Source organism: Tessaracoccus yangjingae, assembly GCF_055326235.1.
Map to the genome: position 1 here is coordinate 239123 of NZ_JBUZNN010000004.1, position 114894 is coordinate 354016.

Below are 114894 nucleotides of genomic sequence, written 5' to 3' on the forward strand. Positions count from 1 at the left end.
CCGCCCCCCAATTTGCCTAATGTCGGGAAACCGGTTGTTCCTGCGCCTTCGCGCAGGTGGGTCAGCTGGTCAGAGCTGGTAGAAGCGCACGATCGCCGCGAACTCCTCCGGCTTCAGCGCGGCGCCGCCGACGAGCGCGCCGTCGACGTCCGGCTTGGCCATGATCTGCGCCACGTTGTCGGCCTTCACGGAGCCGCCGTACTGGATGCGCACGGCCTCCGCGGTGGGCTCGTCGTAGAGCGCCGCGACCTCCTTGCGGATGGCGCCACACACCTCCTGAGCGTCGTCCGGGGTGGCCACCTCGCCGGTGCCGATGGCCCACACGGGCTCGTAGGCGATGACGAGGCCGGCGACCTGCTCGGCCGTCAGGTTGGCCAGGGTGCCTCGGACCTGCTCGAGGGTGTACTCGACGTGCCGGCCCTCCTTGCGGATGTCCAGGCCCTCGCCGACGCAGATGATCGGCGTGATGCCGGCGGCCAGGGCCTTGGCGGCCTTGGCGTTGATGATCTCGTCGGTGTCGCCGAAGAACTGGCGGCGCTCCGAGTGCCCGACGACGACGTAGCTGACGCCGAGCTTGGTGAGCATCGAGGTGGAGATCTCGCCGGTGTAGGCGCCGTTGTCGAACTGCGACACGTTCTGCGCCCCCAGCTGGAACGGCAGCCGGTCCCCGTCGATGAGGGTGCGCACGGTGCGCAGGTCGGTGAACGGCGGGATCAGCACGGCCTCGGACTTCGACGGGTCGTAGTCCTTGTCGAGCAGCGCGTAGTGGATCTTCTCCACCAGCCCGGTGGCCTCGATGTGGTCGATGTTCATCTTCCAGTTACCGGCCATGATCGGCTTGCGGGTCATCAGTTGTCCTCCTCCAGAACGGAAATACCGGGCAGTTCCTTGCCCTCCAGGAACTCGAGGGAGGCGCCGCCGCCCGTCGAGATGTGGCCGAACTCGTCGTCGGCGTGGCCGAGGACGCGGACGGCGGCCGCCGAGTCCCCGCCGCCGACGACGGAGAGCCCGTCGACCGCGGTGAGGGCCTTGGCGACGGCTGCGGTGCCGTGGGACAGCGCCTCGATCTCGAACACGCCCATGGGGCCGTTCCAGAACACCGTCTTGGCGCCGGTGATGGCGTCGGCGAACAGCTTCTCGGTCTCGGGACCGATGTCCAGGCCCTGCTTGCCGGCGGGGATGGCGTGCGCCGAGACGACGTCCACGTCACCCTTGACCTGGCGCGCGTCGAAGTCCATGCCCTCGGCCACCCGCACGTCGACGGGGAGCAGGATGGTCTTGCCGCTGGCCTTGGCCTCCTCGAGGTACCCCTTGCAGGTCTCGAGGTTCGTCGCGTCGAGCAGCGAGTCGCCGATCTCGTAGCCCTGGGCCTTGAGGAAGGTGAACACCATGCCGCCGCCGATGATCAGCGTATCGGCCACCTTGAGCAGGTTGTCGATGACCGACAGCTTGTCCGCGACCTTCGCGCCGCCGAGCACCACCACGAAGGGGCGCTCGGGGGTCTCGGTGAGCCGGCGCAGCACGTCGACCTCCTTGGCCACCAGGAAGCCGGCCACGTTCGGGAGCAGCTTGGCCACGTCGTAGACCGACGCCTGCTTGCGGTGGACCACGCCGAAGCCGTCCGAGACGAACAGGTCGCCGAAGGCCGCGTAGCGGGCGGCGAGCTCCTGGCGGGCGGCCTCGTCCTTGGACTCCTCCGCCGGCTCGTAGCGCACGTTCTCCAGCAGCGCGACGTCGCCGTCGGCCAGCGCGGCGACGGTGGCCTGCGCGGACTCGCCGACGACGTCGTCGGCCAGCTTCACCTCAGCGCCCAGCAGCTCGCTGAGCCGCTTCGCGACGGGCGCGAGCGAGTACTTGGGGTTGGCCTCGCCCTTGGGCCGGCCGAGGTGGGCCATGATCACGACGCGGGCACCGGCGTCGCGCAGCGCGGTGAGCGTGGGCAGCGCGGCGCGGATGCGGCCGTCGTCGGTGATGTTCTTGTCGGCATCCAGCGGGACGTTGAAATCGCAGCGGATGAGGACCCGCTTTCCGTGGAGATCGCCCAGATCTGCAACAGACTTCACAGTGAGCCTTTCTTGTTGGGTGGCTTCGTCGGTAGAGGCGGACAACGGCCCTGCGACCCGCGCGCGGGTCACAGGGCCGTTGTTCAGACCACTTGAGGTGTGGGAATCAGAGCTTCGAGCCGACCAGGGCGGTCAGGTCGACGAGGCGGTTGGAGTAGCCCCACTCGTTGTCGTACCAGCCGAGCACCTTGACCTGGTTGCCGATCACCTTGGTGAGCTTGGCGTCGAAGATGCAGGACGCGGGGTCCGTCTCGATGTCCTTGCTGACGATCGGGTCCTCGGTGTAGACGAGCACCTTGCCGTCGGCCGCGGCCTTGATGATCGCGTTGATCTCCTCGACGGTGGTCTCGCGGGAGGCCTCGAAGGTGAGGTCCGTCGCGGAGCCGGTGGGGGTGGGCACGCGCATCGCGTAGCCGTCCAGCTTGCCCTTGAGCTCGGGGAGCACGAGGGAGACCGCCTTGGCCGCACCGGTGGTGGTGGGGACCATGTTGAGGGCGGCGGCGCGCGAGCGACGCAGGTCGCTGTGGGGGCCGTCCTGCAGGTTCTGGTCCTGCGTGTACGCGTGGATGGTGGTCATGAGGCCCTTGACGATGCCGATGCCGTCGTTGAGCGCCTTGGCCATCGGGGCGAGGCAGTTGGTGGTGCAGGAGGCGTTGGAGATGATCGTGTGCGCCGCGGAATCGTACTTGTCGTCGTTGACGCCCATGACGATGGTGATGTCCTCGTTCTTGGCCGGAGCCGAGATGATGACCTTCTTGGCGCCGGCGGCGATGTGCGCCTGAGCCTTGGTGGCGTCGGTGAAGAAGCCGGTGGACTCGATGACGATGTCCACGCCCAGGTCACCCCAGGGCAGCTGCGCGGGATCCTTCTCGGCGAAGGCCTTGATCTCCTTGCCGTCGACGGTCAGAGCGTCGTCGTCGTAGCTGATCTCGCCGGGGAAACGACCCAGGATCGAGTCGTACTTGAGCAGGTGGGCGAGCGTCTTGTTGTCGGTCAGGTCGTTGACGGCGACCACGTCGAGATCGGCGCCTGACGCGACGAGCGCGCGGAAGTAGTTACGGCCGATGCGGCCAAAGCCGTTGATTGCAACCTTAACGGTCATGAGGATATCGATCCCTTTCAGCTACCTTGCGCGGAAGCGCATGCGGACGGGTTCATCCTAACCAGTTGTGGCGCCGCGGCAAGACGCGGGGTCCGGTTTGGTGCCCGTCAGTCGTCGTCGCGCAGGTCGGCGGGCAGGCTGGCCTCTGTGGTGGGCAGCCCCGCGTCCTCCGCGGCCTTGTCGGCCGTGGCCAGGAGCCGCCTGATCCGGCCCGCCACGGCGTCCTTGGTCAGCGGCGGCTCGTGCAGGCGCCCGAGCTCCTCCAGGCTGGCCTGCCGGTGGGCGAGGCGCAGCTCCCCCGCGATCCGCAGGTGCTCAGGGGCGTCCTCGCCGAGGAGCTCCAGTGCCCGCTCCACCCGTGCGCTGGCCGCGACCGCCGCGCGCGCCGACCGGCGCAGGTTCGCGTCGTCGAAGTTGGCCAGCCGGTTGACGCTGGCGCGGACCTCGCGGCGCCTGCGGCGCTCGTCCCAGGCCAGGCGGGTCTCCCCCGCCCCCATGCGCGTCAGCAGCTCGGCGATGGCGTCCCCGTCGCGGATCACCACGCGGTCGACGCCGCGCACCTCGCGCGCCTTGGCCGACACCCCGATCCGACGGGCCCCGCCGACCAGCGCGAGCGCCGCCTCGGAGCCCGGACACGTGATCTCGAGCGACATCGACCGGCCGGGCTCCGTCAGCGACCCTCGGGCCAGGAACGCCCCGCGCCACATCGCCACCGCGTCCGCGACCGACCCGCCGACGACGGCCGGGGGGAGCCCGCGGACGGGACGCCGGTGCATGTCCACCAGGCCGCTCAGGCGGGCCAGCTGCTCGCCGTCGCGCACCACCCGCAGCGTGTAGCGGGGGCCGCGGCGGACGCCGGACCCGTTGATGACCAGCAGGTCGCTCTCGACGTTGTACAGGTCGGTGACGAAGGCGCGCAGCCTGCGCGCCGCGGCCCCGGTGTCCAGCTCGGCCTCGACGACGATACGTCCCCCCACCAGGTGCAGGCCGCCCGCGAACCGGAGCAGGGCGGCCACCTCTGCGCGGCGCACCGAGGGGTGCGGCGCGAGGACGGTCGCCAGCTCGGACTTCACCTTCTGCGTCAGGGCCATGCGGGCAGTCTGCCACACGCCCCGAAGCACCCGTCAGCCGCCGATGACCTCGCTGAAGACGGCGGCGAGCAGGTTGGGGTCGTGGGTCGGGGAGCCGTCCCGGGCCCTCACATCGGCTGTGACAAGGCGTCCGCCCAGGGATTCGACGTAGGACTGGAGGTGGTGGTCGGTGCCGGCGAAGCTGGCGTCGGCGATCACCACGTCCAGCGTCAGGCCGGGGGCGTGCTCGGCCAGCAACTCGATGTGGCGCGACGGCGTGAACCCGTCGGTCTCCTCCGCCGGCGCGATGTTGAGCACCAGCACCCGCTGGGCCTTGGTCTCCAGCAGCGCCCGCGCGAGGCCCGGCACCAGGAGGTGCGGGATCACGCTGGTGAACCACGATCCGGGCCCCAGGATCACGCTGTCGGCCTCGCGGACCGCAGTCAGGACCTCGGGCCTGGCGGGCGGACGGTCCGGGATCAGGCGCACCGCCTGCACGACGGCGCGGGTCTTGGCCACCGTCGCCTGCCCGGAGAGGGTGCAGACCTCGTCGGGCTCGAGCGGATCGAGGCCCACGACGTCGGCCTCGATGTCCAGCGGCACCGAGCTCATGGGCAGCACCCGGCCGCGGGTGCGCAGCAGGTCGCCCACCATGTCCAGCCCGGCCACCGGGTCGTCGAGCTGCTGCCACAGCCCGGCGATGAGGAGGTTGCCGATCGCGTGGCCGCCGAGCGGCCCGTCGCCGTGGAAGCGGGCCTGCAGCACGCTCGCCCAGGTGCGGCCCACGTGGTCGTCGGAGCAGAGGGCCGCCAGTGCCATGCGCAGGTCGCCTGGCGGGAGGCAGTCGAGCTCCTGGCGCAGCCGGCCGGAGGATCCGCCGTCGTCGGCCACCGTCACCACTGCGGTCAGCCGGTCGGTGACCCGCCTCAGCGCCTTGAGCGAGACCGCCAGCCCGTGCCCCCCGCCGAGCGCGACGACCCGGGGCAGCCGTGGGAGGCTCATTCCTTGCCCAGGTCCCGGTGCAGCACGGTGGTGGGGAAGCCTCGCTCCCTGAGCCTGACCGCGAGCTCCTCGCTCATCGAGGTGGAGCGGTGCTTGCCGCCGGTGCAGCCGATGGCGACGGTGACCTGGCGCTTGCCCTCGGCGAGGTAGCCGGGGGCCACCGTCTCAAGCAGGTTGACCATGGCCTCCTGGAACTGCTGCGCGGCCTCGTGCTTGAGCACGTACTGGGCCACGTCCTTGCTGAGGCCGGACTTGGGCCGCAGCTCGGGGATCCAGTGAGGGTTGGGCAGGAAGCGGACGTCGAAGACCATGTCGGCGTCGATCGGCACCCCGTTCTTGAACCCGAAGGAGATCAGCGCGATCTTCAGCCTGTCGGTCGCCTCGTCCCCGAAGTGGTTGGCCACCCGCTGCGTGAGCTGCCGCGCCGAGAGGTAGGTGGTGTTGACGACGATGTCCGCGTCCGCCCGCAGGTCCGCCAGGAGGCGGCGCTCACGGTCGATGCCCTCGCTCAGGCGGTCCCCGCCCTGCAGCGGCAGCGGCCTGCGGTTCGACTCCTGCCTGCGCACGATGACGTCGTCGGCGGCCTCGAGGAACACGCTCGTCACGGAGGCGCCGGCGGCCTTCAGGCTGGCGATGACCTCCGGAAGCTGCTCGAAGTGCTCCCTGGACCGCACGTCGGCCACCACCGCGATCCTGGAGATGCCGTAGCCGCGGAGCGTCTGGGCGAGCGCCGGCAGCATCACGGGGGGCAGGTTGTCCACGACGTACCAGCCGAGGTCCTCCATGGTGTGCGCCGCCGTCCGGCGACCAGCGCCGGACATTCCGGTGATGAGGGCGATCTCCTGCGGGGCATCGGTCATGCCGCCAGCCTAAGGGAGCGGCGGCGCCTCGTCGTGCCGGCACGTCCTCACCGGAGTCGGCATGAATGAGCAGCACCCACCTCCGGGCTCGCGCAGAGAGGTGCAGAGAGGTATGGGGCGCCTTGACCCTATGCTCTCTCGCATGTCGCTGACCTACGGCTTCCCGTCGACCGCGGATCCGATGTCCGTGTCGCTGGCCACCGCGCCGGGCATCGGCCCGGCAGGGAGGGTGGCCAGCCCCCACTTCTTCTCCGGCACCGTCGTCGAAGCGGAGCAGTGTGCGCGAGGGATACTCGCCGTGGCCGAGGTGGCCGCCACGAGCTACTACACGCGCATCGAGTGGAGTTCGTTGGACCCCGTGGTCACCAGCGACGGTGAACGCCTGCGGTTCGAGTCGTTCTCGGGATGCGGGGGCGTCTACGCGCGGTTCGACCTGCTTCCAGGTGCCCTCACCGGGGCACCCGGCGAGCTCGGCACCACCAACATCGACGTCAACCCGCCCCTCAGGCACGCCCTCACCACCATCCGCTCGGGCGAGCCGCTGCGGCTCGACGTGGGTGCGGATGCGGTCACCGCCTCGACGATGACCGGGTCCGTCGTCGAGCGGAAGGTCAAGCTGCCAGAGCGCTGGGTCCGCGGCTTCGGGGAGGCGTCGGTGGCGGCCGCGACCATGCAGTCCCTGGCCGAGGTGCCAGCGTTGGCCGCGCAGCGGTTCCTGCGGTCGCTGCCGCGCGGGGGCCGCAGGCTCTGGATCGTGCCGTCGGGCTCCTCACTGCGCGTCTCCGCGGTCCCGACCGACGGCGCCGCATATCTCGACGGCACCCACCGTCTGGGCGCGTTGCTGCCGATGCTCCGATGGGCTAAATCGCTGCGGCTCCACGGACCGCTGGCCACCGGTGGAGCGCCCCGCCCCAGCGCGTGGGAGCTGGTCCTCGACGATGCCCGCCTCACCTTGACACTCTCACCCGAAGTGCCTCGCGGCTTCAGCGGCGAGGGTGCGGTGCTGACCGACCTGGCGCTGGGCGACGCCGACGACGCCGGCGGCGTGCTCGACCAGCTGGCCTGGACTCCGGGCGCGGACGCCGCGACCATCGCGTACGCGCTCGGGTGGGAGGAGGGACGCGTGCTTCGGGTGCTCACCCGGCTCGGCACCTCGGGGCGGGTCGGTTTCGACTGCGCCGAGGGCGCCTTCTTCCATCGCGAGCTTCCCTACGACGCGGATGCCGCGGCCCGTCGTAACCCGAGGCTTGTGGGGGCGCGCCAGCTGCTCGCCGCTGGTGCGGTGCGGGTCGACGGTGAGACCGCCACCGTCGACTCAGGCGACTCCACGTACCGGCTGCGGCGCCTCACCTCCGGCTGGGCCTGCACCTGCACGTGGTGGACCAGGTACGAGGGCGGACGCGGACCGTGCAAGCACGCGCTGGCCGTGGAGCTCGCCCGGTGATCGACCAGTCGGCGCTCGAGCGGGCGATCCGGCGCAATGACTCCACCGCCGTCGCGCAGCTGTACCGCGGCGCGGGCGAGGCGGACCGGAAGGCGACCCGTCCCCTGCTCGCCGCGTTGCGGAAGGAACAGGCCGAGTACTGGCGCACCGGCCGGTGGCCGGGACGCCCCTTCGCGGACTTCGCCCTCGACACCGCGATGCTGGCCACTGCACCCTCCGCCGAGGGTGCCGCCCGGGTGCTCCGCTGGGGAGACCACCCAGGGCGGCTGGACGTGATCCTCGACCGCAGGGTGTCGTGGCTCCCTGCATTGGTCGCGCTCCTCACCAGGGTCACGATGAGCGCGGAATCGGGCCGCGACGAGGTGCCGTGGGAGGTGGTCGACGCTCTGCTCGCCCGCTGCGGACTCACCCACCTGGACACACCCGACTACGCCCTGAACCTGCTGCGCCGCCAGGACCCACGGCTGGACGCAGAGGCCCAGCTCGCCGTCGACCCGGCACTTCCCGGCATCCTGCTGCGGGCGCTGGAGTCGGACCGCCTGCACGACGCCGTGGTATCCGAGTGGCTGAACGCCGCCGCCAAGGGGCGGGAGCGCCGCTGGGCCGTCATCGCAGCCGAATGGGCTGCGGGTGGGGTGCTTGACCGGGACGAGTTGCACCGTCGGCTGGTGGCAGCGCTTGTCCGGGGCGGCATGCAACCGCACCTGCGGGCCGTCCTCTGGATCCTCGAGGAACTCGCGGCCACCCCGGCCGAAGTCCAGGGACTCATCCGCGAGTACCTGGCGCTTCTGGACAGCCGGCAGGCCTTCGTGGCCGTCCATGCGCTGAAGGCCGTCCGGCGACTCGACGCCGCCGCACCCCTCGAGGCCGCCACGGTGGTCGACGCCTGCGCCCGGCTCCTGGCCCGAGCCGACGCCTCCCTCCCCCAGTCCGCACTCACCTGGCTGGGGGCTCTGAGCAGGCGGGCGCCCTCGTCGCCCGATATCATCGCACGAGCGGCCGCCGTCGGCCTCGGCCACCCGAAGCGGGCCGTGCAGGAGAAGGCTCTGGCCCTCCTTACTGGGCTGGGGCCGCTCGGCGATGCAGCCGCGTCTGACGTGGCCTGGGCCCTGGATGGTGTGGATGCGACGGTTCGCGGCGCGGATCCGGCCACCGTTGTCGGACGCCTGCCGGAGCTGCCCATCGCGGCGCCGGTCCTGCCCCTCGAACCTGTCGGGTCATCCGACGAGCTTGTGGACCTGGTTCGCCGGGTCACCACGATCGGGTTCGAGTTCGGCGACGAGGAGCGCCTCGTCGCCGGCTTCGCCGCCTACGGAGGCCGGCTCCAAGGAGCATCGCGCGCCGAGGTGCTCACGGAACGAGACTGGATGCCGGACCTCCTCGAGGAGCTCCGCGGCGGCCTTGCGGAGACGTCCCGCGGCGCCGTGGCCACCCTGAAGCGGCTGACGCCCAGGCACCGCGCCGATGCACGCGCCACGGTAGTGCGCGCGCGCGAAGTGGCCAACGCGCTCAGGGCCGGTACCGCCACCGCGCTCGTCGCGTTCCCGCGCGACGCCTCGGGCATCCTCGACCCCGACCGTCTCCTCCAGGACCTCGCCAGAGCGGCCGCTGAGGACAGGAGCATCCCTCGCGTGGATCTCGAGGCCGCATGGCTGCGTCTGCCGCTCGGCCTCGGCGACGACTACCGGGAGCGGGTGGCAGCTCTGGACGGTCCCGATGCGCACTGGCTGGCCGGGGAGTTGGCTGCCGGCGCGCTCCCCGCTCCAGCCCTGAGGCACCTGTACCGGGACCACCACCGCCGCGGGTCCTACCACCGCTTCACCGGCGAGTGGCCTGGAGTCACCGGTCGCGGTGGGGCGCTGCTGCGACGCATCGGCCGGCTCGACGGGGTGACGCAGTACGTCGGCGGTGAGGAGTCCTCGGCAGTCACGTTGACGCCCACACAACGGGAACTGCTCTCGGCACACCACCTGCGCGAACTGTCGGGGTGGGATGGTCGCGGGGTCCTCGTCCAACCGCTGACTCTGCTCCCCCACCAGCAGGGCGCGGTGGGCCAGGTGACCCACGTCACGTTGGCGGCAGGCGCGGCCCAGGAGGACGCCGCCACCCGGGCGGCGACACTTGACGCGACACTCGGCCTGCTTGCGGCAGGTGACCTCGACGGCGAGGCCGCGGGTCCCCACTGGGCCGAGCTGTTGACCTCCGGTGAGTACCGGCTCACGCGATGGACCCGCCACCTCCGCGACGTGGCCGGCTCCAGCCTCGCCGGCGCCCGCTACACGTGGGGGGTGCAGCGCCACGTCCTGGCCACGCTGCTCCCGGCCGATCCGTCCGGCCGCGCCGGCATCGCCGATCTGGTGGGGCTGGCAGCAGAAGCGGCCCTGGTGACAGGCGCCACCGGATCCATCAGGGGCCTGGACGAGGTGGCCGAGAGAACGGGCAGATCGCGGCTCACGGTCGAGGCGCGCCGGTTGCGCTCGGTGCTCCGCGGGGGCCGCCCCGACGCCTGAGCTGACATCAGTCGTCGCTCGGAAGGCCGCGGGCGTGGAGGGCCTCACCGGTGCGCTCGGCGTAGGCCACAGCCCCCACCACCACGGGGGTCAGCAGCAGCGCTGGGTTGCGGTCGCGGCCCCGGGCGCGCGCGGAGTCGCGGGCGTCGTCGATGGAGCCGATGAGGTACGGCACCGACCGGATCATCAGGGCCACGGCCAGCGCCACCTGCTGAGGGTCGACCCGCACCCACCGCAGCGGCGCGAGGCCGCGGGCCAGCGCGTCCATGAGGACGGGCGTCGAGGTGGTGAGGGTGAGCATCCGCGCAGCCAGAACGGCGACCAGGATGTTGCCGGACTGCACCACGGCGGCGGCCGGGTTGAGCGAGATCAGGTGGTAGGCGGCCATCACGATGAGCAGGATCCAGAGCACCCAACCGATCCGCAGGGCACGCCAGGGGGTCACGCCCGAGGTCCACAGCAGCGCCAGCACGACCGCGAGGGCGACGGCGGTGACCCACCAGGAGCCGGCGGCGAGCGGGGGGATGGTCACGGCCAGGAACAGGAGGTACTTGGCGCCCGTGCCGAACCGGAACAGCCAGCCCTCCCCCGGCTCGTAGAGGCCCAGCAGGGATGCGTGGGCGTTCACACCAGCACCGCCTCGTACGCCGCGAGCGCCTCCTCCGGCGCGCCGTCGGCGGCGATGCGGCCCTCGTGGACCACGATCACCCGGTCGGCGTCGGCGGCGACGTCGAGGTCGTGGGTGGAGAAGATGATCTGCTGGCTGAGCTCCGCGAAGGTCCGGCGGAGCGCCCGCCTGTTGCGGAGGTCCAGCAGGGTGGTGGGTTCGTCCGCGACCAGGATGGTCGGCTCGACGGCCAGCACGCTGGTCAGCGCCACGAGTTGTCGTTCGCCGCCGCTGAGGTCGTAGATGCTCTGGTGCGCCAGGTGCCCGAGGCCGCGATCCTCGAGCAGGCCCTGGGCCATGCGCGTCCGCTCCGCCCGGCCCTTGACCCGGCCGCGGAGGCTGAGCTCCACGTCCTCGATGGGGGTCGACATCAGCAGCTGGGCCAGCGGATCGGTGAAGACGAAGCCCACCTTCGCCCGGACCGCCTTCGCGTCCTTGACGGTGTCCAGGCCGTCCACGGTGACGGAACCCTCCGTCGGGTGCCGGAGCCCGTTGAGCAGGCGCAGCAGCGTGGACTTGCCCGAACCGTTGGCCCCCACGAGCGCGATCCGCCGCTCGGCGAGGTCCAGTGTGAGGGGGTGCAGCAGCACGCGGTCGGCGTCACCCCGGCGGACTGCCGGGATGACGACGGTGACCGCGCGCAGGCTGATCATCGGCCGAGCAGCCTCGGGAAGGCCTTGTGGACGGCGAACGCGATCACGGCGGCGATGATCCCCTTGAGGATGTCGCCGGGCCAGAAGGCGAGGTCGCTCAGCCAGATCTCGCCGATCGGCTTCCCGACGGCGCGGGCGATGCCGGCCACGCCGAGCGGCCAGATGATGAGCACCCGGGCGGCGAACACACCGAGGAAGAACAGCACCGGGGTGAGCGGGCTCAGCCCGCGCCGCACGGCCCACTGGGCCACGAGGCCCACGACGAACGCCGAGAACAGGAAGCCGATCAGGTAGCCGCCCGTGGGGCCGACGAGGACCGCGAGGCCGGCCCTGCCGCCGGAGAACACCGGAAGCCCGGCGAGGCCGACCAGCAGGTAGAGGGCCACCGCGGCGGCACCCCGCCAGGCGCCGAGGCAGAGACCCGCCAGGGCCACGCCGAGGGTCTGGAGCGTGATCGGCACGCCGAGGGTGCCGATGGGGATGGCGGGGGTCAGTGCGAGGGCGGCGATGAGGGCCGCGAAGACCGCGACATAGGCCAGGTCCGCGGGGGCGAAGCTGCGCACGGAGGGGGCGGTGGTGGTGCTCATGGGGTGCTCCTGTGGTGAGGCGTCGTCCCATCCTGCATCAGAGTTTGAACGATGTTCAAATCGGGTCATGTGCCGGTCACCTCGCCCGTGGTGAGGTTGATCGCCTCGCCGCCGGTGTCGGCCACGGCGGCCTTGACGCTGAGCGCCAGGCGAGGCCCGAATCCCGGCACCGCCGCGATCTCCTCCACGCTGGCCAGCCGCAGCTTCCGCACGCTGCCGAAGTAGGTGAGCAGCGCCTTGCGCCGGAGCTCCCCGAGGCCGGGGACGTCGTCGAGCACCGATTCGACCACCTGCTTGGCCCGCCGGGAGCGGTGATGGGTGATCGCGAAGCGGTGGGCCTCGTCGCGGAGCCGTTGGAGCAGGTACAACCCCTCCGAGGCGCGCGGCAGGATGAGGGGGTAGTCCTCCCCCGGCACCCACACCTCCTCCAGGCGCTTGGCCAGTCCGCACAGGGCGATCTCGCCCTTGAGGCCCGCCTCGGCGAGCACCGCCGCCGCCGCGTTGACCTGCGGGAGCCCGCCGTCGACCACGATGAGCGCAGGTGGGTAGGCGAACCTGGCGGCCTCCCCGGTGGTGGCGTCCACCTTCACGTCGGAGGACCGGTCGTCGACAAGGCGGCGGAGCCTGCGCTGCAGCACCTCGCTGATGGCCGCGACGTCGTTGGAGCCCTCGAAGCTCTTGATGATGAAGCGCCGGTAGGCGCTCTTCCGGGGCAGGCCGTCCTCGAAGACCACCATCGAGCCCACCACCTCCGACCCCATGGTGTGGGAGATGTCGTAGCACTCGATCCGCAGGGGCGGCTCGGCGAGCCCGAGCGCCTCGGCGACCTCGTCCAGCGCGGTGTTGCGGGTGGTGAGGTCCGAGGCGCGGCGCAGCTTGGCCTGGCTGAGCGACATCTCGGCGTTCTTCACCGCCGTGTCGAGCAGGGTGCGCTTCTCGCCCCGGAGCGGCACCTTGATGCTGACCTTCGCGCCCCGCCGCCGGCTGAGGTGTTCGACGAGGGTGTCCTCGGCCTCCACCGAGGTGAGGACGTGCGGCGGGATCTCCAGGTCGTCGGTGTAGACCTGCTCGAGGAAGACCTCCAGCAGCTCGGTGAGCGGGCGGTCGTCGGCGCGGTCCGCGATCCACCCCCGCTCCCCCAGGATGCGCCCGTCGACGATGTGGAACACCTGCACTGCGACCTGCTGGCCGTCGTCGGCGAACCCGACGATGTCGGCGCGGGTGCCGTCGCTCAGCACCACCGAGTTCTTCTCCTGCACGCGTTTGAGGGCGCCCAGCGAGTCGCGCAGCACGGCGGCGCGCTCGAAGTTGAGCTCGGCCGAGGCGTCGTACATGTCGCGCTCGATCCGGCCGATGATCCCGCCGGTGTTGCCGCCCATGAAGGAGCAGAAGTCCTCGGCGATCAGCCGGTGCTCGTCCGCGGAGACGCGTCCCACGCAGGGCGCCGAGCACTTGCCGATGTCGCCCAGCAGGCAGGGCCGGCCCGAGGACCGGGCGCGGTTGAACACCCCCTGCGTGCAGGAGCGCATCGGGAACACGCGCAGCAGCAGATCCACCGTCTCCCGGATCGCCCACGCCTGCCCGAAGGGCCCGAAGTACCGCGTGCCGCGCTTCTTGGCGCCGCGGCCGACGAACACCCTCGGATACTCGTCGCTCATCGTCACGGCGAGCCACGGGTAGGACTTGTCGTCGCGGTACTTGACGTTGAACCGGGGATCGAACTGCTGGATCCAGGTGTACTCGAGTTGCAGCGCCTCCAGCTCGTTGGCCACCACGGTCCACTCCACCCTGGCCGCGGTGCGCACCATCGTCTGGGTCCGGAAGTGCAGGGCCGACGGATCGGCGAAGTAGGTGTTGAGGCGCTGGCGCAGGCTCTTGGCCTTGCCGACGTAGATGACGTTGCCGAAGGCGTCGAAGAACCGGTAGACGCCGGGATCCGTCGGGATGCTGCCCTGGGGTGGGCGGTAACTCGCGGGATCGGCCATGCGCGCAATTCTATGAGCCTAGGCTGGGGCCATGACCACGCGGAGAGAGCTCATCGCCGCGGGCGCGGCCATCGCGGCGGCGCTGCTGGCGGGCTGCGCCGACGACGCGGCGCCCCAGTCCTCGGGAGCGGCACCCGCCGACGAGGTGACCGTGCCGAAGGATTCGGTGCCGGTGGGCGGCGGGCTGGTGCTCGACGGCGGCTTCGTCGTCACCCAGCCGGAGGCGGGCGCCTTCTTCGCGTTCTCCTCGCGCTGCACCCACCAGGGCAACACGGTGTCCGAGGTCCGCGAGGACGGCATCTTCTGCCGGTTCCACGGCTCGCTGTTCGCCCTCCGCGACGGCACCCCCGTGCAGGGCCCGGCCACCGATCCCCTGGTCCGCGCCACCCTGACCGAGTCGGGTACGGACCTCATCGTGGCCGCCTGACCCACGGCCTCCACACTGACCCCGCCGACGCCAACCTGCCAGCGCCCAGACGCGGCCGCGGAGTAGGTAGTGGTCCATACCAAGTCCACACGCAGCCAACCGGGTTGGTTTCGGCGCGGGCTGGGCCGCTTCGCGGCTCGGCCCGGCTCAACCCAAGTCGACACGCGCTGAGCCGCAGGCGGCTCGGCGCGGCTCAACCCGCGGAAAGGGGCCAGTCTCGAGGCGAGCAGGTGCGTGAGGTGACCGCGAGGGCGGGGGACGGCAGGGCGGCTGGGCGCAGGGATGCCCAGCCCGAGGGGCACCCGGAACAACCCGCCTGAAGCAAGCTCGAGCCAGGGCCGCCCTGACGGCACCCGCCCGAACCCGGCAACGCCACAGGCGAACCAGTGACGGGAGACGTGGGACGAGGCCCGGGCGGCCTCAACTACCCGACCACAGCCGAGCACGCGGCCGACAAGCACACGGCGGTCAAGGGCCGCACGGGCCTCGTGTCAGGGCTCCCGGCACCACACAGCGAGAGCTCCAATCGCGAGGACCTCGGCCCTACTCCATGGACTGGCGTCAGTTGGTTTCGACACGCGCTGAGCCGCAGGCGGCTCGGCGCGGCTCAACCAGCGGGAAGGGGCCCGGCTCAACCTAAGTCGACACGCGCGCTGCGCTTCGCGGCTCGGCGCGCTCAACCAACTGTAAGGAAGGGGTGGCTCGGCGCGGCTCCACCAGCGTCGGCAGGGGTCAGCCCGGCCGCGATCTGCCAGCGAGGGCGGGGGACGGCAGGGCGGCTGGGCGCAGGGATGCCCAGCCCGAGGCGCACCCAGAAGAACCCGCCTGAAGCAGACCCTCGCCAGGGCCGCCCTGCCGGCACACGCCCGGAACCGACCACGCCACAGGTAGACCAGTGACGGGAGACGTGAGACGAGGCCCGGGCGGCCTCAACTACCCGGCCACAGCCAAGACCGCGGCCGACAAGCAGACGGCGGACAAGGGCCGCACGGGCCTCGTGTCAGGGCTCCCGGCACCCACAGCGCCCGAGCCGCACCCAGGCAGCGCGGCGCGTCAGGTCGGCGTGACGCGGCACTCCTGGACCGGGACGATCAGGCGCGGTCGAGGAGGGGCTTGAGGAAGGCGCCCGTCGCCGAGCCTTCCGCCTCCGCGACGTCCTCGGGGGTGCCGGTGGCGATCACCTGGCCTCCGCGGGTGCCGCCGTCGGGGCCCATGTCGATGACCCAGTCGGCGGACTTGATCACGTCCAGGTTGTGCTCGATGGTGACCACGGTGTTGCCCGCGTCGACGAGGCGCTGGAGCACGGCCAGCAGGCGGCGGATGTCCTCGAAGTGCAGGCCGGTGGTGGGCTCGTCGAGCACGTAGAGCGTGCGGCCGGTGGAGCGCTTCTGCAGCTCCGCCGCGAGCTTGACTCGCTGCGCCTCGCCTCCGGACAGCGTGGTGGCCGGCTGCCCGAGGCGCACGTAGCCCAGGCCCACCTCCGTGAGCGTCTGGAGGTAGCGGGCGATCGAGTTGATGGACTCGAAGAAGTCCACCGCCTCGCTGATCGGCATGTCGAGCACCTCGGCGATCGTCTTGCCCTTGTAGTGCACCTCGAGGGTCTCCCGGTTGTAGCGCGCGCCATGGCACACCTCGCAGGGCACGTAGACGTCCGGCAGGAAGTTCATCTCGATCTTGATGGTGCCGTCGCCCATGCAGTGCTCGCAGCGGCCGCCCTTGACGTTGAAGGAGAACCGCCCCGGCTGGTAGCCGCGCACCTTGGCCTCGGGGGTCTTGGCGAACAGGGTGCGGATCTTGTCGAACACGCCTGTGTAGGTGGCGGGGTTGGACCTCGGGGTCCGGCCGATGGGCGATTGGTCCACCTGGATCACCTTGTCGATGTGCTCCAGGCCGTCAAGTGACCTGTGCCTCCCGGGCACCGCCTTCGCGCCGTAGATGGCCTTGGCGGCGGCCGTGTAGAGGATCGAGTTGACCAGGGAGGACTTCCCCGAGCCCGACACGCCGGTGACCGCGATGAACTGGCCCAGGTTGAAGGACGCGTCGATGCCGCGCAGGTTGTGCTCCCGGGCGCCCCGCACGACGATCTTCTTCCCGTTGCCGGGGCGGCGGACCGCAGGCACCGGGATCGAGAGCCGCCCCGACAGGTACGCGCCGGTGCGCGACTCGGGGTGGTTGAGCAGGGCCTCGACGGGGCCGGAGACCACCACCTCGCCTCCACCCTCGCCTGCCCCGGGGCCGATGTCGACGGCCCAGTCCGCGGAGCGGATGGTGTCCTCGTCGTGCTCGACGACGATCAGGGTGTTGCCCAGGTCGCGCAGCCGGTGCAGGGTCTCGATGAGGCGCAGGTTGTCGCGCTGGTGCAGGCCGATGCTGGGCTCGTCGAGCACGTAGAGCACGCCCACCAGCCCGGAGCCGATCTGGGTGGCCAGCCGGATGCGCTGCGCCTCCCCGCCCGAGAGCGTGCCCGCGGCCCGCGACAGCGTGAGGTAGTCCAGGCCCACGTCGAGCAGGAAGCGCAGGCGGGTGTTGATCTCCTTGACCAGCCGCTCCGCGATGGCGGCCTCGCGCTCGGTCAGCTCGAGGCCGGTGAGGAAGGAGGCCGCCTCGCCGATCGACAGGGCGGAGAGGTCCGCGATGGTGCGGCCGGAGACGGTGACGGCGAGGCTGGACGGCTTGAGCCGTGCGCCGCCGCAGGCCGGGCAGGCGACCTCGCGCATGTAGCCGCCCCAACGGTCACGCGCAGCGTCGGTCTCGGCCTCGTCGTAGCGGCGGCGGATGAAGGGGATGACGCCCTCGTACTTCTGGGAGAAGGAGCGCACGCGGCCGAATCGGTTGCGGTAGCTGACCACTACGTTGCCCTTGACGCCGTGCAGCAGCACCTTCTTCGCCGCGGCGGTGAGGTCGCGCCAGGGCGCGTCGAACGAGAAGCCGTGCTCCTCCGCCAGCGACAGCAGCACGTGCTCGTAGTGGGCCTTGATGGTGGGCGCGGTCCAGGGCGCGATGGCGCCGTCGGCGAGGGAGAGGTCGTCGTTGGGGATGAGCAGCTCGGGGTCCGGGTCCAGCAGCGTGCCCAGCCCTGAGCACTCGGGGCAGGCGCCCCACGGGCCGTTGAAGGAGAACTGCCGGGGCTCGAGCTCGTCGATGTTGACGTCGTGCTCGTTCGGGCAGCCCATCTTCTCGGAGAAGCGGCGCTCCCGCTCCGGATCGTCGGCGGGGAGGTCGACGAAGTCGATCGTCACCACTCCGCCCGCCAGCCCGAGCGCGGTCTCGACGGACTCGGTGATCCTCTGCTTCGCGTTCGGCCGCACCACGGCCCGGTCCACCACCACCTCGACGTCGTGCTTGCGGTTCTTGTCGATCGTCGGGAGCTCGGTGAGCGGATGCGTGTCGCCGTCGATGCGGACGCGGCTGTAGCCGTCGCCGATCAGCTGCCGGAACAGCTCGGCGTGCTCGCCCTTCCGGCCGCGCACGAGCGGCGCGAGGATCTGGAAGCGGGTGCCCTCCTCCAGCGACATCAGCCTGTCCACGATCTGCTGCGGCGTCTGGCGGCCGATCACCGCGCCGCACACCTCGCAGTGCGGCACGCCGATGCGGGCGAACAGGAGGCGGAGGTAGTCGTAGACCTCGGTGATGGTGCCGACGGTGGAGCGGGGGTTCCGGCTGGTGGACTTCTGGTCGATCGACACCGCCGGCGAGAGGCCCTCGATGAAGTCGACGTCCGGCTTGTCCATCTGCCCGAGGAACATGCGGGCGTAGGCGGACAGCGACTCGACGTAGCGGCGCTGCCCCTCCGCGAAGATGGTGTCGAACGCCAGCGACGACTTGCCCGACCCGCTCAACCCGGTGAACACGATGAGCGAGTCCCGGGGCAGCTCCAGCGACACGTTCTTCAGGTTGTGGACGCGGGCACCCCGCACGACGAGCCGATCATTCACGCCCGCCATGGTACGGCTTTGCTAGGTTGGCCCCATGCCCACGAGCCGCGCACCCTTCGTCGACGTGGTCGCGGCCGTCCGCGAACACACGTCGCAGCTGCTGGGCAGGACCATCGGCTTCTCGGACGAGGACTGGGCCGCGCCCACCGCGCTGCCCGGCTGGACGCGCAGCCACGTGGCGGCGCACCTCGTCGACGGCGCCCGCCGGCTGGTGCGCGTCATCGACGGGCTGCACTCGGGTCAGCCGCGCACCATGTACGACTCGGACGCGGAGGAGCGGCGCACCATCGAGATGGGCGCGTTGGCCGGCGGGCTGGACCTGCAGATCCAGCTCGACACCACCGCCAGCGAGCTGCAGGAGCTGTTCGCGTCGCTGGAGGGCGACAAGTCCCCGGTGCTGCTCAGGCCGGGCTACGGCATCCAGGCGTGGCAGATCCCGCTGTCGCGGCTGGGCGAGGTGGTCCTGCACGAGATGGACCTCGACGGCCGCTCCGCGACCATGAACCTGGACCCCGAGACCGCCGTGTCGCTGTTGGCCTTCCAGGTGGAGCGGCTCGCGGGCCGCGACGAACGCCCGTCGGTCCGGTTGGTGGCGGACGAGGGCTACGACGCCACGCTCGACGGGCCCGGGGACCGCACCGAGGTCCGCGGCCCCGCCACGGACCTGATCGCCTGGCTCGCGCGCGGCGTCGACTCCCCCCGGCTGATCCGCTCCTTCTCCTGACCCGAGGGCGACGGCTCCGGCGCGCCCGGAACTGTCGGTGGGCGCTATTACCCTGGCCTGCATGCGTCCCATCGAAGAACTCCAGCGCCAGGTGGCACCCCTCCAGGTGATCTCCGAGTACCGGCCCTCCGGCGATCAGCCGCGCGCCATCGCTGAGCTCGAACGGCGCATCGGCGCCGGCGAGAAGGACGTGGTGCTGCTGGGCGCCACCGGTACGGGCAAGACGGCCACCGTCGCCTGGCTGGCGGAGCGCCTGCAGCGGCCCATGCTGGTGATGCAGCCCAACAAGACGCTGGCCGCGCAGTTCGCCAACGAGCTGCGGGAGCTGATGCCCAACAACGCCATCGAGTACTTCGTGTCCTACTACGACTACTACCAGCCGGAGGCGTACCTCCCCCAGACCGACACCTACATCGAGAAGGACTCCTCCCTGAACGAGGAGGTGGAGCGGATGCGGCACGCGGCCACCAGCTCGCTGCTGACCCGGCGCGACGTGATCGTGGTGGCCACGGTGTCGGCGATCTACGGCCTCGGCACGCCGCAGGAGTACCTGGAGCAGCGGGTCACGCTCCGGGTGGGCGACGAGATGGACCGCGACGAGCTGCTGCGCCACCTCGTCGACATCCAGTACGCCCGTAACGACATCGGGGCCGGCCGCGGCACCTTCCGGGTCAAGGGGGACACGCTGGAGGTGTTCCCGATGTACGAGGAGAACGCCGTGCGCGTGGAGTTCTTCGGAGACGAGATCGAGCGGATCGCCACGATGCATCCGCTCACGGGCAACCTGATCCGCGAGGAGCAGGAGACCTACATCTTCCCGGCCACGCACTACTCGGCGGGGGCGGACCGGATGGAGCGCGCCATCGTCGGCATCGAGGCGGAGCTGGCCGAGCGGCTGGCTGAGTTCGAGTCGCAGGGCAAGCTGCTGGAGGCGCAGCGGCTCCGCATGCGCACCGCCTACGACATCGAGATGATGCGCCAGATCGGCACGTGCTCGGGCATCGAGAACTACTCCCGCCACATCGACGGCCGCACCCCAGGCTCCGCGCCCAGCTGCCTCGTCGACTACTTCCCGGAGGACTTCGTGCTCGTCGTGGACGAGTCGCACGTCACCATCCCCCAGATCGGCGGCATGTACGAGGGGGACGCGTCCCGCAAGCGGACCCTCGTCGAGCACGGCTTCCGGCTGCCCAGCGCCATCGACAACCGGCCGCTGAAGTTCGACGAGTTCGTGGAGCGGATCGGGCAGACCGTGTACCTCTCGGCCACCCCCGGCCCCTACGAGATGGAGCGCTCGGACGGCTTCGTCGAGCAGATCATCCGCCCCACCGGCCTGGTGGATCCGGAGGTGATCCTCAAGCCCACCAAGGGGCAGATCGACGACCTCATGGCGGAGGTGCAGCTCCGGGTGGAGCGCAACGAGCGCGTGCTGGTCACCACGCTGACCAAGAAGATGGCCGAGGACCTCACGGACTACCTCATGGATCACGGGATCCGCACCCGTTACCTCCACTCGGACATCGACACTATCCGGCGCATCGAGCTCCTGCGCGAGCTGAGGCTGGGCGAGTACGACGTGCTGGTGGGCATCAACCTGCTGCGCGAGGGCCTCGATCTGCCGGAGGTGTCGCTGGTGGCCATCCTCGACGCGGACAAGGAGGGCTTCCTCCGTTCGGGGCGCTCGCTCATCCAGACCATCGGCCGCGCCGCGCGCAACGTGGCCGGCCAGGTCCACATGTACGCCGACAAGATCACGCCCTCGATGGAGGCGGCGATCGACGAGACCAACCGGCGCCGGACCATCCAGGTGGCCTACAACCAGGAGCGCGGCATCGATCCCCAGCCCCTGCGGAAGCGGATCGCGGACGTCTCCGAGATGCTGGCGCGGGAGGACGCGGACACCGACCAGCTGCTGGAGGCCGCGAAGCCGTCGGGTCGCAGGGGGCTCGACGCCTCCACGTTGGCGCGCGACGACCTGGCCAAGCTGATCGAGGAGCTCACCTCCGCGATGCACCAGGCGGCCTCCGAGCTGCAGTTCGAGGTGGCGGCGCGGCACCGCGACGAGATCGCCGACCTGAAGAAGGAGCTGCGCGGCATGATCGAGGCCACGAAGTAGTCCCGACCGGCGCCGCCGGCCGACGCGGTCGACGGCGGGAACGCGCCGGGCGGGGGCAGAGGACGGGCTTCTAGACTGAAGCCGCCACACCCGACAGAGAGGCCATCATGACAGTGCGTTTCGGCATCCTCGGCGCCGCGGGGATCACCCCCTCGGCCCTCATCGCCCCCGCCCACGCATCGGCGGACGTGCGGCTGACCGCCGTCGCCGCCCGGGACCGGGCGCGCGCCGAGGCCTTCGCCGCGGAACACGGCATCGAGCAGGTCCTGGGCTCCTACGACGAGCTCCTGGCCTCGCCTGACGTGGACGCCGTCTACATCCCGCTGCCCAACTCCGCGCACGCCGAGTGGACGGTCCGGGCGGCCCGCGCCGGCAAGCACGTGCTGGTGGAGAAGCCCTACGCCTCGAACGCCGACGAGGCCCGCCGGGTGGTCGACGCCGTCGCGGGCCTGCCCGTGGTTGTGATGGAGGCCTTCCACTACCGGCACCACCCGCTCGTGCGTCGCGCCGAGGAGCTGCTGGCCGCGGGCGTCATCGGAGACGTGACCTCGGCCAGCGCCGTGTTCGACGTCACGCTGCCGGACCGGAGCAACATCCGCTACAACTGGGCCCTGGCCGGCGGCTCCACCATGGATCTCGGGTGCTACTCCATCCACCTGCTGCGGACCCTCCTGAAGGCCGAGCCCACCGTCGTGTCGGCCGAGGCCCGACGGGTCGACGGGGGTCAGATCGACGAGGCGCTGACCGCCCGGCTCGAGTTCCCGGGAGGGATCACCGCGACGGCTTCCAGTTCGCTGCTGGAGGACACGGAGCGGCAGAGCGCCCTGGTCGAGGGCACCCGGGGCAGCCTGGCGATCGAGGGCTTCGTCAAGCCGCACGGCGGCAACTCGCTGACGCTCACCGTCGACGGTGTGACCACCACCGAGGAGGTCGCGGCCGACGTGACCAGCTACGGGGCGCAGCTCGCGGCGTTCGTCGCCGCGGTGGAGCAGGGCGGCCCGGTGCTGGTCGACGCCGCCGACTCGGTGGCCACCATGGACGTCATCGACGCCTGCTACCGGGCCGCCGGTCTCGAGCCACGGCGGGCGGTGCCCTGGTCCACGGACTGACACCGTGTTGCGGAGGTGCGCATCCGCCACTTAGGGTTACCTCAGAACACAATTTCGCAATGTTCTCAGGAGCTTATTCATATGTTGCGCACAACCCTCGCCGTCGCACTCGCCGGAGGCCTGTTGGCCCTCGGCGCGTGCGCCCCGCAGGACCCGGCGGCCGCGCCTGGCCCGGGCTCGGCCTCCGGCTCCGCCGAGCCGGCCAGCCTCACCCTCTACTCCGGCCGCAGCGAGGAGCTCGTCTCCCCGCTGCTCGAGCAGATCGAGTCCGCCACCGGCGTGCAGGTCGAGGTCCGCTACGCGGGCACCGCCGAGCTGGCCGGCCAGCTGCTGGAGGAGGGCGACCGCTCCCCCGCGTCGCTGTTCTTCTCCCAGGACGCGGGAGCGCTGGGCGAGCTGGGCAAGGCCGGACTGCTGGCGCCCATGCCCGAGGACATCCTCGAGACGGTTGAGCCCGCCTACCGCGACCCCAACGGACTGTGGGTCGCGACGTCGGGCCGCATCCGGGTGCTCGCCGTGAACCCCGAGGTGTCGCCGGCCGCGATCGACTACCGGAGCATCGACGAGATCCTCGACCCGGCCAACCGCGGACAGATCGGCATCGCCCCGACGAACGCCAGCTTCCAGACCTTCGTCACCGCGCTGCGCGTGGCCAAGGGCGAGCAGGAGGCGGAGGAGTGGCTCACGTCCCTGCAGGAACTGGAGCCCAAGACCTACGAGAAGAACACGGCCGTCCTCGAGGCGGTGGACTCGGGTGAGATCGGCATCGGGCTGATCAACCACTACTACTGGCATCAGCTCGCGGCCGAGAAGGGCGACGACGTCACCGCCGAACTGGTCTACCTCGACCCGGCAGACCCGGGCGCGCTGCTCAACGTCGCGGGCGTGGGGATCCTCGCCTCCGCCGAGGACCAGGAGGCCGCCGCCAAGGTCGCGGCGTTCCTGGTGAGCGAGGACGCCCAGCGCTACTTCGCCGAGGAGACCGCGGAGTACCCCGTCGTCGCCGGGATCACCAGCCCCTTCGACCTTGCGCCGATCGACTCGTCGAGCCAGGCAGGGGTGGACCTCAACGACCTGGACTCCCTCGCAGCCACGCAGGACCTCCTCAGGAAGGTCGGACTGATCTGAGTACCGTCGCCGCGGCCATCAAGCGTCCGCACCTGCCGCGCCTCGCGCTGTGGGTGTGGACGCTGCTGGTCGTCCTGGTGACCCTCATCCCCGGCTTCTACCTGGTGCTGCGCGCCGGCGACGCCGGCCGGGCGGAGCTGGTGCGGATCCTCGCCGAGAGCAGGGTCGGCGAGCTGCTCGCCAACTCGCTGGCGCTCGTCGCGGCCGTCACGGCCCTGGCCTGCGTCGTGGGGGTCGGCCTTGCGTTCCTGGTGGAGCGCACGGACCTCAGCGGCCGACGTTTCTGGCGGGCGGCCCTCGCCCTCCCGCTGGCGGTGCCGAGCTACGTGGCCGCCTACGCGTGGGTCTCCACCGTGCGCGCCGAGGGCTTCTGGTGGGCCGTGCTGATCCTCGGCCTCGGCACCTACCCCTACGTGTTCCTGTCCGTCTCAGCTGCGCTGCGGCGGGCCAACCAGAACGCCGAGGACGTCGGGCGGACCCTCGGCCTCACCGGCTGGCAGGTGTTCCGCCGGGTCACGTTCCCGCACCTGCGTCCGTCCATGGCGGCCGGCGCGCTCCTGGTGGCCACCTACGCGCTCTCCGACTTCGGCGCGGTCTCGCTGCTGCGCTACGACTCGTTCACGCGCGCGATCTTCATGAGCTACCGGGCCTCCTTCGACCGCACGACGGCGGCGGTGCTGGCCCTGGTGCTCATGGCCTGCACGCTGGCCATCACCTGGGCCGAGATCAGGATGCGCGGGCGCGCCGGAAGGTCCGACGCCACCGTTCACCGGCACCAGCAGCGGGTCCACCTGCGCGGGTGGTACGCCCCCGCCACCCTGACCGCGGGCCTCGTGCTGGTCCTGAGCCTCGGCTACCCCCTCGCAGTGGTCGCCGGCTGGTCGTTCGTCGGGCGCAGCGCCGGGATCGACTGGCCGGACCTCGCCTCCGCGGCCTGGTCCACCCTGTGGATCTGCACGGTCGCCGCCGCCGTCATCGTCCTCGTCTGCCTGCCGGTGGGGTGGCTGACGGGGCGCTCCCGCTCCCGCGCCGCCGCCTGGACCCAGCACAGCCTGTACGTCGCGCACGCGCTGCCGGGGCTGGTGGTGGCCCTGGCGCTGGTGTTCTTCTCCGTCCGGTTCCTCGAGCCCTGGTACCAGCGGGTGCCGGTCCTCGTGCTGGCCTACCTGGTGCTCTTCGCGCCGCTGGCGGTGGGCTCCATCCGCAGCGCCGTGATGCAGAGCTCCCCCGCCCTGGAGGACGTCTCCGGGACCCTCGGCCTCGCCCCCGTCGCGACGTTCGTCCGGGTGACGCTGCCGCTGGCCGCGCCCGGGGTGCTGTCCGGCTTCGTGCTGGTGCTCCTGACCGCCATGAAGGAGCTCCCCGCGACCTTGCTGCTCAAGCCGACGGGCGTGGATACCCTCGCCACCCGGCTGTGGATGCACACCGACAACCTTTCCTACGCCGCCGCCGCGCCCTACGGCGTGGCGCTGGTTCTCACGGCGGTCCTCGCCACCCTGGCCCTCACGCTCACCGAGCGCGGAAGGAGAACCACATGAGCCTCGTCGTGCACGGCGTCGGCCATTCGTTCGACAGCACCGAGGTGCTGCGCGACGTCCACCTCACGGTGGCCAGGGGCCACCTGGCCGCGATCCTCGGGCGGTCGGGCTGCGGGAAGACCACGCTGCTGCGGATCATCGCCGGCCTCACGCGGCCGGACTCCGGCACCGTGCGGCTGGGCGGGCGCGACCTGACGGGGGTCCCCGCCCAGCGCCGACGCATCGCGCTCGTCCCACAGGAGGGCGCCCTGTTCCCGCACCTCACCGTGGCGGAGAACATCGGCTTCGGCGTCCGCGGCCGCACCAAGCGCCGCCGCACCGCCGACATGCTCGACCTCGTCGGCCTGCAGCCGCTCGCCGACCGGATGCCCCACGAGATCTCCGGCGGGCAGGCGCAGCGCGTGGCCCTGGCCCGCGCGCTCGCCGTCGAGCCCGACCTGGTGCTGCTGGACGAGCCGTTCTCGGCGCTCGACGCCGCCACCCGCACCTCCATGCGCGCGGACGTGCGCCGCGTGCTCCACGAGGCCGGCACCTCGGCTGTGCTGGTCACGCACGACCGCGAGGAGGCGCTGTCGCTGGCCGACCACCTGATCCTCATGGCCGACGGCCGCGTCATCCAGGAGGGCACCCCGAGCGCCGTCTACGACCACCCGGTCAGCCCCGCCGCCGCCCTGCTGGCCGGCGACGCGTTCCTCCTGGACGCCGAGGCCGACGGCATGTCGGCGGTCACCCCGATCGGCCCGATCCCGCTGACCACCCCGGCGCACGGCCTCGGGCGCGTCGTGGTGCGCCCCGAGCAGATCACCCTCGACCCGCTCGGCCCGGTGTCTGCCCGCGTGGCGGACGTCACGTTCTACGGCCACGACGCCGACGTGGCGCTCTGCGACCTGCCGGGCGGCATCGAGATGGTCGCCCGGGTGCAGCGCGCGGCGTGCGTGCCTGGAGACCGAGTGAGGATCGCGGTGTCGCAGGCGGCGCTGTTCGCCGCCGCCTGAGCCAGTCCGCCCCACCCCGGCTGCTCGCCAGGAGTGCGCCAGATCGCCTAGGATGAGGCCAACCCACGGGAGAACCGGCCTCGGCCGGTGCCGAAGGAGCAACCGCCCCGGAATCTCTCAGGCCCCAGGACCGTGGGTATCGCAGGACACTCTGGAAAGAGGCCCACCAGGGCCCGCCGACGGATGGCAAGATCTCAGGCACACGGGACAGAGGGGGCGCCAGGGTGGGATCGGCCCACCCGAGAGCGCCGGGTTCCCGGCGGAAGGGGCGCCAGATGACCGCACCGAGGGCCACCGTCCTCCATGGCCTGCACACCGAGCTGGGTGGCCGCATGGTCGACTTCGCCGGCTGGGAGCTCCCGGTCCAGTTCGCGGGCGTGATGCCCGAGCACCTGCACACCAGGGCCCACGCCTCCCTCTTCGACGTGTCCCACATGGGCCAGGTCCTCGTCCGCCCCTCGTCCGGCGACATGGCCGACGCGGCCGCCTCGCTGGAGACCCTGCTGCCGGCCAGCATCGTGGGCCTTGCCCCGCACCGCCAGCGCTACGCGCTGTTCACCGACGACGACGGCGGGATCCTCGACGACCTGATGGTCTCCCACCACGGAGACCGGTTCCTGCTCGTGGTCAACGCCGCCCGCACCGCCCACGACCTGTCGTGGCTGGCGCGGCTCGACGGCGTGACGATCGAGCACGTGACTGACCGCGCGCTGTTGGCGCTGCAGGGGCCCGAGGCGGAGCGCGCGCTGGCCGGCCTCATCCCCGCCGTCGTCGACACCTCGTTCATGGACTCCCTTCCCATGGAGTGGGAGGGCCGCGAGGTGTGGGTGTCGCGGTCCGGCTACACCGGCGAGGACGGCTTCGAGATCTCCGTGCCCGCCGCCGACGCCGAGCGCTTCGCCAGGGCCCTGCTCGCCGTCGACGGGGTGCTTCCAGCCGGCCTGGGCGCCCGCGACTCCCTGCGTCTCGAGGCCGGGATGCCGCTCTACGGGCACGACCTCACCCCGGACATCACACCTGCGGAGGCCGGCCTCGGCTGGGCCGTGCCGAAGGTGCGCCGCGCGGGCGGTGCCCGCGAGGGCGGCTTCCCCGGCGCGGAGCGGGTGCTGGCCGAGCTGAGCGCGGGCCCTTCCCGGGTGCGCCGCGGCCTCCGCCCCGAGGGCCGCGCGCCCATCCGCGAGGGCGTCGCGCTCTACGCCGACGACACCTCCTCCGAGCAGATCGGCACTGTCACGTCCGGCGGCTTCGGCCCGAGCGTCGGGCACCCGATCGCGATGGGGATGCTGCCCGCCGGCGCCGGCCCCACCGTCCACGCCGAGCTGCGCGGAAAGCGCGTGCCCGTCACCCTCGTCGACCTCCCTTTCATCACCCCGTCCTACAAGCGCTGAGGAGCAGAGCCATGATCCACTACACCGAGACCCACGAGTGGCTGGACGCCGACGGCGCCGAGGTCGCCATCGGCATCACCGACTTCGCCGCCGAGGAACTGGGCGAGATCGTCTTCATCGAACTGCCAGAGGTGGGCGCCGAGGTGGCCGCCGGCACCGAGCTGGTGGTGATCGAGTCCGTCAAGGCGGCCTCCGAGATCATGGCCCCGGTCAGCGGCACGGTGACCGCGGTCAACGAGGAGCTCGTGGACAACCCGGGAGCCGTGAACGAGGACGCCCAGGGCACGTGGTTCGTGCGGATGACCGTCAACGACCCGGCAGACCTCGAGGGCTTCCTCGACGAGGACGCCTACCGCGCGCGGACCGGCGCATGACGGGCCGCTGGGAGCGGGTCGGGTACGACCCGGACGACTTCGCCAACCGGCGCCACATCGGCCCGAGCCCGGCCGAGATGGACCGGATGCTCGCCGCTGTGGGCGTCGGCTCGCTCGAGGAGCTCATCGACCAGACCGTGCCGTCGGGCCTGCGGCAGGCCGATCCGCTGCCGTGGGAGCCGCTGACCGAGTACCGGCTGCTCCAGCGCCTGCGGGAGGTGGGTTCCCGCAACCGGGTGCTGACCTCGCTGATCGGGCAGGGGTACTACGGCACCGTCACGCCCCCTGCCATCCAGCGCAACGTTCTGGAGAACCCCGCCTGGTACACCGCCTACACCCCGTACCAGCCGGAGATCGCGCAGGGCAGGCTCGAGGCGTTGCTCAACTTCCAGACCATGGTCGAGGACCTGACCGGGCTGCCGATCGCCAACGCGAGCCTGCTGGACGAGGCCACCGCGGCGGCCGAGGCCATGGGCATGGCCAAGCGCGCCGCCAAGTCCAAGGGCCACCGGTTCTTCGCCGCCGACGACCTGCACCCGCAGGTCCTCTCCGTGCTCGCCACCCGCGCCGAGCCGCTCGGGCTGGAGCTCGTCGTCGGGCCGGTGGACACCTTCGAGGCGGGCGAGGGCCTCTGCGGAGCGATCTTCGCGCACCCCGGCACGCACGGCCACGTGCGCGACCTCACCGCCGAGTGCGCCGCAGTCCGCGCCGCCGGCGGCGTGTCCATCGTCGCCACCGACCTGCTGGCCCTGTGCCTGATCACCGAACCCGGCGCCATGGGCGCCGACATCGCCGTCGGATCCGCGCAGCGCTTCGGGGTGCCGATGGGCTTCGGCGGCCCGCACGCCGCGTTCATGTCCTGCCGGGACGAGCTCAAGCGCACCATGCCGGGCCGGCTGGTGGGCGTCTCGGTGGACGCCCGCGGCAACCGGGCCTACCGTCTGGCGCTGCAGACCCGCGAGCAGCACATCCGGCGCGAGAAGGCCACCTCGAACGTGTGCACCGCGCAGGCGCTGCTGGCCGTGATGGCGTCGTTCTACGCCGTGTTCCACGGGCCGGTCGGGCTGCGAGCCATCGCTGAGCGCACGCACCTCATGGCCGCGACGCTGGCCGCCACGCTCCGCGCGGGCGGCGCCGAGGTGGAGCCGGAGCACTTCTTCGACACCGTCACGGTGCGCGTCGGTGTCGGGCAGGCCGGGATCCTCGCGGCCGCCGAGCAGCGGGGCGTCAACCTGCGCCGCGTCGGGCGGGACCGGGTGGGCATCTCGGTCGACGAGACCACGGACCTGGACGTGCTGTGGAGGGTGCTCGACGCCTTCGGGATCGACGTGCGTCCACAGCTCACCGCCACCCCCGCGCTCCCGGACGCGCTGCTGCGCTCCAGCGCCTACCTCACCCACCCGGTGTTCCACATGAACCGCGCCGAGTCGGAGATGATGCGCTACATGCGGCGCCTCAGCGACCGCGACCTCGCTCTCGACCGGGCGATGATCCCGCTGGGGTCCTGCACCATGAAGCTCAACGCCGCCGCCGAGATGACGGCCCTCACCTGGCCCGAGTTCGGCGCGCTGCACCCGTACGCGCCCGCCCACCAGGCGGCCGGCTACCAGGAACTGGTGGCCGACCTGGAGAGCCGGCTGTGCACGATCACCGGCTACGACGCGTTCTCCATGCAGCCCAACTCCGGCGCCCAGGGCGAGTACGCGGGTCTGCTCACCATCGCCGCCTACCACCGCTCGCGGGGGGACGCGCGCGACGTGTGCCTCATCCCCACCTCGGCCCACGGCACCAACCCGGCCTCGGCCCAGATGGCCGGGATGCGCGTGGTGCCGGTCAAGGCCGCCGACGACGGCGAGATCGACCTGGCCGACTTCGCCGCCAAGGCGGCCGAGGCGGGCGACGCGCTCGCGGCCGTGATGATCACCTACCCGTCGACCCACGGCGTGTTCGAGGAGACGGTCCGCGAGGTGTGCGACATCACGCACCGGCACGGCGGGCAGGTCTACATCGACGGCGCCAACATGAACGCCATGGTGGGGCTCGTCCGCCCGGGCGACATCGGCGGAGACGTCAGCCACCTGAATCTCCACAAGACCTTCGCCATCCCCCACGGCGGCGGCGGCCCGGGCATGGGCCCCATCGGCGTGAAGGAGCACCTCGCTCCGTTCCTGCCTGGCGACCCGCGCACCGGCGAGCCGGGGGCCGTCTCGGCGGCGCCCCTCGGCTCGGCCTCCATCCTGCTGATCTCCTGGGCCTACGTCCTGCTGATGGGGGGCGCGGGGCTGACGCAGGCCACCCGCGTGGCGATCCTCAGCGCCAACTACCTGGCCGCCCGGCTGGGCGACGCCTACCCGATCCTCTACCGCGGCCGCAACGGCCGGGTGGCGCACGAGTGCATCGTCGACCCGAGGGCCTGGTCGGCGCACGGGGTGACGGTCGACGACATCGCCAAGCGCCTCGTCGACCACGGGTTCCACGCCCCGACGATGTCGTTCCCGGTGCCCGGCACGCTGATGATCGAGCCCACGGAGTCGGAGACCCTGGCCGAGCTCGACCGGTTCGTGACCGCGATGCTGGACATCGCGCGCGAGGCCGGAGAGGTGGTGGCCGGCGGGATCGATGCCGCCGACTCGCCGCTGCGGCGCGCCCCGCACACCGTCGAGGACCTGGTGGCGGAGTGGGACCGGCCCTACTCCCGCGAGCAGGGCTGCTTCCCCGCCGGCTCGTTCCGGGTGGACAAGTACTGGCCCCCCGTCGGCCGCGTGGACAACGCCTACGGCGACCGGAACCTGGTCTGCGCCTGCCCGCCCTGGGAGGGGACCGACGCCTGACGCCGTCCGGCCGGGAGTTCTTCCCGGCCGGATCGGGAATCGCTCCGATGACTCGCGGCCCGTCCCACGGCACCGTTGGTCGGGACGGCACACGGCCGTCCTCAAGACCGAGGAGTCATCATGACCGCTTCCACATCAGCCCCTCCGGCACGTCATTGGCGGGTCGCGGGCGGCGCCATCGTGGTCCACATCGTCGTCTTCGCCCTCAGCCTGGCGGTGACCGGCGAGCCCACCGTGCACCCCGGCCAGGCGGGCATCGAGCATTCGTTCAACGACGGGGACCTGTCGACCGTCCTCTCCGGCCTCTACCTGGTGCTCATGGCCGAGCTCCTGCTCGTGCCGGTCCTCGTGCTCCTGGGGACCTCGCTGGGCCGCGGCACCCCGGCCGGGCGCCTGGCGGCGGTGACCGGAGCCGTCGCGGGTTCAGCCCACGTCCTCATGGTCATCGGGGTCGGCCTCCCGGCGGGTGCGGCCGCCGCGTGGGCACTGGATCGCGGGCTCGACCTGCCGACGGTGCTGGCGCTGAACAACGTCCGCAACTTCGTCTACCTGGCCGTCCTGCCGGTGATGGGTCTCACCACCCTCGGTCTCGGCCTTGCCGCACTGGGGGACCGGGTGCTCACCCGATGGGTGGGATGGGGCGGGGTCGCCGTGGGCACGCTCCTGCTCGTCGCGCTCCCGCTCGCCGCCGTCGGGGTGTCCTACGGCATGCCCCTGTGGCTGCTGTGGTGGGCCGGCACCGGTCTCGCCCTGATCCGGCACGGGTACCGTCGCCCGGACGGGAGAAAGTCGGCCGTCGCAGCAGGCACACCGGAGATGATGCAGGCTTGAGCGGGGGTGAGGGATGAGGGCGTCCGCGGCATTGACGGTGGCACTCCCGGCGACGCTGGGCGTGCTGGGCGCGGTCTCCGCCGTCGCGATGGCACGGCTGACCAGCCCAGCGGAGGTCCCGATCGACGAGCTCGCGATCGCCCTCGCGGTCACCACCTACGCGGCCGTCGGGGTGCTCATCGAGGTCGCGCGGCCCGGCCACCCGGTCGGACGCCTGATGGTGGCGGGGGCGGCCCTCTGGGGAATCGGCGAGGGCGCTCTCGCCCTCGGCCTGGCTCGGACCCCCACCGGGGGTGGCTCCGGGATGGCCGCCGTCGAGTCGGTCGCCGGCACCGCGGCCCGGGCCGCGGGCTGGCTCGTGCTGGTGCTGGCGGTTCCGCTGGTGTTTCCCGACGGCCGCCTCCCCTGGCCCGGGCGGCGAGGGGACGAGGGCATCGCACCCACCGACACCCTAAACCCCATGTGGCCCGCGGGCCTCGCCGTCGCCGGCATCCTGACCTTCGTGGCAGGGGTCCTTCTGGCCCCGACTCCGCTGGAGAGCCGGCTGGACTCCCTGCGCAGCCCGACGGGGCTCCCGGCCAGCTGGAAGCCGGTCGCGGACCTCCTGGCGCTGGGTGGCCTGGCGCTGTGCGGTGCCGCGATGACCGTCGCCGTCGTCGGCCTGCTGCGACGGTGGCGGGAAGGCGACGAGCTGTCGCGTCAACGGCTGACGTGGATGGCCCTTGCCTTCGTCGTCCCCTTGGCGTTCCTTCCGGTGCTGCCCTCCGGCCTCGCCCGGCCGTGGATGTTCGCGGCCACCTCGATCCCGGTGCCGGTGGCGATCGGGGTGGCGATTCTGCAGCGCCGGCTCTACAACCTTCAGGCGGGTCTGGCCAAGGCACTCACCTTCGCGCTGCTGTCAGCGGCGATCGCCGTCGTCTACGTGGTCACGGTCGGCGCCGTCGGATGGGCCTTCAACGAGCCGGGGGCGCAGTGGCTTCCGTGGGTGGCCGCCGGCGTGGTAGCCGTGTCGGTGGCCCCCATGCGGGACGCGCTCCAGGCGGCCGCCGTCCGGGTCACCTACGGGCGATGGACCCGCCCCGGTGCCGCGCTGTCCAGCAGCGCACGACGGCTGGTGGACGCCGCCGACATGCCGGCGATGATGGGAGAGCTGGTTGCCGAGGTCGCGGCCGGGCTCGACCTGGACCACGTGAGGATCGCCGACGGGGAGGGCAGGACGATCGCCGTGCATGGCGGGTCACCGGAGTCAGGGGCCGAGGCGATCAGTCTGACGAGCTTCGGGATCCGCGTGGGCGAGCTGTGGTGGGCCGGGCGCACCCTCGGATCCCGTGAGCGCACGCTGCTGACGGACCTCGGTGTGGAGATCGCTCCGGCCGTCCACGCGGCCGGGCTCCTGACCCGCCTGCGCAGGGCGCAGCACCAGCTAGTCCTCGGGAGGGAGGACGAGCGACGCCGGCTGCGCCGCGACATCCACGACGGTCTCGGACCCGAGCTCGCTGCCCTGTCGCTCAAGGTCGACACCATCCGGAACCTGGCGGCGAGGGGCGAGGGCGACCTCGACGGGGATCTCCTCCGCCTCCGTTCGGCTATCCACGACACGGTCGTCAACGTCCGCAGAATTGTCGATGGGCTCCGCCCGCCTGCCCTGGACGATCTGGGGCTCGTGGCCGCGCTCGAACACCTGCTGTCCCAGGCGTCGGCGGCCGGTCTCACCTGGGAGGTGGACGCTCCCCCACTCCCCCCTCTGCCCGCCGCGGTGGAGGTGGCCACGTTCAGGGTGGCCCAGGAGGCGGTCACCAACGCGCTCCGTCACGCCCAGGCCGGGCACCTCGCCCTGGCCCTCCACATCGCGGACGCGACGCTGGTGCTGACCGTCAGCGACGACGGCGTGGGCGCGGCCGCCGCGGGCACCGGGGGCCTGGGGCTGATCAGCATGAGCGAGCGCGCGGACGAGCTCGGGGGCACGCTCGCCGTGTACTCCAGCCCGGGCGCCGGCACCACCGTCACACTCCGGCTCCCCCTGCACCCGGAGAACCGAGCCGAGGAGCACCCATGATCACCGTCCTCATCGTCGACGATCACCCCCTGTTCCGGGCCGGGCTCCGGAGTCTGCTCGCCACCGTCGACGGCGTCCTGGTCCTCGACGACGTCGGCGACGGCGAGCAGGCCCTCCAACGGGCGGTCGAGTTGAAGCCGGACGTGGTGCTCATGGACCTGAACCTCCCGGGCATTCCCGGGCTCGAGGCGACCAGGCGCCTGGGGTCCGCCTGCCCGTCGGCGGCGGTGCTGGTGCTCACCATGGTCGACGACGATGACAGCGTCATGGCGGCCCTCCGAGTAGGGGCACGCGGCTACGTCCTCAAGGGCGCCGCGCAGGAGGAGGTGCTGAGCGCCATCCACACCGTCGCCCAGGGTGGCGCGGTCTTCGGCGCCGGCGTCGCGGAACGGGTGCTGGCCGGCCGGAGCCGGCGGCCGGGCGGCGCCCCGGACCTCACGCAACGGGAGGCCGAGGTGCTGGCCTCCCTCGCGCAGGGGCGGTCGAACGCGGAGATCGCGCGGGACCTGGGCATCAGCCTGAAGACCGTGCAGAACCACGTCTCCCACGTGCTGGCCAAGCTTCAAGCCAGGGACCGGACGCAGGCCGCGCTGCGGATGCGCGGCCTCTGACCCTCTGCTTCGGTCAAGGACCCGTGGGCACCGGGCCGGAGCCACCCAGCCGCTGGAGGACGGGCCAGAGCTCCTCGACCTGGCGCACGGTGCTGGCCTGGTCGCCGGAGTTGTCGATGACCCAGTCAGCCGCGGCGATCCGGTCCTCCCTGTTCGCCTGGATGCGCACGCGCGTCCGGGCCTGGTCCGCGGTCATGCCGTTGCGCTGCATGAGGCGTCGGACCTGGATCTCCGTGGGCGCGTCCACCGCGATGACGTGGTCGAAGGCCTGGTGGAGGCCGGTCTCGACCAGCAATGGGATCACCTCGATCACCACGCTCCCCGGGGGTGCCGCCGCGAACAGCTGCTGCGAACGCTCCCTCACGAGCGGATGGACGATGGCGTTGAGGTCCGCCCTGGCGTCGTCGTCGACGAAGACGAGGTCCCCCAGCCGCGCCCGGTCGAGCGTGCCGTCCTCGCGCAGCATGCCCACGCCGAACCGTTGGACGATCCGCTCAAGCCCGGGTGAGTGGGGTGCCACCACCTCCCTGGCCAGCAGGTCCGCGTCGACGATGAGCGCCCCGAGGCGGGCGAACTCGTCGGCGACCATGGACTTGCCGGAGGCGATGCCCCCGGTCAGTGCGATGCGGGTCATGGCGGTCATGGTACGCCGAAGGGGCGCCGATCCTCATCGGATCGACGCCCCTCCGGGTGGCTGGTTCAGCGACCGCCGGTGAGCTTGTCCCGCAGAGCCTGCAGGGTCTCGTCCGAGGCGAGCTCGCCGGACCCCTCGGACTCGGTGGTGTAGCCGGTGCCGGCGAGGACGGCCGCGTCGCGGTCCGCGGTCTCGGCCGACTCGACCTGACGCTTGTGGGCCTCCCACAGCGAGTGAGCCTGGGCGTACTGGGCTTCCCAGGCAGCGCGCTGCTCGTCGAAGCCTTCCTTCCAGTCGTTGGTCTCCGGATCGAAGCCCTCGGGGTAGATGTAGTTACCCTGCTCGTCGTAGGACGCCTGCATGCCGTAGAGCAGCGGATCGAAGTCGTCAGCGGCGACGTCGACACCCTCGTTGGCCTGCTTCAGCGACAGCGAGACGCGGCGACGCTCGAGGTCGATGTCGATGACCTTGACCATGCGGTCGTCGCCCACGGAGACAACCTGCTCCGGGATCTCGACGTGACGCTCGGCCAGCTCCGACACGTGGACCAGGCCCTCGATGCCCTCGCCGACGCGGACGAACGCGCCGAACGGGACGAGCTTGGTGACCTTGCCGGGCACGATCTGCCCGATCTGGTGCAGACGCGCGAAGGTCTGCCACGGGTCTTCCTGGGTGGCCTTGAGCGACAGGGACACGCGCTCGCGGTCCATGTCCACCTCGAGCACCTCGACGGTGACGGGCATGCCCACCTCGACAACCTCGTTGGGGTGGTCGATGTGCTTCCAGGACAGCTCGGAGACGTGCACGAGGCCGTCCACGCCGCCCAGGTCGACGAAGGCGCCGAAGTTGACGATCGAGGAGACGACACCCTTGCGGATCTGGCCCTTCTGGAGCCCGGTGAGGAACGTCTGGCGCACCTCGGACTGGGTCTGCTCGAGGTAGGCGCGGCGGGACAGGACCACGTTGTTGCGGTTCTTGTCCAGCTCGATGATCTTGGCCTCGAGCTCCATGCCCACGTAGGGCTGGAGATCGCGGACGCGACGCATCTCGACCAGCGACGCGGGCAGGAAGCCGCGGAGGCCGATGTCGACGATGAGGCCGCCCTTGACCACCTCGATGACGTGGCCGGTGACGACACCGTCCTCTTCCTTGACCTTCTCGATCGTGCCCCAGGCGCGCTCGTACTGAGCCCGCTTCTTGGACAGGATCAGCCGACCCTCCTTGTCCTCCTTCTGCTGGACCAGGGCCTCGATCACATCACCGACCTGGACCACGTCGAACGGGTCCACATCGTGCTTGATGGAGAGTTCCTTGGAGGGGATGACGCCTTCGGTCTTGTAACCGATGTCGAGCAGGACCTCGTCCCGGTCGACCTTGACGACTGTGCCGGAGACGATGTCCCCGTCGTTGAAATACTTGATGGTTGCGTCAACCGCGGCGAGGAATTCCTCTTGGGTCGCAAAGTCGTCGACGGCGACCGTCGACGCCTCAGTGGAGGAGGTCATGTAGTAAGGACTCCGAAAAAGATGTGTGCGCACAGCGACCCTGTCGTGAAACGCGCGGTCCCTGCTCCGTCCGAGGAAACGCAGGCCACAGTGCCCGCCCAGCCTAGCCCCCATGCCGACTCAGAGCAACCTGATCCCGGCATGGTCCGCGACCTCCGAAGCCTAGTCGTTTCGGGCCGGGCCGGCCACTGCATAAGCTGGGCGGGTGACCACCGATCCGCAGCCGACGCGATCCCGCCTCCCCCTGCTCATCGTCCTCGCCGCTGCGGTCGCCGTCGTGGCCCTCATCGCGCTCATCATCCCGCGAGGTGGGCAGACCGATGCCCTGCCCGCGCCGTCGTCACCGCCGGTGTCGGTCGCCGCCTCCCCCTCGCCCGCGCTGCCCTCGCCCTCGCCGTCCCTGGCCTCCTCCGCGCCGGCGGGCAGCAGCTCGCCGGCGGCGTCACCCACGAGCTCGGCGCCCGCCGATTGCACCGATCCGGGTGGCGGGTTCGTCCCCACGCGGTTCGCCATCCCCGCCGTCGGCGCGGACGAGCGGGTGGTCTCCCTCAACCTGGATGAGGACGGCAACATCGCGGCTCCGCCGAAGGACGAGGCCCGGACCGCCTCCTGGTGGAACGCCGGCCCCATGCCGGGTAGCGACCAGGGGAAAGCGCTGCTGTCCATCCACACCTACCGCACCGGCAAGGCGCTCGGCAACGAGCTCTTCGCCGACGGGGAGCCCCAGCTGGCCAAGGGCGACCTCATCAAGCTCTACGGCGAGGACGGCAAGGTCCAGTGCTACGAGTTCACCGGCGCGACGAAGGTGTGGGTCGCGGACTACGACCCGCAGAGCGACGTGATGATCGACTACGAGGGTGAGCCGCAGCTGGCCATCATCATCTGCTGGGACTACACGAAGGCCACCGGCACCTGGGACTCGCGCATCTTCTTCTACGCCACGCCGGTGACGGCGGCCGCCTGAGCGTCGGCCGTTCGTCGGGCCCGGGGAAGGCAGCAAGGCGCGCCACTAGGGCGTGACTCTCGGCGAACCTCCGACGCCCGACTAGTGGGCGGCCGACTGCCAGGAGTCGCCCACCCCGACGGAGACCTCGAGAGGTACCGCCAGCGAGAACGCGCCCGTCATCTCGGCGTGCACCAGCGCGGTCAGCTCCTCGCGCTCCCCCGGCGCCACCTCGAACACGAGCTCGTCGTGGACCTGAAGCAGCATCCGGCTGGCCAACCCCTGCTCCGCGACGGCGCGCGCCACGTTGATCATCGCCACCTTGATCACGTCCGCCGCCGAACCCTGGATGGGTGAGTTCAGCGCCGCCCGCTCGGCCATCTCGCGCCGCTGCCGGTTCGTGGTGGTGAGGTCGGGAAGGTAGCGGCGGCGGCCGAGCATCGTCTCGGTGTAGCCGCGCTTCCGCGCCTCCTCCACCACCGAGGACAGGTACTCCCTGACGCCGCCGACGCGCGTGAAGTAGTCCTCCATGAGGACCTTGGCCTCGCCGACGGAGATCTTCAGCTGGTTCGACAGCCCGAACGCGCTGAGCCCGTAGGCCAGCCCGTAGTTCATGGCCTTGATCTTGGCCCGCATCTCGGCGGTCACGCCCTCGGGCTCCACGCGGAACACGAGGGAGGCCATCTCGTTGTGGAAGTCGCGGCCGGAGGTGAACGCCTCGATCAGGCCCTCGTCGCCGCTGGCGTGGGCCATGAGCCGCATCTCGATCTGCGAGTAGTCCGCCGACATCAGCGCCTCGAAGCCCGTGCCGGGCACGAACGCGGAGCGGATCTGCCGCCCGACTGAGGTGCGGATGGGAATGTTCTGCAGGTTGGGGTCCGTGGAGGACAGGCGCCCGGTGGCCGCGATGGTCTGCACGTAGGTGGTGTGGATGCGGCCGTCGTCGCGGATCGCGGCGAGGAGCCCGTCGACGGTCTGGCGCAGCCGGATCTGGTCGCGGTGGGCCAACAGGTGACCCAGGAAGGGGTGCTCGGTCTTGGCGAAGAGCTGCTCGAGCGCCTCGGCGTCGGTGGTGTAGCCCGACTTGGTGCGCCGGGTCTTCGGCATGTCCAGGTCCTCGAAGAGGACGGTCTGGAGCTGCTTGGGCGATCCGAGGTTCACCTCGTGGCCCAGGACGTCGTAGGCGGCCTGCTGGGCGGCCGCGACCGCGCCGTCGAACTCGTCCCGGAGCGCCTGCAGCCTGTCGACGTCCACCGCGACCCCGGTCCGCTCCATCTCGGCGAGCGTGCGCTGCAGGGGCAGTTCGACGGTGGCCATGAGCGTGGCCGCGTTGCGCTCGGTCAGCTGCCCCTCGAGCGCCTCGGCCAGGTCGAACACCGCGCGGGCGTGCAGCAGCGCCCGGTCCATCGAGCCGTCGTCCGCGTCGCCGAAGTCCAGCGCCGCCTGCGGCGCGTCCGCGGCGCTCGGCTCGGCCGACAGCTCGCGCTGCAGGTAGCGCACCACCAGGTCGCCAAGGTCGTAGGTGCGCTGGTCCGGCCTCAGCAGGTACGCGGCCAGGAGCGTGTCCTGCACGACGCCGACCAGGTTCCAGCCCCGCGCCCAACAGGCCAGCATCGGCCCCTTCGCACCGTGCAGCAGCTTGCCGCGCGCCGGATCGGCCAGCCACGCGGCCAGCGCCGCGTCGTCCTCGGGCGTCAGGTCCGCCGTGTCGAGGTAGGCGCCGGCACCGTCGACCGCGGCGAACGCGAGGGCGGTGATGTCTCCCGCGCCCCCGCCCCACTGCCCCACGGGATGCAGGGCAGTGCGGGTGGTGGCGTGTGCGTCGAGCCAGTCACCCACCTCCCCGGCGCCCAGCCGCGACCCCTCGACGGCGAACGACTCGGTGGCGACGGGCTCGGCCGGGGCAAGCTCCAGGAGCCGCTCGCGCAGGACCCGGAACTCGAGCGCGTCGAAGAGCTGGTGCACGCGCTCGCGGTCCCAGTCGTGCCTGGCGGCCTCCTGGAGCGGGAGGCCGAGGTCGAGGTCGCGGACCAGCGCGTTGAGGCGCCGGTTGCGCACCACGCCGTCGAGGTGGGCCCGGAACGACTCCCCCGCCTTGCCGGGGACCTGCTCCGCGCGGGCGACGAGGTTGTCGAGGCCGCCGTACTGCTCCAGCCACTTCGCCGCCGTCTTGGGCCCGACGCCGGGCACCCCCGGCAGGTTGTCGCTGGTCTCCCCCACCAGCGCCGCCAGCTCGGGGTAGCGCGCCGGCGGGACCAGGTACTTCTCGGTGACGGTCTCCGGCGTCATGCGCGCCAGGTCCGAGACACCCTTGCGTGGGTAGAGCACGGTGACGTGGTCCGAGACCAACTGCATGGCGTCGCGGTCACCGGTGACGATGAACACGTCGTAGCCCTCCGCCTCCGCCTTGGTGGAGAGCGAGGCGATGAGGTCGTCGGCCTCGTATCCCGGCTTCTCGAGGTAGGGGATGTTGAGGGCGTCGAGGACGTCCTTGACCAGAGCCACCTGCCCCTTGAACTCGTCGGGCGACTTCGAGCGGTTGGCCTTGTACTCGGGGTACTGCTCGGTGCGGAAGGACTCCCGGGCCACGTCGAACGCCACGATCAGGTGGGTGGGCTGCTCGTCGCGCAGCACGTTGATGAGCATCGACGTGAAGCCGAACACCGCGTTGGTGTGCTGGCCCGTGGTGGTGGCGAAGTTCTCCACGGGCAGCGCGAAGAACGCGCGGTAGGCCACCGAATGGCCGTCGATCAACAGCAGCTTGCCCGAGTCACTCACATCGGCGAGCCTACCGAAGGTGTGGCAGAGTCGGCCCATGAACCATGTGCCCCCCTGGCTCGCCGACGTCACCTCCCCGCTGGACCACAAGCTGGGGGTCGAGATCACCGAACTGTCGCCGGAGCGGGCGGTGGGGTCCATGCCCGTGGAGGGCAACCAGCAGCCCTTCGGGCTTCTGCACGGCGGCGCCTCGGGCGTGCTCATCGAGACCCTGGCGTCGATGTGCGCGATGGCGTACGGGTACCCCGATCGGGTCGGTGTGGGCGTCGACCTCAACGTGACGCACGTACGGGCGGCCAAGTCCGGCCGCGTGACCGGCACCGCCACCGCCATCCACCTAGGCGGCCGCGTGGTCTCCTACTCGGTGGAGGTGGTCGACGACAAGGGCCGGACCACCGCCGTCGGCCGCCTCACGTGCCAGATGATCCAGCTGCCGCGCTAGGACCACGACGGCGCCGCGCCCGCCGCGTCGTCGCGAGGCGTGCACGACACGCCGACCGAACGGCACACCCCGCCGCCCCACACCGTGCACGACACGCCGCCTCAACCGCCCCCCGCGCACCGGGCACGACACGCCGACCGAACCCCACCCCGATGCCGCCACGGCCCACGACCGCCACTCCCGACGGCTATTCGTGCACAGCCACACCGTCGCTCGGGCACCCACCCCCGCCCGCCGCCCTACACCGCGCACGACACGCCGCCTCAACCGCACCCCGACGCCGCCACCGACCACGGCCCACACAGCAGACGGCGTTTTGTGCACAGCCCGCCCTCGACCCAGGCACCGCTCGCGGCTCCACCCCCGTTGCCCCCACCCCTGTCGCCCTCGCCCCCACCGGGCACGACACGCCGCCTGAACCACACCCCGATGCACCCGAGGACCACGACCGCCACTCCCGACGGCGTGTCGTGCTCACCATGCGTTGTCCACAGGGCAGGCGAGGGGTGGAAATTTGGACTGCCCACTCACGAGCAAGGAGGGGTGAGGATCTACCATTCCCGGGGCGCTGGCGGCGTCGTCACGCGCAAGGAGCTTCTGGCCGAGGGCATGTCCCGACGGCGGATCGAAGCGGCTGAGCTCGACGGTTCGCTGGTGCGAATCGACCGAAGTCGATACGCGCGTGGCGACGCAAACGCGGACGTGGTCGCTGCAGCGCGGGCGGACGCCACCCTCACCTGCGTCTCGGCGCTCGCCGCCCACGGGCTGTGGACCATGCCCACCAGTGGACTGCACCTCCGACGCGGTGAATATGGGATGCGCAGGCGCGAACTGCCCGCAGGCGCCCGGCTCTGCTTCAGCCCATCCGGGCCGACGCTCAAGCCCCTCGACGAGATTCCCGCCGCGCTCGCCGCCGCGATCCGGCATCACAGCCACGAGGAGGCTGTGATGGCAATGGACTGCGTGCTCCACCGGAAGCTGTTGACCCGCGCGGAGCTGACCACGCTTCTTGACGGACACAGCCCTCACGCTCGTGACCTGCTCGCCAGGGCCGACTCCCGGACGGAGTCGCCGCTCGAATCGATCACGCGGCAGCGCCTCCGCACGTCCGGCTTCCGCCCTCGGATCCAGGTGCCGGTGCCTGGCCTCGGACGCGTCGACATGATGATCGGACGACGACTGATCGTGGAGACCGATGGGCGGGAGTTCCACAGCGGAGACGAGGGCTTCGAGGAGGACCGACGGCGCGACCGCGTCGCCGCGACCCTCGGCCTGATCACCATCCGGCTCACCTGGGTTCAGGTCCTCACGCAGTGGGAGGACGTGCTCGGCGACATCCGGGCCATCGCCCGCCGCACGGGCCGCCGTCGGCCGTGACCCCCTGGTCAGGTCACCGAGCCTCGTGCAGCACGGCACGAATGTCCGCCTGAACCGGCCATCGGCGCCACAGTCGTACGCGGACACCGATTCCGACGGCGAGTCGTGCACGCGCTGGGACGGGGGCTGGACTGGGCGAGGCAGGGTGGGCCGTCGGCACTGGGCACGAATGTCCACCTGAACCGCCGATCGACGCCGCAGTCATACCCCGAAACCGGTTCCGACGGCGTGTCGTGCTCGATGTGGGGGAATCCCTGGGGTCAAGGCGGCAGACCTGGTGCCCTGCGATGGGGCGGGCTCTGTTGGGGCGCTGCGGTGACCTGTGGCCGAGTGCGGCGGTGCCCTGCGAGTGGACGTGGCGGGGTGGCGGGTCGCGCGGTCAGGGCGGGGGCGGGGTGGTGCCCCTCCCCCGCGACCCCTCGCGCTATTTCTTCTTGTGGGAGATGACGCCCTCGGCCACGTCGCGCATCGACTTGCGCAGGTCCATCGCCGTCTTCTGGATCCAGCGGAACGCCTCGGGCTCGGTGAGGCCGAGGTCCTGCTGCAGGATGCCCTTGGCCTGATCGATCACCTTGCGGGACTCGAGGCGCTCCTCCAGGGAGACCAGCTCGTCCTCGATAGCCTTGATCTCCTGGAACCGTCCCATGGCGATCTCGATGGCGGGGACCACATCCGAGGCGCCGAACGGCTTGACCACGTAGGCCATGGCCCCGGCCTCGCGCGCGCGCTCCACCAGGTCACGTTGGCTGAAGGCGGTCAGCATGACGACGGGGGCGATGCGCTCCTCGGCGATGATCTCAGCCGCGCTGATGCCGTCCATCTTGGGCATCTTCACGTCCATGATGACCAGGTCCGGCTCCAGCTCGCGGGCCAGCTTGACTGCCTCTTCACCGTCGCCGGCCTCGCCGACGACGTCATATCCCTCTTCGGTGAGGAGCTCGACGAGGTCCAGGCGGATCAGCGCCTCATCCTCGGCGACGATCACAGTGGGCTTCTTATTCATCCGTTGGTCACTTCTTTCCCGCGGCCGGCTCAGAGCCAGGCCTGCAAATACTGCGCTGATCCTACTCGGCATTGCCTCAGGATGCCCAGTCAGCACCAAAGGTGGGGGTGTGGCACAATGATGCACGCGCTGAGCGCCCGGGTGGCGGAATGGTATACGCGGACGGCTCAAACCCGTCTGGCTGAAAGGCCTTAGGGGTTCGACTCCCCTCCCGGGCACTGGTCGGAAGACGGAAAAGGGAGCCCTGAGGGGCTCCCTTTCCTCGTCTGTGAGGCTCAGCTCTCGCCGAGCTCCTTGACCTTGTGCACGCGCAGGTTGTTGGTCTTGCCGGGGATGCCCATCGGGGAGCCCGACACGATGACGATGCGCTCGCCGACCTCGATCATGCCGCGGTCACGCAGGTGGCGGTCGACGGCCTCGACCATCTCCTCCTGCTCCGTGAACTCGGGGGTGATCTGGGTGTCCACGCCCCACGACAGGGTCATGGTCTGCTGGGTGGACCGCTCGGGCGAGAACACCAGCATCGGGATGGGCGAGCGAAGCCGCGACAGCCGCCGCCCCGTGTCACCCGACTTCGTGAACGCCACCAGGTAGCGGGCGCCGATGCGCTCGGCCACCTCGGCCGCGGCCTTGGCGAGGATGCCGCCCGTGGTGTGCGGGTCCCAGTCGATGATGTGGATCTCGGCGTGGCCCTCGCGCTCGGTCTTCTCGACGATGCGCGCCATGGTGGAGACGGTCTCCACCGGGAAGTCGCCGACGGAGGTCTCGCCCGAGAGCATGACCGCGTCCGCGCCGTCGAGGATGGCGTTGGCGACGTCCGAGGCCTCCGCGCGGGTGGGGCGCGGGTTGGTGATCATGGACTCGAGCATCTGGGTGGCGACGATGACCGGCTTGGCCCACTTGCGGGCGGCGCGGATGATGCGCTTCTGGACCAGCGGCACCTCTTCGAGGGGCAGCTCGACGCCCAGGTCACCGCGGGCGACCATGAACATGTCGAACGCGTCGATGATGTCCTGGAGGTTGGCGATGGCCTGCGGCTTCTCGAGCTTGGCGATGACGGGGACGTGGCGCCCCTCCTCGTCCATGATCTCGTGCACGCGCTTGATGTCGTCGCCGGAGCGGACGAAGGACAGGGCCACCATGTCGACGTCCTGGTGGAGCGCCCAGCGGAGGTCCCGCTCGTCCTTGTCGCTCAGCGCGGGGACGGAGACGGCCACGCCGGGCAGGTTGATGCCCTTGTTGTTCGACACGGGGCCGGGGACGGTGACCTCGCACACCACGTCGGTGGCGGTGACCTCAATGGCCTTGAGGCCCACCTTGCCGTCGTCGATGAGGATCTGATCGCCGACGTTGACGTCGCCGGGGAGGCCCTTGTAGGTGGTCGAGCAACGATCCTGGTTGCCCTGGATGTCGTCGATGGTGATGGTGAAACGGTCACCGACCGCGAGGTGGACCTTCTGGTCGCCCTCGAAGCGGCCGAGGCGGATCTTGGGGCCCTGGAGGTCCGCGAAGACACCCACGGTCTTGCCGGTGGCCTCGGAGGCGGCCCGGACGTTCCTGAGGCGGTTGCCATGCTCCTCGTAGTCGCCGTGGCTCATGTTGAGGCGGGCGACGTTCATGCCCGCATCCAGCAACTCGATCAGGCGGTCAACGGTCTCGGCGGAGGGGCCGAGGGTACAAACGATCTTTGCTCTACGCACGGGGCAACCCTACCGGAACGGGTCCCGTGGCGCAGCGGGGGTGGCCGGTAGCAGGCCGGGCCGCTGATCGACGGCGCGCTCAGCCTTCGCGCACCACCTCGAGGGCGTGCGCCAGGTCGTCGGGGTACGGCGACTCGAAGGTGACGTACTCCCCGGAGGTGGGATGGGTGAAGCCGAGCCTGACGGCGTGCAGCCACTGCCGCACCAGGCCGAGCCGGGCGGCCAGCACCGGGTCCCCGCCGTACAGGGGATCGCCGCAGCACGGGTGCCCGATGGCCGCCATGTGCACCCGGATCTGGTGGGTCCGCCCCGTCTCGAGGTGGATCCGCAGCAGCGTGGCCGAGCGGTGCGCCTCGATGGTCTCGTAGTGGGTGACCGAGTGCCGCCCACCCTCGATGATCGCCATCTTCCAGTCCGAGCCCGGGTGCCGGGCGATGGGCGCCTCGATGGTGCCCTCGAACGGGTCCGGGTGACCCTGGACCAACGCGTGGTAGGTCTTGTCGACGGTGCGGTCCCGGAAGGCCTGCTTGAGCACCGTGTAGGCCACCTCCGACTTGGCCACCACCATCAGCCCGCTCGTGCCCACGTCGAGGCGCTGCACGATGCCCTGCCGCTCGGCGGCGCCGGAGGTGGAGATCCGCACGCCGGCAGCGGCCAGGTGCTCCACCACCGACGGGCCCTCCCAGCCCAGGCTCGGGTGCGCCGTCACGCCGACGGGCTTGTCGACCACCACCAGGTCTGCATCCTCGAACACGATGCGCACGCCGTCGGCCAGATGCGGCGACACGCGCACGCCGGCGGGGGCCGCGTCGTCCACCAGCTCGAGCAGCTCGCCACCCGAGACGCGCTGGGACGCCTTGGCGACGACCGCCCCATTGAGGAGGACTCCCCCGGCCTCGATCAGCGCCTCGACCCTGGAGCGGCTGTATCCCGAGACCCGTGCGGCGGTCGCGTCGACGCGGTCCCCGGCGAGCGCGTCGGGGACGATGAAGACGCTCACGCCTCCACGGCCTTCGTCGACTCCGAGTCCTCGGCCTTCGCGGCGGCCGCCTCCGCGCGCTCGTCGCGGAAGCCGCCGATCACGATGAGGACCGCCGCCGAGGTGATGCAGACGTCCGCGACGTTGAAGATGGCCCCGAAGTACTGGAGCTGGAACATGTCGATGACGTGGCCCCGCAGGAACGACGGCGGTTGGAACATCCGGTCCACGAGGTTGCCGGTGATGCCGGCCAGCAGGAGGCCGAGCGCGACCCCGTGCCACAGCTTGGTGATCCGCGGTAGTGCGACCGCCAGGCAGGCCACGGTGGCCAGGATGGCGAAGATGGAGAACACGATGGTGACGCCCGACCCCATGCCGAACGCCGCGCCCGGATTGCGGATGAGGTTCAGTTTCAGGAGGCTGCCCACCAGCTCGACTGGAACGCCCGGTTCGAGGTAGGCGACGCTGGCGAGCTTGACCAGCTGGTCCACGCCCAGTCCGAGGAGCCCGATGCCGACGGCGATCCGCCTGATGCCGCGGCGTCGGGCGCTCAGCGCCGTTCCTCGCGTTGCTTACAGGTCACGCAGAGGGTGGCACGCGGGAACACCTGCAGCCTGCCCTTGCCGATGGGGTTGCCGCAGATCTCGCAGTTGCCGTACTCCCCGATGTCGAACAGGTGGATGGCGAGGCGCAGCTGCTCGGCCATCTCGCGCACGTTCTGCGCCAGCGACAGCTCCTGGTCCCGTTCGAAGTTGCTCGAGCCGACGTCCGCCGGGTCACGACCGGCGCCGTCGGTGCCACCCTTGAGGAGGGCCTCCAGCTCGGCTTCCGTGGCCGCGATGCGCCGCTCGAGGCGCTCCAACTCGTCGTGAAGCTCGGCGCGCTGTTCGGCCACCTCCTCCGGCGTCCAGGGCTCCTCTCCTTCGAGGACCGGGAGCGCTGCGTTGGGCTCTACGGCTTTCTTCGACGTGGGCATTGTCTTCTCCTGCTCAGTGCTGTTCGGGAAGGGTACACCAAGGGCCGATCATGTCAACAGGCCGACGCCCGTGGGCGCCGGCCTGTGCTGAGTTCGGGGGTGACTACTACTGATCTCCGCCTGCGAGCGCGTCCAGGCGCGGCGTGTCGGAGCGCTGAGCCAGCTCGGGAACGTCGTTCGGCTCGGCATGGGCGCCCTCCAGGGTGCTCATGAACCGGTGCAGCACGCCGCTCATGTTCTCGCGGAAGCTGGACTCGAAGCCCCGCAAGTGATCCACCTTGACGGTGAGCTCGCTCTGCTCGCGCTCGAGGTCCGCGAAGAGCTCGCGACGGCGCTCGGCGGCCTGGTGGTCCACCGCGGCCGCGCGGGAGGAGGCCTCGTTGGTCATCTGCTCCGCATTGACGCGGGCCTCGGACTCGATGCGCTCCGCCTTGGTGCGGGCGTCGGTCTTGATCTCGTTGGCGCGCTGATCGGCCTCGTCGAGCTTGCGCTGGGCCTCGACCTGCGCCTCGTTGACCAGCGTGGTGGCCTGATCGGTGGCCATCTGCAGCAGGCGGGTGACGGCGGGGGCCGCCTCCTCGCTGGAGGTGACGGTGAGGTGCTGGACGCCGCCGGCGGAGGTGACGCGCTCGGAGCGGGACCTGTCGTACTCGGCTCGGACCTGCTCGAGCTGGTTGCGCAGCTGCTCGTTCTCGGCGGTGAGCTCGCGCACCCGCTGCTCGGAGGCGGCCAGGGAGGCGTTGACGTCGCCGCCCTCGCTCAACGCTGAGTTGAGGCGATCCACCTCGGAGCGGAGCGAATCGATCTCGCGGTCCTTCTCCTGGAGCGCGGCCGCGTTGGCCCCGTTGTCGTCGCCGCCACCGGAGAAGCTGCCCTGCTGCACGGACTCGAGCTCGCGGCGCATGCGCTCGCGTTCCTTGTCGAACTCGTCGAAGGTCAGCTCCACCTTGTCGATGAACGTGTCGACGTCGCCCACCTGATAGCCGGTCTCGCCACGGCGCGACATGCGGAAGCGGATCTGGCGCACCTCATCCAGGGTCAGGCTCATAGTTGCTCCAATAGAAAAGTCGGATCGGACCGGTCGGGCCGGCTCGCTTTCAGGCTAGCGTAGCGCTTCGCGCATCGGCGAACAGCTACAGCAGGACTTGAAAGTTTGAATCAGAAGGGGATGAAGCGCACGAATGACTGCAGGATCTGCAGGCCGATGAACAGCACCAGGACGCTGAGATCGAGCGACACATTGCCGATGCGCACCGGCTTGATCACCCTCCCCAGAGCCTTCACGGGTGGGTCCGTCAGCGTGTAGATGAACTCGACGATGACCAGCACGAACCCGCGCGGCGTCCAGTTGGGGGCGAACATCGGGATCCACGACAGAATCACCCGGGCCAGCAGTACCCAGATGTAGAGGCCGATCAGCCACCAGAGGATGTAGGCGACCATGTGCTCAGCTCTGGTTGAAGAAGCCGCCGGAGGCGATGCGCTCCTTGTCCTCGGGGCCCACCACCAGATTGGCCGGGCACAGCAGGAAGACCTTGCTGGAGACCCGCTCGATGTTGCCCTTCAGCCCGAAGATCAGCCCGGCGGCGAAATCGACGAGACGCTTGTCCTCGCCGTCCTCCATGTCCGAGAGATTCATGATCACGGGGATCCCGTCGCGGAAGTTCTCCCCGATGACCCGAGCCTCGTTGTAGGAACGCGGCCGCACGCTGACGATGCGGCTCAGGTCCGCCACCTCGGGCTGCGGGACCGCGGCCACCGCCGTCGGGCGCCGGGTGGGAAGCGGAGCCACTTTGCTCATCTCTTCGCTCTCCTCGTCGACGTAGATATCGTCAGTGAGGTCTCCGTCGTCATGGGCCTCGTCACGGTAGCGGTCGTCCTCGACGAGCCCCATCCACGCAGCAAGCTTCTTCACGCCCACGGTGCCTCCTTCATTGATATGCCACGAGGCTAGCGCCCGACGCAACGGTTAAGGGCCCGACGCACCGAGGCGCGCCGATCACTTCATGAAGTCGGGGACGTCCAGGTCGTCGTCGTCATCCACCGGGCGAGGCGACGGCTGCGGCGCCGGCGAGGGACGCTGGCCGGGCATGGGGCTGACCTGCGGCGCAAAGCTGGCCGCGGGCTGCGACACGGGGCGCGACGGCTGGCCCTGGCGCTGCTCGACCGGACGCGCCTGGCGCTTCTGGGGCTGCCCGCCGTCGAAGCCGGCCGCGATGACCGTGACGCGCACCTCGTCGCCCAGGGCGTCGTCGATGACGGTGCCGAAGATGATGTTGGCCTCGTCGTGCGCGGCCTCCTCGATGAGCTGCGCCGCGGCGGAGACCTCGAACAGGCCGAGGTCCGAGCCGCCGGCGATGGACAGCAGGACGCCGTGGGCGCCGTCGATGCTGGCCTCGAGCAGCGGCGAGGAGATGGCCATCTCGGCGGCGGCGCGGGCGCGGTCCTCGCCGCGGGCCGAGCCGATGCCCATGAGGGCCGATCCGGCCTGGCTCATGATGGACTTCACGTCGGCGAAGTCCAGGTTGATGAGGCCGGGGGTGGTGATGAGGTCCGTGATGCCGGAGACGCCCTGCATGAGCACCTGGTCCGCCTGCTTGAACGCGTCCAGGATGGCCACCTGGCGGTCCGTCATCTGCAGCAGCTTGTCGTTGGGGATGACGATGAGGGTGTCCACCTCTTCGCGCAGCCCCTCGATGCCGGACTCGGCCTGCGTGGAGCGGCGACGGCCCTCGAACGAGAAGGGGCGCGTCACCACGCCGATGGTGAGCGCGCCGAGCGAGCGTGCGATCTTGGCCACGATGGGCGCGCCGCCGGTGCCGGTGCCGCCGCCCTCACCCGCGGTGACGAAGACCATGTCGGCGCCCTTGAGCGCCTCCTCGATCTCGTCGGCGTGGTCCTCGGCGGCCTGGCGGCCCTTCGACGGATCGGCGCCGGCGCCGAGGCCGCGGGTCAGCTCGCGGCCGATGTCGAGCTTGACGTCGGCGTCGCTCATGAGAAGCGCCTGCGCATCCGTGTTGACTGCGATGAACTCCACTCCGCGGAGCCCGGCCTCGATCATGCGGTTGACGGCGTTGACGCCGCCGCCCCCGACGCCGACGACCTTGATCACCGCGAGGTAGTTCTGAGATGCGCTTGCCATGCCCTGAAGGCTATGGGAGCGTCGCGGCCAGCGTCCAACGCCACGACGGATTGGTCACGGATTCACCTCAAGTGCTACTTCAGGGTTCGTCGTCGACCCCTCGAAAGCTCCGCCGTCACGGGCCCGGACGGCTCCCGGTGGCTCAGCTGGTGGTGGGGTGGCGGGGGGCCGAGACGTCGTAGACCTCCGCCTCCACGTTTGTGAACAGCGCGGCCGCCACCTGGGACTTGAGCCCGGACTCCTCCGCGCTCCCCCACACCAGGGTGCGCCCCTCCGTGAGCGTGAGGGTGATGCGGTCCACCGCCTCCGCGGTCATCCGCCGGACCTGGGGGCGGATCCCGTCGGGGATGTGGGCCGCGACCACCGCGACATCGCGCAGCAGCCGCTCGTCGGTGCTGCTGCTGGTGACCTGGATGGTGTCCGGCCGCGGCTCGGCGGTGCGGTGGAACACCACGCCGTCGGCGTCGACCCAGTCCCACTCCCCCTCGCGCTTCCGCTGGAACGCCACCTCGCGCTCGGTCACCTCGACGGCGATCGTGTTCGGCGCCCGCCGCGACACCACCACCTCGCGCACAGGAGACAACGCCCTCACCCGCTCCGTGACGGCCGTCACGTCCTGACGCAGCAGCGGCACCCCCATCTCGACGGCGGCCGCCGCGGTCACCTCGTCGACGGTGAGCAGCGACGTGCCCTCGACGACGACGGCGCGCGTCTCGAACACCGGCGAGAAGAAGGCCAGCCAGCCGCCCACCAGGAGCAGCACCGCGGCGGCGGCCAGGGAGCCGCGCAGGATCCAGCGCCGGCGGCGCTGGGAGAGCCGCTTGAGCTGCAGCGCCTTGGCGAACTCGCCCGGAGGAAGCGCCTCAGTCACGACACCTGTGCGTCAGGCCGCTGCTTGAGGAGGTCCGCCAGGAGCGGCCCGACGATCGTGACGTCGCCGCAGCCCAGCGTGATGATGAGGTCGCCCGGGCGGGCGATCTCGTTGAGCGCCGCCGGCAGGTCGTACTTCTCCTTGACGTAGACCACGTCCTTGGCGCCGTGCCGGATGGCGGCGTCCACGACGAGCTCACCGGTGACGCCGGGCACCGGGTCCTCGCGGGCGCCGTCGACGTCGTTGATCACCGCCACGTCCGCCAGGGTCATCACCTCGCCGAACTCGTCGGCGAAGTCGACGGTGCGGCTGTAGAGGTGCGGCTGGAAGCAGGCGATGAGCCGGCCGGGGAGGCCCGTGGCCTCGTTGCCTGCGGCGGTGGCGCGCCTGGCCGCGGTCAGCGCGGCCCGGATCTCGGTGGGGTGGTGGGCGTAGTCGTCGTAGACGCGGACACCGGCGGTGTCGGTGATGAGCTGGAAGCGGCGCAGCGTCCCCTCGAATCGGCCCAGCGCGTCGACGGCCTCCTGGTGGGAGAGCCCGAGGATCCGGCCCACCGCGTACGCGGCCGACGCGTTGGCGAGGTTGTGGTTGCCGGGCACCTGCAGCACGATGCGGCCGGAGTCCGCGCCGTAGGTGAGCGTGGCCGCGACACCGTTGCCGTGCGCCTCGACGTCGGTGATCCGCACGTCGGCGTCCTCCGCCTCCCCGTAGCGGATGATGTGCTTCGCCTCGCCCACCAGGGCGTCGGCGAGCGCGCGGGAGCCGTGGTCGTCGACGTTGATCACCACGTGCTGCACGGGCGGCCGGGTGGCGTAGGCGCGGAAGCCGTCGGCGTAGGCCTCCGGGGTGCCCCAGTTGATGAGGTGGTCCGCCTCGACGTTGGTGATCACCGCGATCTCGGTGGGGTACTGCAGGAAGGAGGCGTCCGACTCGTCCGCCTCGACGACGAACGCGGGCCCCGATCCGATCGCCGAGCTGGCCCCGGTGGTGGACAGCGGCGCGCCGATGACGTAGCTGGGATCCCGCCCGGCCTCGCTCAGCATGATGGCGGTCATCGCGGTGGTGGTGCTCTTGCCGTGCGTGCCGGCCACCGACACGCCGCGCTTGCCCTGCATGAGGGCGGCCAGCGCCGCGGAGCGGTGCCAGATGCGCAGCCCGCGGCGGCGCGCCTCCACCAGCTCCACGTTGTCCGCGCGGATGGCCGAGGAGATGACGACGGTGCGGGCGTCGCCCAGCTGGGAGGCGTCGTGGCCCACGTAGGTGGTCACCCCGGCGCGGGCGAGGTTGCGCAGCGCCGTCGAGTCCGAGCGGTCCGAGCCTGAGGTCTTGATGCCGAGCTCGGCGTAGAGGCGGGCGATGCCGCTCATCCCCGAGCCGCCAGCGGCGATGAAGTGGACGGGACCGACCTGCGCGGCCGGAACGACCTCAATGGGATTGAGGAGCATCGTCATACCTTTCCGTGGGCCGCCACGTGGAGGACGGCCTCTGCGAGGACCTCGGCGGCGTCCGAGGGATACATCCCGCGGCACGTCTCCGACATGGCGGCCAGCCGCTCGGGGTCTCCGAGCGTGTCCAGCACCAGCGCCGTCAGTCTACTCGGCGTCAACTGGTCGTCCGACACGAGGAATCCGGCCCCCGCCGCGACCAGCTCGGCCGCGTTGCGCGCCTGCTCCCCGTTGCCGTAGGGCAGGGGCACGAAGATCACCGGCACCCCCGAGACGGCCGTCTCGATGACGGTTCCGGCGCCCGCCCGGCCCACCATGAGGCTGGCCGCGGCGTAGGCCACGGCCATGTCCTGGACGAAGGCCACGGGCAGGTAGCGCGCACCGCCCGGACGCTCCACCGGCACGTGGGCGTCGGTCATGTTCTTGGGGCCCAGCACGTGCAGGATCTGGACGCCGGCGTCGAGCAGCGCGTCGCGGGCCTCCTCGACGGCGAGGTTGATGCTCCGCGCGCCCTGCGACCCGCCGCTGACCAGCAGGGTGGGGCGGTCCGGATCCAGCCCGAACGACACCCTGGCCTCGGCGGCGGACACCTCGGGGTGGGTGATGGAGCGGCGCATCGGCATGCCCACCAGCCGCCCGCCGCGCATCGTCGTCTCCTTGAACGTGGTGGCGACGAAGCGCGCGAACCGGGCCCCGATGCGGTTGGAGATGCCGGGCAGCTTGTTGGCCTCGTGCACCACGACGGGGACCCCGGACAGTCGGGCGGCCAGGTAGGCGGGGATCGACACGTAGCCGCCGAACCCGACGAGCACATCGGCCCGCGTCTCCTTGAGGATGCGTCGCGCCTGGGAGACGGAGCGGGTGAGCGTGACGGGCAGCTTGACCAGGTCCAGGTTGAGGGTGCGGGGCAGGGGCACCGGATCGATGAGCCGCAGCACCAGCCCGGCCTCCGGGATGACGCGGGTCTCCAGCCCCTTCGCGGTGCCCACGCAGACGATGTCCGCCGGCCCCCGGTCGAGGATGGCCTTGGCCGTCGCGATGAGCGGCGAGGTGTGGCCGGCGGTCCCGCCGCCGGCCATCACGATGCTGGGCATGGTCTCAGTCCTCCCTGGTGGCGGCCATGACGCTGGTCATCCGCGGCCTCGACTTCTTCTTCCGGGCGGCGATGAACGCGCGCGCGTCCGGGGTGTCCCGTGCCAGTGCCAGCAGCACGCCCACCGCCATCAGGCTGGCGAGCAGCGCGGAGCCGCCGTTGGAGACGAACGGCAGCGGAACGCCCAGCACGGGCAGAAGGTGCAGGACGACGAAGATGTTGATGACGGCCTGGACCAGCAGCCACCCCGTGATGCCGGCAGCGACCACCTTGTTGAACATTGCGTCCGAGCGCATCGCCACCTCCAGCCCCGCCCAGCCGAGGAGGGCGAAGAGGGCGATGATGAGCAACACTCCGAACAGCCCGAGCTCCTCGCCGATCACGGCGAAGATGTAGTCGGTGTGGGCGCCGGTCTTGAGGCCGCCCCACTTCTGGCGGCTGGCCCCCAGCCCCAGCCCCCACCATCCGCCGGAGGCGAGGGCGTACAGGGCGGCCATCGGCTGTGAGGACAGGTCCGTGTTGGATTCAGGGTTGAGGAAGATGGCGATCCGGTCCATGCGGTTGCCGGAGCCGTAGATCAGGAGCCCCACGAGCACGAGCGCGGCGGCGCCCAACGGCACGAGGACCCGCATGGAGGCGCCCACGAAGAACAGCACCAACGCCAGCATCACGCCGATGATGAGCCCGGTGCCCAGGTCGCGGCCAGCCAGCACCAGCGCCAGGATCAGACCGCCGAGCGGGACCAGCGGGATGGCCAGCTGCGCGGGCTCGTGCAGCCTGCCCCGCTTGATGTGGAACACCGTCCCGCACCACACCACCAGCGCAAGTTTTGCGAACTCGGCGGGCTGGAACTGGATGGGGCCGAGCTGGAGCCAGTTGCGGTTGCCGTTGATCTCGGCGCCGAAGAGCACCACCAGGATCAGCAGCCCCACGGCCAGCGCCCAAGCGGGCCAGCCGAGCCGGCGAAGGTGGGCGGGCTTGATCCTGCTGAGGATCAGGGCCGCGACGACGCCCGCGACGAGGAAGCCGAAATGCCGGACGGTGTAGTAGTAGGGGTCACCCTTCTCCACCTGAGCCACCACCGACGACGCAGACAGCACCATCAGGAAGCCGACACCCACCAGGACAGCCACACTCGTCACGATGAAGTAGAACGGGGCCATCGGGGAGGCGGCCAGCACCTTGACCTGGGACCAGAGGGTGATCGGCCGCGCCGGGGTCACTGCGTCTATGGCCATCTCTTCCTCTCCCGTCACCCTGCGAGGTACCGCTGCACCGCCTCGGCGAACTTCTCGCCTCTGGCCGAATAGCTGTCGAACATGTCGAGGCTGGCGCAGCCCGGGGAGAGCAGAACCGTGTCCCCGGGGCGGGCCATGGCACCCGCCAGGGCCACCACCTCGTCCATCACCCCAGTCTCAGTGCTGTCCAGCACCCGCACCGGGACCTCGGGCGCGTGTCGGGCAAGCGCGTCTGCGATGAGGTGGCGGTCCACGCCGATGACGACGGCGCCGCGCATCTTGGCGCGGTGGTGGCGCACCAGGTCGTCGAAGGTGGTGCCCTTCGCCTGGCCGCCCGCGATCCACACGAACGACGGGTACGCCTGCATGGCGGAGTTGGCCGCGTGGGGGTTGGTGGCCTTGGAGTCGTCCACCCAGCGCACGCCGGAGTCCTCGGCGATCTGCTGGATGCGGTGGCCGGACAGCCGGAGCCGCTTGAGCCCGGCGGCCACCGACGAGGCCTTGACGCCGTAGCTGCGGGCCAGCGCGGCCGCGGCCAGCGCGTTGGCCACGTTGTGCGGCGCGTAGGGCTGCACGTCGGAGACCTTCGCCAGCTCCAGCGCGGAGTCTCGGCGCTGCTCGACGAAGGCGCGGTCCACGATGAGGTCGTCGACGATGCCCACCATGGACACGGCCGGGGTGCCGAGCGTGAAGCCGATGGCGCGCGCCCCCTCGACCACCTCGGCCTCCTCCACCATCTTCTCGGTCTCCGGCTCGGCCACGTTGTAGACGCAGGAGTGGGTCACGCCCTCGTAGATCTTGGCCTTGTCCGCGGCGTAGAGGCTCATGGTGTCAGGGGCGCCCTCGTACCACTCCAGGTGGTCCGGGTGCAGGTTGAGCACGGCCGCCGAGTGGAGGTGCACGTTGTTCATCCAGTGCAGCTGGAAGCTGGACAGCTCGACGGCGAACACGTCGTACTCGGTGTCGTCGAGGATGGCCTCGATGATGGGCCGGCCGATGTTGCCCACGGCGGCGGCCTTGCGGCCGTCGGCGATCAGCATCGACTCCAGCATCTGGGTGGTGGTGGTCTTGCCGTTGGTGCCGGTGATGCCCAACCACGGGATGGCCCGGTCCGGCTGCATCATCCGCCACGCGAGCTCCGTCTCGCCCCACACGGGGACGCCGGCCGCGGCGGCCTGGCGCAGCAGCGGCGCGGAGGGGCGCCAGCCGGGCGAGGTGACCACCAGGTCCGTGCCCGGCGGCAGCTGCGCCGTCGAGCCGGGGCCCAGCACGACGGTGACGTCGAGGTGCTCGAGCAGGGTGGCCTTGTCCGCGTGGGTCTCGGACTCGTCGAGCACGATCACCTTCGCGCCGAGCGAGATGAGCCCGTCGGCCGCGGCGAAGCCGGAGACCCCCAGCCCCGCGACGACCACCTGCGCGGACGGCCAGTCGGAGAGCCGGTCCGCAGTCCGCATCCAGTCCTTGGTCACTGACCCACCACCCATTCGGCGTAGAAGATGCCCACGCCCAGCGCCACGCAGAGCCCGCCGATGATCCAGAACCTGATCACGACGGTGACCTCGTCCCAGCCCACGAGCTCGAAGTGGTGGTGGATGGGCGACATCTTGAAGATGCGCTTGCCCTTGGTGGTCTTGAAGTAGGCCACCTGCAGCGCCACGGAGCCGACCTCGATGACGAAGAGCAGGCCGAGGATGACCAGCAGGAGTTCGGTGCGGGTCATCATCGACAACCCGGCCAGGGCGGCGCCGATGGCCATCGAGCCGGTGTCGCCCATGAAGATCTTGGCCGGCTTGGCGTTCCACCACAGGAAGCCGAAGCAGGCCCCGGCGAACGCCACGGCCACCACGGCGAGGTCATGCGGGTCGCGGACCTCGTAGCAGCGCGGGCCCGCCGTGGAGGTGCGCGCGCACCACTGGTTGAACTGCCAGATGTTGACGATGGTGTAGGCGGCGAACACCAGCGTGGCGCTTCCGGCGGCCAGCCCGTCGAGGCCGTCGGTGATGTTGACCGCGTTGGACCACGCCATGATCAGGAAGATGATGACCGGCACGGCGAGCAGCAGCGGCAGGGTCAGCCAGGGGATGTCGCGCAGGAAGGAGATGGCCGGCGACGCGGGCGTCAGGCCCCGCTCGTCGGGGAAGTTGAGCGCGAGGAACGCGAACACGCCGCCGATGAGGAACTGCCCCACCAGCTTCCCGCGGGCGGTGAGGCCGAGGCTGCGCTCCTTGGAGATCTTGGCCCAGTCGTCGAGGAAGCCCAGGAAGCCCATGCTGACGGCCAGCCCGAGCAGCAGCACGCCCGACAGGCTGGGCGGCTGCCAGCGCACGAGGTGCGACAGCGTGTAGGCCAGCACCGCCGCGCCGATGATGACCAGGCCGCCCATGGTGGGGGTGCCGCGCTTGACGTAGTGGGCCGTGGGTCCGTCCTCGCGGATGAACTGGCCGTACTGGCGCCGGGTCAGGAACTTGATCAGCAGGGGCGTGCCCACCATCGCGAACAGCAGCGACAGGGACCCCGCCACGAGGATGTTGATCACTTGGCGCCTCCGTTTCCGTCCGCGAGCTCGGCCGCGACCGTTTCCAATCCGACGCCTCGTGAGCCCTTGATGAGGACGACGTCGCCGGGAGACAGGCTAAGGGAAGCGGCCACGGATGCACGATCCGAGACGCGGGCGGGCAGGCCCTCCGCGGCGGCGCCGGCCACCACGTGCTCGGCGAGGCCGCCGACGGCGACCACCTCCGCGACCCCCAGGTCCGCCGCCAGGCGGCCCACCTCCTCGTGCAGCTCGGGGGCGAGCGGCCCGAGCTCGAGCATGTCGCCCAGCACCGCCACCACCCGGGCCCCGGGGTGCTCGGCGCGCGAGCCCTGCCCCAGCTCCACCGCGGTGGCCAGGGCCACCGCCATCGAGTCGGGGTTGGCGTTATAGGCGTCGTTGAGGATGAGGACGCCGTCGGCGCGCGGGTGCAGCTCCATCCGCCAGCTGGACCGCGGCGAGGCCCCGGACAGCGCCTGGGCGATGAGGCCGAGGTCCAGGCCGACGGCGAGCGCGGCCGCGGCGGCGGCCAGGGAGTTGCCCACCTGGTGCCGGCCGATCACCCGCAGCGTGACGGGGGCGGTGCGTTCGGTGTGCCCGTCGTCCACCACCAGGTCGAACGAGGCCTGGCTGAGCGCGTTGAGGGTGACGCCGCGGGCCGTGACCCGCAGGTCGCCGTCGGGCAGTTCGCCCTCGCCGAACCAGGCGATGCGGGCGCGGGTGCGGCCGCGCATGGCCGCGACGGCGGGGTCGTCGGCGTTGAGCACGGCCCAGCCGTCCTCGGCGAGGTCCGCGACGATCTCGGACTTGGCCTGCGCGGTGGCCTCCACCCCGCCGAACTCGCCGACGTGGGCGCGGCCGACGTTGAGGCACACGCCCACGTCGAGCCCCACCAGAGAGGTGAGCCAGGCGATGTGGCCGACGCCGCGGGCGCCCATCTCGGAGACGAGGTAGGCGGTGTCGTCGCCCACGCGGCAGGCGGTGAGCGGGACGCCCACCTCGTTGTTCTGCGAGCCGACGGGGGCGACGGTGGGGCCGGCGGCCTCGAACACCTGCGCCATCAGGTCCTTGGTGCTGGTCTTGCCGGAGCTGCCGGTTACGCCGATGCTGACCATGCCGCGGGCGCGGGCCTCGCGCACGACTCCGCGGGCCAGCCAGGAGAGGGCGGCCACCGAGTCCTCGGCCAGGATGTGCGGCACGGGCGCCTCGGTGACGGCCATGCCGATGACGCCCGCGGCCCCGGCGGCGGCCGCGGGGGCGGCGTAGTCGTGGCCGTCGACCCGCTCGCCCGGGATGGCGACGAACAGCGCCCCGGGGGTGGTCTCGCGGTTGTCGATGATCACATCCGGGCCGGCCACGGCGTCGTCGCCGAAGAGTTCGACGGGCGCCGGCTGCATCAGCTCGACGAGTTCAGTCATCGTGCGGGGACGCATCGGTGGCTCCTTCCTCGGTCAGGCGGCGCCAGGCTCGCGTCGCTTCCTCGACATCGTCGAAGTCGACGGTGCGGTCTGCAAGTATCTGCCCGCGCTCGTGTCCCTTGCCGAGGATGGCCACCACCGTACCGGCGCCGGCCCCCCTCAGCGCGGTCTCGATGGCCGCGCGTCGCCCCTCGACCTCCATGAGCTCCGCGCCGGCGCGCAGGGCGGGCCGGGCCCCGGCGAGCGTCTGGGCGCGGATGACGGCCGGGTCCTCGGAGCGGGGATTGTCGTCGGTGATGATGGTGAGGTCGCTGCCGCGGGCGGCGGCCGCGCCCATCTCCGGGCGCTTGTCGGGGTCGCGGTCCCCGCCGCAGCCCAGGACCGTGACGATGCGGCCCTGGCCGGCCAGGGACTCGAGCGCCGCCCCGACCGCCTGCGGGGTGTGCGCGAAGTCCACCACCACCAGCGGCGCGCCCGGGCCCAGGTCCACCCGCTGCATCCGGCCGGGCACCTGCGCGCCGCGCAGCCCCGTCAGCGCGGCGTCGGCGCTCACGCCCACCGCCTCGAGCATCGCGAACGCGACGGCGGCGTCGATCATGTTGTATTCGCCCGGCAGGGTCAGCTCGAGCGTCAGGGACTCCCCCGCCCTGGTGAGGGTGGCGCGGCCGCCGAGCGGGGCGAGGGCCTCGTAGCCGGTGAGGACGTAGTCCGCCTCGGGGGTGCTGCCGACGGTGATCAGCCGGCTCCTGCCGTGGGTGGCCACGCGGTGGGCGATCTCGCGGCCCTTCGGGTCGTCGATCCAGACCACGCTGGCGGCCGCCCGCCCCGGTTCGAACAGCGAGGCCTTGGCCTCGAAGTAGTCGTCGAGGTCGCGGTGGAAGTCCAGATGGTCGCGGCCCAGGTTGAGGAAGGCGGCCACGTCGAACTCGATGCCGTCCACGCGGCTGAGCGCCAGGGCGTGCGAGCTCACCTCCAGCGCCACCGCCTGCGCGCCGCGGCGCTGCATGACCGCGAGCAGCGCCTGCAGGTCCGGGGACTCGGGGGTGGTGACGGTGGTGCGCGAGGTGCGCAGCTCCTCGGCGCCCAGCCGGAAGCCGATGGTCCCGATGGTGCCGGCCAGGCGCCCGTCGGCGGCGAGGCCCGCCTGGAGCAGGGCCACGGTGGTGGTCTTGCCGTTGGTGCCGGTGACGCCCAGCATCGTCAGGGCGCGGGCGGGCTCGCCGTAGAAGCGCGCCGCCATGACGGCCGCCGCGTGCCGGGCGTCGTCGGCCAGCAGGACCGGGACCGCCGGCCCGGCGAGCAGTGCCAGGCCAGAGTGATCGGTGAGGATGGCGGCGGCCCCCGCCGCGACGGCGGCGCCGGCGAACGCGGCGCCGTGCGTGCGGGTGCCGGGCAGCGCGACGTAGAGCCAGCCCGGCCGCACGGCCCGCGAGTCCAGCGTGATGCCGGTCACCGCGACCCGGCCCTGCGCGTCGCCCAGCAGCCCCAGCCCGTCGGCGAGCACCGCGAGGGGCGCCGGCGGCGGGGGCGCGGGGCGGGGCGTGGCGTTCATCACTCGAACGTTAGCGGGGTCTCGGCTGGCGGCGTCGTCGACGGGGCGACGTTGTAGCGCGGGAGGGCCAGTTCGAGGATGTCGTTGACGGCGGGGAGCGCGAGGCGGCTGCCCAGGTTGCCGTTGGTGGGCTGGTCGAGCACGACGTAGACCAGGATCTGCGGGTCTTCCACCGGCGCCACGCCGACGAAGCTGGCGGTGAAGCCGTTGTAGCACTTGCAGGTCGGGTCGAAGCGCTGGGCCGTGCCGGACTTGCCACCGGTGCGGTAGCCGGGGATGGCGCGGTTCTCGTTGAGGGTGATCACCGACTCCATCATCGTCAGCGCCATGTCTGCGGCCTCCTCGGAGACCACCCGCCGGGTGACGGGCTCGGGCAGGTCCAGCGCCTCGCCGTCGGCCGTGGTGGCGGAGTTGATGATGGTGGGCTGCACGTAGACCCCGCCGTTGGCGACGGCGTTGATCGCCGCGGCCATCTGGACGGCGTTGACCGACAGCGCCTGGCCGAAGGAGACCTGGTCACGCGTGTAGTCGGCCATGTCCGTGCCGGGGAGGCTGCCTGCGGTCTCGCCGGGGAGGCCGACGCCGGTCTTGGCGCCCAGGCCGAAGGCGGACAGGTACTGCGAGAGGGCGGACTTCTCCATCTGCCGCGACAGGAGGATGGTGCCGATGTTGGAGGACTGGGCGACGACGCCGCTGGCTGTCATCTGGAGCTCGCCGTGGTCGAACGAGTCGCGGACGTAGCCGGCGCCGGAGGCGATCCTCGCGGGCACCTTCACGCGGGTCGTGGGCGTGACGAGGCCCTGGTCGGCGAGGGCGGCCATGGTCAGCACCTTCTGCACCGAACCCGGCTCGTAGGCCTCGGTGACGACGCGGTTGCCGAGGTCCTCCGCGTCCGCGGCCCGCGTGTTCGACGGGTCGAACCCGGGGTTGTTGGCCAGCGCCAGGATCTCCCCGGTCTTGACGTTCATCACCACGGCCTTGCCCGTCGAGGCGCCCGCCTGCTTCACGTACTCGGCCAGGATCTGCTCGGTCATCCAGTTGAGGTCCGAGTCGATCGTCAGCCCGTAGGACGTGCCGTCCTGGGCGGGGGTCATGATGTTGGTGCCCAGCGGGATGCGGCCGTAGGTGGACCAGTCGTAGACCAGCTTGCCGGCTGTGCCGTCGAGTTCGCCGTCGAGGACGTACTCGAGGCCGGCGGCGCCCTCCCCGTCGCCGTTGACGAAGCCCACGACGTTGGAGGCCACGGACCGGTTGGGGTAGACCCGGATGGGGTCGGGGTCGCCGAAGATCCCCTTCCAGGGACGCGTGCCGTCGCCGCCGAAGCCCTTCTGCATGTCGGCCCGGATGGCAGTGAACACGGCGGCCGGCACCTTGCGCTTGACGATCTCGTAGCGCGAGTCGGGGGTGTTGATCAGCGCCAGGTAGGTGGACTTCTTCCCGCCGAGGTGCTCGACGAGGATGTCGGCCACCGCGCTGGGAGCGGCCGCGGCCTCCTCCTGCTTCTTCTCGCTCATCGCGTAGCGCTTGTCGGCGCCGTTGGTGCGGATCATGTCCGGGTCGATCGAGACGATCATGGCCGGCTCGGTGGCCGCCATCACCACCCCGTTGCGGTCCGTGATGGTGCCGCGGGTGGCGGGCAGCTCACGCGTGGACTGCATCTGGGCCGCGGCCTCCGCGGCGAACGCCTGCGCGTCGATGCCCTGCAACTGGACGGCGCGCACGCCGGCGATCGACAGGAGCACGCCGAGGGTGACCATGAACACGCGGATCCGCACGCTGGTGCGCCCCACGGGCAGGCGGACCGACTTGCGGTGGCGGCGGGGCGCCGGGCGACGGGTGGCCCCGGCCCGCTTCGGTGTGCCGCCGGGCCGTGACGCGGCGGGCTGGGCCGCGCGGGGCTTGGAGCCACCGGTGACCGGGCGGGGCTGCGAGCCACCGGTGACCGGACGGGGCTTGGTCCCACCCGTGACAGGACGGGGCTTCGGCGCACCCGTGGCAGGACGGGGCTTCGAGTCGCCCGTGCCGCGCGGCGAGGGAGGCCGCTTGCCTCCCTTGGGGCCGTTGGGATCAGGTCTGTCCGCCATGGCTCTAGCCCCCCGTCGTCCCGGCCGCGGCCAGGTCGTCGGGCAGCTGGACCACCGGGGCCTCCGGCTCCGGCGTGACGATGGGGGCGGCCGCCGGCGGCGCCTCGGAGCGGCGACCACGGAGGAAGGGAAGCTCGTCGCCGGTCACCGGGGTGGGGACGCCGGTGACGGACCCGTCGGCGAGGTGGAGGAACGCCGGGTACGGGTTGGGCACCATGCCGAGCTGGGAGGCGCGCAGCGCCAGGGCGTTGGCGCTGGAGACCTTCTGCAGCTGCGAGGTGAGCGCCGCCTGCGTGTAGCCCAGCTCGGTGGCCTCCTTGCGCAGGCCTGCCAGCTCGCGGGACTGGGCCCCCACGGAGGTGGTCACCACCATGACGGCGGCCAGGCCGAGTGCGACGAGGAGGCCCACGATGGCGGCGAAGCCGAGGGTGGACACCCTGGCCACCGGGGTCCTGACCATCCGAAGGCGCGGGGCGGCGGTCTCGGCGGCGGTGATCGGCTGCGCGCTCATGCTGTGGCCTCCCTGATGCGAACGGCGGCCCGGAGCCGCGCTGAGGCGGCCCGGGGGTTGGTGGCGGTCTCGTCGGGCCCTGGCCGCTCGGCGCCGCGGGTCAGCAGCGCCAGTTCGGCCTTGAGGTGCTCGGGGATGACGGGCATGTCCCTGGGCGCCCGGTCGGTGGCCTTGGCGGCGAACGTGCGCTTGACCAGCCGGTCCTCCAGGGAGTGGTAGCTGAGCACCGCGATCCGGCCGCCCAGTGCGAGGGCGTCGACGGCGGCGGGCAGCACGCCCTCCAGGGCGGCGAGCTCGCGGTTGACCTCGATCCGAAGCGCCTGGAAGGTGCGCTTGGCGGGGTGGCCGCCGGTGTGCCGTGCGGCGGCGGGGATGGCCGCGGAGATGGTCTCGACCAGCCGCCCCGACCGAGTGAAGGGCTCCCGCTCCCGCCCGGCCACGACGGCGCGCGCGATCCGGTCCGCGAAGCGCTCCTCGCCGTACCACTTGAGGATCCGGGCCAGTTCGCCGGCCGGGTAGGTGTTGAGCACGTCGGCCGCGGTGGGCCCCTCGGTGGGGTTCATCCGCATGTCCAGGGGAGCGTCGACGCGGTAGGCGAAGCCGCGCTCGGTGCGGTCGATCTGCAGCGACGACAGACCCAGGTCGAGGAGGACGGCGTCCACCGTCGCGAGGCCCAGATCCGCGAGCACCTCGGGCAGCTCGTCGTAGACGGCGTGCACGAGCGTGGCCCGCTCCGCGAGCGCGCCGAGGCGTTCGCGGGCGACGGCGTGGGCGTCGGGGTCCCGGTCGATGCCGATGAGCCGCGCCTCGGGGCACGCCTCCAGCACGGCGATGGCGTGGCCGGCCAGGCCGAGGGTGCCGTCGACATAGACCGAGCCGGGCCGCTGGAGCGCCGGGCGGAGGAGCTCGACGATGCGGTCACGCATGACCGGATCGTGAACGTCTTCGTAGCCCTGCATGTATATCGACCCTTGTCCTGATGGTGTGTTGCGTGTGTCGTCGGCCTCTGCAGCCCCACCCAGTGGTTCCCTTCCGGATGTGGACCTGACACCGGGGAAGTGACGTCAGGGCCGCCGGCCGGGAGCCGCCGGGTGGGCCTGCTACAGGCGCTGGAAGGCGGCGAGCTCGTCGTCCATGCCCGAGAAGCTCTCCTCGCTCGCCTCGGAGTACTTCTGCCATGTCTCGGCGTCCCAGATCTCGGCGCGGTTCATCGCGCCGATCACCACGACGTCACGATCCAGGCCGGCGTAGTCGCGCAGGATCTGGGGAATGGTCACCCGCCCTTGCCGGTCAGGAACTTCGAAGCTGGCGCCCGCGGTCATCATGCGCTGGTAGTCGCGGACCTGCTTCACGGTGCTCGGCGCGCTCATGGCCTCGGCCATCAACGCCTCGAACGTGTCCTTGGGGTAGACGGCCAGTGCCCGCTCCTGGGTGCGGGTCACCACGAGTCCGTCCTCCAAGGCGTCGCGGAATCGCGCGGGGAGGATGAGGCGCCCCTTCTCGTCCAGCTTCGGTGTGTACGTCCCCAGAAACACGGTGTGAGCACCCCCTTCCCCTCCACAATCCATCCACTTCGCTCCATTTCGCCCCACCGTACCCCACTTCCCTCCACCTGGACACCACTTTCTGGCGTGTCGACGGGGCGTTGCGGTCTGGGAATAGGCTGGGAACGCCGTCCCGACGCCCACTTCTCAAAGGAGTCCCCGGTGAACCAGCCCGCCACCCCCTCGCTCGCCGAGGTCTCCAAGCTCGCCCGTGACATCTCCGCGGAGATGGCGCGCGTCATCGAGGGCAAGCCGCACCAGATCCGGATGGCCGTGGCGGTGCTGCTGGCGGAGGGGCACCTGCTCATCGAGGACGTGCCCGGGGTCGGCAAGACGGTGCTCGCGAAGTCGCTCGGCCGTGCCATCTCCGGCGACGTCAAGCGCATCCAGTTCACGCCGGACCTGCTGCCCAGCGACGTGACCGGCGTGTCGGTCTACAACCAGTCCACGCGGGAGTTCGAGTTCAAGCCCGGCGGCATCTTCGCCCACATCGTGCTCGGCGACGAGATCAACCGGGCCTCGCCGAAGACGCAGTCCGCGCTGCTGGAGGCCATGGCGGAGGGGCAGGTCTCCGCGGACGGGCACACCTACCAGCTGAGCGAGCCGTTCATGGTGATCGCCACCCAGAACCCCATCGAGATGGAGGGCACCTACCCCCTCCCCGAGGCGCAGCGCGACCGCTTCATGGCCCGCATCACCATGGGCTACCCGGCGCGGCAGGCGGAGGTGGCCATGCTCACCCACAACGCCGGCGGGGACCAGCTCACCGGCATCACGCCGGTCACCGACGCCGCCTCCGTCGCCGCGGCCATCCGGGCCATCCGCACCGTGTACGTGGCGCCGGTGATCAACGACTACATCGTGGCCATCGTCGAGGGCACCCGCCTCCACCCCGACCTCAGGCTGGGCGCCAGCCCCCGCGCGTCCCTGCACCTCATGCGGGCCGCGCGCGTCGAGGCCGCGCTGGCCGGCCGCGACTACGTGATCCCGGAGGACGTGCGCACCCTGGCCGTCTCGGTGCTCGCGCACCGGGTGCTGCCGACGGTGGAGGCGCAGGTGTCGCGGCGGGACCCTGAGGGCATCGTCGGTGCGATCGTGGACGCCACCTCGGCCCCGAACCGGGGCTGAGCGTTGCGGAAGCGGGGAACCCGGCTGACGGGCCGCGGCATCATGCTGCTGGTCCTGGGTGTCGCGGCCACCGTCGGCTCCAGCTACCTCGGCGAGCGGGACCTGCTGTGGCTCGCCCTGACGCTGGCGCTGCTGCCGCTGCTGGCGGCGGGCTACCTGGTGCTGGCGCGCCCCCGGGTGAGCCACGACCGGACTCTCACCCCGGCCACCATCCCCGTCGGCTCGACCACCCGCGCCGTGCTCCACGTGGCCAACCAGTCGCCGGCGCAGGCCAGCGCGCTGCGCTTCGTCGACGACGCCCCGCCGGTGCTCGGCGGAGGGGCCTCGTTCGTCATCGCCCGCGGATTCGGCCGGTGGCGCCAGGCCGTCGGGTACACGGTGGAGGCGGACCAGCGCGGACGCTTCGAGATCGGCCCGCTGCGGGGCACGGCCTCAGACCCGTTCGGCCTGGCCACCCGCACGTTCACCGCCGCCGGCACCCCCACCCTGCTGCGCGTCACCCCTCGGGTGTGGCCGCTTGGCGAGCTCACCGGCGGTGCCGGTCTGGGGGCCGCGGGCGACGCCACCCCGCAGCGGATCGGGCAGGCCGGCCAGGACGACGTGCTGGTGCGCGAGCACCGCCACGGCGACGACATGCGCCGGGTGCACTGGAAGATGAGCGCCAAGCAGGGAGACCTGATGGTGCGGCTCGAGGAGCACCCGTGGGACCCGTCGAGCACGCTGGTGGTGGACAACCGCCTCAGCGCCCACCTGGGGCACGGGCCGACGGGGAGCCTCGAGTGGGCGGTCTCGGCGGTCACCTCCATCGCCTCGCTGCTGGTGGAGGGCCGCTACCGGCTGGCCGTGGTGGCACCGTCGGGCACGGTGTTCGAGTCCGGCCACGCCGTCGGGCACGGCGCCCAGCACGCGCTGATCGAGTCCATGACGGACCTCGCGCCGTCGGAGGAGACCTGGCTGGGGAGGGCGGTGACGGACACGGAGGCGCTCACGTCGGCGGCCTCCATCGTCGCGGCCACGGGCCTGCTGACCGCGGCGGACGCGGCCGCGCTGGTCGCGGCCGGCGGGCGGGCAAGGAGCCTGGTGGCGCTGGTGCCGGACTCGCGCGCCTGGGGTGCCGCCCACGACGAGCACGACGACGCCTGCCGCATGATGCGCAACCACGGCTGGACGCTGGAGACCTACTCCCCCGGCGAGCCGGTTCCCTCGGTGTGGAAGCGGGTGTCGCGGTGAGGTTCAGCTACCACCCGTGGACCAGCGTCGTGGCCGCCGTCGCCGTCTGGCTGGGGCTGCTGCCGCTGGCCACGATGGTCACCGGCGTGGAGTACCTCGTCGAGACGGGGCTCGTGGTGGCCGCCACCGGCCTCGTCGGCCTGGGGCTGGCCGCGCTGCGGCTGCCGCGCGCGCTGGTGCTGCTGGCACAGGTCATGGCGGTGGGGGCCGTGGTGTGGTGGCGCGCCCTCGCGCTGAGCGGGGCCGGGCTGGGCCAGTCGCTCACCACCATGCAGGCGCTGGCCGCCGAGGGCGTGCTGACCATCCGCACGGGCGCCGCCCCCGTCGAGCCCACCCCGGGCCTGCTGTGGCTCATCGTGCTGCTCACCGCTTTGCTGGCGCTGGTGGTGGAGCTGCTGGTCAACGTGCTGGAGCAGCCAGCCTGGGCCGTCGCGCCGCTCGCGCTGGCCTACGGCATCGCCGGCATCACCCTCGTGGTGGACCTGTCGTTCGTCTACGTGCTGCCCGTCGTGCTGGGCTATCTCGCGGTGCTGCTGAGCGCCACCGGGCTGGCCGAACAGCTGACCGGGAAGGCCTCGCGGGTGGGCGCCTACCTGGTGTCGCGGACCCAGGTGGCCGTGGCGTTCGGGGCGGTCGCCGTGGCCCTCTCGCTGCTCATCGCCCCGCTCATCCCGATGGGCCAGAAGCAGCCGTGGAACAGCGACGGCCCGGACGGCCCGATCCAGCTGAGCGACCCGACGGTGCGCCTCGAACAGGACCTCCGGCGCCCCGCCGACAGCCCCGTGCTCACCTACCGCACCAGCAACGACCAGAGCGCCTACATGCGCACCGTCGCGCTCCCGGAGCTCACCACGGACGGGGCGCGGCTGCTGCCGATGCGGCTGTCGCGCTTCGGGATGGCCGGCGCCTACTCCTTCACTGGCGAGCGGGTGGAGGTGGACGTGGCGATGGCCGGCGTGCCCTCGGAGTACCTGCCGGCGCCGTTCGCCGTCGAGTCCCTCGACGCCGAGGGCACCTGGACCTTCGACCCGGCCACGATGAGCGTGGTGGCCTCCGGCCCGGACCGCGTGGAGCAGACGGTGGACCTCACCTACTCCGTGGTCTCCGTGGTGCCCTCCCCGTCACGCGAGGACATCGAGGCCGCCGGAGTCGGCGGCGGGGTGGACCCGGTGACGGCTCTGGTGCCGGACGGGCTGTCCCCGGGCGTCGCGGAGCTGACCGCCGAGGTGGTGGCAGGCTCGGCGACGGCCGGACAGAAGGCCCTGGCCATCCAGGAGTTCCTGCGCTCGTCGGCGTTCGCCTACTCGCTGGACGCGCCGCCCTCCATCGCCACCGACGCCATCAGCTCCTTCCTCCTCGACGCCCGCGCCGGCTACTGCGTGCACTTCGCCGCCGGGATGATCACCATGGCCCGCATCGAGGGCATCCCCGCCCGAATGGCCGTGGGGTTCGCGCCCGGCGAGCGGCTCGAGGACGGCTCGTTCCAGGTCACCTCGCACGACGCGCACGCCTGGCCCGAGCTGTTCCTCGACGGGCTGGGCTGGGTGCCGTTCGAGCCCACGCCCGCGTTCGACGGCCCGCCCGAGTACACCGACCCGGCGGCCCAGCCGTCGGCGAGCGCGTCCCCCTCGGCGACGCCGAGCCCGTCGCTGCCCACCACGGCGCCCTCCGCGCTGCCGTCGGAGCAGCCGCTGCCCACGCTCCAGCCCACCGCCCCCGGAGGCTCCGGCAGCCTGGGCTGGCTGGGCTGGCTGGGCGCCGGCTTGGGCCTGGCCCTGCTGGCCGCCCCCGCCGTCGTCCGCCTGATCCTGCGGTCCTGGAGGCTGCGGGGCGGGCAGGAGGCGAGGGTCGCGGCAGGCTCGGCGTGGACCGAGGTGGAGGCCCTGTTCCACGACTACCGCCGGCCGTGGCCCGACGGCTCCCCCGGGCCGGTGTCGTTGGCCGCCGAGCTGCCGGCCAACGGGGCCACCGCGCTGCGGGAGCTCGCGCACACCGTCGAGGTGAGCCGGTTCTCGCGTGAGGCCGCGGATCCCGGACGACTTGCTGCGCAGGTGCGGGCCGTGCGCGCCTCGCTGTGGGCCGACTCGTCGGCCCTCACCCGGGCCGCGGCGGTCCTGCTGCCGGCCTCATTCTGGCGCCTCCGCCGCTGACCCCCCGCCCCTCCCCGTGGCTTGAGCCGGACACGGCTCTCGCGGGGCAGGGTTGAGCCGGACACGGCTCTCGCGGGGCAGGGTTGAGCCGGATTTCGGGCTGAACCCCCGAAACGGGCAGTTTGATCGTTCCAAGGCCCGTTGAGACCAGGCTCAGGCTCAATGAGCTTCCCCCGCGCCGCACGAGTCTGCGAGGGGGTTTCAGCGCGGTTGACCCGGCGCATAGACTGGGACAAAGGTCGACGAGGGAGAACCAATGGCGCTTTCGGAGCAGGAACGCAAGCTGCTTGAACAGCTCGAGGCGTCCCTCATGGCCGAGGACCCGAAGCTCGCGGACACGCTGAGCGGGTCGTCGACCATCCGCATCCATCGCCGCCGCGCGGCGATCTCCGGGCTGGGGTTCATCGTCGGGGTGGTGGTGCTGCTCGTGGGCGTCCAGGTGCATCCCGCGGTGAGCGTGCTCGGCTTCCTGCTCATGCTCGGCGCGGCGCTCATCGGCATCAACTCGTGGCGCAGGGTGGGAGACGACGGCGGCCAGCCGAGCAGGCGCGGCCCGTCTGCGCCGAAGCCCAGCTCGTCGAACCCCTCGCAGGACTTCATGGACAAGCTCGAGGAGCGCTGGCGCCGCCGCCAACAGGGCGACCTCTGAGCCGTCCCCGTCAGGGATGATCGCCGTCACCTCGCCGGTGGTCCACCCGACGCTGCCACGCACGTTCCCTCGTCGTCCTCGCCGGCTGGCGACGCCCCCGGTGCCCGCTCAGGACGCGGCGCGCCCGTCCGCCCTGGTGTTCGCCGCCAGCCACCCCAGCAGCCCCACCAGCTGATCCGGCTCGGCGCCCTCGTCCTCGGGGTGCCACTGCACGGCCAGCACGGGGCGGTCCGGGTCCTCGATGCCCTCGACCACGCCGTCGTGGGTGGCCCACGCCGTGGCCCGCAGGCCCTCCCCCAGCCGCTCGACGCCCTGATGGTGCGAGCTGCGCACCGTCAGCCGCCGGCCGGGCAGCGCCGCCGCCAACCGTGACTCCGCCTCCACGTCCACGAGGTGCTCCCGCATGCCGTGCTGCCCGTCCGGCAGGCGGTGGGTGGGGGCGGTGAGCAGGTGCGGCGACAGGTCACCGCCATAGGCCACGTTGATCAGCTGCATCCCCCGGCAGATCCCCAGCAGCGGGCGCCGGTCCGCCCGGCACGCCTGCACGACGGCGATCGAGCGCCGGTCCGCGGTGCCGAGGTGGTCCCCCGACCCCGGGTACTCGTGGCGCCCCTTGTACATGCGGGGGTCCACGTCGTGGCCGCCCAGCAGCACCACCGCGTCGGCTGCGGCCAGCGCCGAGTGCCACACGTGGTCCCCGCAGTCCTGCATGCCGATGAGGGTGGTCTGCCAGCCCTCCTCGTCCGCGACCGCGACCGTCCGGTCCGCCAGGTCCACGAGAAGTTCGCCGAAGTGGCCCGGCTCGTAGCGGGACGCCGGGGCGATGACAAGGAGCTTCATCTGCCCCATCGTGGCCAATGACCGTTGCGAATGTGTATCAGGTCTGGATCAGGCGTGGATCAGTTCGCTCTCTTCCTGCCGGGCGGGGCCGCCGCGACGGGTGAGCCGCGCCCGCTGCACGGCGTGGGGCCCGAACCGCAGCACCGCCTTGTCGATGGCCTCCTCCGCCTCCCCCCAGCCGCGCGCCGGCTCGTCGAGGGCGGGCTGCTGGTAGGTGGCGGCCTTCGGCACCAGCTTCTCCATCCGCACCCCCACCCGTCGGATGCGGGCACGCTGCAGGTTGAGCCTGGTGAACAGGCGCATCGCCTCGGCGTAGATGTCGTTGGTGCGGTCCGTGTGGGCGGCGATCGTGCCGGTGCGGGTGAGGGTGGTGAAGTCCGCGAACCGCACCGACAGCGTCACCGTGCGCCCCACCATGCCCTGCGCCCGCATCCGCGAGGCGGTCCGGTCCGCCATGCGCAGGATCTCCGTGGCGACCACCGCCGCGTCGTCGGTGTCCAGCGCGAACGTCTCCTGCGAGCCGACGCTGTGCTCGGCCGGCTCCCGGGCCAGCACCGAGCGGTCGTCGCGACCCCAGGCCAGGTCGAACAGCAGCGCGCCCTGCCCGTCGCCCAGCGCGCGCTGCAGGGTGGCGCGGGGCGTGTTGGCGATGTCGCGCACGGTGCTCAGGCCGAGCCGGTGCAGCCGCGCCGCCGTCGCCTCCCCCACCCCCCAGATGGCCTCCACCGGCAGCGGGTGCAGGAAGGCGATCACCTCGTCGGCGCGCACCCGCACGAGCCCGTCCGGCTTGGCCTCCTTCGAGCCCAGCTTGGCGATGAACTTGCTGGGCCCGATCCCCATCGAGCACGGCACCCCCTGCTCGTCCATCACCTGGGCGCGGAGCCGCTCCCCGATGGCCACCGGATCCCCGCCGAGGCGGCGCAGCGCCGTGGTGAGGTCGATGAACGCCTCGTCGATGGAGGCCATCTCCACCTTGTCGGTCACCGTGTCGAAGATCTCCCGGATGCCGGCGGAGACCGCCGAGTAGTGGTCGAAGTCCGGGTGGACGACGGCCACCTGCGGGCACAGCCGCCTGGCCCTGCTCGACGGCATGCCCGCCCCGATCCCGAACCTGCGGGCCGGGTAGTTGGCCGACAGCACCACCCCGCGGGTGAAGCCGCCGACGAACATCGGCACCTCGCGCAGCTCCGGGTGCCGGGCCATCTCCACCGAGGCGTAGAAGGCGTCCATGTCCACATGGGCGATGACTCTCATCTCACCTCCCCGAGCTTCCCGGGCTGGAGTGCCACAGCTTGCGCGGGGCCTCGGCCGCGCCGGTGCCCGCCGGCTTGATGTCGGCGTAGGGCGACTGCCTGAACCCGCTGGCGTGCACCAGCACCCGACGGCGCCCCATGCCGCCCGCCCGGGTGTGCTCCTGCGGGTCCGGCGGGGGCTCGTCGTCCGTGGGCCCGCCCCGGCCGCCCGTCTGCGGGGGCGAGGGCGTGGGCGACGGGGCCGCGTGCCAGTGCCCGACCAGGGAGTAGCCCACGGGCACCTCGTCGATGATGGCGGCCACCGCCGCGACGGCCTCAGCCTCCGTCGCCCCCTCGGCAAGCGCCGCGCGCCAGGCCTCGTCGAGCCGGCCGAGGTCCCAGCAGCCGGTGGCGCGGATGGAGACCCCGCGCGGCCCGGTGCGGCGGACCTTGCCGCGCACCAGCACCATCCAGGAGGCGAACACCGTGGCCGCGTACGGGCCCTGCGCGTCCTCGAAGAAGGTGGCGTCCACCGGGCCGGTGGAGTCGTCGAGGGTGAGGAAGATCACGCGCCGCCCCGAGCGCACCGGCGGCGTCTGCGTGGCCACCTTCACCCCCGCGACGAGGATCTCGGCCTGGTTGCGCTGCTGCAGCAGGGTGCGCGAGCTGGTGGCGCCCAGCGCCCGCAGCAGGGGGAGGTAGCGCTCCATGATGTGGTGGCTGACGTCCAGCCCGAGGATCTCCAGCTCCGCCTTCAGCCGCTGCTCGTCGTCCATCTCCGGCAGCCCGGTGACGGGGACGTCCGCGGTGGGCTCCGCCTCGCCGTCGCCGAAGTCCAGCGCGCCCTGCACGGCCTGCGGCGAGTGGCCCACCCGCTGCCGCTGCGCCCGGGCGAGCTCACCCGGGTCTGCCGCTGCGGAGGTCCTCCGGCGTCCCTTCGCACGCGACACCGCCCGCTCGTCCGCCCGCCGCTCCCGGTGCAGGTCCGCCAGCGCCAGCAGCAGGTCCCGGCGGGTCACCTGGCCGCGACGCTTGACCGGGGCGTGCCGCCCGATGCGGTAGAGGGCGTCGAACGCGCCGGCCAGGATCAGCCGCTCGACGACGGGCTCGGCCACCCGGGCCCGCGCCCAGAAGTCCGACAGCGACGCGTAGGGCTGCCCTGCGACGATGCGCTCCATCTCCGCCTCGGCGATGCCCTTGACGTCGGCCAGCGAGAGGCGGATGCCCCAGCCGTCGACCTGCGGCAGCCCGTCCGAGGTGGGCGGGGCGCCGATGGCGAGGTGCTCCGGCAGCGCCATGGGCTCCTCCCCTGCCCCGTCGGCCAGGGCCTCGGCGCGGTACTGGGCGGTGCTGCGGTTGACGTCCAGGCCCAGCACCGCGATGTTCATCCGCCGCGCCTCCTCCAGCAGCAGCCGCTTGGGGTACATGCCCGGGTCGTGGGTGAGGATGCCGGCGAGGAAGTGCGCCGGGTAGTAGCGCTTCAGCCACGCCGACTGGTAGGTGGGCAGCGCGAACGCCGCCGCGTGCGCCTTGCAGAACCCGAACGAGGCGAACGACTCGAGGATGCCCCAGATCTCGGCGATGAGCGCGTCGTCGTAGCCGCGGGCGGCCGCCTTGGGCCAGAACCACTCCTTGACCTGCGCCTGGCCCTCCTTGTCCCCCAGCGCCCGGCGCACCTCGTCGCCCTGGGCCAGGGTGCAGCCCGTGGCGATGGAGATGATCTGGATGATCTGCTCGTGGAACACCACCACGCCCTGGGTCTGTTCGAGGGCCGGGATGAGGCTGGGGTGCAGGTACTCGGGCTCCGCCCAGCCCTGCCGCGCCTCGAGGAACGGGGTGATCATGTCCGACTTCACGGGGCCGGGGCGGAAGAGGGAGATGTCGACGATGAGGTCGTGGAAGGTCTCGGGGCCGAACTTGCCCACCAGCTCCCGCTGGCCCGGAGACTCGATCTGGAAGCAGCCGAGCGTGGCGCGGTGGGCGATCATGTCGTAGACCGCCGGGTCGTCGAAGGGGTCCAGCTCGTCGATCAGCGCCGGCGGGCCGGCGGGCGAGGTGCGCCGGATCTCGTCCAGCGCGTGCGACATGGCCGACTGCATCCGGATGCCGAGCACGTCCAGCTTGAGCAGGCCCAGGTCCTCCACGTCGTCCTTGTCGAACTGGCTCATGGGGTAGCCGCCGAAGCTGGCCTCCAGCGGGGTGCGCTGCCCGAGCGACGAGTCGCTGAGGATCACGCCGCAGGGGTGCAGGGCGATGTGCCGGGGCAGGCCGTCGAGGGACTCGACCAGGGAGAACAGCACGTCCAGCCGCTGCTCCCCCAGGCCGGCGGCGCGCAGCTCCGGCAGATCCCGCAGCGCGGCTCGGGCGTCGCGGGCGCGGATGTGCGGGAACGCCTTGGCCATGGCGTCGATCTCCACCGGCGGCAGGCTGAGGGCGGCCCCGACGTCGCGGACCGCGTGCCGCACCCGGTAGGTCTCGATCATGGCCACGCACGCCACGCGCTGGCCGCCGAACGTGGCCAGGATCTTGTCGTAGACCTCCGTGCGACGGGCCGATTCGACGTCCAGGTCGATGTCCGGCAGCGCCACCCGCAGCGGGGAGAGGAACCGCTCCATGATCAGGCCGTGCCGGATGGGGTCCACCCCGGAGACGCCGAGCGCGTAGTTGACCAGGCTGCCGGCGCCGGAGCCGCGGGCGGCGCAGCGGATGCCGAGGCCCCGGATGAGGCCCACCACGTCCGCGACCGTGAGGAAGTAGGACTCGAACCCCAGCTTGCCGATGACGGCCAGCTCGTCGTCGAGGCGCCCGGTGACCTCCGCGGTGAGGGCGCCGTAGCGCTGCGCCAGGCCCGCCTCGCAGCGGGCGCGCAGCACCGAGGGCGCCAGCTCGACGGTGGTGCCGAGCGTCTCGAACTCGGGCAGCCTGATCTCCCCCAGGCCGACGTCTCCGACGGGGTCCAGCCGGCAGCGCTCGGCGAGGTGCCGGGTGGCGCGCAGCAGGGCCGCCCCGTCCGGCTCCCCGGCGAGGCGGGCGGCCTCGTCGGCCGCGGCCCGCATGGCCTCCCCCGGCTTGAGGTAGCCCTCGGCGTTGCGCCTGTCGATGGTGCGCACGTCCAGCGGGGCCAGCCGGCGGGCGGCGTCGAGCACGTCCGCGGTGGCGGCCTGCTCCCGCCGCGCCATCCGCACCGCGTTGGTGAGCACGACGGGGACCGCGAGCCTGCGCGCCAGCCGGATGGTGCCCGCGGCCTGGTGCGCCGACCCGGCCCCGCGGCCGCCCGTCTGATGGTTGGTGGCGGCCAGCACCAGAGCGGTGCCCAGCTCCGCGCGCCACCGTCGGGCGGCAGCCTCAGCCAGGTCCGGGCGGTCCGCGGCGAGCGCCTCGCCCACCTCCGAGTCCGCGCCGAGCAGCACCACCGCGTCCCGCCCGGCGCAGTGCCGCACGATGAGCTCCAGCGAGACCGCCGGATCCCCGCGCTCTCCCGTGAGCTGGGCGGCGGTGATGAGCTCGCACAGCGTGGCCCACCCCGCCCTGGAGGTGGCCAGGACGACGGCGCGCGGGAGCCGCTCGTCGCGCAGCTGGCCGCCGCGGGCCGCGGTGGGGCGCCTCCCGGCCCGCCACCCCTCCGGGCGCACGGCCAGGTCCACCCCGACGATGGGCGCGACCCCCGCCTTCAGGCAGGCCTTCGCGAACCGCACCGCGCCGTAGAGGCCGCCGCGGTCCGTGATGGCCAGCGCGTCCATGCCGTGGCGCACCGCCTCCGCCACGAGCTCGCCGGGGTGGGAGGCGCCGTACTGGAAGGAATAGCCCGAGGCCACCCGCAGGTGGACGAAGTCCGACATCAGTCGAACACCGCCCGGAGCACCCAGTCCTCTGAGTCCACGGTGCGCGTCAGCTCGTAGACGCCGCGGTGCCGCCCGTTGCCGGCCTCCACCCGCCACACCTCCTGCTCGGCGAGCAGGTCCCCCTGGGTGGGCGCCACCTCCTCGCCCCGCGCGGCGCGGACCTGGCGGCCCGTCCACCACGGCGTGGCGCGGCTCCAGCGGCCCTGGACCTCCTTGACCAGCAGCAGCCGGTCCCGCCAGATGAACTGGCGCGGCTCGTCGCGGAACAGCACGTGGATGGGTTCGTGATAGGTGCGCATGGGTGCCTCCCGGGGATCCGTGGTGTGTGCGATTCGACCCGGGAGCCCAGGGCCCGGCTCAGGGGTCGAGGCTGAGCCGGGGCCTGGGCGGCCCATACCGCGGCGGCCTGCTCAACCAGAGCTTCCCCGAACTAATCGAACAGGCGTGCGGTAGTAACTACTATATGCCTCCCCTCCGACAGAACGTCAAGCCCTCCGGTGGGCCGATTCCCCACCGGTGATTCCGCGCCGCACGCCGGGGCCTCGAGGCAATACCCTGGGCCGCATGCTCACGATCCGAGGCGGCACGCTGGCCGGCATGGCCTGCGCCGCGCGGCTGGCGAAGCTGGGCCACGAGGTGCGCCTCGACCTGGCCGGCGGGCCCCTCGGGGGGCGCTGGGCGGCGGAGCGCGGGACGCTTCCCCCCGTCGTCACGCTGCCCGCCACCTGGCGGGACCTGTTCAAGAAGACGGGCCGCCCGCTGGAGGCCGAGCTGGCCCGCGCGGGCATGGCGCTGGTGGAGGCTCCGCCCGCCGTCCACCGGTTCGACGACGGCGCGGAGCTGGCGCTGCCCACCGAACGCGGGCGGCAGTTCGCGGTGCTGAGCACCAGGTACGGCGAGGGTGTCGCGGGGCGGTGGCGGGACCTCCTCGACTCCCTCGACGACGCCTGGCTGGCCGCGCGCCGGTTCGGGGTGGAGCGGCCGGACGCCCCCCGCACCGCCGCGGACCGCCGGGCGCTGCTGCTGGACCGCACGCTCGCCGATGTCGCGGACAGGGCGGGGCATCCCCACCTGGCGCGGATCGTGCTGGACCTGGCGCCGGTGGCCGGCACGGGGTCGCGGCGGGCGCCGGGGCTGCTGGCCACCCGACTGGCGGTGGAGCGCACGTTCGGGCGGTGGCAGGTGGTCGACGACGCCGGCCGCGCGCAGCCCGGGGGCAGGCTGATCGAGGTGCTCGAGGGGCGGCTGGCCACGCGCCGGGTGGAGATCGTCGACGGGGCGGGGGACGGGCCCGCCGTCGACTGCCTCCCCCGTCGGCCCCGGTGGGCGCGGGCCGCGCGGGCGCCCGCCGTCGGGCAGGCGGAGACCGATGTCGCGGCCGGCGGCGCGGCGGAGACGGTGGACCACACCGGCCCAGCGCCGGTGCTGGGCTGGCGGATCCCCGGCCGGGAGTTGACGTGGGACTACCGGCGGGCGCGGCCCGACATCGCGTGGGGCGTGGAGCCGGCGTCGGCGCGGGCCTGGACCCGGCGGCCGCCCGTGGTCGCGGGGACGCCGGCCGCGTCGTCGTGCTCACCAGCAGGTCCGGAGCCCTGGGCCGAACTCGCCAGCGCAGCGCTGGCGGTCTACGAGCTGCACGAGCGCCTCACCGGCGAGGACGCGCGCCCCACGAACCGGGCGCGGCGGTAGGCGGGCCGGGTCAGGCGCGGCGGGTCAGGCGGCGGTCGTCGTTGACGTGGGCGTAGTAGATGCCGATGAGCACGCCGCCGCCGATGAAGTTGCCCAGGAGCGCCACCGCGACGTTGCCGATGGCCGGCCACACGTCGATGCCCGGCCCGAAGCCGACGATGGTGAACAGGATGGTGTTGGCCACCGAGTGCTCGAGGCCAAGGAACGCGAAGATGAACACCGACATCACCATGGTGAGCGCCATGGTGATGGAGTCCTTGAGGAAGCCGTTGTAGACCAGCAGCATGGCCACGTTGATCATGAGGTTGCAGAGGATGGCACGGATGAACAGGTCCCCCACGCCGGACAGGGAGGCCATGTAGCCGAGCTTGATCTCCACCGCGGCGAGCATCTTCTCCTCGACGTGACCCGCGGTGAGCGTCGAGTAGCGCGCGAAGACGGCCAGCAGCAGCCCGCCGAGCGCGTTGCCCAGGAAGCACAGGCCCAGCAGCATGAGCCCGCGCAGCTGCCCCAGCCTGCGGTGGTACACCGCGATGGAGCTGACCATCATGTTGGAGGTGAGCAGCTCGGACTTGGTGTAGTAGATGAACACCAGCGCCCAGCCGAACACGAACGCGCCGACGGCCTTGCCGAGCCCGTAGCCGCCCTCGCCCAGGGAGTCGATGGAGTCGAAGACCGACAGCACCGTGAAGTACGCCACGTAGAACAGGCCGATGAGGATCCCCGCCATGGCGGCCCGCTGCAGGTACTGCAGGGTGATCCGCCGCGACATCTCCGCCTTGGTGTCGGCGGCCTCCAGCACGGCGTCGATGAAGAAGTGGCCCGGGAACAGGCGCTGGTATGTAGGATCCACGCGCCAAGTTTGACATGACTTAACTCGTCGCGATAGACCGGGGCGCACTAGTTTTCAATGTATTTTGTCAGAACATATTCTGGGACGTGCTGCGGTGGTCGATGGGTGACGTGTCGCACTTCCCGCGGAGGAGTGCCGGCAGTGGCGGTCACCTGTGACCGTGTTGAGCGTGAGGTGCTGCACTGGGGGACCGTTTCCGCGGTGGAGGCTCGCGTTGCATCCCGCAGAGGTGACGAGTGCGTCGGCTGGAGGCGTGACGGGGCGCACCCCGCCCACACCACGAACGCCAGTGCCCCCCGCTGTGCGCTACCGAGTAGGCTTGACTGTCTGTCTCAACCCAGAGGATGCAAAGAAGTTGACTGAATCGCGCTCGGACCTCGACCATGAGATCGCCCTTGAGCAGGCGCACGTGGACAAGGTGTACGCCAACCTGTCCACCGCCACGGCCAGCGCGAAGTCCATGGCTCAGCAGGGGCGCGAGATCTTCATCTCGGACCGCACCAACTTCCTCCGCGAGGAGGACAGCACCGCGCTGTTCGAGCGCGACGCCTTCGCCTACCAGGCCGCCCGCCGCCTCGCGATCCTCGACGCCGAGCACGAGGGCCTGGTCTTCGGCCGCATCGATCTGACCACCGACGAGGCCCGCTACATCGGCCGGATCGGCGTGCGCGACGAGGACTACGAGCCGCTGGTCATCGACTGGCGCGCCCCCGCCGCCGAGCCGTTCTACCGCGCCACGCAGGCCGAGCCCATGGACGTGGTCCGCCGTCGGGTGCTGCGCTGCCGCGACGACCGCGTGATCGGCATCGAGGACGACCTCCTCGACGGCTCCGCCGAGTCCGCGCTCCCCATCTTCGGCGAGGGCGCCCTCATGGCCGCCCTCAGCCGCGCCCGCGGCCGCACCATGCGCGACATCGTGGCCACCATCCAGTCCGAGCAGGACGAGGCCATCCGCGCCCCGTACCAGGGCGTCACCGTGATCGCCGGCGGCCCCGGCACGGGCAAGACGGTGGTGGCGCTCCACCGCGCCGCCTACCTCCTCTACACCAACCGCGCCCGCCTGGAGAGGGGCGGCGTGCTGGTGGTGGGCCCGTCGAACGTGTTCATGAACTACATCGAGCGCGTGCTCCCCAGCCTCGGCGAGGACTCGGTGGCGCTGAAGGCCATCGGGGGTGTCGCGGGGGACGTGCTCGGGCTGACCAGCGAGCGGGTCGACGAGGCCGAGGCGGCCACCGTCAAGGGCAGCCTCGCCATGCTGGGCGTGCTGCGCCGCCTGGTGCGCACCCCGCTGATCGACCAGCCCGAGGCGCTGCGCGTGCGGGTCACGGTCAAGGGCGAGGTCCTCGGCCTGGGCGAGCAGGAGCTGGCCCGCATCAGGGACCACGTCCTGGCCGGCACCAAGCTCAACCGCGGCCGGAGGCAGGCCACGGACCAGGTGGTGCACGCCCTGGTGCGCAAGTTCCCCGACGACGTGTCCATCGAGCCCGCGGAGCTCGAGGGCCGCGTACGGGACCACCCCAGCCTGGCCATGTTCATGAACGCCTGGTGGCCCACCCTCACCGCGACACGCGTGCTGGCCCGGCTGGCGGACCCCGCCGTCGTGGCCGCCGTCGCGCCCGAGCTGTCGCCCGCGCAGCGGGAGGCGCTGGTGCGCTCCTACGCGTGGCTGGCGGCCGACGACGACGAGCCGGAAATCGTGCGCGGCTGGTCCGTGGCGGACATCGCGCTGCTCGACGAGCTGATCGACGTGCTGGGCCCCGCCCCGGAGGATCCCGAGCCGGAGATGGACGTGTTCCTCGAGGGTGGGGACGTGCCCGAGGTGCTCAGCACTGCTGACCTGCTGCGCCACGAGCGCGTGATCGACCCCGACGACGACCCGCAGAGCACCTACGCGCACATCCTCGTCGACGAGGGCCAGGACGTGACCCCCATGCAGTGGCGGATGCTGCGCCGACGGGGCCCGCAGTCGTCGTGGACCATCGTCGGGGACCCGGCGCAGAGCTCGTACCCGCACCAGGACGAGACGTCGCGGGCGCTGGCGGAGCTCGTGGGCCGCGGCCCCAGCCGGACCTTCACGCTCAGCACCAACTACCGCTCCCCCAGCGAGGTGTTCGCGCTGGCGTCGAAGGTGATCATGAAGGTGTTCCCCGACGCGGACCTGCCCAGGGCGGTGCGCTCCACGGGCGTCGAGCCGCTGCTGGCCAGCACCACGCGGGCCGGGCTGCACGACGAGCTGCGCGCCCAGCTGCTCGAGCTGGCGGGGCAGGTGAGCGGGACGATCGGCGTGATCTGCCCGCCGTCGCTGATCCGCGACGTGCAGCTGTTCGTGATGCAGGACGTGCGGCTGCGGGAGTTCGAGAACCGGCTCATCGTGGTGACGGCGCTGCAGGCGAAGGGCCTGGAGTACGACGGCGTGGTGGTGGTCTCGCCGGACGGGATCGTCGCGGAGGCGCCGGGCGCGGAGCGGGTGCTCTACGTGGCGCTGACGCGGGCGACGCAGCGCATGGTCACCCTGGACGTGGACACCTCGCGCTGGCGGAGCCTGCTGGCCTGACGGGCATCGCCCCTGGTGAAGGTGAGCTTGTCAGCGCGCGTTTCTGAGGCTTCGAGGCCGCTTCGCGGCACCTCAGCCAGCGGGGTTGGCACCTCAGCCGGCGGGGGTTCGCACCGCAGCCAGCGGGGGTTGGCACCTCAGCCGGCGGGGGTTGACACCTCAGCCGGCGGGGTTGACACCTTGGCCGGCGGGGGTTCGGACCGCAGGCAGCGGGGTTGGCACCTCAGCCAGCGGGGGTTGGCACCTCAGCCAGCGGGGGTTGGCACCTCAGCCAGCGGGGGTTCGCACCTCAGCCAGCGGGGGTTTGGCACCTCAACCGGCGGAGGTTGGCACCTCAGCCTGCGGTCGCCTTCAGCTCGGCGAGCACCTCGCGGGTGGCCTTCGAGCGGTTCTGGGTGAAGAACTGCAGGCCGGGGGCGCCGGCGTCGAGCAGGCCGCGACACATCCGCACCGCGGAGGCCAGCCCGACCTCGCGCACCTCCTCCTTCGACGAGCAGGCCCGCAGCTCGGCGACGAGCGCGGCGGGCAGGTCGCGGCCGGAGAGGGCGGCGAAGCGCTCGATCTGGGAGATCACGGTGAGCGGCATGATCCCCGGGATGATCGGGATCTCACACCCCAGACCACTCATCCGCGACACCAGTTCCCCGTAGCGCTCACCCTCGAAGAACAGCTGCGTGATGGCGAACTCCGCCCCCGCCTCCACCTTGTCGAGCAGGATGCGGGCGTCGAGGTCCGGGTCGTTGCTGGTCTCGTGCGGGTTCGCGAACGCCGCGACACCTACGCAGAACTCGCCCTCCGCCTTCACGAACTTCACCAGCTCGGTGGCGTTGGCCAGGCCGTCGGGGTGCGCGGTCCACTCGCCGCCGCCGGGCATGTCGCCGCGGATGGCCAGGATGTTGGTCACGCCCGCCTCGCGGTACTCGGCCAGCGCCTCCGCCAGCTCGGCCTTCGACTGCCCCACGCACGTGAGGTGCCCCACCGTCAGCGGGCCGCCCGAGGCCGCGATCCGGCGGGTGGCGCGGATGGTCCGGTCCCGCCGCGACCCGTTCGCCCCGTAGGTCACCGACACGAACGACGGCTCCAGCGGGGCCAGCGCCTCGACGGCGGCCCACAGGATGGGCTCCTCGTCCTCGGACCGTGGGGGGAAGAACTCGAACGAGTACAAGGGACCCTGGGCGGAGCGGAACAGCTCCCCCACGGTCCGGAGGCTCGAAGCGGTCACAGGCATGGGCCAACAATACGAGCCGGGCTACTAAGCTCGATCCGTGAGCCGTTCCATGGACCCCTCCTCCCCGCTCGGTGCGCCGCTGATGTCCGCGGTCAGCGAAACCATCGACGCGTATCTGGCCGCGCAGGAGGAGATGCTCACCGCCGTCGGCGCCACCGCCCTGCTGGACGTGGCCCGCGAGGCCACCGCCGGGGGCAAGCGGCTGCGGCCCGCCTACTGCTACTGGTCCTACGTGGCCGCGGCCGGTCGGCCGGCCGACGACGCGCCCCTGCTGAAGGTGGCCTCCTCCCTGGACCTGCTCCACGTGAGCGCCCTGGTCCACGACGACCTCATCGACGCCGCGGACACCCGTCGGGGGCTGCCCGCCGCCCACAAGCGCTTCGAGGAGCTGCACGCCCGCAGCGGCGGCCGGGGGGACGCGGCGGAGTTCGGCACCTCGTCGGCCATCCTCCTGGGGGACCTGCTGCTGATGTGGAGCGTGGACCTGGTGGACTCCTCCGGCGCCGCGCACCTGGACCGGGCCCGCCCGCACCTCAGCGCGATGCGGGCGGAGGTGACGGCCGGGCAGTACCTGGACGTCGCGGCCCAGTACGGCGTGACCGGGGCGGCCACCGTCGCCGAGGAGCTGGAGGTGGCGCAGCGGGTGCTGGAGTACAAGTCCGCCAGCTACTCCATCCGCCGGCCGGCGCGGATCGGGGCCGCGCTCGGCGGCGCCGATGATGCGCTGATCGGGGCGCTGGGCGAGTTCGGCTCCATCATCGGGCGCGCCTTCCAGCTGCGCGACGACCTGCTCGGCGTCTACGGGGCGGCGGCCGTCACGGGGAAGCCCTACGGCGGCGACATCCGCGAGGGCAAGCGCACCGTCCTGGTCCTCACGGCCCTCGCCAGCGCCGCGCCGGAGGACGCCACCGAGCTCGACCAGCTCCTCGGCGCCCCCGGCCTCACCGACGACGACGTCACCCGCGCCGCCTCCCTCATCGACGCCTCCGGCGCCCGCGCACACGTGGAGGCCATCATCGACGACAGCCTCTCCCGCGCCCTGGGCGTGCTGGACGGGGCGCACCTCACCACCGACGGCCGCACCGCGCTGGGCGAGCTCGCCGCGCGAAGCGTGCAGCGTGAACACTGACGCCGAGCTCTCCGGCCTGACGGCCGCCGAGGTCACCGCCCGCATCGAGGCCGGGCAGGTCAACAGGCTGCCCGCCCGCTCGGGCCGCAGCACGCTGGACATCGTGCGCGCCAACGTGGTCACCCGCGTCAACGGCATCCTGTTCGTGCTGTTCGTCATCGTGCTCGCCACGGGCAGCCCGGCGCAGGGCGCGTTCGCGATGCTCATCGTGGCCAACTCGATCATCGGCATCGTGCAGGAGCTGCGGGCCAAGCGCACCCTGGACAACCTGGCGGTGGTGGGCGAGGCGCACCCCGTCGTGCTGCGCGGCGGGGAGCGCCGTCAGATCGCGCGCGACGACGTGGTGCTCGACGACCTGATCCTCATCTACCCGGGAGACCAGATCGTCGTGGACGGCTCGGTGGTGGCGGCCGACTACCTCGAGGTGGACGAGTCGATGCTCACCGGCGAGGCGGATCCGGTGGCCAAGGAGCCCGGCGACGGCATGCTCTCGGGCGCCTTCGTCGTGTCCGGCTCCGGGGCCTACCGGGCGGAGAAGGTGGGTGCGGAGGCCTACGCGGCCCAGCTCACCGCGCAGGCGGCGAAGTTCACGCTGGTGCACTCGGAGCTGCGCCAGGGCATCAACCAGATTCTGCGCTACGTGTCCTACCTGCTGATCCCGGTGGGCGCGCTGACCATCTACGTGCAGTTCAGCCAGCCGGACACCACCTGGCAGGAGTCGGCGCTGCGGATGGTGGGGGCGCTGGTGCCGATGGTGCCCGAGGGCCTGGTGCTGCTGACGTCGATGGCCTTCGCGCTGGGGGTGATCCGGCTCGGGCGGCGGCGGTGCCTGGTGCAGGAGCTGCCCGCCATCGAGGGGCTCGCGCGGGTCAGCGTGGTGTGCGCGGACAAGACGGGCACGCTCACGCAGAACACCATGACGCTGGCCGAGATCATCGAGGTGGACGGCGGCGGCCCGGCCCGCACGCGCGAGGTGCTGGCCCAGCTCGTGAGCGCGGACCCGGCGCCCAACGCGTCGCTGCAGGCGGTGGCGGCCGCCGTCGGGGTCGCGGCGCGGCCCTGGCCCGTGACGGCGCGCGCCCCGTTCACGTCGGCCAGGAAGTGGTCCGGGGCCACCTTCGACGGCGAGGGCTCCTGGGTGCTCGGCGCGCCCGACGTGCTGGCCGAGCCCGCCGCCGCCGCGCGGGCCGACGTGATCGCGGCCTCGGGGCGACGGGTGCTCCTGCTGGGCCGGGCCTCCGGCCCCGTCGACGCCCCGACCGCGCCGGGGCCGGTGGTGCCCGTCGCGCTGGTGGTGCTGGACCAGCTCACGCGCCCGGACGCGAGCGAGACCCTGGCCTACTTCCAGGAGCAGGGCGTGCGCCTCAAGGTGATCTCCGGGGACAACGCGGCCTCCGTCGGCGCCGTGACCCGCTCGCTGGGCGTCGACATCGGCGACCCGATCGACGCCCGCACCCTCCCCCCGGCCGGGTCCGAGGAGCTGGCCGAGGCGGTGGACACCAACGACGTGTTCGGGCGGGTCACCCCCGAGCAGAAGCGGCAGATGGTGGGCGCGCTGCAGAGCCGCGGCAACGCCGTCGCGATGACCGGCGACGGCGTCAACGACGTGCTGGCCCTCAAGGACGCGGACCTCGGGGTGGCGATGGGCTCGGGCGCGCCGGCCACCCGCGCGGTGGCGCAGATCGTGCTGCTGGACGACAGGTTCGCCACCCTCCCCTACGTGGTGGCGGAGGGGCGCCGCGTGATCGGCAACATCGAGCGCGTGGCGAAGCTGTTCCTCACCAAGACCATCTACGCCGTGGGGCTGGCGCTGGTCACCGGGCTGATGGGGCTGCCCAACCCGTTCCTGCCGCTGCAGATGACCATCGTGGGCTGGTTCACCATCGGCATCCCGGCCTTCCTGCTGAGCCTGGCGCCCAACCGGGAGCGGGCGCGGCCAGGGTTCGTGCGCCGCACGCTGACGGTGGCGGTGCCGTGCGGGCTGATCGTGACGACGGTGTCCGTGGTCACCTACGTGGTGACCCGCGGCTTCGGGGAGGTCTCCGACGCGGTGCAGCACCAGGCGTCGACGGCCACGCTGATCGCGTTGATCATGACGGCCACGTGGGTGCTGGCCACGGTCGCGCGGCCCTACTACTGGTGGCGGCTGGGCCTGGTGGCGTTCGCGTACTCGTTCTACTTCGTCATCTTCGCGGTGCCCGTGTGGCACGACCTGCTGACCATCGACACGACCAACCCGGCGGCCCTCACTGTGGGGCTCATCGCGGGGCTGGCCGGGATGGCGGCGGTGGAGGCGGCCTGGTGGATCACCGCGATGGTCAGAGGCGACTCCACCCGCCTGTGGGCCCCTCCCGTCAGGCCGTGAACGCGTCGTCGCCGTAGGCCTCGGCGCCGGGCTCCGACACCCAGGCGGCCCTCAGCGCCGCGGCCAGCTCCTCGGTCACCGCGAAGGGGTCCGAGGAGCGGAAGACCGCCGTCGACACCGCCACCCTGCGCGCCCCCGCCCCGATGACGGAGGAGACGTTGCCCGGCTCCACCCCGCCGGCCGCGAACCACACCGGCCCGGCGGGCAACGACATCGGCGGGTAGCGCCGCGCCATCTCCTCCAGCGCGTCGGTGGCCCGGCCGTCCTCGACGGCGGGCCCCACGAAGGCGAAGCTGAACGGGTCCCCGTCCACCGCGTCGGCCTGGTCCGCGCCGTCGATGGAGCGGCCGAGCAGCGCGAACTCGTGCGGCCGGCGGAACCCGAAGGGGCGCCAGCCGGGCCTGCGGTAGTACACGACGTCCGCCTTGCAGGCCTCGCCCACGTCGGCGGAGTCAGTGGCCACGATGGTCTGCAGCCCGAACAGCCGCCTGCGGGCCACGTCGATGACCTGGGCGGCCTCCTCCACGCTGCGCTCGCCGCGGGTGAAGAGCAGCAGGTCTGCGCCGTGGGCCGCGAAGTCCGCCGCCTCCGGTTCGGCGTGGTCCGGCGGGACGACGAGGGCGAGCCGCGCCATGCGCAGGCGGGTCTTGAGTCCGACGAGTGCGGTCATGGGCGCCAATCTATCCCCGGCGGGCGCGTTGTTCGGGGCTTAGGACCGGACTCGCCGCCGCGTCGAGGATGGTTGTGGGGCGTCGCCGCACTACACTCGGACTCCAAGACGGGCTCGTACGGCCTCTTCCCCGACCGTGCATGGAGTGGTATGAACAGCACTTTCGACCCGTTGGTCGGTCACGTGCTCGACGACCGCTACGAGATTGTGGCGAAGGTGGCGCGCGGTGGCATGGCCACGGTCTATCGCGCGCGCGACCTGCGCCTGTCGCGCGCGGTTGCGGTCAAGGTGATGCGCAGCGACCTCGGCGAGGACGACGAGTTCGCCGCCAAGTTCGACCGCGAGGCCCGCTCCGCCGCGGTGATCAGCCACCCCGCCGTCGTCAGCGTCTTCGACCAGGGCACGTCCCAGGGCCAGCCGTACATCGTGATGGAGTTCATCGACGGCGAGACCCTGCGCCGGGTGATCAGCCGGGAGGCGCCGCTGACCCCGGACCGGGCGCTGGAGATCTTCGAGCAGGTGGCCGCCGCGCTGGCGTGCGCGCACGAGGCCGGGGTGGTGCACCGCGACATCAAGCCCGAGAACGTGATGATGACCACGCGCGGGCAGGTGAAGGTGGCCGACTTCGGGCTGGCCAGGCAGGTGGGGTCGCCGCAGATGACGGCCACCGGCGTGCTCGTCGGCACGGCCAGCTACCTGCCGCCGGAGCTGGTGACGCACTCGCGGCCGGACGCCCGCAGCGACATCTACTCCGCCGGCGTGGTGCTGTTCGAGATGCTCACCGGCCGCAAGCCCCACACGGGCGAGAACAACTACCAGATCGCCTACCGGCACGTGAACGTGGACATCGAGAAGCCGTCGGAGCGGCTCTCGGAGGTCGGGCACGGCTCGGACTGGCAGATCCCGGACTACGTGGACACCCTGGTGCTGGCGTGCGTGGCGCGGGACCCGCGGGCGCGTATCGCCGACGGCCGCGAGCTGCTGACCGCCGTGCGGCGGGTGCGGCACGAGCTGTCGCGCACCGGTGGGTCGGACAACCCGGCGCTGGCCGCGGCCATCCTGCCCGCCAGCCCGCCGGAGGACGAGACGGCGCAGGTGTACCCCCGGACGGCGGAGCGGCCCAGGCCCACGTCGCCCAACTCGCCCGAGACGGTCGTCGTACGGCGCGATGGCGGGTGGGCTGCCGGTGTCGCGGCGAGTGGTGCTGGTGTCGCGGCTGGTGCTGGTGTCGGGGCTGGTGCTGGTGTCGCGGCGGGCGGTGGTGTCGCGGCGGGCGCTGGTGTCGCGGCGGGCGTCGCCGGCCGGCCGGGCTTCTCGCAGCCCGGGTCCTCGCCGGTGTCGCCGCGGCCGCACGCGGGCTCCGGCCCGCGGAGCCACCGCACGCCCGTCTTCCCTCAGCTGCAGATCTCCCACTCCCCGGTGCACCGGCGCCGTCGCGGGGTGATCGCGGTGCTGCTCGTGGTGCTGCTGACCGCCGGCGCGGGCTTCGGCTCGTGGTGGTGGATGGCGGGGCGGTTCACCACCGTTCCGGCCATGACCAACCTCAACGCGGCCAAGGCCACGGAGGCGGCCACGGCGAACGCCCTCGAGGTGACGCAGAGCGAGGCCTACTCGGAGACGGTGCCGGCCGGCCTGGTGATCAGCACGGACCCGACGGCGGGAGACCGGCTGCTGCGCGGCTCCACCGTCGCCATCGTGCTGTCGAAGGGGCCCGAGCGGTACCCCATGCCGGAGGTGGTGGGCGCCACCCGCGAGGCGGCGGAGAAGGCGATCACCGACGGCCGGATGACGGTGGGCACGGTCACGGAGGCGTTCTCGGAGACCGCACCGATCGGGCAGGTGCTGACGGCGTCGCAGGAGGCGGGGGCACAGCTGAAGCCGGGCACGGCGATCGACCTGACGGTGTCGAAGGGCCCGGAGCCCATCCGCATCCCTGACTTCACCGGCGACACCGCGGACAACGCGTCCGCGGAGCTGCAGAAGCTGGGGTTCAAGGTCACGGTCACGGAGGAGAACTCCGCGACGGTGGAGGCGGGCCGGGTGATCCGCCAGGACCCGAAGACCGGCAACGGCAAGCGCGGGGACACGGTCACGGTCGTCAAGTCCCTCGGCCCTGTCATGGTGCAGATCCCCGCGGTGCGCCTGAAGAGCACCGACGAGGCGAAGAAGATCCTCGAGGACCTGGACCTGAAGGTGGAGGTGCGCATGTCGTCGGACTTCCCGATCGCGTTGAACATCGCCTCGGGGACGGACCCCGCCGAGGGCACGTCGGTGCCGGTGGGCTCGACGGTGGTCCTCTTCGTCGCCTGACCGTTCCGTCGCCGTCGTTCCCGTGGCTGGGTGATGCGTTGAGCCTGACACGGCTCTCAAAGGGCCACGTTGAGCCTGACACGGCTCTCGGTGAGGGGCGTTGAGCCGGAATCGAGGGTCAACGGCCAGGATCCCGACTTTGATCGTTCCAGCCGCGACGACATCCAGATCCGGCTCAACACGACGGCGACGCGACCACCAGCCCGCTCGCGGTAGCGTGTCCCGGTGACTCTCCCCCGCACCGCCTGGCTTCCGGTGGCCGCGCTGCTGGCCGCCGCCGTCGCGTGGGGGTCCACCGTCGTGGTGACGAAGAGCGCGTTCGCGACGATGTCGCCGCTGGGGGTGGTCGCGCTCCGGCTGATCCTCACCGGCGTCACGCTGGCCCTCCTCTTCCCGCGACACCTCCGCATGCCCGTCCGCGAGGCCACGACCGGCGCCGGGCTGGGGCTGCTGCTCTTCGCCGGCCTCGCCACCCAGACGCTCGGGCTGCGGCTCATCGCGCCGTCGACCACCGGCTTCCTCACGGCCACCTACGTCATCTTCACCGCCCTCATCACGGCGGTCTTCCTCCGCCAACGGCAGCCCACCTCGACCTGGGCGGCGGTGATCCTGACGGTGATCGGCATCTCGGTGCTTGCAACCGGCCACGACGGCGACTCGAGCAACTTCGCCGTCGGCGGCTCGCTCACGCTGCTGAGCGCCGCCATCTACGCGGTGCACATCGTGCTGCTGGGGCGGCAGGTGACCAGGCGCAACGTGATCCACCTCACCCTCGCGCAGGCCGCGGCCGGCACCGCCGCCAGCCTCGTCATGTGGGCGTGGCTGCGCGAGCCGCTCCCCACCGATGCCGTCTCGTGGGGGCAGCTGCTCTACCTGGGGATCGTGTGCGGGGCCCTGGCCCTGCTGCTGCAGAGTTGGGGGCAGAGCCATGTCGCGGCCACCCCGGCGGCGGTGATCATGTGCACCGAGCCGCTGTGGGCGGCGGTGTTCGCCGTGGGGTTCGGGGTCGAGCCGTTCACCATGACGATGCTGGCCGGCGGCTCCCTCGTGATGGGCGCCCTCCTCCTCGCGGTGCTCCCCCGTCGCGGCCCGGCGATCCCCGAGGCGGCGTCCGTCCGCTGAGCGGGCCCACGCCCTGCAGCTTTCTACCCATGCAGCGGCATCTGCACATATCCGCAGATGTCGCTGTATGGGTAGAAAAGTGCAGACCCACCCGAGGGCCGAACACCCCCGTGACCCCTCCTCCTGCCAGAATCACCCCCATGTCCGAGATCGTGTGGATCCTGTTCGCCGTCGTCGCTCTGGCCGCCGTCGGGGGCGCCGTCTGGGGCATCCGGCGGCACCTGTACGTCAAGGAGCTCACGGGGCGTGGCTGGACGTTCGTCAGCTCGCCGTCGATCGACGTGGCCTACGGCTTGAACGTGCCGCCGTTCGGCCTGGGGTTCGAGCGCGATGTCGACGACCAGATCCTCGGCCGCGCCTCGGACGGCACCGGGTTCTCCGCCTTCAGGTACCGGTGCTCGGACTGGAGGTCAGGCGGGTACGTGGTCACCATGCCGCTGCCGCGGCCCCTCGCCCCGGCCGAGGTGTTCCACGCCACCGGCGCGCAGCTGGCCCTCGGTCAGCCCATCACGACGGGCGACGTGTCGGCGGCCGCGGGCGATCCCGCGTACGCGCGTGCCCTGCTCGACGCCGCCGGCCCTGCCCTCACCGGCCCCTACCGGGTCACCGTCGACGGCTCGCACGTGGTCCTCATCGACGCGCCCAAGGCGGCCGACGGGCTGGCGGCCGCCGTCGAGCAGCTGGCCGCGACACGCGCGCGGATCCTGGACTCCCCTGCCGCGACCTTCGTGGCCCCGCCTCCCCCGCCGTCGCTCAGCTTCTACGGCCGGCCGGACTGGACCTACGTGCCCCGCGACGACTCCTACCTCGACCTCCTCGAACACACCGGCGGCGGCCGCAACCACCGCGCCAGCGACATCATCTTCTCCGACAACGACGGCCTCCCCTTCCTGCGCCTGCGGCACGACTGGGAAACCACTCACACCCGCACCGACTCCGAGGGCCGCACCCACACCGAGACCCGACACCACCGCGAGGAGCTGTGCGAGTTCCGCACCACGTTCCCGTTCGGGGAGCTGTCGGTGAACTGGGGGCTGCTGGGCGGGGTGCAGAAGTTTGAGTGGGAGGAGTTCAACCGGCGCTTCAAGGTGCGCGCCGGCAATCCACGCTTCGCGTCGGACGTGATGCACCAGCGGCAGATGGAGTACCTGATGGGTTGCGGCGCGGCGAAGTTCGCGGTGTCCGGGGACCGGATCATGGTGGGCGACGGCGGCGACTGGCAGCCGGCGGACATCGAGCGCGCCTCCCGGTTGCTGCACGGCTTCTTCGCCCGGGTGCCGGACTTCGTGTGGCAGCAGTTGGGCGCGTGGCCGCGCCCCATCCCCGAGCTGGCCTACGACGCCTGACCTCCGCCGCCTCGGAGCCCGGTGACGGGGCGCCCGGGGAGTGGCCGGCTGGGATGGGGGTTGAGCCAATGGATGGGTTCGCGGAGCGGGTCACGCTCAGCTCAAGCGGGCGGCTCGCCGCGAACCCATCCATTGGCTCAACCCCCCCACCCAACCACCGAGCGGGCAGGCCAGGCAGGGGTGGCCGCGAAGGCGGCGCCGTTAGGCGCCGGCGGGAGAGGTGGTCAGGCCGACGCGGCGGCCAGGGCGGCGCCGATGATGGCCCCCGCCTCGCGGCACTGCTCCTCGGTGACGTCCATGTGGGTCACGGCCCGCAGCGACGACGGCCCCAGCACGCTGATCCGCACGCCCTTCTCGGCCAGCCCCGCCGCGACCCCGGGTGCCCCCTCCACGGGGATCATCACGATGTTGGTCGCCACGGCCGCCTCGTCGACCGCCCCGGGGCAGGCCTCGTTGATGGCCCTGGCAAGCGACGACGCCGCCCGGTGGTCCTCCACGATCCGCCCCATGTTGTGCTCGACGGCGTACAGTCCTGCCGCCGCGAGCAGCCCCGCCTGACGCCACCCGGCGCCCAGCCGCTTGCGCTGCACGCGGGCCCGCGCCATCTCGTCGGCCGTGCCCACCAGGACAGAGCCGACGGGGGCGCCGAGCCCCTTGGAGAGGCAGAACGAGACGGTGTCGAACAGGGATCCGTAGTCGCTGAGCGGCCGGCCGGTCACCGCGACGGCGTTGGCCAGCCGCGCCCCGTCGAGGTGCGTCGCGACCCCCAGGGCCCGCGCGCCCTCGCTCAGCGCGACGAGCTCCTCGAACGTCTGCACCGTGCCGCCGCCGAAGTTGTGGGTGTCCTCCACCGCGACGCAGGCGGTCTCCACCAGGTACGGCCGGCAGTTGACGGCCACCATGGCGAGGGCGTCGTCGGCCACAAGCTTGCCCGCGGAGGACCCCCACGTCCGCATGGTCACCCCGTGCAGGGCGCCGTGGGCGCCCATCTCGGCGCGCGCGATGTGCGCGTACGCGTCGCACAGCACCTCACGCCCGGGCTCGGTGTGCAGCCAGACGCCGAGCAGGTTCGACAGCGACCCCGTCGCGCAGAACAGCCCCGCCTCCTTGCCGAACAGCGCCGCAACCCTGGCCTCCAGCGCCGCGACACTCGGGTCCTCGCCGTACACGTCGTCGCCGACGGGGGCCTCGGCCATGGCCGCGATCATCGCGGCGCTGGGCCGCGTGACCGTGTCGGAGCGGAGGTCGATCACAGCTCCTTGGCCTTGTACTCCTGGACGGGGTTCACCCGCCCGAGCCGGTTGGAGCGCAGCCGCTGGGCGACGGTGAACGCCAGCTCCAGGGACTGGTTGCGGTTGAGGCGGGGGTCGCACACCGTCTCGTAGCGGTTGGCCAGGTCGTCCTCGACGAGGTTCATCACGCCGCCGACGCACTCGGTGACGTCGTCGCCGGTGAGCTCCACGTGCAGGCCGCCGGGCCAGGTGCCCAGCTGCTCGTGCACGTCGAAGAAGCCGTTGACCTCGTCGACGACGTCGGTGAAGGACCGCGTCTTGTAGCCGTTGGCGGCCTCGAACGTGTTGCCGTGCATGGGGTCGCACACCCAGGCCACCTTGCGGCCGCTGGCCTCGACGCCCGCGATCACGCCGGGCAGCACGTCGCGCACTTTCTTCGCGCCCATGCGCGTGATGAAGGTGATGCGGCCGGGGATCCGGTCCGGGTCCAGCCGGTCCGCGAGCGCGATGGCCTGCTCGGCGGTCGTGGTGGGGCCGAGCTTGATGCCGAGCGGGTTCTGCACGCGGCGCAGCAGCTCCACGTGGGCGCCGTCGAGCTGACGGGTGCGCTCCCCGATCCACAGCATGTGGCCGGAGCAGGTGTAGAGCTCCTGCGAGCGGGAGTCCACCCGGGTGAGCGCGCGCTCGTACTCCAGGAGGAGCGCCTCGTGGGAGGCGTAGAAGTCGACGGTGTTGAGGGCGTCGTCGTGGACGCCGCAGGCCACCATGAACGCGAGCGCGCGGTCGATCTCCGAGGCGAGCTCCTCGTACTCGGCCTCCACCTCGGAGTCGCGCACGAACTGGGCGTTCCAGGTGTGGACGCCGCGCAGGTCGGCGAAGCCGCCCTTGACGAAGGCGCGCACCAGGTTGAGGGTCGCGGCCGAGGAGTTGTAGACCTGCAGGAGGCGCTTCGGGTCGTGCGCGCGGTCCTCGGGAGTGAAGTCGAAGCCGTTGATGGCGTCGCCGCGGTAGGCCGGCAGCGACACGCCGCCGCGGGTCTCGTCGTCCTTGGAGCGCGGCTTGGCGTACTGCCCGGCGATGCGCCCCACCTTCACGACGGGGACCTGCGCCGCGTAGGTCATCACCACGGCCATGGACAGCTGGACCAGCAGCTTGGACTTGATGTTCTGCGCGGTGACGGCGTCGAAGGTCTCGGCGCAGTCGCCGCCTTGGAGGAGGAAGGCGCGCCCGGCGGCGACGTCGGCCATCTTGGCGCGCAGGTCGTCGCACTCGCCGGCGAACACCAGCGGGGGCAGGGCCTCGAGCGCGTCGATGGTCTTGTCGAGGACGGCCTGGTCCGGGTACGTGGGCTGCTGGACCATCGGCAGCGCGCGTAGTTCTTCCCGGGAGATGATGCTCGTCATGCCCGGTAGGTTACTGCACCGTAGGGAATCGCCCCGCCTCCGCGTGCCCGGGTGGACTCCCGCGGTCCCCCGACCCCGAGCACCGCTGGTTGCGCATTCCGCTGGGTGGGGGGACGCGACGTGTCCGCGGAGCGGTGGATGAGGGGGACCGGTCGCGGTGGGTCGGGCGTTGGGCGAGGCACGCCGGCGGTTTTGGGCGTGCCGAGGGCGCCCATGGGCGAGGCCGGTCCCCCTCAGCCGCCGCGGAACCCAGCAGACACCCCTAGCCAGACTCACGCCGAGGGGTCGTGGAGGCCCTGGTCGATGGCGTACAGCGTCAGCTCCACCCGGTTGTGCAACTGGAGCTTCTTCAGCACGCTCGCCACGTGGTTCTGCACCGTGCGGTGCGAGACGAACAGCTCGTCGGCGATCTCCCGGTAGGCCATTCCCTTCGCCACGCGTCGGAGCACCTCAACCTCCCGCGACGTCAGGGCCGGCCCCGCCTCGTTGGGGAACCTCGCCTCGCTGACCAGGCGCCGGAACTCCCCCAGCACCAGGCCGGCGAGCCCCGGCGTGAACACCGCGTCTCCTGCGGCGGTGCGGCGGACGCCGTCGATCAGCTCCTCCTTGGACGCCGACTTCACCAGGTACCCCTTCGCGCCGGCCTTCATGGCGCGCAGCACGTCGTCGCGCTCGCCGGAGGCGGAGATGACGAGCACGGGCAGGTCCGGGAAGTCGCGCAGGAGGATCTCGATGCAGGTGGCGCCGTCGGGCTCGGGGATCTTGAGGTCCATCACCACGATGTCCGGGCGGGCGGCCCGCGCCCGCGTCACGCACTCGGTGCCGCTCTTGGCCACGGCCACGATGTCGAAGCCCACCTCGGTGAGGTCCTCGCTGAGGGCGTCGATCCACATGGGGTGGTCGTCGACGATCATGACCCGCCGTCGCTCCGGCACCGTCGCCTGCGTCATCGCCGTCCTCCCTGCCCGGCCCCCAGCGGGATCCGCAGCTCCCATTCGGTGCCGGTGCCGGGGGTGGTCTTCAGCATCGCGGAGCCGCCGAGGGTGCCCATCCGGCCGACGATGGACTCCTTGATGCCCATCCGTCCGGCCTCCGCGGCCTGCACCACCTCGTCGGGGGTGATGCCGACGCCGTTGTCGCGGACCCAGAGGATCACCTCGTCCGGGCGCTCCTGGTCCAGCAGGATCCAGGTGTGGACGTTGTCGCCGGCGTGGGCCTCGACGTTCTTGAGGATCTCGACGAGGGCGGCCTCCACCTCGTCACGCAGCTGCCGCGGCACCATGGCCCCGCCCGCCATGGTGGAGACGGTGGTGCGGGCGGACTCGTAGCGGTGGAGTGTGGCGGCGAGGTCCACCCGCTCGGTGTCCTCGACCGTGGCGATCTCGCGGTCCTGCAGCAGCACCCGCAGCTGCGCTTCGGACTCGCGCGCCAGCTCCGCCAGCAGCACCCCGCGACCCCCCAGCGTGGGGCCCTCCCGCTCCACCAGCGCCAGCACCTGGAGGGCGCCGTCGTGCACGATCCGCGAGAGGCGGGCCCGTTCGGCCAGCGCGCCGGCGCGGGCGCGCTCCTCCTCGCGCTCGGCGAGGGTGGCGCGGAACTGCTCGATGAGCACCCCGAGGCAGGCGATGAGGATGACGGTGACGAACGCGGCGCCCAGGCGCTGCAGCTCGAAGTGCGACGGCACGCCCAGCAGCGCGGCCGAGGTGACCAGGGCGAAGCCGACCCCCCATCGCGTGCCGAGGAAGATCGCCGCGTAGGCGGCGCACCCGCCGATCCAGTACCCGGCCAGCGACAGCGGCGCCCCCCCGGGCGGGACGGTGAGCGCGGTGACGAGGATGAGGGCCACCGTCATGCCGAGGTCCGCGACGTGCGCCTGCCAGGTGCGGTGGGCGGGCGCGCGCAGCCGCCAGGAGATGAACACGTGCCAGGCGATCAGCACCGCCGTGGCCGCGACCACGCCCAGCGACCGGTCCGTGTAGTGCACCACGAAGAACAGGTTGACGAACACCGCGTGCAGGCCGAGCAGCGAGCGCGCCACCACCGCGACGGCGTAGACGCGGCCGAGGAGGTCTGTGGGGTCGCGGAAGCCGCTGCGCGTGGGGCGCAACCAGCTGAAGCTCGGCAGCCGCACGGTGAACTCACTCACCTGGTTGCTTCGCCTCCAGCTGGGGCTTCTCACCGCCGCCGGGGCGGGGCACGACGAAGGCGTCAGAACCCGTCTCGGCGAGGTCGCCGTGCTTGACGCGGGCGGCGTAGACGTCCGCGTACTCCTGGCCGGTGAGCCGCTGGATGGCCGCGAGCACCTCGTCGGTGACCCAGCGCAGCACCTTGGTGTTGCCGGGCACGTGGGCGAACTCGGAGAAGTTCAGCGGCTTGCCGATGATGACGACGGGGCGCCTGGCCCACGGGATGCCCAGGGGGCCCTTGTGGGACTTGGTGCCGATGACGCCCACGGGGATCACGGGCACGTCGTTGGCCAGCGCGATGCGCGCCATGCCGGTCTTTCCCTTGTACAGGCGGCCGTCGGGCGAGCGGGTGCCCTCGGGGTAGATGGCGACGACGCGGCCCTCGGCCAGCACGTCGGAGATGGCGCCGAGTGCGTCGGCGCTGGCCCGGCCGCCGCTGCGGTCCATGGGCACCATGCCCACCACGGTGAGGAACCAGGCCAGGGCCTTGGCCCCGAATCCGCCCTGGCCGGCGAAGAGCTCGGCCTTGGCGGGGAAGGTGAGGGGTCGCGGCATCATGGCCGGGACGACGAGGGAGTCGAGGGCGGCGATGTGGTTGCTGGCGAGGATGGCCCCGCCGGTGCGGGGGAAGTTCTCGGCCCCGATGACCTTGGCGCCGTAGCCGTACTTGACCAGGGGGTGGGCCAGGAGGGTCTTGAAGAAGCGGTACCACATGCGCGGCAGTCTATGACAGCGCCCGGTCCGTCGACCTCGTCCCGAGAAGCTCGGCGTACGCGTCGCGGGCGGTCGGCCTCGCCGCCGTCGCGCCTGCCTTGCGTCTCGGCGCCTGCCCTACGTCACGACGCCTGCCCTACGTCACGACGCCTGCCTTACGTCCAGACGCCTGCCTTACGTTCGACGGCGCCAGCCATACTGCGAATCGCCTGCACTACAGCGCAGGCGCCAAACGATAAGCCAGGCGCCACCGTCGCGCCTGCCCTAATTGCGGAAGCCTGCCCTACGTCCCCACGCCTGCCTTGCCTCTCGGCGCCTGCCTTACGTCCAGACGCCTGCCAAAGGTTCGACGGCGCCAGCCATACTGCGATCGACCTGCACTACAGCGCAGGCGCCAAACGATAAGGCAGGCGCGCCAGCAGTGACGGGCCCCTCCGGCGGCCCCACTTCCCATCGGGCTGGACCACATCCGGCCTATCCTCGGTGCATGTCCCTCTCGACACTCTTCTCCCGACCCGCCGCGACATCAGTCTGGCCCGAGGCCCGCCCGCTCCACATCGGCGACGGCGACATCGGCGTGGTGATGAGCCACGGCTTCACCGGCTCGGTGGCGTCCATCCGGCCGTGGGCGGAGGCGCTGGCCACCCCCGCCGACGAGTACCCGGGCGCCCGCGTCGTCGCGCCCCGCCTCCCGGGGCACGGCACCACGTGGCAGGACATGGCGCGCACCCGCTGGTGGGACTGGTTCGGCGCACTCGAGGACGCCTACCTGGAGCTGGCCACCCAGCACAGGAAGGTCTTCGTGGCCGGCCTGTCGATGGGCGGGGCGCTGGCCCTCCACCTGGCCGCCCGCCACACCGTCGCCGGGGTGCTGCTGGTCAATCCCGCGGTGGCGACGAGGGACTGGCGGATCAAGGCCGCGTCGAAGGTCCGGGGGTTCGTCCCCGCGCAGAACGGCATCGCCTCCGACATCGCCCTCCCCGGCGCGGTGGAGCCCGCCTACCCCAAGTTCTCGGTCCAGAGCCTGGGCACCATGACCGACCTGTGGCGCGAGGCGCGCGCCGGCCTTCGGCGCATAGAGGCGCCGGTGCTGCTGATGCGCTCCCCGCTGGACCACGTCGTCGACGACCTGTCGGCCGAGATCATCCGCCGGGAGATCCGCGACGTGCGCTTCGCCTCGCTGGACCGCAGCTACCACGTGGCGACGTTGGATTACGACGCGGACGTCATCGTGGCGGAGTCGCGGCGCTTCATCTCCGCAGTCCACTGACTTCATCCCGCCCGCCGTCGTTGTCAGCGTGCCTTCGCAGGCTTCGAGGCAGCGCGACTCCTCGGCCAGCGATGAGGGGCAACCCGGCCCAGCAGTCTTAACCGGTCAAGGCCGGGGGATGGCGGCCGACCCCGACACCCGCTTCGGGCACATGACACGAGGGCCACCCGCACAGCGGATGGCCCTCGTGGAGGTTCTGGGGAACTCAGCCGATGACGCGGCGCACGCCCGTGATCGGCATCGAGTTCAGGCCGGCGACGTTGACGCCGCTGCGGGGGTTGGCCGCGTGGACGATCTTCCCGCCGCCGACGTAGAGCGCGACGTGGCTGACGGGGCTGTAGTAGAAGACGAGGTCGCCCGGCTTGATCTCCGACAGCGACACCTTCCGCCCGGCGCCCGAGTACTGCGCCTTCGACGAGCGCGACAGGGTGATCCCCACCTGGCGGTAGGCGTAGCTGGTGAGGCCGGAGCAGTCGAAGGTGTTCGGGCCGGAGGTGCCCCACACGTAGCGGCTGCCCACCTTGGCCATGGCGGCGTTGATGGCGCCCTGCACGCGGTCCGAGGTGTTGCCGTCGACGACGGGGGCCGCGGCCTGCGTCGACGACGACGACGAGGAGGTGGTCTCGCGGGAGCGGCTGGTGCTTGCAGCGGCGGCGGTGCGGGCCTCGGCCGCGGCCTGGGCGGCTGCGGCGGCGGCCTCACGCTCGGCCTCGATGGCCGCGAGGCGCTGCCGCTCCTCCTCGGAGAGGCGGTCGTAGACGCGCTGCGCCTCGGCCTCCTTGGCCTCGAACTCCTTGGCGAGGGCGGTCTTGGCCTCGACCTCCTTCTTGACGACGGCCTCGGTGGCCGCGGCGTCCTGACGGAGGGTGTTGAGCTTGGCCTGGTCCAGCTGGAGCTGCTGCACGCCGGCGTTGGAGCGGTCGAGCTCGCTCTGGTAGGTGGCCAGGCCGCTGAGGAAGTTGTCCGAGTCACTGCTGGTGAGCAGCTGCGCGGTGACGGAGAACGAGTCGTTGCGCATCTGGTGGGAGGCGACGTCGCCCATCTCGTCGGCGAGGGTGGCGACCTTCGCCTCCTGCGTCTGCAGGTCTGCGGTGATGGTCTTGAGCTTGGCCTCGGCCTGCTGGGCGCGGTCGTGGGCTTCGATCAGCTCCTGGTCCAGCGCCGAGGACTCCTGATGGATCCGGGCCAGTTCCTCGCGGGCCTTCTCGACGGCGGCCGGGTCAGCCTGGGCGGCGATGCCCATGGTGGCGACGAGGGCGGCGGCGGTGATGCCGGTGAGGATGAGGCGGACTCGGTTCACGTGTACTCCAAGCGTTGGGCAAGTCTGAGAGAATCTTAAGCGAGACTCAGCCTCTTCTCAAAATGTCCACGAAAGTTAGTGCCCTGGCGCTCTCAAGACGTGTCCGAGCGGCCGTGAGTGCCCCGGCACGGTGGGGTCAACGGCTGCCGAGCCGGGTCAGACCACCCGGCGGTCACCGTCGTCGGGCGCGTTGAGGCGTAGCGGCGGGACCAGGCCGGCGTCGGCCAGGACGATGAGCGCCCGCTGCTCCGAGTCCTCGAAGCCCACCTCGGGCGGGCCGAGGAGGACGGAGATCACGCAGTCCGCGCACGCGGCTCCGCGGACGGTGCAGGTGGTGCAGTCGACATGCAAAGTAGCCATGCCCACACCCTTCCCCACCCCTCCGACAGTTCCGCCAGGCCGACACCACTGTGTCAAGCACGTCCTGCCCGGCCCGAACCTCGGGCGGCCGCCCGCCCATGCGGCAATCGTTCCTCCAGGCCCACCCTCGACCTCTCAGGGGCGGCGAGAGCCCGCCTGGAGGAACACCCACCGCACCGCCTATGCCCGAGCCGCGCCCGCAACGCGGACCGGCCCCGGCTGCGGAACTGTCGGAGGCCGCCTCTAGCGTCTCTCCTATGCCCGAGATCTCCGCCGCCCAACCCTCGTTCGAGGACCTCGGGGTCCACCTGTCCCAGGTCACCTTCGTGGTGGTGGACCTCGAGACCACCGGCGGCGCGGCGGACTCGGAGATCACCGAGGTGGGCGCGGTGAAGGTGCAGGGCGGGCAGGTCATCGGCGAGTTCCAGACGCTGGTGCGCCCCTCCGCCCCCATCCCGGCGATGATCCAGGTCCTCACCGGCATCACCAACCAGATGGTGGCCACCGCTCCCCCGCCGTCGCAGGTGCTGCCCGCCTTCGCGGAGTTCGCCGCGGGCGCGGTGATCGTGGCGCACAACGCCCGTTTCGACACCGGCTTCCTACGCCGCGGCTACGAGCAGCTGGGGCTGGCGTGGCCGCGGCCCACCGTCGTCGACACCGTCGCACTGGCCCGCACCGCCCTCCTCCGCGACGAGGTGCCCAACTGCAAGCTCGCCACGCTGGCCCGCTACTTCCGGGCCACCACGGAGCCCAACCACCGCGCCCTCAGCGACGCGCGCGCCACCGTCGACGTCCTCCACGGCCTCCTCGAGCGGGTGGGCAGCCTAGGCGTGCACACGCTGGAGGACCTCACGGAGTTCGCGCTGCAGGTCTCGCCGGACCGGCGGGCCAAGCGCACCTGGGCCGCGAGCGCCCCCGAGCGCGCCGGCGTCTACTTCTTCTTCACCGATTCCGTCACCGCCGACGGCGAGCCCAAGCGCGAGGTGCTCTACGTGGGCAAGTCCACCAACCTGCGCCGTCGGGTGCGCTCCTACTTCTCCGCCGCGGAGAAGCGCGGCCGCATCCACGAGATGGTGCGGGTGGCCACCGGGGTGGAGTTCGTCACCTGCGCCACGGACCTGGAGGCGGAGGTGCGGGAGCTGCGGATGATCGAGTCCTTGGCGCCGCGCTACAACCGTCGCTCCAAGAACCAGCGGAAGCTGAGCTGGTTGAAGCTCACCGACGAGGCGTTCCCGCGGCTGTCGATCGTCACGCAGGTCCGCGACGACGGCACCTACTTCGGCCCCTTCCGCAACCGCGAGGCGGCCGACGAGGCGGCCCTCACCCTCTACGACGCCTTCCGGCTGCGCCGCTGCACCACCCGCCTGTCGGCGAGGAGGGCGTCGCCGTCGTGCGCGCTGGCGGAGATGGAGCGCTGCGTGGCGCCCTGCGAGCTGGGCGACGGCGCCGCCGAGTACCCGGCCATCGCGCAGGCCGTGTCCAGCAGCTGGCTGGGCGACGTCCGCCCGGTGCTGCGCAGCGTGCGGGTGCGGATGCGCAAGCTGGTGGCGCAGGAGCGGTTCGAGGAGGCAGGCACCATCTCGGACCGGCTCACGGCCTACTACCGCACCTCGCTGCGCTTCCACCGCCTGCGCTCGCTGGCGCTGTGCCGGCAGCTGGTGGCGGCCATCCCGTCGGCGCACGGATGGGACATCCACGTGATCCGCTACGGCAAGCTCGCCGCCGCCACGACGGCGCTGTCGGCCCGCGCCCGCGCGGCGGCCGAGGAGGCGGTGGCCACGGCGGAGACGGTGCTGCCCCCGCGCGGCGGTCTGCCGGCGGGCAGCGTGGAGGAGGCGGAGCGGATCGCGGCGTGGCTGGAGCTGCCGGGGGTCCGCCTCATCGAGACCGACGGCGAGTGGGCCTGGCCCCTCCACGCGGGCCTTCCCGACGGCGCCCTGGCCGACGAGCTCCTCGGCCCGGCCCCGCACCTTCCCTTGGAGGAGGACGCGGCGGAGAAGAGGGTCGCGGACCTCCTCGCCTCGTAGCCGAAGTGGCCAACCCAGACCTGGCAGAACGGAGCAATAGACTCGCCGCCGTGCAACCCAACGCAACCCCACCAATCTCACGAACTGCTGGTGACTTCCTCAGGAGTGTGGTCACAGGCTGGCCCTACTGGCCCATCATCGTCCTGCTGAACGTGGGCTTGGTAGTGCTTGGCGCGTATCTAGGGAGCATCCCCCCAGGGTGGTACACGGTCCTGGCCATCGCGGTGGCGGCGGTGATCGTCATGGCTGTTCTTGGCCTGCCGAGCCTACGTTCCAAGTGGACGCGCGAGTACGAGCGGGCCACTGCCGAGGAACTCATCGCCTTGGTCCAGTTCTACTATCTGCCGATCCTGATGCGGCTGGCCCGACAGGTCGGACAGCCGACCCGGGAACACTTGGCATCCGTCGAAGAGGCGATCATCAGTGCCGCGGACCACATCTGCGGACCTTCGGATGTCCGGGTGCGAGGTGTTCTCTTCGAAGCATCAAGCGGCTACCTGCGGCCGAAACTGGACAGATTCAGCTCCGGGCAGCCGTCCCAGCGTCGGTTCGCAGAGCGCGGGCGAGGGCCAGCCGATAAGGAGGCTTGGCGGACCGCTCGCACAGGTAAGCCGAGAACGTATCCGAATCTGGCACAGCACCAGCCACCGGGGTTCGAACATGGAAGCAACAGGTACGCAACCTTCAGCACCTGCGGCATCCTCGGCGTCAACGGAGAGGTCTACGGCATGCTGAACATCGATGCTGAGATTCCAGATGTGTTCACAGGCATCGACGAAACTGTTCTGGAGCTCCTCGCCCGGACTTTGTCAGTGGCCTACGCTGTTATGGAGGAGGAGGGCGGATCATGACTGATGTACGAATGAACAACGACGACCGCGAACGCGGTGTCTCGGCCAGCGGACCTGAAGCGCAGGCGTACTACGAGCGAGCGATGAAAGAAGCTCGCACCATCCTCGACTCCAGCCGCCGAGGATACTTCGCTTCACGGCGTCGCGTGGGCTTCCAGGCCCGCGACGAGCGCAAGTAGGAAACACCGAACGCACGCCTCAGAGGCGGTCACCGCATACCGCTAAGACGCAGCGTTGCGGTCTTGATCCTGCGAGTCACCCCCACCGCGGGGCAAGACATTCCCAAAGCGACATGGCGCACGGGTTGGGCGGGCCCCTCGCCGCCCCCACAATCTCTGGGGCGGTGAGTGCGACAAGTACATTTTGGGCCCCGATTTGTACATGTTCTGCGGACATGGTGATGGCGTGTACATGTCGCCGAGCCCTGACGGCCCAGCGCCTGGCAAACGGCATGAGGCACGCCGCGTCGCCGCTCCCCCGCCGCCGCACAGGACTACGGTTGACTACTGGCGAAGGCGCAACGGCGGGTTGGGCCCCGCCCAGGCTCCCCGCCCGACAGAAGGGAACCCACCATGCCTCTCAACCAGATCCTCAACCTCCCCGTCTGGCTCCTGATCATCTTGGGCGTCGTCCTCGTCGTCGAGCTGGCGCTCCTGATCGTGGGCGTCGTCTCCTGGGCCCGCACGCCGGACGCGCAGATGCCGCGACCCAACAAGTGGGTCTGGCTGGTGCTCATCCTCTTCGTGCAGATCATCGGGCCGGTGGCGTTCCTCCTGGCGCGGCGCAGCGAGGCGCGCTACGCCGTCGCCCCTGAACCGGAGGCGCTGCCCGGCGCCCGCCACGCCGCGACCCGCACCGCCGACGACACCGCCAACCTCCTCTATGGCCCCCGGGAGGGCGACAAGTGAACGTGGTGGAGACCCACGGCCTCACCAAGCAGTACGGCACGGTCCGCGCGCTCGACGGCGTCTCCCTGGCGGTGCCGGAGGGCTCGGTGTTCGGCTTCCTCGGCCCCAACGGCGCCGGCAAGACCACCATGCTGCGCATCCTGCTCGGGCTGGCGCGCCCCAACGCGGGCACGGCGCAGATCTTCGGCCGCGACACCACCACCGAGCGCGACGCCGTCCACGCCCGGGTCGGCTTCCTGCCCGACGTGCCCGGCTTCTACCCGTGGATGACCGGCGAGGAGTTCATGCGCTTCGCGGGCTCCCTGTTCGGGATCCCCTCGACCCAGCTCGAGCAGCGCACGGAGGCCCTCCTGGACATGGCCGGGCTCGCCGGCAACCGCAACCCGGTGGGCGGCTACTCGCGGGGGATGAAGCAGCGCCTCGGGATCGCGCAGGCACTCATCAATGCCCCTGACCTGCTGATCCTCGACGAGCCGACGTCGGCCCTGGACCCGCTCGGGCGCGCCGACGTGCTGCAGATGATCGCGTCGCTGCGCGGCCGCACCACGGTCCTGTTCTCCAGCCACCTCCTCGGCGACGTGGAGCGGATCTGCGACCGCGTGGCGGTCCTGGACCGTGGCCGGCTTGTCGTGCAGGGCTCCGTTGACGACATCCGTCGCTCCCACGGGGGCTCGACGACGGTGCGGATCGCCGTGACGAGCGGGGTCGCGGCGCTGATCGCCGCCGTCGAGGCGGAGCCGTGGGCGGTGCGGCACACGCCGGTGGCAAGGGACGATCAGGCGATCGACGTGGTGGTCAACGACCTCGACGCCGCCCGGCAGGCCCTCCCGGGCCTGGTGGCCGGGCTCGGGTTGGGGCTGCGTCGGTTCGACGAGCTCGAAGTGTCGCTCGAGGAGGTCTTCGTGGACCTGGTGGGGGTGAACCGATGAGCCTCAGGGCGTTCTGGGAGCCGGACCTGCTTGAGCTCACGGAGCTCATCGTGGACCCGGTTGGAGTGAACCGATGAGCCTCAGAGCCTTCCTGGCGAAGGACCTGCTGGAGATCGTGCGCACGTGGCGGATCTGGGTGCTGCCCGGGATCCTGCTGTTCTCCGCGGTCACCGGGCCGCCGACGGCCGCCTACACGGCCGAGCTGCTCTCCACGCTGGGCGGCGACATCTTCGAGGGCCTGATGCCAGACCCAACCTGGGTGGACTCCTACGCGCAGTGGACGAAGAACCTGAGCCAGCTGGTCACGTTCGCGCTGATCATCATGCTGGGCAGCGCAATCTCGGGCGAGAAGCGCGCGGGCACGGCGATCATGGTGTTGACGAAGCCGGTGTCGCGGGCGGGATTCGTGCTGTCGAAGTTCATCTCGACGGCGGTGCTGCTGGTGGGCGCGACGGCGGTCGCGATGCTGGTCACCTGGGGTGTGACGCTGATCTGGTTCCCCGACGCGCCCATCGGTCCGCTACTGGCGGCGACGGCGGCGTGGCTGTTGTTCGCGCTGCTGCTGGTGGCGGTGGTGCTGCTCGGCTCCGCGGCCGTGGACTCGGGCGCCGGCGCGGCGGGGATCGGGCTGGGCTTCTTCTTCCTGCTGATGCTCTCGGGCATCTGGGGCCCGATGCTGCGCTGGACGCCCGCGGGGATGATCAACGCCCCGGTGGCCCTGGGCGCCGACGCCGAGGTCGACCTGCTGTGGCCGGCGGTGACGACGGCGGCCCTGGCGGTGGTGCTGGTGTGGGCGGCCGTGCGGGTCTTCGAGCGCCGCGAGCTCTGACTCCCCCCGGTTCCTCCCCAGCTGCCGGGCTCGACCTCGCACACCGTAGGCCTCCTCGCACACCGTCGCCCGCGACCTCGCACACCGCAGGCCTCCTCGCACACCGTCGCCCGCGACCTCGCACACCGCAGGCCTCCTCGCATACCTTCGGCCGCGACCTCGCACACCGTAGGTCTCCTCGCATACCGTCGACCACGAGCTCGCACACGTGAGCTGGCTTTGCATACTCAATTGAGTATGCAAAGCGGCTCACGATGTGCGAAGTAGGGACCCAGCCACCCACGCTATGCGAAGAGGGGGCCCAGCCCACGCTGCGGCAGTGGGGGCCCAGCCCACGCTGCGGCAGTGGGGGCCCAGCCCACGCTGTGCGAAGTGGGGCCCAGCCCACGCTGTGCGAAGTGGGGCCCAGCCCACGCTGCGGCAGTGGGGGCCCGGCTCACGCTGTGCGAAGGCCCAGCCCACGCGGCCCGCCGCCCCGCCAACCGATCTGCACGCCACGGCTGCAAGAATGAGCGGGACTCAGCCCACCGACGAAGGCCTCACGTGACCCAGCGACGCGCCACCACAGAGAACCGGCATGGTCGCCGGTGACTCCGCCGGCGCCGAGTCCCGACGCCAACTCGCCCTCGCCGACGCCCACGAGAAGGCCGCCGCCGAGGCCCGAGCGGCAGCCGGCCGCTTCGGGATAGCCGAGACCACCGAGCGCCAGACCGCCCGCACCCTCGCTCCCCTCTCCGGGCTCGGCTACTTCCTCCTCCCCGACCGCCGCTGGCCCGGCACCCGCCGCTCCCAGGTGGACCTCGTCGTCGTGGGCCCGGGTGGCGTGTTCATCGTCGACACCAAGGCGTGGAAGGAGGTCAGCGTCGACAACGGGCGCGTCCGGCGCGGCGACGACGACGTGACCGACGAACTCCTCGCGCTCGACGACCTCGTCGACGTGACGCAGGCGGATCTGGCTGAGGTCGGGCTCGCGCCCGGGGAGGTGCGCTCCCTCGTCGTCCTCGCCGGCCGCGGCGGGCTGGACGCGACGGTGGGCGGGATCCGCATCGTCGGCGAGCGCGACGCCCTGCGCGCCATTGCCGGCCACGGCTCCCGGCTGACGCCCACGCAGGTCGACACCGTCCTGGGCCGCGCCCTCACCCTCTTCCCCCAGGCCACCGCACCCGCTCCGGTCACCGTCACCATCCCCGAGCCGGTGGTGCCCGCCGCGCCGAGCGTCGCCGTCGCCGCGCACCCCACGCCCGAGCGAGCCGCCCAGCAGGACGCGCTGCTCAGCCCGGAGGAGATCAACGATGCCCTCCTGGCGGGCGTGCTGGCGAAGCCGATCGAGGAGTGGATGTCCTTCCTCCACCCGCAGCAGGCGAAGCTGGTCCGGCGCTCCTTCCCCGGCCCGTCGCGCATCCGCGGCCCGGCGGGCACCGGCAAGACTGTCGTGGGCCTCCACCGCGCCGCCCACCTCGCACGCTCCCAACCCGGACGAATCCTGGTGACCACCTACGTCCGCACGCTGCCCGACGTGCTCGGCGAGCTGTTGCGACGGCTGGCGCCGGAGGCGGTCGACCGGGTCGACTTCGTCGGCACCCACGCGTTCGCCCGCAGGGTGCTGCGGGAGCGCGGGGTTCCCCACCGCATCGAGCCGGCCAAAGCCCGTGAGGCGTTCGATGCGGCGTGGCAGCGCGTCGGCGCCTCGTCCGTCCTCGGCACCTCGCAGGACCGGCGGTACTGGGAGGAGGAGATCGAGCACGTGCTCAAGGGCCGAGGCATCACCCGGTTCGAGGACTATGCCGATCTCTCGCGCACCGGGCGCCGCCGCACGCTGCAACTGTCCGGGCGCGAGGCCGTCTGGCGGCTGCACGAGGCCTACGACGCCGAGCTGCGCCGTCGCGGGATCATCGACTACGCAGACCTGATCCTCCTCGCCGAGGCCGAGCTCCGCCGGGAACCCATGACCGGCGAGTACTCGGCGGTCATCGTCGACGAGGCCCAGGACCTGTCCTGCGCCATGATCCGCATGCTGCACCTGCTCGTCGGCAACGAGCCCGACGGGTTCACGCTGATCGGCGACGGCCAGCAGTCGATCTACCCCGGCGGCTACACCCTGGGCGAGGCGGGGATCTCCGTCGCGGGCCGCGGCGTCGTCCTCGACATCAACTACCGCAACACCGCCCAGATCGTGCACTTCGCCCAACGCCTCGTGGCGGGCGACGAGTACGCCGACATCGAGGGCGTGCTGGCCCGCGGCGACGTGCCGTCGAGCATCCCGCGCGCCGGGGCGGACCCGGTGATCGCGCGCTGCGGCAGCCGCCGTGAGCTCAACCGGGCGATCGTCGAGCGCATCCGCAGCGTGACCACGGACATCGGCACCACCGTCGGCGACGTCGCGGTGCTGTGCATCGCGAGGTGGGCGGTCCGCGACGTGACCCGCGCGCTGGAGGAGGTCGGTCTCCCCGTCGTCGACCTCGAGAAGTACGACGGCGTCCCGGTCGAGGCGGTGAAGGTGGGCACCATCAAGCGCGCCAAGGGGCTGGAGTTCAAGCAGGTGCTCATCCCGGACATCCGCCGCGAGCACACCGTGACCGACCCGCCGAGCGACGACGCCGCCCGCGAACGCTGGGACCTCACCCGCCGCGAGCTGTACGTGGCGATGACGAGGGCCCGCGACGGCCTCTGGGTCGGCATCTCCGACTGATCAGACGCGCCCGCCCCGCCACGCCTGTGGACCTGGGTGGCGTCCATGAACCGGGTAACGGAGGCTTCGACGCGGTCGGTGGCGCTTCGCGCCCGACCGGCTCACCCAGCGGAACGCTGGCTGACCGGGCCCGTTTCCCCGCTGGTTGAGCCGGGCCCGTTTCCCCGCTGGTTGAGCCGGGCCGCAAGGAGCGAAGCGACGCGCGCCCGCGTCGACTTGGGTTGAGCCGGGCCGAAGGAGCGAAGCGACGCGCGCCCGTGTCGAAACCAACCCACGCGTGCCCATGGACCCTCCCAATGCGCGCAACCGGGGCTACTCGGCGAGAGGGATGTCGTACTCGTCCGCCCACTTGCGGGCGATCCGGGTGAACTCCTCGTCGCGGTAGCGGTACCAGGCGTCGGCTATGTCGTGGCTGTGGACGAGATCCTTGAACCGTCGGAACGCGCCGGCGCGGTGCAGGCCGTTCCACAGGTGTTCCCGCAGCCGGGACTCGGGGAGGGTCATGGTGAAGTCCTCCATGACGGAGTGCTCGTGAACCTCGTACTGCGACGGTAGGGGCACGAACCGGTCGGCGGTGTCCTCGACGATCACGCGTGCGAGCTTGAGGGACAACACAGAGCCGCTGGTCGTGTAGCGGGCGGCTTCCTCCAGGTCGGCTTCCTCCAGGTCGGCGTCCTCGGGGAGGTCTTCCGCGGCGGAGAGTTCGTCCACGAAGGCCCATACCAACTCGTCGGCCTGCCGGTCGTAGTAACTGCGGCAGTCATTGCCCATCGTCAGGGCCTCTGCCACCTCGGCGATTCGCACAGCCATGTTTCACTCCGCACTTAGTTGCCTCGCTCCAGCGTAGCCCGGTCGAGTGGGTCTGGGCCGCCTCCTCACCCCTGAAGTGCCGCCCCTCGCTGGCTGAGGTGCGAGGAGCGCAGCGACGAGCCTCGAAGCCTCAGAAACGTAACCTGACAAGCTCACGTTCTTCAGCTTCGAGGCCGCTACGCGGCACCTCAGCCAGCGGGTTTGGCCGGGGGGTCAGCGATCCGCGAAGACGGTGTACGTCTCCGCCATGAGGTCCTCCACCGTGACCGACAGCGGGCCGTCGGTGTAGATCGCGAAGCCCAGGTAGTACTCCAGCGACCGTCCAGGCATCACCATCACGAACGGGTCGCCGATCGACTGATCGATGTCGTAGATCTCGGAGGCCGCGCGGTTGCCGGTGGTGGCGGAGAAGTACAGGTCCGCGGTGCTCAGCGGCTCGGAGCCGCGATTCTCCACCGTCACCTTCACCCGGACGTACGCGTCGTAGCCCCCTGCCACATCCGCGTACTCGCTCGGCGTGAACTCCTCCGGCGCGTCGACGGTGACCAACTCGTCGACCGCCAGCTCGACCTGGCTGCCGAACGGGTGCCCCACGTAGTTGCCGTGCTCATCGAAGCCCTCCTCCACGCCCGGAGGTTCGGTGGCCCCCGCCGACGACGGCGCGACACCCGGCGTCGCCGTGACGGTGACCGTGGCCACCGGCATCGAGATGGCTCCCCCGTCGAGAGGTGCCACCACGCTCATGAAGATGAGGACGGCGAGCGCGAGGATTCCGAACATCGGGGCCACTTTCTGGTCAACAGGCACAGCGCGGCGACAGCACTGCGGAGCGTGCTCAACATTAGCCAGTCTGATGGGCGTTGAACCTAATGGAGTCATGCAAGCTGACCCGGTTCCCGGCGCCGACGTCCGGCGGCTTCAATCAGCCCACCCTGATCTGGGACTCCACCTGCCCGTCACGCGGACACCCTTGAGGAGGGGGTTGAGGCAAGCCCCCGCGAACTTGAGTGCTGAGTCGAGCGTGCGGAGCGAGTTGTCGATCCGGGTCCTGCGGGCGTACGCCAGGTAGCCAGTAGCCCACCCCGGTCCTGGCGAGATCAGCTGGTCAGGGAGCTGCAGGCGGCGCCGCCTGCTCTCGGACCTCAGCGCTAGCACCAAGGGCTCCGCCTCGAGCTCACAGCTTGCGACGATCAGGGCGAGATCGACGAGGTCGCGATAGCGAGAAGACGGCTGGCTGAGTGCCCGTAAAGTTCGTACATCGCGCAGAGCTTGTCGGCGACCTGGTCCGGAAGCGGGTAGACCAGAACGTGTGGCGGTTCGCTCAGTCCTGGAATCTCCACCACAGGGACGGGGCGGACCCACTCCGGCGCCGCGATGATGTGCAGCTCACGCGCGAGGTCGATGGGGAAGCTCCCGTACTCCGCTCCGATATAGGCGTCGGCGTGGATCTGCGCTACAGGGTTTGTGCGGCTTGTGGTCACCCTCTGTCCGATCACGAACGTCAGGTGGTCGCCGTCGCGGGGCCGGGTCAGGCCCCTGAGCTCGTCGATGGCGTCGGTCACGGACAGCTCGCCGAGGTGGAGCAGGTCCAGGTCTCTGGAGAACCGGGCTTCGCTTAGTCGCATCAGCAGACTCGCGCCACCCTTCAGCACCCACTGCCCGCCGGGAGGGGAGAACACCAGAGCGAGGAAACGCTGAAAGAGGAATTCCCGCCGCACCTCCTCCAGTGAGCGGCCACGGATCTTCGACTGTGTCTTCAAACGATCATCGAGGGCTCGCCGAAACGCGTTCGCAGTCGCGTAGTGTTCGGATCCGTTGATCGCCCCCACCGAGGCGCCCCAGTTCACTTGAGCGCGTCCATTGGCGGACTTGGGTTCAGCGTCGCGAACCGGACGACTGCTGCCAAGGTTTCAGCGACACCCGACTCCTGCATGAGCCGGCGGAGAAGTGCCGACCCGTCACCCAGTGGGGCACCGTAGAGATGCGCATACCTGCGGAGCACGGCAACCAGCTTCTGGTCGTCGACCATGTGCCGCGTCATCGCATCGCGGACGACGCCTGCGAGGTGCCCGCCGTCGATCCGGTCGTAGGCAAGGTCATCAATCGTGCGCGTCACAGTCGTGACCGGGAGCCCATCCACGACCGTCCAGTCGTCCGCTTGCAGTTGCGCTCGATGCAGGCGGACGCTAGGACGCCTTGTCTGCTTGCGGATGGGGGTGGTGAACTCGAACTCATCGGCCTCAAGGTCCCCCAGCCGGTGAACGAGAGCCGCGGAGCGGTGCGAGACGACCGCAGGGCTCTGCTCACGCACACGATCAACTCTGCGCCGGGCCGGATCGAGAGTGAGCCACGCAGCGCGTAGGCCATCCAGGGGCGTCGGAGGCGCACCGCTGGTCCTGTACACGCCGTGGCTGAGCCTCTCGAGCAGGCCTTGGTTGGCGTACCGGGCCAGGCTCTGCGCGGACACTCCTGCGGCTCGGGCCTGCGCGCTGGTCAGCAGCCCCCACTGTTCAGCGGCGATATCCGCGAGATCCAGCGCGACGCTCACGGGTCCCCCCTCTTGCTGCAATACTACTTACCAGAGATACTTTTGCAGTATCCGCCGCTCAAATCGTAGCATCAGCAGGCCGGCTTACGAGTGTCCCCCGCCGCGACAACGCCACCGCGGCGTGGACGCCCTGCACCATCACCAGGGAGCTGATCACCGCCGCGATCAGGCCCGCCGCCTGATCCGACGCCGTGAGCAGGTTGAAGCCCGCGTGCCAGATCAGCACCGGCACGATGCTCCACCGCGCCCGCGCCGTCATCCAGGACAGGAACACCGACCCCGCCGTCAGGCCCAGCGCCCAGCCGACGATGCCGCCGCCCATGGCCATGTATGTCGGGTTGTAGAAGAACGCCGGCAGGTGCCACAGCATCCAGACCCCGGCCACGACGAGCGACCCCCGTAGCACGCTCCCCCGCCGCGACACCTCCGCCAGCAGCCACCCGCGCCACCCGCTCTCCTCGCCGAGGCCGAACGTCAGCAGCCACACCGCCGCGACACCCACAGCCCCCAGCCCCGGCAGCTTCTCCGTCAGCCCGAACCCGGCCGGGTCCGGCCACTCCCCCGTCGCGATCCGCGCCGCGCCGTACCCGAACAGCCAGTACGCCACGGGTATCCCGAGCGCCGCCAGCCACCACACAGGCGGGAACTTCAGCGAGTAGATCCGACGAGCCCACGCGCCCACGCCTCGAGCACCACCCTCGACGGCGGTGGCGGCGCCGCCCCCGCACAGCGGCCCGATCGAGCCCACCCAGTGCAGCCAGGCGGGAGGGTCGCCGACGCCCCACTGCGCGGCCAGCACCAGCGGCAGCCACGCCGCCCAAGTGACGCCGAACGTCACGCCGAGAAAGACCGCCAGCGGCCCCCGTCGCTCCATGCCTTCATTATGGCCAGCCCCCCGCCCACTGGGGCACTGCCGCGAGCCTTACACAACACCGCTTGTCAGCTCACGTTTCTTAGGCTTCGAGGGCGCTGCGCGCCACCTCAGCCAGCGGTGTGGCGCCTTCGAGGGCGCTACGCGCCACCTCAGCCAGCGGTGGCGGGCTGAGGTGCGAGGAGCGAAGCGACGAGCCCACCCCGCTGGCTGAGGCGCGAGGAGCGAAGCGACGAGCCTCGAAGGCTACAAAACGTTCCTCGTCAGCTCACGTTTCTTAGGCTTCGAGGGCGCTGCGCGCCACCTCAGCCAGCGGTGTGGCGGCTTCGAGGGCGCTACGCGCCACCTCAGCCAGCGGTGTGGCGGCTTCGAACGCGCTACGCGCCACCTCAGCCAACGATCAGGGCCGAAACGCGAGGGCGCCCGCCGGCTTCAGCCGGCGGGCGCCCTCGTCGATCAGGTCAGGTCAGGCGACCGTCACCGAGTTGATCACAACCGCCTCGGCCGGCTTGTCGCCGAACGTGGTCTTAGTGGTGGCGATGGAGTCGACCACCTTCTGGCTCTCGGCATCCTTCACCTCACCGAAGATGGTGTGGCGGCGGTTCAGGTGCGGGGTGGGGCCCACGGTGATGAAGAACTGCGAGCCGTTGGTGCCGGGGCCCGCGTTGGCCATGGCCAGCAGGTAGGGCTTGTTGAAGCTGAGCTCCGGGTGGAACTCGTCGCCGAACTGGTAGCCCGGCCCGCCGCGACCGTCGCCTCGGGGGCAGCCGCCCTGGATCATGAAGCCGTCGATGACGCGGTGGAAGGTGAGGCCGTCGTAGAAGTTGCCGGTGGTCTTCTCTCCGGTGCCGGCGTCGACGTATTCCTTGGTGCCGGTGGCGAGGCCGACGAAGTTCTCGACGGTCTTCGGCGCATGGTCGGGGAAGAGCTCGATGACGATGTCACCGTGGTTCGTGTGGAGCGTAGCGGTGCTCACGCGGGTCCTTTCGTTGCCTTCTTGGTCGGGTCCAGTGTGTCAGAGGAGGTCAAGGGGGTCACTCCGCTGCGGGGAGCTGGGCCTCGATGTCGGCCACGAACTGGGCCACCTCGTCGATCCCGCTGACCGGCCCGCCGGCGATCATGCCGTCGGCCCCGAGCAGCACCGCGGCCGCCTTTCCGGTGGCGCCGAGGGCCTTGGCGGCCAGCCCCATGTAGTCGTAGACGGCGTTCTTCTCCACCTCTGGCGGGAACACGCCCGCGGACGAGGGACGGATCGACGGCACCAGCCGCACCTCCAGCACGGGCAGCCGCCTCTGGAACTCCTCCACCCGGGCGATGGCCTCGCGGGCCGGCGCGCACAGGCAGTCGATGGTGACCAGCAGCTGCGCCTGCTGGGAGGCGAGCTGACGCAGGGTGACGGGTTCGCCGTCGGGGCGCAGCAGCACTGCGTCGGGGATGGGGGCGCGGACGTAGTCCTCCAGTCCGTCGTCCTCCTCCTCGACGACGGCGGGCGCCTCAGGCTCCTCCACCACCGCCTCGGCCGCGCGGGCCTCCAGGGCGGGGCGCAGGATGAGCTCTCGCACCTTCGTCTCGCCCGTGACCGGCGAGCCCACCACCGCACCGGAAGCGTCCAGCTCCACCGCCCCCGGCGTGTAAGGGCCCACGAGGGCGTTGGCCACATTGGAGGCGTAGTCCTCGTGGAGGAGGGTGAGCTCCTTCCACTTCGGGTCGTCCATCGAGTGGCCGGAGGGGCGGACGGGAATGACGGTGCGGCCAGGCACCTGGGCGAGCCACTCCGGCAGCTGGGCGAGCACCCGCTCGCAGCCGCCGCAGCCGGCCATCACGAACAGCAGCACCACGCCGCGATGCTCGTGGGCCAGGGCGCTCAGCCGCACGGACTTCTCGCTGGGCACCTCCCGGAGGGCGAGCCGCGGCGCGAACCCCAGGGCCTGCCCCTCCCCCGCGGCCTCGACGGAGGGGCCCCGCCCCAGCGACAGCATCAGCGCGGCGGCGCTCAACGCGGCCATGGCCACCCAGCCCCAGCCGCCGCCGTCGAGGCTGTAGACGTCCACGCCGACGATCACGGCCATGAAGCCGAGCACGGCCAGCAGGAGGATGAGCAGATTGCGGGCCAGGGTGCGCTGCGACACGTCGTGCGAGCCCAGCGCCCCGAAGCAGTTGCACCGGACCGGCTCGTCGAAGCGCAGCGCGCGGGCGATGACGACGGTGTAGGCGGAGAACAGCGCCACCGACGCGGCCGCCGCGGCCACCAGCACCCACCCGGACCCCAGCACCAGCACCGCGGCCAGCAGCAGCTCGGCAAAGGGCAGCAGCCCGGGCGCGGGCGAGCGTCGCAGCCACCCGGGCAGCCGGAGGGCGGAGAAGGCGTCGCGGGTCTCCTCCTTGGCGCGCAGCTTCGCCACCCCGGAGACGGCCAGCAGGACGGCACACGTCAGGTTTCCCAGGACCAGATAGCTCACGCGCCGATTATTGCCTACTCCGTTGGTTGAGCCGGTCGCGCGCGAAGCGCCGTGACCGTGTCGAAACCCCTGGCACCCGGTGCAGAGACCTACCCCACCGCGGTGCCCGTGCCCCGCGTGCCCGTGCCGTGGCGCCGGCGCGCGCCGCTTCGCGGCTCACGGCCGTGCGCCACTTTCTTCGCGGCTCACGGTGTGCGCCCCATGTCCGCTGGGTGAGCCGGTCGGGCGCGAAGCGCCGCCGACCGCGTCGAAGCCTCTGGCACCCGGTTCATGGACCCGACCCCACCCCCACCTGGCAGCGAACCCCAATCCCCAAACTCCCATTGCATGAACCCCACAACCGGGTAGCGTGGAACTTGCTCGATTACGAGCCACAACCAAGGAGGTACTTGTGAGGAAGTCACAAGAGTTGAAGAAGGCCGCCGCGGAATCCGCTTCCGCCGCCGCCGAGTACGGACAGCACGCCCTCAAGGAAGGCATCGAGCGCGCCCAGTACCTGCTCGACGAGGCCCGCCAGCAGGCCGGCCCCATCCTGCACGACGCGAAGGTGCGCTCGGCAGACTTCGCATCCCGCACGCTGGACGATCTGGAGCCCGTCATCAAGGACGCCCTCGACAAGGTGACCCCCGCCGTCGACGCCGCCCGCGAGAAGGTGGAGGACGACCTGCTGCCCAAGCTGCAGGACGCCCTGCACGCTGCGGCCGGTCACGCCGTCGTGGTCGAGGCCGGCAAGCGTGGCACGGCTGCCATGGCTGCCCTCAAGGGCGAACTCGAGCTTCCGCCGAAGAAGAGCAAGTGGAAGAGCTTCGGCAAGTTCCTGGCCATCACCGCGATCGTCGCGGGCGCCGTGGCCGCGGTCCGCCACTTCCTGGCCCCCAAGGACGACGGCTGGACGGCACACGAGCCGTCGAAGGCCTACGTCAACAACAACGACACCTTCTCCACCGCGGCGAAGTTCGCCTCCGACACCGCGCCGGAGCCAGACGTCGACGAGGTGGTCCTCCCCGCCGACGAGGTGGAGGACCAGACGCGCATGAGCTCCGAGGGCGCCCCGCCCACTGGCCATGACTACGTGGCCCCGGAGGACATCGGCGAGGACGAGGCCCCGGCCTACCACGACGGTGGGGAGCCTGAGCCGGTCGACGAGCCGGGTGTCGCAGCCACTGAGTCCGCCTACGGCAAGGGTGCCTACGTGGGCTCCGAGCCCCCGGAGGGCTACACCATCAAGGGCAACGAGCGGTCGAAGAAGTACCACCTGGCCGGCAGTGGCGGCTACGAGCGCACCATCGCGGAGGTCTGGTTCGCCTCCGAGGAGGCGGCACAGGCTGCGGGCTTCACGAAGGCCCAGCGGTAGTCACCGTCTAGCTTCTAACAAGGGCGGCGCTCCCCATCGGGGG

General features: G+C 71.5%; 93 protein-coding genes, 1 tRNA gene, 2 pseudogenes and 1 riboswitch. Of the genes and pseudogenes, 40 read left to right on the forward strand and 56 right to left on the reverse strand.

Features of this window, described 5'->3' with window-relative positions; genetic code table 11:
* Window positions 1–69: 69 nt before the first annotated feature.
* The 6 genes from tpiA to rapZ all read right to left on the reverse strand — a co-directional run bounded on the left by tpiA (window position 70) and on the right by rapZ (window position 6097).
* Window positions 70–849: a triose-phosphate isomerase gene (gene tpiA, locus ACZK5D_RS08285; RefSeq protein WP_458994302.1), complete on the reverse strand. Its 780-nt coding sequence runs from the start codon at window positions 847–849 to the stop codon at window positions 70–72.
* Window positions 849–2063 carry a phosphoglycerate kinase gene (locus ACZK5D_RS08290; protein WP_458994303.1) on the reverse strand — a complete coding sequence of 405 codons (1215 nt, stop codon included), beginning with the start codon at window positions 2061–2063 and terminating at the stop codon, window positions 849–851. Before ACZK5D_RS08290 ends, tpiA begins: the two co-directional genes overlap by 1 nt.
* Window positions 2064–2169: 106 nt before the next feature.
* Complete coding sequence (gap, locus tag ACZK5D_RS08295; RefSeq protein WP_458994304.1) at window positions 2170–3165, reverse strand: type I glyceraldehyde-3-phosphate dehydrogenase; 996 nt, start codon at window positions 3163–3165, stop codon at window positions 2170–2172.
* Window positions 3166–3272: 107 nt separating this feature from the next.
* Window positions 3273–4256, reverse strand: a complete 984-nt coding sequence (gene whiA / locus ACZK5D_RS08300) for a DNA-binding protein WhiA (protein ID WP_458994305.1) — start codon at window positions 4254–4256, stop codon at window positions 3273–3275.
* 33 nt (window positions 4257–4289) lie between these two features.
* On the reverse strand, window positions 4290–5237 hold the full coding sequence (locus ACZK5D_RS08305; RefSeq protein WP_463664924.1) for a gluconeogenesis factor YvcK family protein: 948 nt from the start codon (window positions 5235–5237) through the stop codon (window positions 4290–4292).
* A complete protein-coding gene (gene rapZ, locus ACZK5D_RS08310; RefSeq protein ID WP_458994307.1) occupies window positions 5234–6097 on the reverse strand; it encodes an RNase adapter RapZ in 864 nt (287 codons plus the stop codon). The genes ACZK5D_RS08305 and rapZ overlap by 4 nt, the downstream gene beginning before the upstream one ends.
* A 142-nt stretch (window positions 6098–6239) precedes the next feature.
* On the opposite strand from rapZ, the gene ACZK5D_RS08315 reads away from it, so the two are divergent.
* On the forward strand, window positions 6240–7541 hold the full coding sequence (locus tag ACZK5D_RS08315; protein ID WP_463664925.1) for an SWIM zinc finger family protein: 1302 nt from the start codon (window positions 6240–6242) through the stop codon (window positions 7539–7541).
* Complete coding sequence (locus ACZK5D_RS08320; protein WP_463664926.1) at window positions 7538–10051, forward strand: hypothetical protein; 2514 nt, start codon at window positions 7538–7540, stop codon at window positions 10049–10051. The genes ACZK5D_RS08315 and ACZK5D_RS08320 overlap by 4 nt, the downstream gene beginning before the upstream one ends.
* A gap of 7 nt (window positions 10052–10058) precedes the next feature.
* Here ACZK5D_RS08320 and ACZK5D_RS08325 read toward each other — a convergent pair whose 3' ends face one another.
* The 4 genes from ACZK5D_RS08325 to uvrC form a co-directional block, all read right to left on the reverse strand.
* Complete coding sequence (locus tag ACZK5D_RS08325; RefSeq protein ID WP_463664927.1) at window positions 10059–10679, reverse strand: energy-coupling factor transporter transmembrane component T family protein; 621 nt, start codon at window positions 10677–10679, stop codon at window positions 10059–10061.
* Window positions 10676–11371 (reverse strand): energy-coupling factor ABC transporter ATP-binding protein, encoded by a 696-nt coding sequence (locus ACZK5D_RS08330; RefSeq protein WP_463664928.1) that lies wholly within the window; start codon window positions 11369–11371, stop codon window positions 10676–10678. Before ACZK5D_RS08330 ends, ACZK5D_RS08325 begins: the two co-directional genes overlap by 4 nt.
* Window positions 11368–11958 (reverse strand): biotin transporter BioY, encoded by a 591-nt coding sequence (locus ACZK5D_RS08335; protein ID WP_463664929.1) that lies wholly within the window; start codon window positions 11956–11958, stop codon window positions 11368–11370. The genes ACZK5D_RS08330 and ACZK5D_RS08335 overlap by 4 nt, the downstream gene beginning before the upstream one ends.
* Window positions 11959–12023: 65 nt before the next feature.
* On the reverse strand, window positions 12024–13943 hold the full coding sequence (gene uvrC, locus ACZK5D_RS08340) for an excinuclease ABC subunit UvrC (RefSeq protein WP_463664930.1): 1920 nt from the start codon (window positions 13941–13943) through the stop codon (window positions 12024–12026).
* A 31-nt stretch (window positions 13944–13974) separates the two neighbouring features.
* On the opposite strand from uvrC, the gene ACZK5D_RS08345 reads away from it, so the two are divergent.
* Window positions 13975–14370, forward strand: coding sequence for a Rieske (2Fe-2S) protein (locus ACZK5D_RS08345; protein ID WP_458994314.1), 396 nt, complete (start codon window positions 13975–13977; stop codon window positions 14368–14370).
* Between the two features lie 1091 nt (window positions 14371–15461).
* On the opposite strand, the gene uvrA is transcribed toward ACZK5D_RS08345, so the two are convergent.
* Complete coding sequence (uvrA, locus tag ACZK5D_RS08350) at window positions 15462–18314, reverse strand: excinuclease ABC subunit UvrA (RefSeq protein WP_463664931.1); 2853 nt, start codon at window positions 18312–18314, stop codon at window positions 15462–15464.
* A 25-nt stretch (window positions 18315–18339) separates the two neighbouring features.
* Here uvrA and ACZK5D_RS08355 point away from each other — a divergent pair, with 25 nt between their 5' ends.
* The 12 genes from ACZK5D_RS08355 (at window position 18340) to ACZK5D_RS08410 (ending at window position 34006) form a co-directional block, all read left to right on the forward strand.
* Window positions 18340–19029, forward strand: a complete 690-nt coding sequence (locus ACZK5D_RS08355; protein WP_463664932.1) for a maleylpyruvate isomerase family mycothiol-dependent enzyme — start codon at window positions 18340–18342, stop codon at window positions 19027–19029.
* Between the two features lie 61 nt (window positions 19030–19090).
* A complete protein-coding gene (uvrB, locus tag ACZK5D_RS08360) occupies window positions 19091–21145 on the forward strand; it encodes an excinuclease ABC subunit UvrB (protein WP_458994317.1) in 2055 nt (684 codons plus the stop codon).
* Window positions 21146–21252: 107 nt separating this feature from the next.
* Window positions 21253–22254 (forward strand): Gfo/Idh/MocA family protein, encoded by a 1002-nt coding sequence (locus ACZK5D_RS08365; RefSeq protein WP_463664933.1) that lies wholly within the window; start codon window positions 21253–21255, stop codon window positions 22252–22254.
* A gap of 81 nt (window positions 22255–22335) precedes the next feature.
* Window positions 22336–23382, forward strand: a complete 1047-nt coding sequence (locus tag ACZK5D_RS08370; protein WP_463664934.1) for an iron ABC transporter substrate-binding protein — start codon at window positions 22336–22338, stop codon at window positions 23380–23382.
* 53 nt (window positions 23383–23435) lie between these two features.
* A complete protein-coding gene (locus tag ACZK5D_RS08375; protein WP_463664935.1) occupies window positions 23436–24920 on the forward strand; it encodes an ABC transporter permease in 1485 nt (494 codons plus the stop codon).
* Complete coding sequence (locus tag ACZK5D_RS08380) at window positions 24917–25915, forward strand: ABC transporter ATP-binding protein (protein ID WP_458994321.1); 999 nt, start codon at window positions 24917–24919, stop codon at window positions 25913–25915. The genes ACZK5D_RS08375 and ACZK5D_RS08380 overlap by 4 nt, the downstream gene beginning before the upstream one ends.
* Before the next feature lie 56 nt (window positions 25916–25971).
* Window positions 25972–26058: riboswitch (glycine riboswitch) on the forward strand.
* 132 nt (window positions 26059–26190) lie between these two features.
* On the forward strand, window positions 26191–27303 hold the full coding sequence (gcvT, locus tag ACZK5D_RS08385; RefSeq protein ID WP_463664936.1) for a glycine cleavage system aminomethyltransferase GcvT: 1113 nt from the start codon (window positions 26191–26193) through the stop codon (window positions 27301–27303).
* 11 nt (window positions 27304–27314) lie between these two features.
* Window positions 27315–27677 carry a glycine cleavage system protein GcvH gene (gene gcvH, locus ACZK5D_RS08390; RefSeq protein ID WP_458994323.1) on the forward strand — a complete coding sequence of 121 codons (363 nt, stop codon included), beginning with the start codon at window positions 27315–27317 and terminating at the stop codon, window positions 27675–27677.
* Window positions 27674–30508, forward strand: coding sequence for an aminomethyl-transferring glycine dehydrogenase (gcvP, locus tag ACZK5D_RS08395; RefSeq protein ID WP_463664937.1), 2835 nt, complete (start codon window positions 27674–27676; stop codon window positions 30506–30508). Before gcvH ends, gcvP begins: the two co-directional genes overlap by 4 nt.
* A gap of 120 nt (window positions 30509–30628) precedes the next feature.
* Window positions 30629–31339: a hypothetical protein gene (locus ACZK5D_RS08400; protein WP_463664938.1), complete on the forward strand. Its 711-nt coding sequence runs from the start codon at window positions 30629–30631 to the stop codon at window positions 31337–31339.
* 13 nt (window positions 31340–31352) lie between these two features.
* A complete protein-coding gene (locus ACZK5D_RS08405; protein ID WP_463664939.1) occupies window positions 31353–33395 on the forward strand; it encodes a sensor histidine kinase in 2043 nt (680 codons plus the stop codon).
* Window positions 33392–34006, forward strand: a complete 615-nt coding sequence (locus ACZK5D_RS08410; RefSeq protein WP_463664940.1) for a response regulator — start codon at window positions 33392–33394, stop codon at window positions 34004–34006. The genes ACZK5D_RS08405 and ACZK5D_RS08410 overlap by 4 nt, the downstream gene beginning before the upstream one ends.
* A 13-nt stretch (window positions 34007–34019) precedes the next feature.
* Here ACZK5D_RS08410 and coaE read toward each other — a convergent pair whose 3' ends face one another.
* Both coaE and rpsA read right to left on the reverse strand, forming a co-directional pair.
* Window positions 34020–34640, reverse strand: a complete 621-nt coding sequence (gene coaE, locus ACZK5D_RS08415; RefSeq protein WP_463664941.1) for a dephospho-CoA kinase — start codon at window positions 34638–34640, stop codon at window positions 34020–34022.
* A 65-nt stretch (window positions 34641–34705) separates the two neighbouring features.
* The gene (gene rpsA / locus ACZK5D_RS08420; protein WP_458994326.1) at window positions 34706–36145 is read right to left on the reverse strand and encodes a 30S ribosomal protein S1; all 1440 of its coding nucleotides are present in this window, start codon (window positions 36143–36145) and stop codon (window positions 34706–34708) included.
* A 205-nt stretch (window positions 36146–36350) separates the two neighbouring features.
* Between rpsA and ACZK5D_RS08425 the strand changes: the two genes are divergently transcribed.
* Window positions 36351–37109, forward strand: coding sequence for a class F sortase (locus tag ACZK5D_RS08425; RefSeq protein WP_463664942.1), 759 nt, complete (start codon window positions 36351–36353; stop codon window positions 37107–37109).
* 81 nt (window positions 37110–37190) lie between these two features.
* Here ACZK5D_RS08425 and polA read toward each other — a convergent pair whose 3' ends face one another.
* Window positions 37191–39905, reverse strand: a complete 2715-nt coding sequence (gene polA, locus ACZK5D_RS08430) for a DNA polymerase I (protein WP_463664943.1) — start codon at window positions 39903–39905, stop codon at window positions 37191–37193.
* Here polA and ACZK5D_RS08435 point away from each other — a divergent pair.
* Both ACZK5D_RS08435 and ACZK5D_RS08440 read left to right on the forward strand, forming a co-directional pair.
* A complete protein-coding gene (locus ACZK5D_RS08435) occupies window positions 39904–40308 on the forward strand; it encodes a PaaI family thioesterase (protein WP_463664944.1) in 405 nt (134 codons plus the stop codon). The two genes, polA and ACZK5D_RS08435, sit on opposite strands and share 2 nt — an antisense overlap.
* A 543-nt stretch (window positions 40309–40851) precedes the next feature.
* On the forward strand, window positions 40852–41685 hold the full coding sequence (locus ACZK5D_RS08440; protein ID WP_463664945.1) for an endonuclease domain-containing protein: 834 nt from the start codon (window positions 40852–40854) through the stop codon (window positions 41683–41685).
* A gap of 424 nt (window positions 41686–42109) precedes the next feature.
* Here ACZK5D_RS08440 and ACZK5D_RS08445 read toward each other — a convergent pair whose 3' ends face one another.
* Window positions 42110–42688, reverse strand: a complete 579-nt coding sequence (locus tag ACZK5D_RS08445; protein ID WP_458994331.1) for an ANTAR domain-containing response regulator — start codon at window positions 42686–42688, stop codon at window positions 42110–42112.
* 135 nt (window positions 42689–42823) lie between these two features.
* On the opposite strand from ACZK5D_RS08445, the gene ACZK5D_RS08450 reads away from it, so the two are divergent.
* Window positions 42824–42906, forward strand: a tRNA-Leu gene (locus tag ACZK5D_RS08450).
* Window positions 42907–42963: 57 nt separating this feature from the next.
* Here ACZK5D_RS08450 and pyk read toward each other — a convergent pair.
* From pyk to mraZ, 20 genes are all read right to left on the reverse strand, one after another.
* Entirely contained in the window at window positions 42964–44388 is a 1425-nt protein-coding gene (gene pyk / locus ACZK5D_RS08455; RefSeq protein ID WP_463664946.1) for a pyruvate kinase, read from the reverse strand.
* A 79-nt stretch (window positions 44389–44467) separates the two neighbouring features.
* Window positions 44468–45388 (reverse strand): RluA family pseudouridine synthase, encoded by a 921-nt coding sequence (locus tag ACZK5D_RS08460; RefSeq protein ID WP_463664947.1) that lies wholly within the window; start codon window positions 45386–45388, stop codon window positions 44468–44470.
* Window positions 45385–45921, reverse strand: a complete 537-nt coding sequence (lspA, locus tag ACZK5D_RS08465) for a signal peptidase II (RefSeq protein ID WP_463665002.1) — start codon at window positions 45919–45921, stop codon at window positions 45385–45387. Before lspA ends, ACZK5D_RS08460 begins: the two co-directional genes overlap by 4 nt.
* Entirely contained in the window at window positions 45918–46343 is a 426-nt protein-coding gene (locus tag ACZK5D_RS08470; RefSeq protein ID WP_458994334.1) for a TraR/DksA family transcriptional regulator, read from the reverse strand. The genes lspA and ACZK5D_RS08470 overlap by 4 nt, the downstream gene beginning before the upstream one ends.
* 106 nt (window positions 46344–46449) lie before the next feature.
* Complete coding sequence (locus ACZK5D_RS08475; protein WP_463664948.1) at window positions 46450–47391, reverse strand: DivIVA domain-containing protein; 942 nt, start codon at window positions 47389–47391, stop codon at window positions 46450–46452.
* 110 nt (window positions 47392–47501) lie between these two features.
* Complete coding sequence (locus ACZK5D_RS08480; RefSeq protein WP_463664949.1) at window positions 47502–47786, reverse strand: YggT family protein; 285 nt, start codon at window positions 47784–47786, stop codon at window positions 47502–47504.
* A gap of 4 nt (window positions 47787–47790) precedes the next feature.
* Window positions 47791–48237, reverse strand: a complete 447-nt coding sequence (locus ACZK5D_RS08485; RefSeq protein ID WP_463665003.1) for a cell division protein SepF — start codon at window positions 48235–48237, stop codon at window positions 47791–47793.
* A 105-nt stretch (window positions 48238–48342) separates the two neighbouring features.
* Complete coding sequence (gene ftsZ / locus ACZK5D_RS08490) at window positions 48343–49485, reverse strand: cell division protein FtsZ (RefSeq protein WP_458994337.1); 1143 nt, start codon at window positions 49483–49485, stop codon at window positions 48343–48345.
* A gap of 142 nt (window positions 49486–49627) precedes the next feature.
* Window positions 49628–50356 (reverse strand): cell division protein FtsQ/DivIB, encoded by a 729-nt coding sequence (locus tag ACZK5D_RS08495; RefSeq protein ID WP_463664950.1) that lies wholly within the window; start codon window positions 50354–50356, stop codon window positions 49628–49630.
* Entirely contained in the window at window positions 50353–51801 is a 1449-nt protein-coding gene (gene murC / locus ACZK5D_RS08500) for a UDP-N-acetylmuramate--L-alanine ligase (RefSeq protein WP_463664951.1), read from the reverse strand. Before murC ends, ACZK5D_RS08495 begins: the two co-directional genes overlap by 4 nt.
* 2 nt (window positions 51802–51803) lie before the next feature.
* Window positions 51804–52895: an undecaprenyldiphospho-muramoylpentapeptide beta-N-acetylglucosaminyltransferase gene (gene murG / locus ACZK5D_RS08505; protein ID WP_463664952.1), complete on the reverse strand. Its 1092-nt coding sequence runs from the start codon at window positions 52893–52895 to the stop codon at window positions 51804–51806.
* A gap of 4 nt (window positions 52896–52899) precedes the next feature.
* Window positions 52900–54132 carry a putative lipid II flippase FtsW gene (gene ftsW / locus ACZK5D_RS08510; RefSeq protein WP_463664953.1) on the reverse strand — a complete coding sequence of 411 codons (1233 nt, stop codon included), beginning with the start codon at window positions 54130–54132 and terminating at the stop codon, window positions 52900–52902.
* A 14-nt stretch (window positions 54133–54146) separates the two neighbouring features.
* Window positions 54147–55616, reverse strand: a complete 1470-nt coding sequence (murD, locus tag ACZK5D_RS08515) for a UDP-N-acetylmuramoyl-L-alanine--D-glutamate ligase (protein WP_463664954.1) — start codon at window positions 55614–55616, stop codon at window positions 54147–54149.
* A complete protein-coding gene (gene mraY, locus ACZK5D_RS08520) occupies window positions 55598–56668 on the reverse strand; it encodes a phospho-N-acetylmuramoyl-pentapeptide-transferase (protein ID WP_463664955.1) in 1071 nt (356 codons plus the stop codon). Before mraY ends, murD begins: the two co-directional genes overlap by 19 nt.
* Entirely contained in the window at window positions 56665–58098 is a 1434-nt protein-coding gene (locus ACZK5D_RS08525) for a UDP-N-acetylmuramoyl-tripeptide--D-alanyl-D-alanine ligase (RefSeq protein WP_463664956.1), read from the reverse strand. The genes mraY and ACZK5D_RS08525 overlap by 4 nt, the downstream gene beginning before the upstream one ends.
* Entirely contained in the window at window positions 58076–59635 is a 1560-nt protein-coding gene (locus ACZK5D_RS08530; protein ID WP_463664957.1) for a UDP-N-acetylmuramoyl-L-alanyl-D-glutamate--2,6-diaminopimelate ligase, read from the reverse strand. The genes ACZK5D_RS08525 and ACZK5D_RS08530 overlap by 23 nt, the downstream gene beginning before the upstream one ends.
* The gene (locus ACZK5D_RS08535) at window positions 59635–61392 is read right to left on the reverse strand and encodes a peptidoglycan D,D-transpeptidase FtsI family protein (protein WP_463665004.1); all 1758 of its coding nucleotides are present in this window, start codon (window positions 61390–61392) and stop codon (window positions 59635–59637) included. The genes ACZK5D_RS08530 and ACZK5D_RS08535 overlap by 1 nt, the downstream gene beginning before the upstream one ends.
* A 331-nt stretch (window positions 61393–61723) precedes the next feature.
* Complete coding sequence (ftsL, locus tag ACZK5D_RS08540; RefSeq protein ID WP_458994346.1) at window positions 61724–62230, reverse strand: cell division protein FtsL; 507 nt, start codon at window positions 62228–62230, stop codon at window positions 61724–61726.
* Entirely contained in the window at window positions 62227–63189 is a 963-nt protein-coding gene (gene rsmH / locus ACZK5D_RS08545; RefSeq protein WP_463664958.1) for a 16S rRNA (cytosine(1402)-N(4))-methyltransferase RsmH, read from the reverse strand. The genes ftsL and rsmH overlap by 4 nt, the downstream gene beginning before the upstream one ends.
* A 141-nt stretch (window positions 63190–63330) precedes the next feature.
* Window positions 63331–63765, reverse strand: coding sequence for a division/cell wall cluster transcriptional repressor MraZ (gene mraZ, locus ACZK5D_RS08550; RefSeq protein ID WP_458994348.1), 435 nt, complete (start codon window positions 63763–63765; stop codon window positions 63331–63333).
* 237 nt (window positions 63766–64002) lie between these two features.
* On the opposite strand from mraZ, the gene ACZK5D_RS08555 reads away from it, so the two are divergent.
* From ACZK5D_RS08555 to ACZK5D_RS08570, 4 genes are all read left to right on the forward strand, one after another.
* Window positions 64003–64902, forward strand: coding sequence for an AAA family ATPase (locus ACZK5D_RS08555; protein ID WP_463665005.1), 900 nt, complete (start codon window positions 64003–64005; stop codon window positions 64900–64902).
* Window positions 64903–64905: 3 nt separating this feature from the next.
* A complete protein-coding gene (locus ACZK5D_RS08560) occupies window positions 64906–66132 on the forward strand; it encodes a DUF58 domain-containing protein (protein WP_463664959.1) in 1227 nt (408 codons plus the stop codon).
* Window positions 66129–68282 (forward strand): transglutaminase TgpA family protein, encoded by a 2154-nt coding sequence (locus tag ACZK5D_RS08565; RefSeq protein ID WP_463664960.1) that lies wholly within the window; start codon window positions 66129–66131, stop codon window positions 68280–68282. Before ACZK5D_RS08560 ends, ACZK5D_RS08565 begins: the two co-directional genes overlap by 4 nt.
* A gap of 256 nt (window positions 68283–68538) precedes the next feature.
* The gene (locus tag ACZK5D_RS08570; protein ID WP_463664961.1) at window positions 68539–68931 is read left to right on the forward strand and encodes an SCO2097 family morphological protein; all 393 of its coding nucleotides are present in this window, start codon (window positions 68539–68541) and stop codon (window positions 68929–68931) included.
* Between the two features lie 108 nt (window positions 68932–69039).
* Here ACZK5D_RS08570 and ACZK5D_RS08575 read toward each other — a convergent pair whose 3' ends face one another.
* The 4 genes from ACZK5D_RS08575 to ACZK5D_RS08590 are packed head-to-tail and all read right to left on the reverse strand — an operon-like array spanning window position 69040 to window position 75144.
* Window positions 69040–69771 carry a gamma-glutamyl-gamma-aminobutyrate hydrolase family protein gene (locus ACZK5D_RS08575; protein WP_458994352.1) on the reverse strand — a complete coding sequence of 244 codons (732 nt, stop codon included), beginning with the start codon at window positions 69769–69771 and terminating at the stop codon, window positions 69040–69042.
* Between the two features lie 48 nt (window positions 69772–69819).
* Window positions 69820–71025, reverse strand: coding sequence for a DNA polymerase IV (dinB, locus tag ACZK5D_RS08580; RefSeq protein ID WP_463664962.1), 1206 nt, complete (start codon window positions 71023–71025; stop codon window positions 69820–69822).
* A gap of 1 nt (window position 71026) precedes the next feature.
* Entirely contained in the window at window positions 71027–74842 is a 3816-nt protein-coding gene (locus tag ACZK5D_RS08585; protein WP_463664963.1) for a DNA polymerase III subunit alpha, read from the reverse strand.
* A complete protein-coding gene (locus ACZK5D_RS08590) occupies window positions 74842–75144 on the reverse strand; it encodes a DUF6504 family protein (protein ID WP_463664964.1) in 303 nt (100 codons plus the stop codon). Before ACZK5D_RS08590 ends, ACZK5D_RS08585 begins: the two co-directional genes overlap by 1 nt.
* Before the next feature lie 265 nt (window positions 75145–75409).
* Between ACZK5D_RS08590 and ACZK5D_RS08595 the strand changes: the two genes are divergently transcribed.
* Window positions 75410–76534 carry a phytoene desaturase family protein gene (locus tag ACZK5D_RS08595; RefSeq protein WP_463664965.1) on the forward strand — a complete coding sequence of 375 codons (1125 nt, stop codon included), beginning with the start codon at window positions 75410–75412 and terminating at the stop codon, window positions 76532–76534.
* Between the two features lie 10 nt (window positions 76535–76544).
* On the opposite strand, the gene ACZK5D_RS08600 is transcribed toward ACZK5D_RS08595, so the two are convergent.
* A complete protein-coding gene (locus ACZK5D_RS08600) occupies window positions 76545–77387 on the reverse strand; it encodes a formate/nitrite transporter family protein (RefSeq protein ID WP_458994357.1) in 843 nt (280 codons plus the stop codon).
* A gap of 355 nt (window positions 77388–77742) precedes the next feature.
* On the opposite strand from ACZK5D_RS08600, the gene ACZK5D_RS08605 reads away from it, so the two are divergent.
* Window positions 77743–79941 carry a HelD family protein gene (locus tag ACZK5D_RS08605; protein ID WP_463664966.1) on the forward strand — a complete coding sequence of 733 codons (2199 nt, stop codon included), beginning with the start codon at window positions 77743–77745 and terminating at the stop codon, window positions 79939–79941.
* Between the two features lie 334 nt (window positions 79942–80275).
* On the opposite strand, the gene ACZK5D_RS08610 is transcribed toward ACZK5D_RS08605, so the two are convergent.
* Entirely contained in the window at window positions 80276–81169 is an 894-nt protein-coding gene (locus ACZK5D_RS08610) for a methylenetetrahydrofolate reductase (RefSeq protein WP_463664967.1), read from the reverse strand.
* Between the two features lie 49 nt (window positions 81170–81218).
* Here ACZK5D_RS08610 and ACZK5D_RS08615 point away from each other — a divergent pair, with 49 nt between their 5' ends.
* Together ACZK5D_RS08615 and ACZK5D_RS08620 are read left to right on the forward strand one after the other, a co-directional pair.
* Window positions 81219–82298 (forward strand): polyprenyl synthetase family protein, encoded by a 1080-nt coding sequence (locus ACZK5D_RS08615; RefSeq protein WP_463665006.1) that lies wholly within the window; start codon window positions 81219–81221, stop codon window positions 82296–82298.
* Entirely contained in the window at window positions 82288–84663 is a 2376-nt protein-coding gene (locus ACZK5D_RS08620; protein WP_463664968.1) for an HAD-IC family P-type ATPase, read from the forward strand. The genes ACZK5D_RS08615 and ACZK5D_RS08620 overlap by 11 nt, the downstream gene beginning before the upstream one ends.
* Here ACZK5D_RS08620 and ACZK5D_RS08625 read toward each other — a convergent pair.
* Complete coding sequence (locus ACZK5D_RS08625; RefSeq protein ID WP_463664969.1) at window positions 84653–85333, reverse strand: thiamine phosphate synthase; 681 nt, start codon at window positions 85331–85333, stop codon at window positions 84653–84655. The genes ACZK5D_RS08620 and ACZK5D_RS08625 overlap by 11 nt on opposite strands.
* Window positions 85334–85483: 150 nt before the next feature.
* Between ACZK5D_RS08625 and ACZK5D_RS08630 the strand changes: the two are divergent.
* The 4 genes and pseudogenes from ACZK5D_RS08630 to ACZK5D_RS08645 all read left to right on the forward strand — a co-directional run.
* Window positions 85484–86386 (forward strand): annotated as a pseudogene (locus ACZK5D_RS08630) (protein kinase domain-containing protein); the annotation flags it as partial.
* Window positions 86387–86866: 480 nt separating this feature from the next.
* On the forward strand, window positions 86867–87643 hold the full coding sequence (locus tag ACZK5D_RS08635) for a PASTA domain-containing protein (protein WP_463665007.1): 777 nt from the start codon (window positions 86867–86869) through the stop codon (window positions 87641–87643).
* A gap of 225 nt (window positions 87644–87868) precedes the next feature.
* Window positions 87869–88765, forward strand: a complete 897-nt coding sequence (locus ACZK5D_RS08640) for a DMT family transporter (RefSeq protein ID WP_463664970.1) — start codon at window positions 87869–87871, stop codon at window positions 88763–88765.
* A 140-nt stretch (window positions 88766–88905) separates the two neighbouring features.
* The gene (locus tag ACZK5D_RS08645; RefSeq protein ID WP_463664971.1) at window positions 88906–90111 is read left to right on the forward strand and encodes a hypothetical protein; all 1206 of its coding nucleotides are present in this window, start codon (window positions 88906–88908) and stop codon (window positions 90109–90111) included.
* Window positions 90112–90335: 224 nt separating this feature from the next.
* Here the strand turns inward: ACZK5D_RS08645 and ACZK5D_RS08650 are convergent, their stop codons facing one another.
* From ACZK5D_RS08650 to ACZK5D_RS08670, 5 genes are all read right to left on the reverse strand, one after another.
* On the reverse strand, window positions 90336–91364 hold the full coding sequence (locus ACZK5D_RS08650) for a threonine aldolase family protein (protein ID WP_463664972.1): 1029 nt from the start codon (window positions 91362–91364) through the stop codon (window positions 90336–90338).
* A complete protein-coding gene (locus ACZK5D_RS08655; RefSeq protein WP_463664973.1) occupies window positions 91361–92746 on the reverse strand; it encodes a class II 3-deoxy-7-phosphoheptulonate synthase in 1386 nt (461 codons plus the stop codon). Before ACZK5D_RS08655 ends, ACZK5D_RS08650 begins: the two co-directional genes overlap by 4 nt.
* Before the next feature lie 272 nt (window positions 92747–93018).
* The gene (locus ACZK5D_RS08660; protein WP_463664974.1) at window positions 93019–93696 is read right to left on the reverse strand and encodes a response regulator; all 678 of its coding nucleotides are present in this window, start codon (window positions 93694–93696) and stop codon (window positions 93019–93021) included.
* Window positions 93693–94892 carry an ATP-binding protein gene (locus ACZK5D_RS08665; RefSeq protein ID WP_463664975.1) on the reverse strand — a complete coding sequence of 400 codons (1200 nt, stop codon included), beginning with the start codon at window positions 94890–94892 and terminating at the stop codon, window positions 93693–93695. The genes ACZK5D_RS08660 and ACZK5D_RS08665 overlap by 4 nt, the downstream gene beginning before the upstream one ends.
* The gene (locus ACZK5D_RS08670; protein ID WP_463664976.1) at window positions 94885–95646 is read right to left on the reverse strand and encodes a lysophospholipid acyltransferase family protein; all 762 of its coding nucleotides are present in this window, start codon (window positions 95644–95646) and stop codon (window positions 94885–94887) included. The genes ACZK5D_RS08665 and ACZK5D_RS08670 overlap by 8 nt, the downstream gene beginning before the upstream one ends.
* 487 nt (window positions 95647–96133) lie before the next feature.
* Here ACZK5D_RS08670 and ACZK5D_RS08675 point away from each other — a divergent pair, with 487 nt between their 5' ends.
* Window positions 96134–96916 carry an alpha/beta hydrolase gene (locus ACZK5D_RS08675; RefSeq protein WP_463664977.1) on the forward strand — a complete coding sequence of 261 codons (783 nt, stop codon included), beginning with the start codon at window positions 96134–96136 and terminating at the stop codon, window positions 96914–96916.
* Between the two features lie 205 nt (window positions 96917–97121).
* On the opposite strand, the gene ACZK5D_RS08680 is transcribed toward ACZK5D_RS08675, so the two are convergent.
* A complete protein-coding gene (locus ACZK5D_RS08680; protein ID WP_463664978.1) occupies window positions 97122–98216 on the reverse strand; it encodes a C40 family peptidase in 1095 nt (364 codons plus the stop codon).
* Between the two features lie 156 nt (window positions 98217–98372).
* Window positions 98373–98576 carry a hypothetical protein gene (locus tag ACZK5D_RS08685; protein ID WP_463664979.1) on the reverse strand — a complete coding sequence of 68 codons (204 nt, stop codon included), beginning with the start codon at window positions 98574–98576 and terminating at the stop codon, window positions 98373–98375.
* Between the two features lie 257 nt (window positions 98577–98833).
* On the opposite strand from ACZK5D_RS08685, the gene ACZK5D_RS08690 reads away from it, so the two are divergent.
* The 7 genes from ACZK5D_RS08690 (at window position 98834) to ACZK5D_RS08720 (ending at window position 106809) form a co-directional block, all read left to right on the forward strand.
* Window positions 98834–100603 carry a DEDD exonuclease domain-containing protein gene (locus tag ACZK5D_RS08690; protein ID WP_463664980.1) on the forward strand — a complete coding sequence of 590 codons (1770 nt, stop codon included), beginning with the start codon at window positions 98834–98836 and terminating at the stop codon, window positions 100601–100603.
* Between the two features lie 50 nt (window positions 100604–100653).
* A complete protein-coding gene (locus ACZK5D_RS08695; RefSeq protein WP_463664981.1) occupies window positions 100654–101454 on the forward strand; it encodes a GAF domain-containing protein in 801 nt (266 codons plus the stop codon).
* Window positions 101451–101633, forward strand: coding sequence for a hypothetical protein (locus ACZK5D_RS08700; protein WP_463664982.1), 183 nt, complete (start codon window positions 101451–101453; stop codon window positions 101631–101633). Before ACZK5D_RS08695 ends, ACZK5D_RS08700 begins: the two co-directional genes overlap by 4 nt.
* Window positions 101634–102026: 393 nt before the next feature.
* The gene (locus ACZK5D_RS08705; protein ID WP_463664983.1) at window positions 102027–102362 is read left to right on the forward strand and encodes a PLD nuclease N-terminal domain-containing protein; all 336 of its coding nucleotides are present in this window, start codon (window positions 102027–102029) and stop codon (window positions 102360–102362) included.
* Window positions 102359–103291, forward strand: coding sequence for an ABC transporter ATP-binding protein (locus ACZK5D_RS08710; RefSeq protein ID WP_463664984.1), 933 nt, complete (start codon window positions 102359–102361; stop codon window positions 103289–103291). The genes ACZK5D_RS08705 and ACZK5D_RS08710 overlap by 4 nt, the downstream gene beginning before the upstream one ends.
* A gap of 73 nt (window positions 103292–103364) precedes the next feature.
* Window positions 103365–104120, forward strand: coding sequence for a DUF2705 family protein (locus ACZK5D_RS08715; protein WP_463664985.1), 756 nt, complete (start codon window positions 103365–103367; stop codon window positions 104118–104120).
* A 577-nt stretch (window positions 104121–104697) separates the two neighbouring features.
* Entirely contained in the window at window positions 104698–106809 is a 2112-nt protein-coding gene (locus ACZK5D_RS08720; RefSeq protein WP_463664986.1) for a nuclease-related domain-containing DEAD/DEAH box helicase, read from the forward strand.
* Window positions 106810–107121: 312 nt separating this feature from the next.
* On the opposite strand, the gene ACZK5D_RS08725 is transcribed toward ACZK5D_RS08720, so the two are convergent.
* From ACZK5D_RS08725 to ACZK5D_RS08755, 7 genes are all read right to left on the reverse strand, one after another.
* A complete protein-coding gene (locus ACZK5D_RS08725) occupies window positions 107122–107619 on the reverse strand; it encodes a UPF0158 family protein (protein ID WP_458994377.1) in 498 nt (165 codons plus the stop codon).
* A gap of 213 nt (window positions 107620–107832) precedes the next feature.
* Window positions 107833–108399: a hypothetical protein gene (locus ACZK5D_RS08730; protein WP_458994378.1), complete on the reverse strand. Its 567-nt coding sequence runs from the start codon at window positions 108397–108399 to the stop codon at window positions 107833–107835.
* 410 nt (window positions 108400–108809) lie between these two features.
* Window positions 108810–109466, reverse strand: coding sequence for a nucleotidyl transferase AbiEii/AbiGii toxin family protein (locus ACZK5D_RS08735; RefSeq protein WP_463664987.1), 657 nt, complete (start codon window positions 109464–109466; stop codon window positions 108810–108812).
* A complete protein-coding gene (locus ACZK5D_RS08740; RefSeq protein ID WP_463664988.1) occupies window positions 109463–110167 on the reverse strand; it encodes a type IV toxin-antitoxin system AbiEi family antitoxin domain-containing protein in 705 nt (234 codons plus the stop codon). The genes ACZK5D_RS08735 and ACZK5D_RS08740 overlap by 4 nt, the downstream gene beginning before the upstream one ends.
* 58 nt (window positions 110168–110225) lie before the next feature.
* Window positions 110226–111041, reverse strand: a complete 816-nt coding sequence (locus ACZK5D_RS08745) for a CPBP family glutamic-type intramembrane protease (protein WP_463664989.1) — start codon at window positions 111039–111041, stop codon at window positions 110226–110228.
* A gap of 463 nt (window positions 111042–111504) precedes the next feature.
* The gene (locus ACZK5D_RS08750) at window positions 111505–112014 is read right to left on the reverse strand and encodes a peptidylprolyl isomerase (RefSeq protein ID WP_463664990.1); all 510 of its coding nucleotides are present in this window, start codon (window positions 112012–112014) and stop codon (window positions 111505–111507) included.
* A gap of 58 nt (window positions 112015–112072) precedes the next feature.
* Entirely contained in the window at window positions 112073–113497 is a 1425-nt protein-coding gene (locus ACZK5D_RS08755) for a MauE/DoxX family redox-associated membrane protein (RefSeq protein WP_463664991.1), read from the reverse strand.
* Between the two features lie 1180 nt (window positions 113498–114677).
* Here ACZK5D_RS08755 and ACZK5D_RS08760 point away from each other — a divergent pair.
* Window positions 114678–114851 (forward strand): annotated as a pseudogene (locus ACZK5D_RS08760) (sunset domain-containing protein); the annotation flags it as partial.
* Window positions 114852–114894: the final 43 nt, after the last annotated feature.

What these genes read in the sequence shown, in the direction of transcription:
- ACZK5D_RS08570 (WP_463664961.1), top strand. Translation starts at nt 68,539, where the DNA reads ATGGCGCTTTCGGAGCAGGAACGCAAGCTGCTTGAACAGCTCGAGGCG.
- ACZK5D_RS08690 (WP_463664980.1), top strand. Translation starts at nt 98,834, where the DNA reads ATGCCCGAGATCTCCGCCGCCCAACCCTCGTTCGAGGACCTCGGGGTC.
- ACZK5D_RS08585 (WP_463664963.1), bottom strand. Translation starts at nt 74,842, where the DNA reads ATGTCGGACTTCGTCCACCTGCGGGTGGCCTCGGGCTATTCCTTCCAG.
- ACZK5D_RS08675 (WP_463664977.1), top strand. Translation starts at nt 96,134, where the DNA reads ATGTCCCTCTCGACACTCTTCTCCCGACCCGCCGCGACATCAGTCTGG.
- uvrA (WP_463664931.1), bottom strand. Translation starts at nt 18,314, where the DNA reads ATGGCGGGCGTGAATGATCGGCTCGTCGTGCGGGGTGCCCGCGTCCAC.
- gap (WP_458994304.1), bottom strand. Translation starts at nt 3,165, where the DNA reads ATGACCGTTAAGGTTGCAATCAACGGCTTTGGCCGCATCGGCCGTAAC.
- ACZK5D_RS08345 (WP_458994314.1), top strand. Translation starts at nt 13,975, where the DNA reads ATGACCACGCGGAGAGAGCTCATCGCCGCGGGCGCGGCCATCGCGGCG.
- gcvT (WP_463664936.1), top strand. Translation starts at nt 26,191, where the DNA reads ATGACCGCACCGAGGGCCACCGTCCTCCATGGCCTGCACACCGAGCTG.
- ACZK5D_RS08535 (WP_463665004.1), bottom strand. Translation starts at nt 61,392, where the DNA reads ATGGTCACCCTCGGCGTGCTCCTGTCGATCGCCGGCGTGCGCGCCGTC.
- ACZK5D_RS08365 (WP_463664933.1), top strand. Translation starts at nt 21,253, where the DNA reads ATGACAGTGCGTTTCGGCATCCTCGGCGCCGCGGGGATCACCCCCTCG.
- gcvP (WP_463664937.1), top strand. Translation starts at nt 27,674, where the DNA reads ATGACGGGCCGCTGGGAGCGGGTCGGGTACGACCCGGACGACTTCGCC.
- gcvH (WP_458994323.1), top strand. Translation starts at nt 27,315, where the DNA reads ATGATCCACTACACCGAGACCCACGAGTGGCTGGACGCCGACGGCGCC.
- rapZ (WP_458994307.1), bottom strand. Translation starts at nt 6,097, where the DNA reads ATGACCGATGCCCCGCAGGAGATCGCCCTCATCACCGGAATGTCCGGC.
- ACZK5D_RS08655 (WP_463664973.1), bottom strand. Translation starts at nt 92,746, where the DNA reads ATGACGAGCATCATCTCCCGGGAAGAACTACGCGCGCTGCCGATGGTC.
- ACZK5D_RS08380 (WP_458994321.1), top strand. Translation starts at nt 24,917, where the DNA reads ATGAGCCTCGTCGTGCACGGCGTCGGCCATTCGTTCGACAGCACCGAG.
- dinB (WP_463664962.1), bottom strand. Translation starts at nt 71,025, where the DNA reads ATGAGAGTCATCGCCCATGTGGACATGGACGCCTTCTACGCCTCGGTG.
- ACZK5D_RS08635 (WP_463665007.1), top strand. Translation starts at nt 86,867, where the DNA reads ATGACCAACCTCAACGCGGCCAAGGCCACGGAGGCGGCCACGGCGAAC.
- ACZK5D_RS08435 (WP_463664944.1), top strand. Translation starts at nt 39,904, where the DNA reads ATGAACCATGTGCCCCCCTGGCTCGCCGACGTCACCTCCCCGCTGGAC.
- ACZK5D_RS08445 (WP_458994331.1), bottom strand. Translation starts at nt 42,688, where the DNA reads ATGAATAAGAAGCCCACTGTGATCGTCGCCGAGGATGAGGCGCTGATC.
- whiA (WP_458994305.1), bottom strand. Translation starts at nt 4,256, where the DNA reads ATGGCCCTGACGCAGAAGGTGAAGTCCGAGCTGGCGACCGTCCTCGCG.
- ftsL (WP_458994346.1), bottom strand. Translation starts at nt 62,230, where the DNA reads ATGAGCGCGCAGCCGATCACCGCCGCCGAGACCGCCGCCCCGCGCCTT.
- ACZK5D_RS08670 (WP_463664976.1), bottom strand. Translation starts at nt 95,646, where the DNA reads ATGTGGTACCGCTTCTTCAAGACCCTCCTGGCCCACCCCCTGGTCAAG.
- ACZK5D_RS08525 (WP_463664956.1), bottom strand. Translation starts at nt 58,098, where the DNA reads ATGCGTCCCCGCACGATGACTGAACTCGTCGAGCTGATGCAGCCGGCG.
- ACZK5D_RS08685 (WP_463664979.1), bottom strand. Translation starts at nt 98,576, where the DNA reads ATGGCTACTTTGCATGTCGACTGCACCACCTGCACCGTCCGCGGAGCC.
- ACZK5D_RS08475 (WP_463664948.1), bottom strand. Translation starts at nt 47,391, where the DNA reads ATGAGCCTGACCCTGGATGAGGTGCGCCAGATCCGCTTCCGCATGTCG.
- ACZK5D_RS08530 (WP_463664957.1), bottom strand. Translation starts at nt 59,635, where the DNA reads ATGAACGCCACGCCCCGCCCCGCGCCCCCGCCGCCGGCGCCCCTCGCG.
- ACZK5D_RS08410 (WP_463664940.1), top strand. Translation starts at nt 33,392, where the DNA reads ATGATCACCGTCCTCATCGTCGACGATCACCCCCTGTTCCGGGCCGGG.
- ACZK5D_RS08720 (WP_463664986.1), top strand. Translation starts at nt 104,698, where the DNA reads ATGGTCGCCGGTGACTCCGCCGGCGCCGAGTCCCGACGCCAACTCGCC.
- ftsW (WP_463664953.1), bottom strand. Translation starts at nt 54,132, where the DNA reads ATGGCCATAGACGCAGTGACCCCGGCGCGGCCGATCACCCTCTGGTCC.
- ACZK5D_RS08705 (WP_463664983.1), top strand. Translation starts at nt 102,027, where the DNA reads ATGCCTCTCAACCAGATCCTCAACCTCCCCGTCTGGCTCCTGATCATC.
- ACZK5D_RS08715 (WP_463664985.1), top strand. Translation starts at nt 103,365, where the DNA reads ATGAGCCTCAGAGCCTTCCTGGCGAAGGACCTGCTGGAGATCGTGCGC.
- coaE (WP_463664941.1), bottom strand. Translation starts at nt 34,640, where the DNA reads ATGACCCGCATCGCACTGACCGGGGGCATCGCCTCCGGCAAGTCCATG.
- ACZK5D_RS08730 (WP_458994378.1), bottom strand. Translation starts at nt 108,399, where the DNA reads ATGTTCGGAATCCTCGCGCTCGCCGTCCTCATCTTCATGAGCGTGGTG.
- ACZK5D_RS08745 (WP_463664989.1), bottom strand. Translation starts at nt 111,041, where the DNA reads ATGGAGCGACGGGGGCCGCTGGCGGTCTTTCTCGGCGTGACGTTCGGC.
- ACZK5D_RS08370 (WP_463664934.1), top strand. Translation starts at nt 22,336, where the DNA reads ATGTTGCGCACAACCCTCGCCGTCGCACTCGCCGGAGGCCTGTTGGCC.
- ACZK5D_RS08315 (WP_463664925.1), top strand. Translation starts at nt 6,240, where the DNA reads ATGTCGCTGACCTACGGCTTCCCGTCGACCGCGGATCCGATGTCCGTG.
- ACZK5D_RS08480 (WP_463664949.1), bottom strand. Translation starts at nt 47,786, where the DNA reads ATGGTCGCCTACATCCTCTGGTGGCTGATCGGCCTCTACATCTGGGTA.
- ACZK5D_RS08555 (WP_463665005.1), top strand. Translation starts at nt 64,003, where the DNA reads ATGGCGCGCGTCATCGAGGGCAAGCCGCACCAGATCCGGATGGCCGTG.
- ACZK5D_RS08725 (WP_458994377.1), bottom strand. Translation starts at nt 107,619, where the DNA reads ATGGCTGTGCGAATCGCCGAGGTGGCAGAGGCCCTGACGATGGGCAAT.
- ACZK5D_RS08590 (WP_463664964.1), bottom strand. Translation starts at nt 75,144, where the DNA reads ATGCGCACCTATCACGAACCCATCCACGTGCTGTTCCGCGACGAGCCG.
- ACZK5D_RS08625 (WP_463664969.1), bottom strand. Translation starts at nt 85,333, where the DNA reads ATGACCGCACTCGTCGGACTCAAGACCCGCCTGCGCATGGCGCGGCTC.
- ftsZ (WP_458994337.1), bottom strand. Translation starts at nt 49,485, where the DNA reads ATGGCAAGCGCATCTCAGAACTACCTCGCGGTGATCAAGGTCGTCGGC.
- ACZK5D_RS08335 (WP_463664929.1), bottom strand. Translation starts at nt 11,958, where the DNA reads ATGAGCACCACCACCGCCCCCTCCGTGCGCAGCTTCGCCCCCGCGGAC.
- ACZK5D_RS08355 (WP_463664932.1), top strand. Translation starts at nt 18,340, where the DNA reads ATGCCCACGAGCCGCGCACCCTTCGTCGACGTGGTCGCGGCCGTCCGC.
- ACZK5D_RS08405 (WP_463664939.1), top strand. Translation starts at nt 31,353, where the DNA reads ATGAGGGCGTCCGCGGCATTGACGGTGGCACTCCCGGCGACGCTGGGC.
- ACZK5D_RS08305 (WP_463664924.1), bottom strand. Translation starts at nt 5,237, where the DNA reads ATGAGCCTCCCACGGCTGCCCCGGGTCGTCGCGCTCGGCGGGGGGCAC.
- uvrB (WP_458994317.1), top strand. Translation starts at nt 19,091, where the DNA reads ATGCGTCCCATCGAAGAACTCCAGCGCCAGGTGGCACCCCTCCAGGTG.
- ACZK5D_RS08610 (WP_463664967.1), bottom strand. Translation starts at nt 81,169, where the DNA reads ATGCCTGTGACCGCTTCGAGCCTCCGGACCGTGGGGGAGCTGTTCCGC.
- murD (WP_463664954.1), bottom strand. Translation starts at nt 55,616, where the DNA reads ATGGGTGGTGGGTCAGTGACCAAGGACTGGATGCGGACTGCGGACCGG.
- ACZK5D_RS08660 (WP_463664974.1), bottom strand. Translation starts at nt 93,696, where the DNA reads ATGACGCAGGCGACGGTGCCGGAGCGACGGCGGGTCATGATCGTCGAC.
- ACZK5D_RS08645 (WP_463664971.1), top strand. Translation starts at nt 88,906, where the DNA reads ATGTCCGAGATCGTGTGGATCCTGTTCGCCGTCGTCGCTCTGGCCGCC.
- uvrC (WP_463664930.1), bottom strand. Translation starts at nt 13,943, where the DNA reads ATGGCCGATCCCGCGAGTTACCGCCCACCCCAGGGCAGCATCCCGACG.
- tpiA (WP_458994302.1), bottom strand. Translation starts at nt 849, where the DNA reads ATGACCCGCAAGCCGATCATGGCCGGTAACTGGAAGATGAACATCGAC.
- polA (WP_463664943.1), bottom strand. Translation starts at nt 39,905, where the DNA reads ATGGGCCGACTCTGCCACACCTTCGGTAGGCTCGCCGATGTGAGTGAC.
- rsmH (WP_463664958.1), bottom strand. Translation starts at nt 63,189, where the DNA reads ATGCAGGGCTACGAAGACGTTCACGATCCGGTCATGCGTGACCGCATC.
- ACZK5D_RS08575 (WP_458994352.1), bottom strand. Translation starts at nt 69,771, where the DNA reads ATGAAGCTCCTTGTCATCGCCCCGGCGTCCCGCTACGAGCCGGGCCAC.
- rpsA (WP_458994326.1), bottom strand. Translation starts at nt 36,145, where the DNA reads ATGACCTCCTCCACTGAGGCGTCGACGGTCGCCGTCGACGACTTTGCG.
- ACZK5D_RS08470 (WP_458994334.1), bottom strand. Translation starts at nt 46,343, where the DNA reads ATGCCCACGTCGAAGAAAGCCGTAGAGCCCAACGCAGCGCTCCCGGTC.
- murG (WP_463664952.1), bottom strand. Translation starts at nt 52,895, where the DNA reads ATGCCCAGCATCGTGATGGCCGGCGGCGGGACCGCCGGCCACACCTCG.
- ACZK5D_RS08615 (WP_463665006.1), top strand. Translation starts at nt 81,219, where the DNA reads ATGGACCCCTCCTCCCCGCTCGGTGCGCCGCTGATGTCCGCGGTCAGC.
- ACZK5D_RS08485 (WP_463665003.1), bottom strand. Translation starts at nt 48,237, where the DNA reads ATGGGGCTCGTCGAGGACGACCGCTACCGTGACGAGGCCCATGACGAC.
- ACZK5D_RS08595 (WP_463664965.1), top strand. Translation starts at nt 75,410, where the DNA reads ATGCTCACGATCCGAGGCGGCACGCTGGCCGGCATGGCCTGCGCCGCG.
- ACZK5D_RS08700 (WP_463664982.1), top strand. Translation starts at nt 101,451, where the DNA reads ATGACTGATGTACGAATGAACAACGACGACCGCGAACGCGGTGTCTCG.
- murC (WP_463664951.1), bottom strand. Translation starts at nt 51,801, where the DNA reads ATGCTCCTCAATCCCATTGAGGTCGTTCCGGCCGCGCAGGTCGGTCCC.
- ACZK5D_RS08400 (WP_463664938.1), top strand. Translation starts at nt 30,629, where the DNA reads ATGACCGCTTCCACATCAGCCCCTCCGGCACGTCATTGGCGGGTCGCG.
- ACZK5D_RS08330 (WP_463664928.1), bottom strand. Translation starts at nt 11,371, where the DNA reads ATGATCAGCCTGCGCGCGGTCACCGTCGTCATCCCGGCAGTCCGCCGG.